General features: G+C 64.4%; 77 protein-coding genes, 1 tRNA gene and 2 pseudogenes. 44 read left to right on the top strand and 36 right to left on the bottom strand.

What is annotated here, in order from left to right; all coding sequences use genetic code 11:
- The 13 genes and pseudogenes from ACIPG5_RS23385 to ACIPG5_RS23325 all read right to left on the bottom strand — a co-directional run.
- Positions 1-304, bottom strand: a pseudogene (locus ACIPG5_RS23385) (type VI secretion system tip protein VgrG); the annotation flags it as partial.
- Positions 305-306: 2 nt separating this feature from the next.
- Positions 307-2,952, bottom strand: a complete 2,646-nt coding sequence (tssH, locus tag ACIPG5_RS23380) for a type VI secretion system ATPase TssH (RefSeq protein ID WP_401378462.1) — start codon at positions 2,950-2,952, stop codon at positions 307-309.
- Positions 2,953-3,102: 150 nt separating this feature from the next.
- Positions 3,103-3,594 (bottom strand): Hcp family type VI secretion system effector, encoded by a 492-nt coding sequence (locus ACIPG5_RS23375; RefSeq protein ID WP_401378461.1) that lies wholly within the window; start codon positions 3,592-3,594, stop codon positions 3,103-3,105.
- Positions 3,595-3,642: 48 nt separating this feature from the next.
- Positions 3,643-5,307 carry an OmpA family protein gene (locus tag ACIPG5_RS23370; RefSeq protein ID WP_401378459.1) on the bottom strand — a complete coding sequence of 555 codons (1,665 nt, stop codon included), beginning with the start codon at positions 5,305-5,307 and terminating at the stop codon, positions 3,643-3,645.
- Between the two features lie 7 nt (positions 5,308-5,314).
- On the bottom strand, positions 5,315-5,992 hold the full coding sequence (gene tssL / locus ACIPG5_RS23365) for a type VI secretion system protein TssL, short form (protein WP_401378457.1): 678 nt from the start codon (positions 5,990-5,992) through the stop codon (positions 5,315-5,317).
- Complete coding sequence (tssK, locus tag ACIPG5_RS23360) at positions 5,989-7,341, bottom strand: type VI secretion system baseplate subunit TssK (protein ID WP_401378455.1); 1,353 nt, start codon at positions 7,339-7,341, stop codon at positions 5,989-5,991. The genes tssL and tssK overlap by 4 nt, the downstream gene beginning before the upstream one ends.
- A gap of 23 nt (positions 7,342-7,364) precedes the next feature.
- A complete protein-coding gene (gene tssC, locus ACIPG5_RS23355; protein ID WP_401378453.1) occupies positions 7,365-8,900 on the bottom strand; it encodes a type VI secretion system contractile sheath large subunit in 1,536 nt (511 codons plus the stop codon).
- Positions 8,901-8,932: 32 nt separating this feature from the next.
- Positions 8,933-9,436 (bottom strand): type VI secretion system contractile sheath small subunit, encoded by a 504-nt coding sequence (gene tssB, locus ACIPG5_RS23350; RefSeq protein WP_401378451.1) that lies wholly within the window; start codon positions 9,434-9,436, stop codon positions 8,933-8,935.
- 420 nt (positions 9,437-9,856) lie between these two features.
- Positions 9,857-9,932: transfer RNA gene (locus tag ACIPG5_RS23345), tRNA-Gly, on the bottom strand.
- A gap of 63 nt (positions 9,933-9,995) precedes the next feature.
- Positions 9,996-10,556, bottom strand: a complete 561-nt coding sequence (gene pgsA, locus ACIPG5_RS23340) for a CDP-diacylglycerol--glycerol-3-phosphate 3-phosphatidyltransferase (RefSeq protein WP_176513427.1) — start codon at positions 10,554-10,556, stop codon at positions 9,996-9,998.
- Positions 10,557-10,589: 33 nt separating this feature from the next.
- A complete protein-coding gene (gene uvrC, locus ACIPG5_RS23335; protein WP_176513429.1) occupies positions 10,590-12,413 on the bottom strand; it encodes an excinuclease ABC subunit UvrC in 1,824 nt (607 codons plus the stop codon).
- 6 nt (positions 12,414-12,419) lie between these two features.
- The gene (gene uvrY, locus ACIPG5_RS23330) at positions 12,420-13,058 is read right to left on the bottom strand and encodes a UvrY/SirA/GacA family response regulator transcription factor (protein WP_176513431.1); all 639 of its coding nucleotides are present in this window, start codon (positions 13,056-13,058) and stop codon (positions 12,420-12,422) included.
- A 63-nt stretch (positions 13,059-13,121) separates the two neighbouring features.
- A complete protein-coding gene (locus ACIPG5_RS23325; RefSeq protein WP_176513433.1) occupies positions 13,122-13,511 on the bottom strand; it encodes a helix-turn-helix domain-containing protein in 390 nt (129 codons plus the stop codon).
- 534 nt (positions 13,512-14,045) lie between these two features.
- Between ACIPG5_RS23325 and ACIPG5_RS23320 the strand changes: the two genes are divergently transcribed.
- From ACIPG5_RS23320 to ACIPG5_RS23270, 11 genes are all read left to right on the top strand, one after another.
- Complete coding sequence (locus ACIPG5_RS23320) at positions 14,046-15,353, top strand: nucleotide sugar dehydrogenase (protein WP_401378448.1); 1,308 nt, start codon at positions 14,046-14,048, stop codon at positions 15,351-15,353.
- A 91-nt stretch (positions 15,354-15,444) separates the two neighbouring features.
- Positions 15,445-16,974 carry a glycosyltransferase gene (locus ACIPG5_RS23315; protein ID WP_286912348.1) on the top strand — a complete coding sequence of 510 codons (1,530 nt, stop codon included), beginning with the start codon at positions 15,445-15,447 and terminating at the stop codon, positions 16,972-16,974.
- A gap of 16 nt (positions 16,975-16,990) precedes the next feature.
- The gene (locus ACIPG5_RS23310) at positions 16,991-18,154 is read left to right on the top strand and encodes a PilZ domain-containing protein (protein WP_176513439.1); all 1,164 of its coding nucleotides are present in this window, start codon (positions 16,991-16,993) and stop codon (positions 18,152-18,154) included.
- A 19-nt stretch (positions 18,155-18,173) separates the two neighbouring features.
- Complete coding sequence (locus tag ACIPG5_RS23305; RefSeq protein ID WP_401378446.1) at positions 18,174-19,625, top strand: sel1 repeat family protein; 1,452 nt, start codon at positions 18,174-18,176, stop codon at positions 19,623-19,625.
- Positions 19,622-21,076, top strand: a complete 1,455-nt coding sequence (locus tag ACIPG5_RS23300) for an alginate export family protein (RefSeq protein WP_401378444.1) — start codon at positions 19,622-19,624, stop codon at positions 21,074-21,076. The genes ACIPG5_RS23305 and ACIPG5_RS23300 overlap by 4 nt, the downstream gene beginning before the upstream one ends.
- Positions 21,077-21,090: 14 nt before the next feature.
- Positions 21,091-22,518 (top strand): MBOAT family protein, encoded by a 1,428-nt coding sequence (locus ACIPG5_RS23295; RefSeq protein ID WP_236236932.1) that lies wholly within the window; start codon positions 21,091-21,093, stop codon positions 22,516-22,518.
- A 9-nt stretch (positions 22,519-22,527) separates the two neighbouring features.
- A complete protein-coding gene (locus ACIPG5_RS23290; protein ID WP_401378442.1) occupies positions 22,528-23,622 on the top strand; it encodes an alginate O-acetyltransferase in 1,095 nt (364 codons plus the stop codon).
- Between the two features lie 18 nt (positions 23,623-23,640).
- Complete coding sequence (locus tag ACIPG5_RS23285; RefSeq protein WP_286912351.1) at positions 23,641-24,270, top strand: alginate O-acetyltransferase AlgF; 630 nt, start codon at positions 23,641-23,643, stop codon at positions 24,268-24,270.
- A gap of 27 nt (positions 24,271-24,297) precedes the next feature.
- Positions 24,298-25,698, top strand: a complete 1,401-nt coding sequence (locus ACIPG5_RS23280; RefSeq protein ID WP_176513452.1) for an alginate biosynthesis protein AlgX — start codon at positions 24,298-24,300, stop codon at positions 25,696-25,698.
- A gap of 92 nt (positions 25,699-25,790) precedes the next feature.
- Positions 25,791-26,930: a polysaccharide lyase gene (locus tag ACIPG5_RS23275; RefSeq protein ID WP_401378440.1), complete on the top strand. Its 1,140-nt coding sequence runs from the start codon at positions 25,791-25,793 to the stop codon at positions 26,928-26,930.
- Between the two features lie 3 nt (positions 26,931-26,933).
- Positions 26,934-28,388: a right-handed parallel beta-helix repeat-containing protein gene (locus tag ACIPG5_RS23270; protein WP_401378438.1), complete on the top strand. Its 1,455-nt coding sequence runs from the start codon at positions 26,934-26,936 to the stop codon at positions 28,386-28,388.
- A 101-nt stretch (positions 28,389-28,489) separates the two neighbouring features.
- Here the strand turns inward: ACIPG5_RS23270 and ACIPG5_RS23265 are convergent, their stop codons facing one another.
- Positions 28,490-28,921 carry a GNAT family N-acetyltransferase gene (locus tag ACIPG5_RS23265; protein ID WP_401378436.1) on the bottom strand — a complete coding sequence of 144 codons (432 nt, stop codon included), beginning with the start codon at positions 28,919-28,921 and terminating at the stop codon, positions 28,490-28,492.
- Positions 28,911-29,297, bottom strand: coding sequence for a DUF488 domain-containing protein (locus ACIPG5_RS23260; RefSeq protein ID WP_176518229.1), 387 nt, complete (start codon positions 29,295-29,297; stop codon positions 28,911-28,913). Before ACIPG5_RS23260 ends, ACIPG5_RS23265 begins: the two co-directional genes overlap by 11 nt.
- 128 nt (positions 29,298-29,425) lie before the next feature.
- Here ACIPG5_RS23260 and ACIPG5_RS23255 point away from each other — a divergent pair, with 128 nt between their 5' ends.
- Positions 29,426-31,042 (top strand): inorganic phosphate transporter, encoded by a 1,617-nt coding sequence (locus tag ACIPG5_RS23255; RefSeq protein ID WP_286912357.1) that lies wholly within the window; start codon positions 29,426-29,428, stop codon positions 31,040-31,042.
- 119 nt (positions 31,043-31,161) lie between these two features.
- Here the strand turns inward: ACIPG5_RS23255 and ACIPG5_RS23250 are convergent, their stop codons facing one another.
- The 3 genes from ACIPG5_RS23250 to ACIPG5_RS23240 all read right to left on the bottom strand — a co-directional run bounded on the left by ACIPG5_RS23250 (position 31,162) and on the right by ACIPG5_RS23240 (position 33,873).
- On the bottom strand, positions 31,162-31,857 hold the full coding sequence (locus ACIPG5_RS23250) for a glutathione S-transferase N-terminal domain-containing protein (RefSeq protein ID WP_176517998.1): 696 nt from the start codon (positions 31,855-31,857) through the stop codon (positions 31,162-31,164).
- Positions 31,858-31,932: 75 nt separating this feature from the next.
- Positions 31,933-32,433 (bottom strand): PaaI family thioesterase, encoded by a 501-nt coding sequence (locus tag ACIPG5_RS23245; protein WP_401378433.1) that lies wholly within the window; start codon positions 32,431-32,433, stop codon positions 31,933-31,935.
- A gap of 57 nt (positions 32,434-32,490) precedes the next feature.
- A complete protein-coding gene (locus ACIPG5_RS23240; RefSeq protein WP_176518000.1) occupies positions 32,491-33,873 on the bottom strand; it encodes an amino acid permease in 1,383 nt (460 codons plus the stop codon).
- Between the two features lie 254 nt (positions 33,874-34,127).
- Between ACIPG5_RS23240 and ACIPG5_RS23235 the strand changes: the two genes are divergently transcribed.
- Together ACIPG5_RS23235 and ACIPG5_RS23230 are read left to right on the top strand one after the other, a co-directional pair.
- Complete coding sequence (locus ACIPG5_RS23235) at positions 34,128-34,988, top strand: LysR substrate-binding domain-containing protein (RefSeq protein ID WP_401378431.1); 861 nt, start codon at positions 34,128-34,130, stop codon at positions 34,986-34,988.
- A gap of 178 nt (positions 34,989-35,166) precedes the next feature.
- The gene (locus tag ACIPG5_RS23230; RefSeq protein ID WP_401378429.1) at positions 35,167-36,411 is read left to right on the top strand and encodes an aspartate aminotransferase family protein; all 1,245 of its coding nucleotides are present in this window, start codon (positions 35,167-35,169) and stop codon (positions 36,409-36,411) included.
- A 3-nt stretch (positions 36,412-36,414) separates the two neighbouring features.
- Here the strand turns inward: ACIPG5_RS23230 and ACIPG5_RS23225 are convergent, their stop codons facing one another.
- Complete coding sequence (locus tag ACIPG5_RS23225) at positions 36,415-36,717, bottom strand: hypothetical protein (protein ID WP_176518003.1); 303 nt, start codon at positions 36,715-36,717, stop codon at positions 36,415-36,417.
- Positions 36,718-36,900: 183 nt separating this feature from the next.
- Between ACIPG5_RS23225 and ACIPG5_RS23220 the strand changes: the two genes are divergently transcribed.
- Together ACIPG5_RS23220 and fusA are read left to right on the top strand one after the other, a co-directional pair.
- A complete protein-coding gene (locus ACIPG5_RS23220) occupies positions 36,901-37,326 on the top strand; it encodes a hypothetical protein (protein ID WP_236236942.1) in 426 nt (141 codons plus the stop codon).
- 73 nt (positions 37,327-37,399) lie between these two features.
- Positions 37,400-39,511, top strand: coding sequence for an elongation factor G (gene fusA / locus ACIPG5_RS23215; RefSeq protein WP_176518005.1), 2,112 nt, complete (start codon positions 37,400-37,402; stop codon positions 39,509-39,511).
- A 100-nt stretch (positions 39,512-39,611) separates the two neighbouring features.
- Here fusA and ACIPG5_RS23210 read toward each other — a convergent pair whose 3' ends face one another.
- Together ACIPG5_RS23210 and mgtA are read right to left on the bottom strand one after the other, a co-directional pair.
- Entirely contained in the window at positions 39,612-41,054 is a 1,443-nt protein-coding gene (locus ACIPG5_RS23210) for a SulP family inorganic anion transporter (RefSeq protein WP_401378426.1), read from the bottom strand.
- Positions 41,055-41,184: 130 nt separating this feature from the next.
- The gene (mgtA, locus tag ACIPG5_RS23205) at positions 41,185-43,869 is read right to left on the bottom strand and encodes a magnesium-translocating P-type ATPase (RefSeq protein ID WP_401378424.1); all 2,685 of its coding nucleotides are present in this window, start codon (positions 43,867-43,869) and stop codon (positions 41,185-41,187) included.
- 244 nt (positions 43,870-44,113) lie between these two features.
- Here mgtA and ACIPG5_RS23200 point away from each other — a divergent pair, with 244 nt between their 5' ends.
- From ACIPG5_RS23200 to nuoN, 16 genes are all read left to right on the top strand, one after another.
- A complete protein-coding gene (locus ACIPG5_RS23200; protein WP_401378422.1) occupies positions 44,114-44,878 on the top strand; it encodes a secretin N-terminal domain-containing protein in 765 nt (254 codons plus the stop codon).
- 494 nt (positions 44,879-45,372) lie between these two features.
- Complete coding sequence (aceA, locus tag ACIPG5_RS23195) at positions 45,373-46,698, top strand: isocitrate lyase (RefSeq protein ID WP_176512818.1); 1,326 nt, start codon at positions 45,373-45,375, stop codon at positions 46,696-46,698.
- A gap of 189 nt (positions 46,699-46,887) precedes the next feature.
- Positions 46,888-47,550: a lysoplasmalogenase gene (locus tag ACIPG5_RS23190; protein ID WP_176518009.1), complete on the top strand. Its 663-nt coding sequence runs from the start codon at positions 46,888-46,890 to the stop codon at positions 47,548-47,550.
- A 381-nt stretch (positions 47,551-47,931) separates the two neighbouring features.
- Complete coding sequence (locus tag ACIPG5_RS23185; protein WP_003251427.1) at positions 47,932-48,345, top strand: NADH-quinone oxidoreductase subunit A; 414 nt, start codon at positions 47,932-47,934, stop codon at positions 48,343-48,345.
- A gap of 9 nt (positions 48,346-48,354) precedes the next feature.
- Positions 48,355-49,032: an NADH-quinone oxidoreductase subunit B family protein gene (locus tag ACIPG5_RS23180; RefSeq protein WP_003251429.1), complete on the top strand. Its 678-nt coding sequence runs from the start codon at positions 48,355-48,357 to the stop codon at positions 49,030-49,032.
- 80 nt (positions 49,033-49,112) lie between these two features.
- Positions 49,113-50,894, top strand: coding sequence for an NADH-quinone oxidoreductase subunit C/D (nuoC, locus tag ACIPG5_RS23175; RefSeq protein WP_176518010.1), 1,782 nt, complete (start codon positions 49,113-49,115; stop codon positions 50,892-50,894).
- Positions 50,895-50,896: 2 nt separating this feature from the next.
- Entirely contained in the window at positions 50,897-51,394 is a 498-nt protein-coding gene (gene nuoE, locus ACIPG5_RS23170; protein WP_176518011.1) for an NADH-quinone oxidoreductase subunit NuoE, read from the top strand.
- Positions 51,391-52,752 carry an NADH-quinone oxidoreductase subunit NuoF gene (gene nuoF, locus ACIPG5_RS23165; protein ID WP_176518012.1) on the top strand — a complete coding sequence of 454 codons (1,362 nt, stop codon included), beginning with the start codon at positions 51,391-51,393 and terminating at the stop codon, positions 52,750-52,752. Before nuoE ends, nuoF begins: the two co-directional genes overlap by 4 nt.
- 132 nt (positions 52,753-52,884) lie before the next feature.
- Positions 52,885-55,599: an NADH-quinone oxidoreductase subunit NuoG gene (gene nuoG, locus ACIPG5_RS23160; RefSeq protein WP_401378419.1), complete on the top strand. Its 2,715-nt coding sequence runs from the start codon at positions 52,885-52,887 to the stop codon at positions 55,597-55,599.
- The gene (nuoH, locus tag ACIPG5_RS23155) at positions 55,596-56,603 is read left to right on the top strand and encodes an NADH-quinone oxidoreductase subunit NuoH (protein ID WP_003251440.1); all 1,008 of its coding nucleotides are present in this window, start codon (positions 55,596-55,598) and stop codon (positions 56,601-56,603) included. Before nuoG ends, nuoH begins: the two co-directional genes overlap by 4 nt.
- Positions 56,604-56,614: 11 nt before the next feature.
- A complete protein-coding gene (nuoI, locus tag ACIPG5_RS23150; protein ID WP_003251442.1) occupies positions 56,615-57,163 on the top strand; it encodes an NADH-quinone oxidoreductase subunit NuoI in 549 nt (182 codons plus the stop codon).
- Positions 57,164-57,173: 10 nt separating this feature from the next.
- Positions 57,174-57,674 carry an NADH-quinone oxidoreductase subunit J gene (gene nuoJ / locus ACIPG5_RS23145; RefSeq protein WP_087499961.1) on the top strand — a complete coding sequence of 167 codons (501 nt, stop codon included), beginning with the start codon at positions 57,174-57,176 and terminating at the stop codon, positions 57,672-57,674.
- Positions 57,675-57,677: 3 nt separating this feature from the next.
- Positions 57,678-57,986 carry an NADH-quinone oxidoreductase subunit NuoK gene (gene nuoK / locus ACIPG5_RS23140; protein WP_003251446.1) on the top strand — a complete coding sequence of 103 codons (309 nt, stop codon included), beginning with the start codon at positions 57,678-57,680 and terminating at the stop codon, positions 57,984-57,986.
- Positions 57,983-59,836, top strand: a complete 1,854-nt coding sequence (gene nuoL / locus ACIPG5_RS23135; protein WP_176518014.1) for an NADH-quinone oxidoreductase subunit L — start codon at positions 57,983-57,985, stop codon at positions 59,834-59,836. Before nuoK ends, nuoL begins: the two co-directional genes overlap by 4 nt.
- Before the next feature lie 40 nt (positions 59,837-59,876).
- Entirely contained in the window at positions 59,877-61,409 is a 1,533-nt protein-coding gene (nuoM, locus tag ACIPG5_RS23130) for an NADH-quinone oxidoreductase subunit M (RefSeq protein WP_176518015.1), read from the top strand.
- Between the two features lie 7 nt (positions 61,410-61,416).
- Positions 61,417-62,886, top strand: coding sequence for an NADH-quinone oxidoreductase subunit NuoN (gene nuoN / locus ACIPG5_RS23125; protein ID WP_176518016.1), 1,470 nt, complete (start codon positions 61,417-61,419; stop codon positions 62,884-62,886).
- A gap of 43 nt (positions 62,887-62,929) precedes the next feature.
- On the opposite strand, the gene ACIPG5_RS23120 is transcribed toward nuoN, so the two are convergent.
- Entirely contained in the window at positions 62,930-63,232 is a 303-nt protein-coding gene (locus tag ACIPG5_RS23120) for an ogr/Delta-like zinc finger family protein (protein WP_176518017.1), read from the bottom strand.
- Between the two features lie 201 nt (positions 63,233-63,433).
- On the opposite strand from ACIPG5_RS23120, the gene ACIPG5_RS23115 reads away from it, so the two are divergent.
- Positions 63,434-63,820 (top strand): helix-turn-helix domain-containing protein, encoded by a 387-nt coding sequence (locus tag ACIPG5_RS23115; protein ID WP_401378415.1) that lies wholly within the window; start codon positions 63,434-63,436, stop codon positions 63,818-63,820.
- Between the two features lie 2 nt (positions 63,821-63,822).
- Here ACIPG5_RS23115 and ACIPG5_RS23110 read toward each other — a convergent pair whose 3' ends face one another.
- Genes ACIPG5_RS23110 through ACIPG5_RS23100 form a run of 3 tightly spaced genes read right to left on the bottom strand, consistent with a single transcriptional unit; the run spans position 63,823 to position 64,814 of the window.
- On the bottom strand, positions 63,823-64,185 hold the full coding sequence (locus tag ACIPG5_RS23110) for a hypothetical protein (protein WP_176518019.1): 363 nt from the start codon (positions 64,183-64,185) through the stop codon (positions 63,823-63,825).
- Positions 64,178-64,513 carry a head completion/stabilization protein gene (locus ACIPG5_RS23105; RefSeq protein ID WP_176518020.1) on the bottom strand — a complete coding sequence of 112 codons (336 nt, stop codon included), beginning with the start codon at positions 64,511-64,513 and terminating at the stop codon, positions 64,178-64,180. The genes ACIPG5_RS23110 and ACIPG5_RS23105 overlap by 8 nt, the downstream gene beginning before the upstream one ends.
- A 52-nt stretch (positions 64,514-64,565) precedes the next feature.
- Complete coding sequence (locus ACIPG5_RS23100; protein WP_176518021.1) at positions 64,566-64,814, bottom strand: helix-turn-helix transcriptional regulator; 249 nt, start codon at positions 64,812-64,814, stop codon at positions 64,566-64,568.
- 228 nt (positions 64,815-65,042) lie between these two features.
- Between ACIPG5_RS23100 and ACIPG5_RS23095 the strand changes: the two genes are divergently transcribed.
- A complete protein-coding gene (locus ACIPG5_RS23095; protein ID WP_401378413.1) occupies positions 65,043-67,106 on the top strand; it encodes a TonB-dependent receptor family protein in 2,064 nt (687 codons plus the stop codon).
- Between the two features lie 9 nt (positions 67,107-67,115).
- Here the strand turns inward: ACIPG5_RS23095 and ACIPG5_RS23090 are convergent, their stop codons facing one another.
- On the bottom strand, positions 67,116-68,180 hold the full coding sequence (locus tag ACIPG5_RS23090; RefSeq protein ID WP_176518023.1) for an AI-2E family transporter: 1,065 nt from the start codon (positions 68,178-68,180) through the stop codon (positions 67,116-67,118).
- A 131-nt stretch (positions 68,181-68,311) separates the two neighbouring features.
- On the opposite strand from ACIPG5_RS23090, the gene yegQ reads away from it, so the two are divergent.
- The 6 genes from yegQ (at position 68,312) to ACIPG5_RS23060 (ending at position 74,133) form a co-directional block, all read left to right on the top strand.
- Positions 68,312-69,682 carry a tRNA 5-hydroxyuridine modification protein YegQ gene (gene yegQ / locus ACIPG5_RS23085; protein ID WP_401378412.1) on the top strand — a complete coding sequence of 457 codons (1,371 nt, stop codon included), beginning with the start codon at positions 68,312-68,314 and terminating at the stop codon, positions 69,680-69,682.
- A gap of 47 nt (positions 69,683-69,729) precedes the next feature.
- The gene (locus tag ACIPG5_RS23080) at positions 69,730-71,445 is read left to right on the top strand and encodes a copper resistance system multicopper oxidase (protein ID WP_401378410.1); all 1,716 of its coding nucleotides are present in this window, start codon (positions 69,730-69,732) and stop codon (positions 71,443-71,445) included.
- The gene (locus tag ACIPG5_RS23075) at positions 71,438-72,178 is read left to right on the top strand and encodes a copper resistance protein B (protein WP_401378409.1); all 741 of its coding nucleotides are present in this window, start codon (positions 71,438-71,440) and stop codon (positions 72,176-72,178) included. The genes ACIPG5_RS23080 and ACIPG5_RS23075 overlap by 8 nt, the downstream gene beginning before the upstream one ends.
- A gap of 15 nt (positions 72,179-72,193) precedes the next feature.
- Positions 72,194-72,622, top strand: a complete 429-nt coding sequence (locus ACIPG5_RS23070) for a DUF411 domain-containing protein (protein ID WP_176518027.1) — start codon at positions 72,194-72,196, stop codon at positions 72,620-72,622.
- On the top strand, positions 72,622-73,059 hold the full coding sequence (locus ACIPG5_RS23065; protein ID WP_176518028.1) for a YqaA family protein: 438 nt from the start codon (positions 72,622-72,624) through the stop codon (positions 73,057-73,059). The genes ACIPG5_RS23070 and ACIPG5_RS23065 overlap by 1 nt, the downstream gene beginning before the upstream one ends.
- Positions 73,060-73,134: 75 nt before the next feature.
- Positions 73,135-74,133 (top strand): alpha/beta fold hydrolase, encoded by a 999-nt coding sequence (locus tag ACIPG5_RS23060; RefSeq protein ID WP_401378406.1) that lies wholly within the window; start codon positions 73,135-73,137, stop codon positions 74,131-74,133.
- Positions 74,134-74,152: 19 nt separating this feature from the next.
- Here the strand turns inward: ACIPG5_RS23060 and zapE are convergent, their stop codons facing one another.
- The 5 genes from zapE to ACIPG5_RS23035 form a co-directional block, all read right to left on the bottom strand.
- Positions 74,153-75,259 carry a cell division protein ZapE gene (gene zapE, locus ACIPG5_RS23055; RefSeq protein ID WP_401378405.1) on the bottom strand — a complete coding sequence of 369 codons (1,107 nt, stop codon included), beginning with the start codon at positions 75,257-75,259 and terminating at the stop codon, positions 74,153-74,155.
- 142 nt (positions 75,260-75,401) lie between these two features.
- Entirely contained in the window at positions 75,402-76,550 is a 1,149-nt protein-coding gene (locus ACIPG5_RS23050) for a PQQ-dependent sugar dehydrogenase (RefSeq protein WP_401378403.1), read from the bottom strand.
- Between the two features lie 23 nt (positions 76,551-76,573).
- Positions 76,574-76,891, bottom strand: a complete 318-nt coding sequence (locus tag ACIPG5_RS23045) for a hypothetical protein (RefSeq protein ID WP_401378401.1) — start codon at positions 76,889-76,891, stop codon at positions 76,574-76,576.
- A 132-nt stretch (positions 76,892-77,023) separates the two neighbouring features.
- Positions 77,024-77,989, bottom strand: a complete 966-nt coding sequence (gene speB / locus ACIPG5_RS23040; protein ID WP_401378399.1) for an agmatinase — start codon at positions 77,987-77,989, stop codon at positions 77,024-77,026.
- Positions 77,990-78,015: 26 nt separating this feature from the next.
- Positions 78,016-79,095: a polyamine ABC transporter substrate-binding protein gene (locus ACIPG5_RS23035; protein ID WP_236236965.1), complete on the bottom strand. Its 1,080-nt coding sequence runs from the start codon at positions 79,093-79,095 to the stop codon at positions 78,016-78,018.
- A 102-nt stretch (positions 79,096-79,197) separates the two neighbouring features.
- Here ACIPG5_RS23035 and ACIPG5_RS23030 point away from each other — a divergent pair, with 102 nt between their 5' ends.
- Complete coding sequence (locus ACIPG5_RS23030; RefSeq protein WP_401378397.1) at positions 79,198-80,088, top strand: LysR family transcriptional regulator; 891 nt, start codon at positions 79,198-79,200, stop codon at positions 80,086-80,088.
- 118 nt (positions 80,089-80,206) lie between these two features.
- Here ACIPG5_RS23030 and ACIPG5_RS23025 read toward each other — a convergent pair whose 3' ends face one another.
- The 3 genes and pseudogenes from ACIPG5_RS23025 to ACIPG5_RS23015 all read right to left on the bottom strand — a co-directional run.
- The gene (locus ACIPG5_RS23025; protein WP_401378395.1) at positions 80,207-82,633 is read right to left on the bottom strand and encodes a TonB-dependent receptor; all 2,427 of its coding nucleotides are present in this window, start codon (positions 82,631-82,633) and stop codon (positions 80,207-80,209) included.
- 129 nt (positions 82,634-82,762) lie between these two features.
- Positions 82,763-83,638, bottom strand: coding sequence for a FecR family protein (locus ACIPG5_RS23020; protein WP_401378393.1), 876 nt, complete (start codon positions 83,636-83,638; stop codon positions 82,763-82,765).
- A 4-nt stretch (positions 83,639-83,642) separates the two neighbouring features.
- Positions 83,643-84,149 (bottom strand): annotated as a pseudogene (locus ACIPG5_RS23015) (RNA polymerase sigma factor); the annotation flags it as partial.
- A gap of 136 nt (positions 84,150-84,285) precedes the next feature.
- On the opposite strand from ACIPG5_RS23015, the gene ACIPG5_RS23010 reads away from it, so the two are divergent.
- Positions 84,286-84,774, top strand: coding sequence for an LEA type 2 family protein (locus tag ACIPG5_RS23010; RefSeq protein WP_401378391.1), 489 nt, complete (start codon positions 84,286-84,288; stop codon positions 84,772-84,774).
- Positions 84,775-84,779: 5 nt separating this feature from the next.
- On the opposite strand, the gene ACIPG5_RS23005 is transcribed toward ACIPG5_RS23010, so the two are convergent.
- Positions 84,780-85,043 (bottom strand): hypothetical protein, encoded by a 264-nt coding sequence (locus tag ACIPG5_RS23005; RefSeq protein ID WP_176518037.1) that lies wholly within the window; start codon positions 85,041-85,043, stop codon positions 84,780-84,782.
- A gap of 126 nt (positions 85,044-85,169) precedes the next feature.
- Between ACIPG5_RS23005 and ACIPG5_RS23000 the strand changes: the two genes are divergently transcribed.
- Positions 85,170-85,490 carry a YqjD family protein gene (locus ACIPG5_RS23000; RefSeq protein ID WP_176518038.1) on the top strand — a complete coding sequence of 107 codons (321 nt, stop codon included), beginning with the start codon at positions 85,170-85,172 and terminating at the stop codon, positions 85,488-85,490.
- 6 nt (positions 85,491-85,496) lie between these two features.
- Here the strand turns inward: ACIPG5_RS23000 and ACIPG5_RS22995 are convergent, their stop codons facing one another.
- On the bottom strand, positions 85,497-86,114 hold the full coding sequence (locus tag ACIPG5_RS22995) for a tRNA-(ms[2]io[6]A)-hydroxylase (protein ID WP_401378390.1): 618 nt from the start codon (positions 86,112-86,114) through the stop codon (positions 85,497-85,499).
- Positions 86,115-86,268: 154 nt separating this feature from the next.
- On the opposite strand from ACIPG5_RS22995, the gene ACIPG5_RS22990 reads away from it, so the two are divergent.
- A complete protein-coding gene (locus tag ACIPG5_RS22990; RefSeq protein ID WP_176518040.1) occupies positions 86,269-87,132 on the top strand; it encodes a universal stress protein in 864 nt (287 codons plus the stop codon).
- The last annotated feature ends 104 nt before the right edge of the window (positions 87,133-87,236 follow it).

Raw genomic sequence — 87,236 nt, 5'->3', positions numbered from 1 at the left:
TGGACAGGCGCTCAAAGCCGGTGACCACGCCATGCACGGTGCGCAGCGGTTTGATCTGGGGTGCGGGCAGGCCCAGCAGGGGCAGCTTGCTGGGGGGTGGATGCAGGCTGAAGGTGGCGCGTTTGCCGAGCATGAGCTCGACGGCGATGTCCTGTTCTGCCGAGGTGAATTCCACGCGGTAGAGGAAGGGTTCGCTGAGCTGCTCCCTGCCTTCGAAGGACAACACATCGAGTGCTGCGGCCAAACCCTCCACTGCCAGTTTGTGCTGGCTGGGGTTGAACAGGCCCAGAATCCCTTCTGCCATGTTCAGGCCTCCACGGGCGCACGTTGCGCGAGCTGAGCCCCGTCGGCGTCGGCGAAGTCCAGGGTGACACCCAGCCCCTCGCTATGCCCCAGTGTCACGCCTTGCGTGGCCTGCCCGGCTGCCTGGCGCTGCAGCAGTTGAAGGCTCAGCACGGGAAGGATCTGCTGATTCAGCAAACTGTCGATGTTGCGGGCACCGCTATCGGGCAACAGGCAGGTATCGACCAATGCATCGTTGAGCGCCTCATCGATGCTGCACTTCACGCCATAGTGACGCTCAAGCCGCTTGGCCACCTGGGCGAGCTTGATGGCCACGATGCGTTTGAGCGCATCCGCTCGCAGCGGCCGGTAGATCAGGGTTTGAAAACGCGCCAGCAAGGCAGGCTGGAAGTGTTCGCGCAGAACGGGGCGAAGCAGATTCTGCAGGTGACTGTCGGCGGCTTCGGGTTGCGCATGCAGAAAATCTTGCAGCACGTCGCTGGCGAGGTTGGATGTCATGAGGATAACGGTGTTGCGAAAATCAACTTCCCGCCCTTCGCCATCACGCATGAAACCGCGGTCGAAAACCTGGTAGAAGAGGTTGAGCACATCGCGGTGGGCCTTCTCTACCTCATCCAGCAACACCACGCTGTAGGGGCGCTGACGCACCGCTTCGGTGAGCACCCCGCCCTGCCCGTAGCCCACGTAGCCGGGCGGCGAGCCCTTGAGCTGGCTGACGGTGTGCGCCTCCTGGTACTCCGAGAAATTGAGGGTGATCAGCGACTTCTCGCCACCGAACAAGCTGTCCGCCAGCGCGAGTGCTGTTTCGGTCTTGCCGACGCCACTGCTGCCGACGAGCAGGAAAACGCCCAGCGGGGTCTTGTCATCGGTCAACCCGCTGCGGGCTGCACGCAGGCGTTGAGCCAGTGCGTTCAACGCGTGTTCCTGACCAATGACGCGTTCTGACAGCTGCTGTTCCAGGGCCAGAAGGCTGGCGTGTTCATCCTTGAGCAAGCTGCCCAGCGGCACACCGGTCCAGTCGGCAATCACTTCGGCCACGCTGCGCGCGGTCACATCCAGCGCGAGCAAGGGCTGCTGCCCTGCGATGCTGCCCAACTGTCGCTGCAGCTCAGCAATTTCAGCAGGATCCTTTGCTACAGACTGACGCGCTTGCAGCAAGTGCTGAGTCAGCGCCAGCTCTTGCCGATACTGCAGCTCAAGGGCCGCTTGCTGCTCTTGCAAATGGCTCAGTTGTTCACCAAGCCTGGCCAACAGGTCGTCGTCGCAGCGCCCCCGAAGCTGACCGTCCTCTTGCACAGCCTGCTGCTGCAATTTGAGCGCGGCCTGGCTGGACTTGAGCCGCACCAACGCCTGCGGTTCGCAGTCCAGGCTCATGCGAACGCGAGCACAGGCCGTATCGAGCAGGTCGACTGCCTTGTCAGGCAAGCGGCGGCCGGTCAGGTAGCGACGCGACAGGGTGACCGCCGCCTGAACCGCTGCATCTTCGACATGCACGCCATGGTGGTCGGCATACCGCGCCTTGAGCCCACGCAGCATCAGGCAAGCGTTGCCATCGTTGGGCTCATCGACCTTGACCATCTGAAAGCGACGTTCCAGCGCAGCATCACGCTCAAAATATTGTTTGTACTCACTCCAGGTGGTGGCGGCGAGGGTGCGCAGCTCGCCCCTGGCAAGGGCGGGCTTGAGCAGGTTTGCAGCATCTGCCGCGCCAGCCTGGTTGCCGGCACCGATCAGGGTGTGAGCTTCATCGATGAACAACAGGATGGGCGTGGGGGACTGTTGAACGGCATCGATGACACTTTTGAGCCGCTGCTCGAACTCGCCCTTTACACCCGCGCCCGCTTGCAACAGGCCAAGGTCCAGGGCCCGCACTTGCACGGGCTTGAGGCTGTCAGGCACTTCCCCTGCGCTGATGCGCAAGGCCAGGCCTTCGACCAGCGCGGTCTTGCCTACCCCTGGCTCACCGACCAGGATCGGGTTGTTCTTGCGCCGCCGACCGAGGATGTCGATGACCTGGCGAATTTCGTCATCCCTGCCGAACACCGGGTCGATCTGCCCTGCCGCAGCTTTCGCCGTGAGATCTTGCGTGAACCGTTCGAGCACTTGCGACAAGGCAGTGTCATCGAAGGCCTGGCTTTCACCCGTAGGTTGCTCGCCCAGCGTGACCGGGCTCTCGGGGCGTTCCTCCGACGCTTGATCGAGCGATGCAGCCATTTGCTGCAATTGCGTTGAGCCGATACTGAGCAATGGCCAGGCGGCCGGGCACCTGAGCAACCCTGGAGCCTTCAGCAAAGCGCCCAACAGATGAGACGAACGCAAGCACTCGCTGTTGCCCTCCAGCGATGCCTGCAACCACGCATCGGTAATCAGCTGCTGCAGCTCATTGCTCAGTTGCGGCTTGCTGCGAACGCTACGTGGCAACTTGTCGAAGTACTCGAGCAAGCCTTGCCACATGGCATCCATGTCCCAGTTGCAGCGACGTGCAATCACTGTCAGGTCGCCCTGCCCTTGCTCCAGCAACTTGAGCAGCCAGTGTTCGAGGGTGATCTGCGCGTGACCGCGGCTCTGGCACATGGATGCAGCCGCCGTCAGTGCCTGGGCACAATAAGCGTTGAGGCGACGAAGCAGGCGGGTTGGATCATGTGACATACAGTGCGTCCTTGTTAGGCGGGCAAGACGTGCGTCCGAGTAGCAGGTGACGAGGAGCGATGTGTTCGGTTGAACATCCTCGAACGGACGCTCAACCCAGCACACCGGAAAAGATCCGGCAGACGAAAGCCGTCTGCCGGCAGTAGCGCATCAGGCGCTTTGGCGCTCATTCCAGGAGTCGGAATGAATGATGTTGCCGTCCTTGAAGGCCCAGGTGATCTTCTCGTAACGCAGTTGAACCTCTTCCAGGTGGTTGAACTTCTCCTTCGATGGCTCCTTGATGTCGTGCATCGTCGGAGCAACAGTTACGACTTTGACGTTCTCCAGGATGGTGCTGAAGTACTCGACCTCATACCCGTTATCGTCGATCTGGTACCACTTGAACTCAGCTCTTCTCAGTGTTTGGCCAGTGGTCACCGCTTTGTAGAGGTACGGGCTGGAAGCATCGATTTGCTTGGTGAACACAAACGGCTCATGAATGCGCGTTCCCGTCAGCTTTCCGGTGTTGTTGTCAGTTGGGATGTACAAGTTGTGTTGTTGAGCGACCACTTCGATAGAACCTTCGCGGCCCTTGACACTCACAGAGCCTTTCACCTCCGTTCCGGCGTCATCTGTCAGCCAAAGGTATACGGGTATAGCCATGTGAAACTCCTTCTCCTGGAAGTTGAATGCCGCCAAATGCGGCCTGGGTTACGCGCCCGACGCCACGGCCGGAGAGGCACAGGCCCCCGGCTCTGGCACCAGGCGGATTTCTACGCGACGATTGAGCGAGCGACCGTGCTCGGTGTCATTGCTGGCAATCGGTTGGCTGGCACCGAAGCCCTGGACGGCAAAGCAGCTGCCGGGGATATCGCCCATGCGCGACATCCATTCGTGCACCGCAGCAGCGCGTGCGGTGGACAAACGCAGGTTCTGCTCGTCATTGCCGGTGGCGTCGGTGTGCCCGGTTATGACAATCAGCCAGCCAGGCTGGGCCTTGATGCCGACCAGTGCCTTGACCAGCACGTGGGTCGACTCCAGCTTCAGTTGGGCGCTACCACTGCTGAACAGTGACAGGCTGTTTAACCGGACGACCTCGCGGGCATTGCTTGGGAGGGGCACTGTCGCCGGCCGGCGATGGCCGGAAATCGTGGCGTGCACAGCCGCCCGCAACCGCTCCCCCTGATACAAGCCCAAGCCAAGCGACCACGGCTCGCCCTGACGGTAGTAGTCGTCCAGGCGCAGCGCATCCTGGCGAAGCGTTGCCAGTGCCTGCTCTTGATGCGGGCTCAGCGTCGCAGCCTGGTAACGGCGCAGATCGTCAGTTACCTGGCGCACGAGCAATGTGTTCTGCCATGCCGAGCTCATCAGCGCGATGACACCTGCGCCGACCAGCAGCCACAGGCCCAGCAACTGCGCACGGTATCGGTGGTGACGCGGGGCGTTGATGGGCAACAGATGAAGCAAAGGGTCAGGGAATGGCGACTGCTCGGCGACCTTGGTGGCCGGCGCCTTGGGCATGGCGCGCAATCGCGTGTGTTCATGCAGCCAACGTTGCCACAGGTTGTTTTCCACCCAGTGCCCCGTCGCTGGCCCTGCCACGAAGGCAACTGCCACGGCAGGCCAAAACGCATGACTGTGTCGCTTGCCCGCCCCGTCAGACTTCATCAGTTCAGCAAGCCATTGGGTGGCGCTGTGCAACTGCACGCACGTCTCCAGGCGCGCCGCTGGATTCGCGCTTTGCTGCCACTCGCTCAGGTCGATGCAGTCACCCGCCTCCCGCACCACCAGGCCGGTTTTGCCCGCTTCCCAGCTGAACCAGCCCGCTGACAGGGTTTGCAGGTAGCACGTCACCAGGACAGGCAGGCCGACTCCACGCTTGCGCACCATGGCCACTTGATTGCCAAAGCGGCGTATCTGGCCAGTCAGTACTGGCGCGTCGCTATGGGCACAAGGATCGACAATCAACAACGCACTGAGCTGCCCGTTCCACGCCGGCCTTTTTGCCAGCACTTGCGCAGCCAGCCCTTGCAATTGGTCTACGCAGGGCACCCGTACATAACAACCCAGATCGGTCACACGCAGTGCCAAGCGGTCATCGGGAATCGGGCCGAACAGGCCGACAAGCCCATCACCACACACCAGCAATACGGGGTGAGGGTATGAAGCGGGCGGGAAGGCGCAACCCTGCGCCAAAAGCAGGTCACCTGGGTATGCCTCTGGTCTTGAGGCACGCAGCCAAGTGAGGAGCGCCGCGCACGCTATCGCTACCACGCAGAGCACCCGCCAGCCAGCGGCAAGAGGCACGATCGCCACGATCGCCAAGGCCAATGCAGCTGCCCATAAACTGAGGCCGCGAATCTGCTTGCGTGTCATAGGCGCCTCACACCAGGCCTGGCAGCAGCGAGGCAAGCGCCCCTGCCAGTACGCGGTCCAGCCCCCACCAGACACCGGCGAGAACCACGCTCGCGGCGACAATGTGCAGCACAGGTGAATGCAGCCAGGCCAATGCTTGCCGCGAAGGGGTTTTACCTGCCCGCACCACTAGGCCTTGCGTGAGGTCGAGCGGGGCAACTTGCGAGGTAAGAGCAGCCAGCAGTTGCTGGCGCTCCGGGTCATTGGCATCGCGATACCGCCCCAGGAAACCCAGCATCAACACCCGTTGAAAAACGGTGAGCACAAGCGGGTTGCCCGAAGGCTCTGCCAGGACCGAGCGTATTTCCTGATAAACAAACTCACCCGCCTGATGGGTATTGAAGAACCTGGCCTGCAAAGACTCTCTGGCCCAGGCGGCATGAGCCTCGTCCACCACGCGCGCGAGCACGGTTTCGTCCAGCAAGGCGCATTGGGCGTGGCTGATGAAATCGATGTTTCGCGCATCCAGCCCTGCCTCCACGAGTGCTTCACGGGCGCGTTCGACTTGCTCTACACAACTGTTCCAGAGCTCCGGCGAGCTGTGCACCTTGGCGCCCTGGCGCAACTCGATGACCAGCAGATAGGTGTCCTGCAGCAGCTCGTCGATGTTCAAGCGCGAGGCGAAGGGTTGCTCTATCCGCTTCATGCGCGCAGTACCGCAAAGAGTTCAAGCTTGAGGTCCGCGAACGTGCTCGGCACGTACAGCGCACAGACGCCTTCGGCCAACATGGCCTGGCCCTTGGCATGGGCGAGATCGAGGGCGAAGTACTGATTCTCCAGCCGCAACGGAATGGCCGCCGGCACATGGCTGAGCGGCTGCAGGGGTACCCCCTCCAGCGCAGCGTTCACCAGGTGATCCACGTCCTGTGGCGCACCTACCTTGCACAGCCTGGGAAACTGGCTCTGCACCTGGGCAACGGGCAGCCGGCAACGAACCGACAGATAGAAATCAGCGCCGTTGGGTTCGAGCAGGCGGGGGTCGTTCAAGCTGACCTGCCAACGGTTGGCACTGGGCTGCTCCAGCACCAGCGCCACGACCCGCGATGGCAGGCTCGCTTCCAGCAAGCTGGAAATGGTCCGCATCAAGGGCGGCAACACGGCTTCCAGGTTGCCGTGCTGGTACGGCGCAATGCTGCCAACATCCTGATCGAGCGAGAACGTCAGCAAACTCCCCGCCAACTGGATAAGGCATTGATACACCTGCTCGGGATGCCGAGCGGGCTGGGCCTTGAGGTCTGCCAGCACTGGCTGGAAGGTGTTCAAGGCATTGAGCAGCCAGAACAAGGTGACATCCGCCACGGCAAAATCGGCCATGCGCTGGTTGCTTTCACGGCGCATGCCCATCAGCCGCTCTCGCTTGGCTGAAAGCTGCGTCAGCAGGTTGTCCAACTGCGAAAGCAAACCTGGATGAGCATCGACACTCAGCAGCGGCGCAATGAACGCGCCATCCACCTCCCAACCACCCTGGGCGCCACGCACGAGGCGAGCCAGGGGGCATGTCAGGTAGTCGGCATTGTCGTCATCAGCAAAACGCAGGCTCAAGGCGTGCTCCAGTACGCCAATTGACTGCACTTCGTCACCGAACTGGTCCTGCACCTCGCGCCATACCTGGCGATAGCGCTTCGGACGATCAGCCGTGCGGCCTTCGAACAGGCAGTTGTTGCCGTTGGCCTGCTCCAACGGCAAGGCCAGCAGCACCGTTGCGCTTTGTGCATCCTCCGGCCGATGCGCAAGTTCGATCGCCGCGGGTAACGGGTCGATACGATCAGTGTCGATCAATGTGCCATCCGGCATGCAGAGGCGAATGCAAGCTGCCTTGAGTTTGCCGAGAAGTAGCGCGTCCTTATCGAACGCCACTGCCTGTATGCCCCAAGGATGAACAAGGCCCAGTTGCATACAGAAACGGTTGGCCCACGATTCGAGGCGAGCTTGCTGTTGGAATTGTTGCGGCGACAACAGCATTCCCGAAGCCCATAACGGACGCGCAATATTCAAGGCATAGACTCCTGCAGCCGTGGTTACGATTTCGCCTTAGGCATTTGCGATACCAATGACAAGTTGATGTCCATACCTTCCACTTGAAAGTGCGGCACAGCGAACAACTTGACCCGGAAGAAGCCAGGGTTGTCGTCAATGTCTTCGACGATCACCTTCGCCTCGCGTAAAGGATGTGAAGCTTGCAAGTCATCGCTCGGGTCGGTCATTTCAGTTACCAATCCGCCGACCCACTTGTTCAACTCCATTTCGAGCAAACGGCGGTCTTTGGTCGTGCCAATGTTTTCTCGCTGGATCAGCTTCAAGTAATGGGCAATTCGCGACAGCAGGAAAACATAGGGCAAACGGGCGTTGATACGGCTATTGGCCGTCGCTTCGGCGGTATCGTAAATCGCGGGCTTATGCGCAGAGTTCGCCGAAAAGAAACACGCATAATCGCGATTCTTGTAATACGACAGCGGGATGAGGCCCAGGTTGGAGAATTCAAACTCACGGGTTTCTGGGATCATCACCTCGGAGGGGATTTTTACCTGGTTTCCCGTGCCCAGATCATAAAGATGAATCGGCAGGTCGCTGACCGCACCGCCCGACTGCGGCCCACGAATTTGCACGCACCATCCGTTGGTGATAAAGCTCTTGACCATATTGGCGGCGAAGGCAAACGTGGCGTTTACCCAGAGGTACTTGCCATGGTCGGGGCCTTTGACCTTTTCCACGTAATTGAAAGCCCGTACCGGGCGCGTATCCGGGCCGTAAGGCAAGCGGCCCAATACCCGTGGCATCAACAGCCCGACGTAGCGCGCATCGTCGCTGGCGGCAAAACTCTGCCACTTGATGTACTCGGCGCGGTCCATGTAGTTGCCGATGTCCTTGATGGCAGCAACGTCCTCCATGCTTTCCTTGCCAAAAAAAGCTGGCCCCACCGCTCCCAGGAAGGGCATATGCGCAGCCGCCGCCACTTTCGAGATGCTGCGCAGCAGCGCGATGTCTTGCGGGCTGCGGTCGAACTCATAGTTGGACACTGCGGCGGCGATGGGCTCGCCTCCTGGCGTGTCGTACTCCTGCGTGTAGGTATGCAGGTACAAGCCGCTCTGGGCGATTTCGGGTGCGTCGTCGAAATCCTGGACCAGGTGGGCTTTGCTGATATCCAGCAGTTCAATGCGCACGTTCTGGCGGAAGTCTGTCTGATCGACCAGTGACTTCGCGCCGCGCCAGGTTGATTCGACTCGCTGGAAGTCAGGGTGGTGCATCACCGCATCGAGCTGACGGCTGATTTGTGTATCCAGCGCTGCGATGTGCCTGTCGAGCAATGCCCTGTCGAGGCGCTCGACTTTCGACGACGCACCTTTGAGTAAATCGAGAAAGACACTTATGGATGCCGTCACGCGCGCGTCGGCACTCGCCTCCGAGAGCACCTCTACACTTTGAAACGCTTCAATCCCACCCATTTCGGCAAGCGGTTTGAGATTGATTCTTTCGAAAAGCGCGTGGTACACACCCTGACTTTCAGCCAATACCGTGCCGCTGCGCGTTTGCGCAGAAGTTTGTTTTTCGGACATTTCTAACTTCCTGTGATGGGGTCGAAGCGCGATCAATGCTCAGTGGGCGGGGCCAATGCCGTCAGTTCGCTGCGCAAGGCTTCGCTCAATGTTTCATCCCTGAGGATGCGCTCCAGCTCGGTGCGAAACGTGGCGTTGTCCAACACATTGGCTTTCAATTCACGCAACAGATTGCGCATCGCCAGAAGCGCCCGCAGCTGAGGAATTTGCCGCGCCACGTGTTCGGGTTCAAAATCCTTGATGCTTTGGAATTGCAACGCGACCGAGGTATCGGAGCCGTCGTCGACCAACGTGTTTTCCACCGCCATTTGCAACGTGGGCGAAAAGTCCGCCAGGACGTGATCGAAGTTATTCTTGTCGATATTGATTTTTGCTCTTTCTGAAAGGGGGCGCTGCTCCGCGCCGTTGCTGTAATCCCCCATCAACATGAGTTTCAGCGGTAGCTCAACCTTGCGTTGCGCACCGCCCGTATGCAGATCCAGCTTGATATTGACGCGTGCCTTTGGCACTTCGCCTTGAAAACTCTTCGAAGCCATAACCCCTCCCGAAATTTGGCGGGCCTGATGATGTCGTTAGTTGAATATCGCTTCTTTCTAACGACAAGCGCCGCACCACCGGGTGACACCTTGGATGAAGTTTTCAAATCAATCTATAGTTGGGCCAAAAGATAGACCGGGCCTACATTTAATGGAAATTATTCCTACAGAAAATCTGTAGCAGGCAGTTATCGCGGAAACTTTCAATTGATTCACATCAATAAAAAGCGTCTGGAAGAAATTCGATAAAACCAGCGTCACTGAAACGTGAGGACGGTCAAGGACAAAGAGAGGGCGTCATGTGAAGTGCTGGCGGCTGCCACGTCCGGCTTTGGCCCTGGCAGGCCAAATTCCAGGCACAAAAAAAGAGGCCCTTAGGCCTCTTCCTTGTGATCCCAGCGACGCACTGAGGATCGAATTTGGAGCGGGAAACGAGACTCGAACTCGCGACCCCGACCTTGGCAAGGTCGTGCTCTACCAACTGAGCTATTCCCGCGTCGTGATGGGCGCCATTCTACCGATATCTAAAATGGCGTCAACCCCTTGATTCAAAAAAGTTTTATTTCTGCTCCGAACCTTCGCGCAGGTGCGGCCAGGCGGCCAGCAGGTAGTGCACCATCGACCACAGGGTCAGCGCCGCCGCCACCAGCAGCAAGCCGTAGCCCAGCACCACCCAGAAGCTCACGATCGGCGGGTTGGCCAGCAGGATCACCAGCGCCAGCATCTGCGCCGCGGTCTTCCACTTGCCCAGGTTGGACACGGCCACATGCGCCCTCGCCCCCAGCTCGGCCATCCACTCGCGCAGGGCCGACACCACGATTTCGCGGCCGATGATTACGGCCGCCGGCAGGGTCAGCCAGAAGTTGGCGTGTACCTGCACCAGCAGCACAAGGGCCACGGCCACCATCAGCTTGTCGGCCACCGGGTCGAGGAAGGCGCCGAACGGCGTGCTCTGCTGCAGGCGGCGCGCCAGGTAGCCGTCCAGCCAGTCGGTGGCGGCGGCGATGGCGAACACCGTGCTGGCGGCCATGTAGCTCCAGTGATAGGGCACATAGAACAGCAGGATGAAGATCGGGATGAGCAGGACGCGTAGAACGGTGAGCAGGTTTGGAATATTCATCGGTACGACTGGCTGCGGGTTGAGCCCGGCATTCTACTCGCTATGCAGGCTGGCATAAATTGATTCGGCAAGCTTTTTACTGATGCCGGGGGCTTTGGCGATTTCGTCGATGCTGGCGCGGTTGAGCTCCTGCAGGCCGCCGAAATGTTTCAGCAGGTCGCGGCGGCGCTTGGGCCCTACCCCGGCCACGTCTTCCAGGGTCGACACGCGCCGGGCCTTGCCGCGCCGGGCGCGGTGGCCGGTGATGGCGAAGCGGTGGGCTTCGTCGCGGATCTGCTGGATCAGGTGCAGCGCCGGGTTATCGCCCTTGAGGGTGAACTCGTGGGCCACGTCGTTGAGGTAGAGGGTTTCGAAACCGGCCTTGCGCGTCACGCCCTTGGCCACGCCCAGCAGGGTCAGGTCGGTGAAGGCCAGCTCCTGCATCACTTCGCGGGCCATGTTCAGCTGGCCCTTGCCGCCGTCCACCAGCAGCACGTCGGGCAGCTTGCCCTCGCCGTCCTTGATGCGCCCGTAGCGGCGGGTCAGGGCCTGGTGCATGGCGGCATAGTCGTCACCCGGGGTGACGCCTTCGATGTTGAAGCGCCGGTAATCGGATTTCAGCGGGCCTTCGGGGCCGAACACCACGCAGCTGGCCACCGTGGCTTCGCCGCTGGAATGGCTGATGTCGTAGCACTCCAGGCGCTGAGGCACTTCATCCAGGCCAAGCACCTCGGCCAGGGCCTCGAAGCGCGCGGCCATGTGCTGGCGGTTGGCCAGGCGGGCGTTGAGCGCCTGTTCGGCGTTGGTCACCGCCAGCTGCTGCCAGCGCGCGCGGGTGCCGCGCACCCGGTGGCTGATGCTCAGTTCGCGGCCGCGCAAGGTCTGCAGGGCCTCGGTGATGGCGGCGAAGTCTTCGTGCACCACGTTGACGATCAGCTCGCCCGGCAGCTCGCGCTCGGCGTTGCCCAGGTAGTACTGGGAGAGGAACGCGGCCATCACTTCGGCCACCTCCTCCTCGATGCCCACCTGCGGGAAGAAGTTCTTGCTGCCCAGCACCCGCCCGCCGCGCACGCTGATCAGGTGCACGCAGGCGCCCCCGGGGTTGACGAAGGCGGCGACCACGTCGACGTCACCGGAGCCGCCCTCGATGTACTGCTGGTCCTGCACCCGGCGCAGCAGGGCAATCTGGTCGCGAAGCTCGGCGGCCTTCTCGAAGTTCAGGGCCATGGCGGCCTTTTCCATCTCGGCGTTGAGCTCGTTGCCCAGCTGCTGGCTGCGGCCTTCGAGGAACATCACCGAGTGGCGCACGTCCTCGGCGTACTCTTCGGGCTCGACCAGGCCCACGCACGGCCCCTTGCAGCGCTTGATCTGGTACTGCAGGCACGGCCGGGTGCGGTTGGCGTAGTAGCTGTCTTCGCACTGACGCACCGAAAAGGCTTTTTGCAGCAGGCTCAGGCTTTCACGGATGGCGCCGGCGCTGGGGTACGGCCCGAAATAGCGGCCCTTGGCCTTTTTCGCACCGCGGTGGATGCCCAGACGTGGGAATTGCCCGTCAGAAAGGAAGACATAAGGGTAGGATTTATCGTCGCGCAACAAAATGTTGTACGGCGGCCGCCACTCCTTGATCAGGTTCTGCTCGAGCAGCAGCGCCTCGGTCTCGTTGGCGGTGATGGTGGTTTCCACCTGGGCGATACGGCCCACCAGCGCGGCGGTTTTCGGCGCCAGGCCGGTCTTGCGAAAATAGCTGGCCAGGCGCTTCTTGAGGTTCTTCGCCTTGCCCACGTAGAGCAGGCGGGCTTGGGCGTCGAACATCCGGTAAACGCCCGGGCGACCACTGCAGGTCGCCAGGAATGCGCTGGCATCGAAATTCTGAGACATGAGGGTTTACAGGCTTGCGTCGACCATACCGTGGCGAACGGCCAGCAAGGTCAGTTCGACGTCGCTGGTGACCGAGAGTTTTTCAAAGATCCGATAACGGTAAGTATTGACGGTCTTGGGCGACAGGCACAACTTGTCGGAGATGATCTGCACCTTCTGGCAGCCAACGATCATCAGGGCAATCTGGATTTCCCGCTCCGACAGCGCATCGAACGGCGAGCCTTGCGGCTGGAACGACTTGAGCGCCATCTGCTGGGCGATCTGCGGGCTGATGTAGCGCTGGCCGGCGAACGCCAGGCGGATGGCCTGGACCATTTCGTCGAGCCCCGCGCCCTTGGTCAGGTAGCCGGCGGCGCCAGCCTGCATCAGCCGCGTGGGGAACGGGTCTTCTTCGCACACGGTGACGGCCACCACCTTGATGTCGGGGTGGCTGCGCAGCATCTTGCGGGTGGCTTCCAGGCCGCCGATCCCAGGCATCTTCACGTCCATCAGCACGACGTCCGGCTTGAGCTCTCGGGCCAGCTTCAGCGCCGACTCCCCCGAATCCGCCTCGCCCACCACCTGCAGGCCGTCGATGTCGGCGAGCATGCGTGTAATACCGGTTCGTACCAGATCGTGGTCGTCGACCACTAGGACCCTTATCAAGCAGACACCTCGTCAACAGGGCGATTGGATCCCGCCACCTTAACAAAATTTTTCAAGACGAACCTAGCGTAAAACTTCTGTCACACCTGACTGGCGCTCATGATGCCGGGGCCACGCCCCCTGGCCGTTCCTGCCCTCGCCCGCCAGGCGCTCGAGCAGATGCCCCAATGCCGCCTGGTCGGCGGCCGACAAGCGTCGAAACGCCCCCAGCAAACCGCTTTCTTGCGTGCTCAGGCTCTCCAGCGGCGCAGGCGTGCGCACACCGCTCAATACATAAAGTGCATCAACCCCCTTGGCCGCCAGCGACGCCAGGTAATCGAGCCGTGGCGTGCGCTCGCCGCTTTCGTACTTGCCTTGGGCATTGGGCTCGACGCCGCCGATATCGCCAAACACCCGCTGGGTCATGCCCAGCCGCTCGCGCTCTTCCCTTAGCCGCGGACCGAGTCCGTTCATATGACGCTTCTCCTTTCCTTTAATCGTCATTGGGGCCTGCCCACCATCCTGTGCGCAGTTGCAGACTGCGTGGTCACTATGCCCCTGGTCAGCATCCGTCGCAAGCCAGTATTAGGCCATCAGGCATATCGCAGCAGCGGGCGCGAACCTGTTGTTAATCATGGGAAATAACAACTTGGGCCGCTGACAACAAACACCCACGGGGCGGAAAAACAGGGGGAACGCCATCGATCTGGCGCCATTAAGCCGGCATCAAGGGGGAAGAAGTTTTTTTGACGCCCAACTAACAGCAACTTTAACTCATTGATTTGCTTAGGTTTTTTAACTTTCACAGAGATAAATAAGGCGATTTGCAAATAAGCCAAGAGCAACGCTTGCAATAAAAATAAGAACGCATTTAGTCTGTAAATAGACCACTAAGAAACAGCCTGTAACGCCACTTCTGAGCGCGGCTTAATTCTGCGCGTCTGCCATTCGACAACTACTTGAACTGTGTATCTCGGCCGGCTTCGCCGCGCCTGGGGAGAGGGATCTATGAACATCAGTATCTTTGGACTTGGCTATGTCGGCGCGGTCTGCGCGGGTTGCCTTTCGGCCCGCGGCCACCATGTGCTGGGGGTGGACATTTCCCCGGCGAAAATCGAACTGATCAACCAGGGCAAGTCGCCCATCGTCGAGCCGGGCCTGGAGCAATTGCTGCTCGACGGCGTGCGCCAGGGCCGCCTGCGCGGTACCACCGATGTGCAGGCGGCCATCCTGGCCACTGAAATGTCGCTGCTGTGCGTAGGCACGCCGAGCAAGAAGAATGGCGACCTCGACCTGGTCTACATGGAAGCGGTCTGCCGCGAAATCGGCGCGGCCCTGCGCGACAAAGGCAGCCGCCACACCGTGGTGGTGCGCAGCACCGTGCTGCCCGGCACGGTGAAGAACGTGGTCATCCCGATTCTGGAAAAAGCCTCCGGCAAGCGCGCCGGCGTCGACTTCGGCGTGGCGGTGAACCCGGAGTTCCTGCGTGAAAGCACCGCCATCCAGGACTACGACTTCCCGGCCATGACCGTGATCGGCGAACTGGACAAGGCCTCGGGCGACCTGCTCGAGTCGCTGTACCAGGGCCTGGACGCACCGATCATCCGCAAGCCGATCGAAGTCGCCGAGATGATCAAGTACACCTGCAACGTCTGGCACGCCACCAAGGTCAGCTTCGCCAACGAGATCGGCAACATCGCCAAGGCCTCGGGCGTGGACGGCCGCGAGGTGATGGACGTGGTCTGCCAGGACTTCAAGCTCAACCTCTCGCGCTACTACCTGCGCCCAGGCTTCGCCTTCGGTGGCTCGTGCCTGCCCAAGGACGTGCGCGCCCTCACCTACCGTGCCAGCCAGCTCGACGTCGAGCACCCGCTGCTGGCCTCGATCATGGCCAGCAACCGCAACCAGGTGCAGAACGCCATCGACCTCATCGAGCGCCAGGACAAGCGCAAGGTCGCCCTGCTCGGCCTGAGCTTCAAGGCCGGCACCGACGACCTGCGCGAAAGCCCGCTGGTGGAACTGGCCGAGCGCTTGATCGGCAAGGGCTACCAGCTGCGCATCTTCGACTCCAACGTCGAATACGCCCGGGTGTTCGGGGCCAACCGCGAGTACATCGAATCGAAGATCCCGCATGTCTCGTCGCTGCTCAACAGCGACCTGCAACAGGTGATCGATGACGCCGACGTGATCGTCCTGGGCAACAACGACGAGCGCTTCGCCCGCGCCCTGGAGGCCGGCAACGGCAAGCAGGTGATCGACCTGGTCGGCTTCATGCCCGGCATCAGCGACACCCACACCCAGGGCATCTGCTGGTAACCGCCACCCCGCACAGCAGCGCAACACCCCACGCAGGCCCCGGCCTGCGCGGGGCTTTGCGCGGGCGGCGGAAAACAGGAGTCATGGCTACATGGATCGACAGCAACCGCCCTTCGTGGCACCAGGCTACTTGCGCGCGGGCGCCAGCTTCTTCGCCTGGGCCTGCCTGGCCGGCCTGATCGCACTGGCATCGGAGATGGTCGCGCCGCAATACCTGGACCCGAACCATCACCTGTTCATCTTCATCATCGGCACCCTGGGCATGTGGCGCTATGGCAATGCCATCGTCCACTACCTGCGCGGCATGTACTTTTTGCACTGGCAGTTCCCGCGCCTGCGCCGGCGGGTCGAGCGCATGGGCGATGCGGCCTTGCCGTCGCACCTGTTCATGGTGGTGACCAGCTTTCGCATCCCCACCCACACCACCTTCAAGGTGTACCAGTCGGTGTTCCAGGAGGTGCAGCGGCTGAAGGTACCGTGCACGGTGATCGCCTCGATCGTGGAAAAGGGCGACGAGACCTTCATCAAGGACATCATGCGCAACGAGGTGCAGGGCCGCGACGACATCAAGCTGGTGATCGTGCGTGCCCGCGGCACCGGCAAGCGTGATGGCCTGGCCCACGCCTTCCGCGCGCTGTCCCGGCAGATGCCGCTGGAAGACGCGGTGGTCGGCGTGGTCGACGGCGACACCATGATGCTGCCCGGCTGCGTCGAGCGCGCGGTCAAGCTGTTCGCCGTGCTGCCCGACGTTGGCGGCCTCACCACCAACGAGTTCTGCGAGGTCGAAGGCAGCCGCTGGATGCGCCAGTGGCACTCGATGCGCTTCGTCCAGCGGCACATCAACATGTGCTCCATGGCGCTGTCGCACCGGGTGCTGACGCTGACCGGGCGGCTGTCGTTCTTCCGCGCCTCGGTAATGATCGACCCGGCGTTCATCCGCGACGTCGAGGCCGACTTCCTCCAGCACTGGCGCCTGGGCCGCTTCCAGTTCCTCACCGGCGACGACAAGTCGAGCTGGCTGAGCCTGATGCGCGCCGGCTGGGACACCTTCTACGTGCCCGACAGCCACACCCTGACCGTCGAGCACCCGCCCAGCGACAACTTCTGGGTGGCCACCCGCCAGCTGATGTTCCGCTGGTACGGCAACTCGCTGCGCCAGAACTTCCGCGCCACCGCCCTGCTTGGCCGGGCGCGGCTGGGGCTGTTCACCTTGTACGTGCTGCTCGACCAGCGGGTGTCGATGTGGACCTGCCTGATGGGCCTGACCGCCTCGGTGGTGGCCGGCCTGGTGTTCGGCATCCAGTACCTCTTGGTGTACCTGTTCTGGGTGCTGATCTCGCGCAGCCTGGTGACCGTGCTGTTCGTCTTCGCCGGCCACCCGGTCAGCCCGATGTACCCATTCGTTCTCTATTACAACCAGATCGTCGGTTCGCTGATGAAGGTCTACGCGATGTTCCACATGGACCAGCAAAGCTGGACGCGGCAGAAGACCACCCTGGCCACCGGTAGCGTCGACTTCGACGCCACCCTCAACCGCTGGTCCTCGAAGGCGATGCTGTGCTCATCGATCGCCATCTTCTTCGGGGTCATCACCGTTCTTTTGGAACTCACGCAACGTTAAGGAAAGGCGCCTGCACATGAGTAGCACGAACATTCCCGTGGCCCCGGGCAAGACAGCGGCCAACATCGTCCACGAGGCCATCGACGAGCGCCAGTACGTGCGCACCCGGATGAACGCCCGCGTACGCCTGAGCAGTGCCGGCCAGGCGCCGTTCGAAACGGCCCTGCAGGACATCTCCCTCGGCGGCCTGGGCCTGCGCCACGAGGCGCCGCTGACCATCGGCGCGCTGTACGACGCCTCGATCCGCCTGCGCCTGAACCAGGTCGACCTGAGCATCGACAGCAAGATCCGCATCGTCTCCCAGCGCGGCAGCGAAGTGGGCGCGCAGTTCGTCGAGCTCGATGCTCAGAAGCGCGACATCCTGCGCTACCTGATCAGCGCCTACATGTCGGGCGAAATCGCCGACATCAACGGCCTGTTCAACGTCATGCAGCGCGAAAACTACATCAAGGAGCGCAAGCACAAGTACGCCAGCGCCCGCACCCCGGGCGCGCGCCTCAAGGCCCTGGCCGGCACCCTGGCGTACACCGCCGCCGGTGTCGCGGCGCTGGCGTTCGTCGGCTACAAGGGCTACCTGCTGTTCTTCCGCATCCCGGCCGTGCAGGCCCAGGTGGCGGCCAACGCCCAGGTCATCAGCATGCCCGACAACGGCTACGTGAAGTACCTGCTGCCCGCCGACGCCAGCGAAGTGAAGGCCGGCCAACCGGTGGCGAACATCTCCACCCAGCTGGCCACCAGCTTCACCAGCCCGGCCGACATGAAGGCGGTGGCCGACCTCGCCCCCGGTGACCTGCAGGCCCTGCTCGGCCGCGCCACCATCGAGACGGTGATCAACAGCCCCTGCGACTGTTTGGTCTACTACCCCGGCCAGCGCCTGGACGGCTACGGCTACAAGCAGGCGCCGCTGCTGCACCTGCTGCCCAAGGACCAGGGCCTGTTCGTGCGCGCCAACGTGCCGTTCGACAAGCTTGCCGATGTCGACCGGGTGAAGTCGGTGGACATGCAGGTGTTCGGCCTCGACCAGCACTTCAGCGGGAAGGTGGTCGACGCCCGCGTCGATGAAACCAACCGCAACCTGGCGCTGACCATCCAGCCGGACACCCCGCTGCCGGCCGACGCCTACCAGAAAGCGGTGGCCGTCGACCTGTACCTGGGCCTGCCGTTCGGCGCTGCGCGCTGACTGGCCGAGGACTGACCCCATGAGCGTGAACATGCCGTCCCGCCTGCTGCTGGCAAGCCTGGCCCTGGCCTGCGCCAGCGCGGCCACTGCCGGGCAGAGCCTGGAACAGATCCGCTACGCGCTGTACAAGGACCCAGGCGCCGAGGTCACTGCCGACCTGCGCGAACTGGCGGCCCGTGGCGACCTGGCCAGTACCCTGCTGCTGGGCGATGTGCTGGCCGGGCGCGACGACGCCAGCCGCACGGAGGTGGTGGCGCTGTACCAGAAGGCCTTTGCCGACGGCCACGGCCTGGTGCCGGCGCTGGCCTCGCTGGCCCGCCTGATCGACCGCACGCCCAGCCTGCGCGAAGCGCAACGGCCCTGGGTGGCCGAGGCGCTGACGCGCTACCCGGCCAACCTCGACCCGCGCAACACCAGCACCACCCTCGAGGTGTTCCTGGCCTACCCGGAGCTGGTCGAGACCACCCAGGCCGCGCAACTGCTGGGCCTGTACGAACGCGCCTGCCTGCTCAACTGCCGCCCCGAGCTGTACCACGCGGTGCTGGCCGAGCGCCAGGGCGACCGCGCCAGCGCCGAGCGCTGGTACCGCCAGGCGGTGCAGGTGGATGTGCGTGCCATCGACCGCTACTACGCGTTCCTCGGCGAGCGCCAGGATCAGCTGTTCCCGGCCTTCGCCGACCAGCTCGAGGCGCAGCGCGAGCAGTTGCCGGTGGAGATCGTGCACCGCATCGCCGCGCTGCTCGACAGCATCACCAGCGTGCAGCGCGCCGAGCTCGACGCCGACCGCTACGAGCGCCAGGCCGCCACCAGCACCCTGGAGAAGCTGCCACCGAGCGCCGAGCAACTGGCCCGCGACAAAGCCCAGGACGATGCCCTGAACCTGGCCAGCGCCCGCGTCCAGCGTTGGCGCGACGTGGCCGTGGCCCGCGGCTTCGTGCCGGCCATGGTGTCCAAGGCCAACTACATGATTTCCAACCCCACCGAGCACAACGCCGAAGAAACCCAGGCGCTGATCGACCAGGTGCGCGAGCGCGAACCGACCCGGGCCAAGGCCCTGCAGGCGCAGTTCTACATGGTCAACAACTGGCTGACCCTGGACCCGGACAAGGCCCGCGCCCTGATCGAGGAGCTGCGCGCCAACCACTACCCGGGCGCCGGCCTGCTTGAGGCCGAGTACTACAGCAAGGGCGTGGCAGACCAGCCCGACCAGGAAAAGGCCCTGGCCCTGTTCCAGGCCGAAGCCGACAAGGGCAACACCGCCGCCTGGTACCGCATGGCCACGCTGCACGCCTATGGCCGCGCCCTGTGCCACGACCCGGTCAAGGCCTACACCTACGCCCGCGTCGCCCTGGACCTTGGCGAGCGCAGCGCGCGCAGCCTGCTCAAGCGCCTGGAGAAGACATTGCAAAAGGATGACATCGAGCGCGCCCTCGCCGCTCGCAACGGACTGTTCAAGGAGGCCACCCTGTGAAAGCGCACCACCCCCTGTTCGGCGCCCTGCTGGCCCTGGCCCCCTTGCCAGCGGCACTGGCAAGCGAAGAAATCACCGGCCCGGAAGCCGACAGCAACGAGCCGGTGCGCGTCGCCGCCGCCGATGGCAGCGAGCCGGTCATCACCTCGGAGTTCTTCAACAAGCTCACCGTGCAGACCGGCTACGGCCCCGAGGACTCGCAGGTCGGCAGCGACCGCGAGTCGTTCTACAGCCTGCGCTACGAGCCATCGTTCGCCTGGTACTCGCCGGAAAAGCGCTGGGCCAAGTGGATGGTCTACGGCCGCCTGTGGCTGAACTACGACTCCAGCCAGTCGAGCAACCTGACCAACGAAGCCAGCAACGGCAATGAGCGCGAGCAGCCCGAAGGCTGGTACGCCGAACTGCGCGAGCTGTACGTCAAGCGCAACCTGATCGGCGACGACCCGCGCTTCTCGGCCTCGCTGGGCCGCCAGCGGTTCTACGACGACTACGGCATCTGGTGGGACGACAGCCTCGAGTCGCTGCGCTTCAACTACCAGGACACCTTCAGCGAGGCGTTCTTCGCCGTCGGCCAGAAATTCCACAACTACAACACCGACGTCAACCGCCTGGCCGACAGCGAGGAGCGCACCACCTACCTGATGGGCCAGTACGCCTACCGCTGGAGCCCGAACAACCAGGTCGGCGTGCGCCTGATGCACGAGAACGACCACAGCGGCCACGACGCCGACGACCGCTACGACTTCAAGGGCATGCGCTACGGGCTGTTCTTCAAGGGCGACAACCTGGCCTACCCGGTGCTCAGCGACTACCACCTGGAGCTGGCGGCGCTGGACGGCAAGATGGACAACACCGACGGCAACGGCCAGACCAGCACCGGCCACAGCAGCAAGGGCTGGGCGGCCCTGGGCGAAGTCGGCAAGCGTTTCGACAGCCTGCCATGGACCCCACGCCTGGCCCTGCGCGGCGGCCTGACCGACAAACCCAGCGACGAAAACGATGGCTTCCGCCTCAATGCCATCCAGTCCGACCGCATCACCCGCAGCGGTTCCTACAGCACCCGCCTGACCAGCTCGTTCGTCGCCCTCGACCTGCGCAACCTGAGCTACTACGGCCTGGCTGTGGAAACCCGGCCGACCCCACGCAGCGCGCTGGATTTGCGGGTCACCCAGCTGAACCTGCGCGACGCCGATGGCACCCTGCCGATCCGCATGAACGGCGACCAGCGCGCCGAGCGCAACCGCGCCATCGCCCAGGGCAGCAACGGCAACGGGCGCAACGTCGGGCAGATGCTCGACCTCAACTACTACTGGAAGATGTTTCCGGTAGCCATCGACGGCAAGCACCTGGACGTCAACGCGCTGGTCAGCGCCAGTTACCTCAATGCCGGCAGCGCATTGGCAACCGGCGACGACTACCAGCTGAGCGTCGGCGTGGTCATCAGTTACTAAGGACGGGCCCTGCCATGATCTTCGCCTCCAATGTGTTCCTGTTCCTTTACCTGCCGCTGTTCCTGGCCGTGTACTTCCTGGCAAGGCCAAGCTGGCGCTCGACGGTGATCGTGGCCGCCAGCTACATCTTCTATGCCTGGTGGCGGCCGGACTTCCTGCTGCTGTTCGTCGGCATCACCTACTGGAACTACGCCTTCGGCCTGCGCATCAAGGCGCGCCTGGATGCCGGCGACAAGCGCTGGGCCCTGCGCCTGCTGTGGATCGGCGTGGCCGGCAACCTGGCGACCCTGGGCTACTTCAAGTACGCCAACTTCGGTGCCGAAGTGCTGGCCCTGCTGCTGGCGCCGTTGGGCATCAACACCTGGACCCTGGAAAACATCTTCCTGCCGCTGGGCATCTCGTTCTACGTGTTCCACGCGCTGAGCTACATCGTCGACATCTACCGCAAGGACGCCACGCCCACCCGCAGCTTCATCGACTTCGCCGCCTTCGTCGCGCTGTTCCCGCACCTGGTGGCCGGGCCGATCCTGCGCTACAGCCAGCTGGCCCCGCAGCTGCGCGAGCGCAGCCATTCCCTGGAGCTGTTTTCGCTGGGCGTGTGCCGGTTCATGCTCGGCTTCATCATGAAGGTGCTGATCGCCGACCGCCTGGCGCCGATCAACGTGCTGTTCGTCAGCGAGGGCGCGCTGCAGTTCAGCGATGCCTGGTTCGGCCTGGTGATCTCCACGCTGCAGCTGTACTTCGACTTCGCCGGCTACAGCCACATGGCCCTGGGCCTGGCGTTGATGATGGGCTTTCGCTTCCCGGAAAACTTCAACCAGCCCTATGTGTCGCAGAGCATCACCGAGTTCTGGGCGCGCTGGCACATGACCCTGGCGCATTTTCTGCGCGACTACGTGTACATGCCGCTGGTGCGCAAGCGCGTGGCCGGCGCGCTGCCGGCGCTGGTCTGGACCATGCTGCTGTCGGGCCTGTGGCACGGGGCGAGCTTCGCCTTCATCTGCTGGGGGCTGTTCTTCGGCATCGGCATGGTCATCGAGCGCAAGTTCGGCCTGGCCACCAAGGTCACCACGCCCTACCGCCTGGGGCGCAACCTGCGCACCGCCCTGCTGATCGTGCTGAGCATGCCGCTGTTCTTCACCATGGACCTGCGCCACAGCCTGGACATCTACAAGGCGCTGTTCGGCTTCAACGGCTTCGGCTCGCTGCAGCTCTACGTGCTCGGCGCCTCGAAGATGGCCATGGCCTTTGCCCTGGTGGCGCTGGCCTGGCTGCTGCTGGCCGGGATCAACAACGTGCGCTTCTATGCCGGCAACAAGGAAGGCTACTTCATGCGCCATGTCGGCGCGCTGCACAGCGTGCTGCTGTGGGGCGGTTTCCTGTTGGCGCTGAGCAGCCTGGCGGCCAACTCCTTTTCGCCCTTCCTGTATTTCCAGTTCTAGGAGACGGCCATGTACCCGGTAATGAATTCGGCCAGCAAGGCCAATGGCCTGATCTTCGCCCTGGTGCTGGGGGCGATGTTCATCTATTCGCTGCCGCCGGTGGCGAGCTTCGCCCGCACCTCCACCGACACCTGGAACCTGTTCGTCGACGGCAAGCTGCTGCGCAAGTTCGAGCAGGCCTACGACAAGCGCTTCTTCCTGCGTGAGCCGTCGGTGCAGCTGTGGGCCGACGCCCAGTTCCACCTGTTCGGCGAAGGCACCAAGGGCGTGGTGCTGGGCAAGGATGGCTGGCTCTACACCAACCAGGAGTACCGCGTGCCCAACGACCTGGAGGCCAACCTGGGCAGCCAGCTGGAGCAGATTGCCAAGGTGCGGGCGCAACTGGCCGAGCACGGCAAGCAGTTGGTGATCCTGCCGCTGCCGATGAAGCTGGACGTGTACGCGGCGCATGCCGAACAGGCCTTCGACCCGCGGGTGAGCAGCCTCTACGACCGCTTTGTCGCCGAGCTGCAGCGCCGCCAGCTGGACGTGGTGCCGCTGCGCTCGGCGTTCCTGGCCAACCTCGACGGCCCGCAGCTGTTTCTCAAGTCCGACACCCACTGGAGCCCGGAAGGCGCGCGGTTATCGGCCTACGAGCTGGCGCGCCAGCGCCCGCAGCTACTCGGTGACCAGGTGTACGTGTCGCACAAGGCCGGCGAAAAGAGCGTCAAGGGCGACCTGATGAACTACATCCAGTTCGACCACGCGCGCCTGGCGCCGCAGTTCGGCCCCAACCCGATCGCCCTGTACGAAACCCTCAAGGCCGAGCAGCAGGCCGACGACCTGTTCGCCGAGCAGGACCAGAGCCTGCTGCTGGTGGGCACCAGCTACAGCAAGATCGACGACTGGAATTTCGTCGGCTTTCTCAAGGAAGCGCTCAACCGCGACCTGTTGAGCATCGCCGTGGAAGCCCGCGGCCCGTTCGAGGCGATGAACCAGTTCCTGGCCAGCGACCAGCTGGCCAATGCGCAGGTCGACACCGTGGTCTGGGAATTCCCCCTGCGCACCCTGCTTGCCCACCGGCCCGGCTCGCTCAGCCGCAGCGCCACGCCGCAACATTTCTGACGAATCATGGAGAACCTGATGAAACTGACCCACCTGTTCGCTGCCATCGCCCTGGCCACCGCCAGCCACGCCACCCTGGCCGCCGAGGGCAATGCCGACCTGTATGACGCGGTGGCCCCGGCCGACTCGGCGTTCGTGCGCGTGCTCAACCTGTCCGACAGCAACATCGACGTGACCCTCAGCGGCAAGGTCAACCCGCAGCGGGTCGCCGCCGGCCAGCTCAGCGGCTACCGCTTCACCCCGGCAGGGGCGCACAAGATCGCCGTCGCCGGCAAGGCCATCGAGCCGCAGCTCAAGGCCAATGCCGCCAGCACCGTGGTGTATGACGGCAAGCAGCTGACGCTGATCAGCGACAAGTACGTCAACGAGCCGAAAAAGGCCCAGATCGCCTTCTACAACCTGACCCCCACCCAGGCTGCGCTGAAGACCTCCGATGGCAAGCACGAGGTGGTCGCCCCGCTCGCCAACGGCCAGACCGGCACGCGCATGGTCAACGAAATCAAGATCGACTTCGCCGCCTATGCCCAGGACACCAAGGTCGCCAGCTTCGACGAGCAGTTCCTCAAGAAGGGCCGCTCCTACAGCTATGTGCTGCTGCCGGGCAACCGCAGCATGACCCTGGCCAACAGCATCGACCCCACCGAGTGACGCCCACGCTGCAAGGATGAATGGCACATGAAGACGCTTCTAACCTCCGCCCTGGGCCTGGCCATGGCCGTGCTCAGCCTGCCCGGCCAGGCCGCGCCGGCGGGCAAGGCCGGCTGTGAAAACCTGCAGTGCATGGTCTGCCCGGCGCTGAGCGACCCGCAACGCTATGGCGAAGGGCGCATGAAGCTGATGCGCGAGATCGTGCCCGGCAAGGACCGCTGGCTGTTCCGCTCGATGGTCGACCTGACCAACGACTTCGGCATCCCCGCCCCCATGCGCCCGGAGTTCGCCCGCCTGATGCAGGCCTTCGAGCGCCAGGGCATCCATGTGGCCATGGCGATCCAGCCGACCCGCGGGCTGATGCACCGCGACAAGCTGCTGCCGGGGCAACTGCACGGCTTCGACTACGCCCGCGCCAGCAGCAACCTGGGCAGCTACCTGGGCCAGCTGCGCCAGGGCGGCGCGGTGGTGGCGCCGATGATGCAGCTGGTGCAGCAGCCGCCCGAGGGCGAGTACTTCTTCCGCCGCGACCACCACTGGACGCCCAACGGCGCCGAGGCAACGGCCAAGCTGATGGCCGAGGAAATCCGCCGGCAGCCGTTCTACGCCGGGCTGGCCAAGAAGGCCTACCGCACCGAGCCGGGCGTGATGGTGCCCAAGGACGGCACGCTGAACCTGGCGCTGAGCTACATCTGTGGCAACAACTATGGCTTTCAGTACGTGCGCGGCTACCAGACCATCCCCGAGGCCGCGGGCGCCGATGCCTTGTTCGACGAAGCGCCCGACCCCGAAGTGATCCTGGTCGGCGACAGTAACGCCGCCGCCCGTGAAGACGAGAGCAAGCAGTTCAACTTCGATGGCTACCTGAAGCAGTACCTGGGGGTGGACATCCTCAACTATGCCCTGCCGGGGGTAGGCGAGGATGGCTCGCTGCTGGAGTACCTGCTGTCTGGCGACTACAAGCCCAAGGCGCCGCCCAAGCTGATCGTCTGGGAACTGCCGGCCAACTACCGGCTCGACTCGCCGTTGATGTACCGCCAGCTGGTGCCTGCGGTGCAGGGCGGCTGCGCGGTGTCCAAGGAGGTGCTGGGGGCGAAGCTGCAGCGCCCGGCGCTGAAGGTGGGCGAACGCATCGAGCTGCTGAGCAATGCCGGCAGTGGGCGCCAGTCGCTGAGCGGATCGAAGGGGTTTCTCGACATTCGCCTGAGTGACAAGAACGTCAAGGACTTCTACATCATCGTGTATTACGACAATGGCGCGCGGGACAAGGTGTGGTTCCGCCGTGAGGCAGCGGTGACCGGGGGGCAGTATTACCTGGAGCTGAGCAAGGACCCGGCGTTTGCCGGGGCCAACTTGCTGTCGGTGTTCATGGAACCGACCAAGCCGGGGACAGTGGCTACCGATGTGGAGACGCGGCTGTGTCTGTGAAGAATGTATTGCCGGGGCTGGGGCTGCTTTGCAGCCCTTTCGCGACACAAGGCCGCTCCTACAAGGATCGCGCGGCGCCTGTAGGAGCGGCCTTGCGTCGCGAAAGGGGCGCAACGCGCCCCCAGAACCTCGCGCTGCTGCTGGCCTTCTCCCTATGGCTCCCGCAAACCCAGGCCGCGCAATCCATCTGGCCCGCCCACAGCACCCCACAGTCGGCCATGATCGCCGACTACCGCACCCTGTCCTGCACCCAGGAGCCGCCCGCGCCCTACACCGGCACCCTGCACCTGCAAAGCAAGTACGACCAGCGCGATGCCAGCAAGTCGACCCTGCGCAGCAGCCCCGACGCCGACAGCGAGCGCATCGGCAAGCAGGTCAAGCAGTTCGTTGGCGGCCTGATCTACGCCAGCAAGCGCTTCCAGCGCGCCAAGAAGCCCCAGCAGGCCAACATGGCCCTGGCCTGCCAGGACCAATGGCTGCAGCGCTGGGCCGAAGCCGGCGCGCTGCTCAACCCCGATGCCAGCGGCACCGGCATGGCCGCACGCAAATGGGCGCTGGCGGCCATGGCCGGCAGCGTGCTGCTGACCCAGGCCGCCAGCGACGGCAAGCTGCAACTGAGCCCGGCGCAGAAAACCTGGTTCAGCCGCCTGGGCGAATTGGTGATCGCCGAATACGACCCACGCCGCACGGCCAAGGGCGTGTACTTCAACAACCACGACTACTGGGCAGCCTGGGCCGTGGCCGCCACCGGCATGCTGGTGGGCCGCGACGACTTCATCCAGTGGGCCGACGGCAACCTGCGCCGCGGCCTGGCCCAGACAGTGCGCAGCAGCGACGGCAGCTATGCCTACCTGCCGCTGGAAGTGGCGCGCAGCAAGCTGGCCGCCACCTACAGCCAGTACGCGCTGGTACCGCTGGTGCTGCTGGCAGAATCGGCACGCGCCAATGGTTTAGGGTGGAGCGCCGAAGACCAGCACACCCTGGACCTGCTGGCCAACTTCGCCGCCCGCAGCGTGCTCGCCCCCGATGAGCTACCCGAACTCAAGGGCCAGGCACAAACCGACGTGGCGCCTTACAAGCTGGCCTGGCTGATCCCGTTCCTCGAGCGTAACCCCCGGCACGCCCTGGCGCGCCAGCTGTACGACAGCGAAGACGGCGAGGTGGACAACTACAGCCAGCTCGGTGGCCCGCTCAAACCCTTCTACTCGCCACTGCCCGGATCAAGGAGCTGACCCATGGCCGCCCTCGCCCGCTTTTCCCTCACCTGCCTGGCCGCCTTGTGCCTGGCCGGCACGGCCCAAGCCGCCAGCCAGGCGCTGCCGGCCAACCAGACGGTGACCCAGCTGACCCAGGACCAGCGCCAGCTCAAGGTCGACCAGTTGCGCCAGCAGGTGCGCCAGGCCGTGGCCTTCCAGCAGGCCGAACGCCCGCGCCCGGCAGGCCGCGCCAGCGTCAGCCTGCAGCCGATGTTCTCGGCCCAGGCCGGCAGCTGGCCGTTCGAACCGTTCGTCAACAACGGCCTGTTCCGCGCCATCGCCGGCTACCAGGCGCATCACCCGCAGGTGGTGCAGCTGCGCGGCGGCAGCATCACCCTGGCGCAGTTGCACGATGCCCTTGGCGACCCGCGCATCCTCAAGCGCTACAAGGACGGCTACCTGCTCAGCTACCCGCTGCTGATCGCAGCCGATGCCGGGCTGGTGATCGAAGGCACCAGCCTGTACCTGTCGAGTTTTTCCGGCACCGCGCTGATCAACCAGGGCTGGCTGGGGCTCAACCAGTCGAGCCTGGAAAGCATGGCCGGCGAGCGCCCCGGCGCCACCGAACGCGCCTGGCGCCCGTTCGTGGTGGCCTGGGCCGGCAGCCACACCCAGGTGCTCGGTTCGACCCTCAAGCGCCTGGGCTACAACGCCAACCTCTCGCGCGGCCTGACCACCGCCCTGAGCGCCCAGCAGCCGGCGAGCACGCGCCTGGCCACGGTGCTGATCCGCGACAGCCACTTCAGCCAGATGTCCAGCGCGGTGGAGTTGCAGCACAGCCAGGCGACCATCGGCGCCAGCCAGTTCGAGCAGTCGCAGCAATACGCCATCGATGTGCGCGACAGCCAGCTGAAGCTTGAGGGCAACCAGCTGCGCGGCATCGACAACAACAGCGGCGTGCGCCTGCGCGGGCAGACCCGGGCGCTGGTGCAAGGCAACCTGATCCTCGGCGCGGCCAAGGCGGCCATCGAGGTCAGCGAGCAGCAAGGGGCGGTACTGTTGGCGGGCAATCGCATCGGCGACAGCCGTGGCAATGGCATCCAACTGCGCAACCTGGCACCGACCGCGGCGGCGCCGCTGGTGATCGACGACAACCTGCTGGCCAGCAGCCAGGGCAGCGCGGTGGATGCCAGCGAAGTGGGCGCCGTGGCGTTGCTCGACAACCGGATTGGCAATACCTCGGAATATGCCGTGAGCGTGCGCAACGCCGCGCCGCTGCCGGGGCCGCTGGTGCTCAGCGGCAACCGCCTGGGCCAGGTGGGCAAGGCGCTGGTGCGGGTGGAGGGGGTGCGTGATGTGGTGCTGGGGGCGAACAGCTATGAGGGCAAGCCGTTGCTGCAGAACCTGTTGATTGGGGATTTGCTGCCGTTGCAGGGGCAACTGCTGGAGGCCACTGTGCGCCAGGGGGGCACGGTGCGGGTGCAGCAGCAGTGATTGATCGGGCCCTATCGCCGGCAAGCCGGCTCCCACACCCATCGCATGGGCACTGCAGGCCCCTGTGGGAGCCGGCTTGCCGGCGATAGGGCCCGATCAGCTCACCCCACCACCCGCTGCATACGCACGAAACACTCATCCTCGCCCATCTCGACAAACCCATGGCGCAGGTACAGCCGCCGCGCCGGGTTGCTCTTGAACACCATCAACCTCAGCAACGGCAAGCGCCGCTGCCCGGCCCAAGCGGCCAACTGCTCCAGCACCCAGCCGCCCACCCCGCGCCCTCGCTGCTCTGGCCGCAAATGCAGCTCGCGAATGAACAGCGCCTGGCGGTCCTGGCTGAGGCTGCAGAAACCCAGCACGTTGCCTCCCTCGACGATCAGCCACTGCTCGCGCCAGCCCCAGGCCTGGTCGAAGGCCTCTTCGACCCACAGCAGATCGAACTGGCGGTAATAAGGCAGCATCGCCCGGCGCGTGAGGTCGCGGGCGAAGGTGCAGTCCTGGTCGCTGGCGCGCTTGAGTTCAAGGGGCATAGCACACCGGCGAACTGCCCGGCGCGCGCCGTTCCCATTCCTCTTCGAGCCAGGCGGCCAGCACCTGGGCGTTGTTGTGCTCGGTGTCCTTGCCGGCATACAGCAGGGTCAGGTCACCCTTGGCCAGCCAGTCCAGCAGCGGATACCAGTGCTCGGGATGGGCTGCCAGCTCCTGCCGATAGCGCTGGGCGAACGCATTGAAATCGAGCTCGCCCTGGTGAAACGCCTTGCGCAATCGAGCCGACGGCGCCACCTCGCGCAGCCACTGGCCGTGCAACTCATCCTTGCGTTTGTTGCGCGGCCACAGGCGGTCGACCAGCACCCGCTGGCCATCGCCGGGGTCAGCCGCGTCATAGACGCGCTTGCAGCGAATCATGGGGTTCTCCAGCCTTTACCACTCGTCTTGAGCCTAGGTAATTCATTGACCGAGGTCACGTCCCGGTAACGAATTGTTTCTATGCTGACAGCCTTCGGCACCTTCGCCTGAAGCCACTCGGAGCCACCATGGCAACCCCGTCACTGGCCAGCCAGCCGCAACTGGCCCACCGCGATTCACGCCCGCAGCTGTCGCACAAACCCGGGCGCGCCACACTCTTTCTGTTCTTCGGCCTGCTCATGGCCGGCATCGCCTACACCGCCTGGAGTCTCAAGCAGGACGTCAGCGCCAGCGGCACGGTGATCACCACGGTCACGCCGTTTCTGCTGCTCGGCCTGGCGCTGTTGATCGCCCTGGGCTTCGAGTTCGTCAATGGCTTCCACGATACCGCCAATGCCGTGGCCACGGTGATCTATACCCACTCGCTGCCGGCGCCGGTGGCGGTGGTCTGGTCGGGGCTGTGCAATTTTCTCGGCGTGCTGCTTTCCAGCGGCGCGGTGGCCTTCGGCATCATTGCCCTGCTGCCGGTGGAGCTGATACTGCAGGTGGGCTCCACCGCGGGGTTCGCCATGGTCTTCGCCCTGCTGCTGGCCGCGATCATCTGGAACCTCGGCACCTGGTGGCTGGGCCTGCCGGCCTCGTCCTCGCACACCCTGATCGGCTCGATCATCGGCGTGGGCGTGGCCAACGCCCTGATGCACGGGCGCGACGGCACCAGCGGGGTGGACTGGGGCCAGGCCAGCAAGGTCGGCTACGCCCTGCTGTTTTCGCCATTGATCGGCTTCGCCTGCGCCGCCCTGCTGCTGCTCGCCCTGCGCGCGCTGGTCAAGCGCAAGGAGCTGTACCAGGCACCGGAAGGCCGCACGCCGCCACCTTGGTGGATCCGTGGGGTGCTGATCCTCACCTGTACCGGGGTTTCCTTCGCCCACGGCTCCAACGACGGGCAAAAAGGCATGGGCCTGATCATGCTGATCCTGGTCGGTACCTTGCCGATGGCCTACGCGCTGAACAAGACCATGCCCAGCGAGCAGGCGCTGCAGTTCTCCGCCGTTGCCGAAGTGACCCGCCAGGCCCTGGTGCGCAGCGACCCCCGGCCGTTGCCCGGCGACCCGCGCCAGGTGCTGACCGCGTTCATCTCAGAGCCCAAGGCCAACCCGCAACTGGTGCCTGCCCTGGCCAGCCTCACCGGCATGATCGGCGAGGAAGTCAAAGGCTACGGTTCGCTCAAGCGGGTGCCGGCCGAGGCCATGGCCAACGTGCGCAATGACATGTACCTGACCAGCGAAGCGATCCGCCTGATGGAGAAAAACCAGCTGGTCAGCTTCGACGCCGACACCCGCAGCCACGTGCAATTGTTCAAGACCCAGCTCGACGACGCCACCCGCTACATCCCGCTGTGGGTCAAGGTGGCCGTGGCCATCGCCCTGGGGCTTGGGACCATGGTCGGCTGGCGGCGCATCGTGGTGACGGTGGGCGAGAAGATCGGCAAGACCCACCTGAGCTATGCCCAGGGCGCTTCGGCCGAGGTGGTGGCGATGTGCACCATCGGTGCTGCGGACATGTTCGGCCTGCCGGTTTCGACCACCCATGTGCTGAGCTCTGGCGTGGCCGGGACCATGGTCGCCAATGGCTCAGGGATTCAGAAACGCACGCTGATCAATTTGCTGATGGCCTGGGTGCTGACCTTGCCGGCGGCGATGCTGCTGGCGGGGAGCCTGTACTGGCTGCTCAACCAGATTTTTTGAGCTGACCGGTCTGGCCCTATCGCCGGCAAGCCGGCTCCCACAGGTACACCACTGGGCCTGAGTGCTGTGGAGTACCTGTGGGAGCCGGCTTGCCGGCGATAGGGCCAGACCTGCCCACATCAACCCGGAATCTTCAGCCCACGCTGCACCGCCGGCCGCTCGAGGAACCTGGCCAGCACCCGCTGCACTTCCTTGAACTCATCGAACCCCACCAGCTCCCGCGCGTTGTAGCGCTCCACCAGGTTGCGCACCCAGGGGAAGATGGCGATGTCGGCAATGCTGTAGTGCTCGACCATCCATTCGCGGCCCTTCAGGTGCCGGTCCAGCACGCCCAGCAAGCGCTTCGATTCGTTGACGTAGCGATCACGCGGGCGCTTGTCTTCGAAGTCCTTGCCGGCAAAGAAATGGAAGAAGCCGACCTGGCCGAACATCGGCCCGATGCCGCCCATCTGGAACATCAGCCACTGGATCGTCTGGTAGCGGGTGGCCGGGTCCTGGCTGAGCAGTTGCCCGCTCTTTTCCGCCAAGTACTGCAGGATCGCGCCCGACTCGAACAGCGGCAGCGGCTGGCCGCCCGGCCCGTTGGGGTCGAGGATCGCCGGGATTTTGTTGTTGGCACTGAGGGAGATGAACTCCGGGCTCATCTGCTCGTCGCTGTCGAAGCTGACCTTGTGCGCCTCGTAAGGCAGGCCGATCTCCTCCAGCATGATCGACACCTTCACCCCATTGGGCGTGGGCAACGAATACAACTGCAGGCGCTCGGGGTGCTGCGCGGGCCATTTGCGGGTGATGGGGAATGCGCTGAGATCGGTCATGGTCAACCTGTGCCAGGGAAGTGGAACTTGTCACTCTAGTGGCATCGCGCGCGGCTGACCATCACCGGCCGGTGCTCAGCTCGCCTGGCCGTGCGCCTTGAGCTTGAGCTTTTCGGTGTCGACGCGCACGAACACCGAGTCAGCGCTGACGGTGAGCACATCGCCGGCCCAGACCTCGCACAGCACGCGGGTCTTGCGCCCCACTTCACCTTCGACGCGCGCCTTGAGCAGCAGCTCGACTCCCATCGGCGTGGGCTTGAGGTAGTTCACGCCCAGGCTGCCGGTGACGCAGTCGATACGCGGCAGGCTGCCGGGCTCGCGGCCCTCGGCGCGGTAGTGATAGGCCATGGCCGTCCAGTTGGAGTGGCAGTCGACCAGCATCGCCAGGAGCCCGCCGTAGACCAGGCCGGGCCAGCCGATGAAGCTGCTGTCGGGGTTGTGCCGGCACAACAGGTGGATACCATCGCTGTCCCAGTGGCTTTGCAGGTGCAGGCCGCTGGGGTGGGAGCAGCCGCAGCCATAGCAGGTGCCTTCGGGCGCGGCCAGGGCCTGGACGGAAAGGGTGTGCTCGTTCATACGCTTCCTGTGCTTGTTGGAATGGGGGCGCGCAACGCCCCCATTAAATCAGAAAGCTCAAGCCGTCTGCGCAACCACCTTGCCGCCCTTCTGGGTCAGCGACACCAGCAGGATGAACAGGGTTACCCCAGCGGTCATCAGCGTTTCGTAACGGTAGGCCTCGTTGAACAGCATGTAGCCGAGCACCAGCAAGATGGTGCCGATCACCAGCCAGGTGAGCCACGGGAACAGCCACATCTTCAGCTCCAGCGGCCGCCCTTCGCGGTCGGCACGGGCACGCATGCGCAGCTGCGACACGGCGATCACCAGGTACACCAGCAAGGCGATGGCGCCGGTGGTGGAGAGCAAAAAGCCGAACACCTTGCCGGGGAACACATAGTTGACGAAGCAGCCGGCAAAGCCTGCCAGGGTGGAGAGAAGCACCGCCACGGTCGGCACGCCCGCGCCGGAAATACGCTTGGTCATGCTCAGCGCCTGGCCGCGTGCGCCCAGCGAGTAGAGCATCCGCGAGGCGGTGTAGAGGCCGGAGTTCATGCAGCTGGTGACCGCCACCAGCACCACCAGGTCGACCAGCAGCTTGGCGCCCGGCACGTTGAGCACTTCCAGCACCCGCTGGAACGAGCCTACTGCCTTCAGGCCTGGGTCGTTCCACGCCACCAGCGACACCACCAGGAAGATCGACGCCAGGTAGAAGATCGCGATGCGGTACACCACCAGGTTGGTGGCGCGGCGGATCTTGTCTTTCGGGTTGGCGGTTTCATCGGCGGCGATGGTCACGATCTCGGCGCCGAAGAACGAGAAGATGGTGATCAGCACCCCGCCCAACACCGTGCCGAAACCGTTGGGCATGAACCCGCCGTTATCCCACAGGCGGCTCACGCCGGACACTTCGGCCAGCGGCCAGAAGCCGAATACGGCCAGGCTGCAGACTGCGATGAAGGCGACGATGGCAATCACCTTGACCAGGGCGAACCAGTACTCGAACGCCCCGAAGTTCTTCACGCTGACCAGGTTGGTGCCCGACAGCAGGAACATGATCAGGAAGGCGAACAGCCATGACGGCACCCCGGGGAAGTAGGCGTGCAGGATGTCTGCGCCGGCGATGGCCTCGACCGGGATGATCAGCACCCAGAACCACCAGTACAGCCAGCCGATGGTGAAGCCGGCCCAGGGGCCGATGGCCTCGGAGGCGTAGGTGGAGAACGAGCCGCTGTTGGGGTTGGCGATGGCCATTTCGCCGAGCATGCGCATCACCAGCAGCACCAGCAGGCCGGTCATGGCGTAGGAAATGAGGATAGCCGGGCCGGCGGTGGCGATGGCGTTGGACGAGCCGATGAACAGGCCGGCGCCGATGATGCCGGCGATGGAGATCATGGACACCTGACGCGATGTCAGGCCGTGCTGCAAGGAACGCTGTTTGTTGTTGTCTAGCGAAGCCATGGAGAACCCTCGAATGGGTCGGCCGCCACACGGACGGCTGAAAAAGTTGGAGCAGAATTCTTGTAGGTGTGTTGCTCTTTTTTCTTGTTCTGAAGTTGCCGGTCGCGCACTGACCTCCTCTTTGCATCACCGGTTGTAATCGTTGATCGAGGTCAGTATTAATCTATAGGCGCGGGTCAACAAACGACCTTTTCGAAGCACATGATTCCATTTGGGAATGAACTTCTTCCTTTTTTGCTCGGTAAATCCTTGCCATGTCCAAACGCCTGATGCCCTCCACCACCGCTTTGCAGTGCTTCGAAGCTGCCGCCCGCCACCTGAGCTTCACCCGCGCCGCCGAAGAGCTGCACCTGACCCAGAGCGCCGTGAGCAAGCAGGTGGCGCAGCTGGAGGAGATGCTCGCGCACTCGTTGTTCCAGCGCATTCGCAGGCGCCTGCACCTGACCCCGGCCGGCGCCCTGTACCTGGCCGAGGTGAACAAGATCCTCAACCAGATCGACATCTCCAGCCGCTACATCCTCAGCTACGGCGACGAAACCGAGGTGCTGCGCATCGCCACCCAGCCGACCTTCGGCGCGCGCTGGCTGGTGCCCAGGCTCAAGGGTTTCGGCGACCGCTACCCGCGCATCCACCTGGACATCCGCAATGAGCTGGAGCCGTTCGACCTGGTGCAGGCCAAGGCCGACATCGCCTTCTTCTTCGGCCAGGGCACCTGGCCGGGGGCGACCTGCATCGAGCTGTTCAGCGAAGAGGTGGTGCCGGTGTGCGCCCAGGCGCTTACCGAGCACCGCCTGCTGCAGTGCGCCTCGCGCCCGGAAGCCTGGCACGAGTGGTTCCTGGGCCTTGGCCTGCACAGCCAGAACAGCTACCACGGGCCGCGCTTCGACACGTTCTACCTGTGCATCCGCGCGGCCATCGCCGGTTGCGGCATCGCCCTGATTCCGCGCTACCTGGTGGCCGAGGAGCTGAGCGAGGGCAAGCTGGTGGTGGCCTGGGACCACCCGGTGGCGAGCAACGGCCGGCACTTCATCGCCCATGCCGAGCATGCCGCCGAGGTGCCCAAGGTCAGGGCATTCGTGCAGTGGATTCGCGAGCGGGTGGCTGAGGGGGATTGAGCGCACCTGCACGGGCTCGAAGTTGTCGAGTACTTTGTGGGAGCGGGCTTGCCCCGCGAAGAGGCCGGCACAGAAAGATCACGAATCCAGGGAATGATCGCAATCAAATAATTCGTTTGCGGAATAATACCCCGGCACGCTTGGATAGTAAGAAACTCGAACAAGGTCCGCGTGCCCCATGAACCAGGAAAGTATCAGCCAATCCATTGCCATCGTTCACCCGATCACACTTTCCCATGGCCGCAATGCCGAAGTCTGGGATACCGACGGCAAACGTTACATCGACTTCGTCGGCGGTATCGGCGTACTCAACCTGGGCCATTGCAACCCGGCCGTGGTCGAGGCGATCCAGGCCCAGGCCACGCGCCTGACCCACTACGCCTTCAATGCCGCGCCCCACGGGCCGTACCTGGCACTGATGGAGCAGCTGAGCGCCTTTGTCCCGGTCAGCTACCCACTGGCCGGCATGCTCACCAACAGCGGCGCGGAAGCGGCGGAAAACGCCCTGAAAGTCGCCCGCGGCGCCACCGGCAAGCGCGCCATCATCGCCTTCGACGGCGGGTTCCATGGGCGCACCCTGGCCACCCTCAACCTCAACGGCAAGGTCGCCCCGTACAAGCAGCGGGTTGGCGAACTGCCAGGGCCGGTCTACCACCTGCCCTACCCCAGCGCCGACACCGGGGTAACCTGCGAGCAGGCGCTCAAGGCCATGGAGCGGCTGTTCAGCGTGGAACTGGCGGTGGAGGACGTGGCCGCGTTCATCTTCGAACCGGTGCAGGGCGAAGGCGGCTTCCTGGCCCTGGACCCGGCGTTCGCCCAGGCCCTGCGCAGGTTCTGCGACGAGCACGGGATCCTGATCATCATCGACGAAATCCAGTCTGGCTTCGGCCGTACCGGCCAGCGCTTCGCCTTCCCGCGCCTGGGGATCGAGCCCGACCTGCTGCTGCTGGCCAAGAGCATCGCCGGCGGCATGCCACTGGGGGCGGTGGTCGGGCGCCAGGCGCTGATGTCGGCATTGCCCAAGGGCGGCCTGGGCGGCACCTACTCGGGCAACCCGATCGCCTGTGCCGCGGCGCTGGCGAGCCTGGCGCAGATGAGTGACGAAAACCTCGCCACCTGGCGCGAGCGCCAGGAGCAGGCGATCGTCAGCCGGGTGGCGCGCTGGCAAGGCCGCTTTGCATTCATCGGCCGCCTGACCGGGGTCGGCGCCATGCGCGGTATCGAGTTCGTCAATGCCGACGGCAACCCGGCACCGGCGCTGCTGGCCAAGGTGATGGAAGCGGCGCGGGCCAAGGGGCTGCTGCTGATGCCCAGCGGCAAGGCGCGGCACATCATCCGCCTGCTGGCACCCTTGACCATCGAGGCCGAGGTGCTCGAGGAAGGCCTGGATATCCTCGAGCAATGCCTGGCGCAGCTGAGCTGAGGCTTACAGGCCCAGCTCGTCGGGGGTGAGCATGTCGGATTCGAAGGCGATCCAGCCGCCTTCGAGTTCGGCGTGGCCGTTGACGATCGGGCCGTAGTAGGTCAGGCCGTTGTCCAGGGTCACGCAGATGTGCGTGGCGGGTTTTTCGGGGGCCGCGAGCGTACCGACGAAATGCACCTTCTTCAGGGTTTCGGTCACCGCTTCGAGGCCGACGCGCATGCTGGGGTTCTCGGAGGCCTCGGTATCGCCACCACGGTCTTCGGCGCTGATGGTCACGATGGCGGTGTACGGGTACTTGTTGCTCAAGCGGGGTTACCTCGGAGTCAGATGTAGGCTTGCGGGCGCGTAGAGTACGGCAGCCGTGCCCTGTTGTCTCTACTGGCCTCATCGCCGGCAAGCCGGCTCCCACACGGCATAACCGCATGGCCTCCCCCGCCCTGATCTGTTAGGGTGCCCGCCGATGCACGCCACACCACACGAGGACACCGAGTGAGCGCCGAAGAACCCCTGATCGCCGACCTGTTCGAGGTCGACAAACGCCTGACCCTCAAGCCCGTCGTGGACTTCAACAGCTACCTGCGCGCAGCCTTCGGCGAAGGCCCGTGCCGCTGCCACCGCTGCAGCGAAGGCGCTGACCCGAGCACCTACAGCCACGCCCACAGCTTCACCTTCGAAGGCCGCAGCTGGCACCGCCGTTTCGCCAGCACCGCCGGCAGCGATGTGGCCCAGGCGCTGAAAAAGGCCTGGCTGTCGTACACCAAGGCCGAACTGACCCTGGCCGGCACCCTCGATCTGGCCACCCTCAAGACCTTCACCGAGGCCGCCCTGCACGAGCGCCTGCTGGCCCTGCTGGCCGCCAGCGGCCTGGCCCGTGAAGTCGAAGGCGTTTGGCTGCTGCAAGCCCAGGCCGACTGACGGCCCGGCGGTAAAGCAGGATTCTCCCGCTCTGCTACCTTGGGAGAATCCGCATCGCCGCAGGTAGTCCGTCATGGCCCGTACAACGCCCATCGAGCTGTACCGCAATATCGGCATCGTCGCCCACGTGGACGCCGGCAAGACCACCACCACCGAGCGCATCCTCTTCTACACCGGGGTCAACCACAAGATGGGCGAGGTGCATGATGGCGCCGCGACCATGGACTGGATGGCCCAGGAGCAGGAACGCGGCATCACCATCACCTCGGCGGCGACCACGGCCTTCTGGCAAGGCTCGACCAAGCAGTTCGCCGACAAGTACCGCTTCAACATCATCGACACCCCCGGCCACGTCGACTTCACCATCGAGGTGGAGCGCTCGCTGCGCGTGCTCGACGGCGCGGTGGTGGTGTTCAGCGGCGCCGACGGGGTCGAGCCGCAGTCCGAGACCGTGTGGCGCCAGGCCAACAAGTACCACGTGCCGCGCCTGGCCTACATCAACAAGATGGACCGCCAGGGCGCCGACTTCCTGCGCGTGGTCAAGCAGATCGACAAGCGCCTGGGGCACCACCCGGTGCCGATCCAGCTGGCCATCGGCAGCGAGGAAAACTTCATCGGCCAGATCGACCTGGTGAAGATGAAGGCCATCTACTGGAACGAGGCCGACCAGGGCACCAGCTACCGCGAAGAAGAAATCCCCGCCGAGCTGCAGGCACTGGCCGACGAATGGCGCGAGCACATGCTCGAAGCCGCGGCCGACGCCAGCGACGAGCTGACCGCGAAGTTTCTCGACGGCGAGGAACTGACCATCGACGAGATCAAGGCCGCGCTGCGCCAGCGCACCATCGCCAACGAGATCGTGCCGACCATCCTCGGCTCCTCGTTCAAGAACAAGGGCGTGCCGCTGATGCTCGATGCCGTCATCGACTACCTGCCCGCGCCTTCGGAAATCCCGGCGATCAGGGGCACCGACCCCGACGACGAAGACAAACACCTGGAACGCCACGCCGACGACAAGGAGCCGTTCTCGGCCCTGGCCTTCAAGATCGCCACCGACCCGTTCGTCGGCACCCTCACCTTCGCCCGGGTCTATTCCGGGGTGCTCAGCTCCGGCAATGCCGTGCTCAACTCGGTCAAGGGCAAGAAGGAACGCATCGGCCGCATGGTGCAGATGCACGCCAACCAGCGCGCCGAAATCAAGGACGTGTGCGCCGGCGACATCGCCGCGCTGATCGGCATGAAGGACGTGACCACCGGCGACACCCTGTGCGACATCGACAAGCCGATCATCCTCGAGCGCATGGACTTCCCCGACCCGGTGATTTCCGTGGCCGTGGAGCCCAAGACCAAGGCCGACCAGGAGAAGATGGGCATTGCCCTGGGCAAGCTGGCTCAGGAAGACCCCTCGTTCCGCGTGCGCACCGACGAGGAAACCGCCCAGACCATCATCTCGGGCATGGGCGAGCTGCACCTGGACATCATCGTCGACCGCATGCGCCGCGAGTTCAACGTCGAGGCCAACATCGGCAAACCCCAGGTGGCCTACCGCGAGAAAATCCGCAACACCTGCGAGATCGAGGGCCGCTTCGTTCGCCAGTCGGGCGGGCGCGGCCAGTACGGCCACTGCTGGATCCGCTTCGCACCGGGCGATGAGGGCAAGGAAGGCCTGGAGTTCACCAACGAGATCGTCGGCGGCGTGGTGCCGCGCGAGTACATCCCGGCCATCCAGAAAGGCATCGAGGAGCAGATGAAGAACGGCGTGCTCGCCGGCTACCCGCTGATCAACCTCAAGGCGGCAGTGTTCGACGGCTCGTACCACGACGTCGACTCCAACGAGATGGCCTACAAGATCGCCGCCTCCATGGCCACCAAGCAGCTGTCGCAAAAAGGCGGCGCGGTGCTGCTGGAGCCGGTGATGAAGGTCGAGGTGGTGACGCCCGAGGAGTACCAGGGCGACATCATGGGCGACCTGAGCCGGCGCCGCGGGATGATCCAGGATGGCGACGAGACCCCGGCCGGCAAGGTGATCCGCGCCGAGGTGCCGCTGGGGGAGATGTTCGGCTATGCCACCTCGATGCGCTCGATGACCCAGGGGCGGGCCAGCTACACCATGGAGTTCACCCGCTATGCCGAGGCGCCGGCGAGTATCGTCGAATTGATCGTGAAAAAAACCAGCGGCAAGTGATCAGCGAAGGCTTCGCCTTCGATCGCCGGCAAGCCGGCTCCCACAGCGATCTGCAGCGTTGCACTGATCGGTGTGGGAGCCGGCTTGCCGGCGATGGGGCTCAGTGCTGTTCGCCAGCCCGCTTCAGCAGCTTCTTGCAACGCTCCGACAAGTGCACCACGCGCAGGTGCTTGCCCGCCTTGGCATAGCGCTCGCGCAAGGTCTTCAAGGCAGCGATCGCCGAATAGTCGACAAAGCTCAGGTGCTTGCAGTCCAGGGTCACCTTGGCCGGGTCGCTCGCGGCATCGAACTGGTTGAGAAACGCCGTGGTCGAGGCGAAGAACAGCGTGCCGTGCACCTGGTAGTACTTGCTGCCCTCGGCATCTTCATGGCTTTCGGCATACAGCTCCCGCGCATGCTGCCAGGCGAAGTTGATCGCGGCGATGACGATGCCGAACAGCACCGCCGTGGCCAGGTCGGTGAACACCGTGACCACGGTCACCGCAATGATCGCCAGCACATCGCTCACCGGCACCTTGTGCAGCACCCGCAAGGACGCCCAGGCGAACGTCTGCTGGGCCACCACGAACATCACCCCCACCAGCGCCGCCAGCGGAATACGCTCGATCAACGGCGACAGGAACAGCACGAACAGCAGGATCATCACCCCGGCGACCACGCCTGACAGCCGGCCACGGCCGTTGGAGCTGAGGTTGATCACGGTCTGCCCGATCATCGCGCAGCCGCCCATGCCGCCGCACAGGCCCGAGACCATGTTGGCCGTGCCCAAGGCCACGCACTCGCGGTCCGGGTAGCCGCGGCTCTCGGTGATTTCGTCGGTGAGGTTGAGGGTCAGCAGGGTTTCCAGCAGCCCGACCATGGCCATCAGCACCGCGTAGGGCGCGATGATCTTCAGGGTTTGCAGGTTCCAGGGCACCTGCGGCAGGGCCAGCGCCGGCAGGCCACCGGCGATGTGCGCCATGTCCCCGAGGGTGCGCGTGGGCAAGCCGAGCAGGTACACCAGCAAGCCGACCCCAAGGATCGCCACCAGCGCCGGCGGCACCGCACGGGTGAGCTTGGGCAGCAGGTAGACCACCAGCATGGTCAGCGCCACCAGGCCGATCATCAGGTACAGCGGCGCACCGCTGAGCCACTGCTCGCCCTGCTTGAAGTGCTCCAGCTGGGCCAGGGCGATGACGATCGCCAGGCCGTTGACGAAGCCGAGCATCACCGGGTACGGCACCAGGCGCACCAGCTTGCCCAGGCGCAGCAGCCCGAACAGGATCATCACCACCCCGCCCAGCAGCACCGTGGCCAGCAGGTACTGCGCGCCGTGCTGCACCACCAGGGCGACGATGACCACCGCCATCGAGCCCGCGGCGCCGGAAATCATCCCCGGCCGGCCGCCGAACAGTGCCGTCAGGGTGCAGATGATGAAGGCGCCATACAGGCCCATCAGCGGGTTGAGGTGGGCGACCAGGGCGAAGGCGATGCACTCGGGCACCAGGGCAAAAGACGTGGTCAGGCCGGCGAGCACGTCGGCACGAAGTCGAGCGGGTTTCATGGGAATCCTGTGATGGCGCCCACCCTCGAGCCAGGCATCTTCGCGGTAGATACCAGGGCCGAGGGCGAGCAAGAAACGAGGCGGCCGATGTTACGGAATTTGTCCGGCAGCAGCCACCTCGCCTTCTACCTCAGAACCACTGGCCAAAACGGCGGATGTACAGGGCCTTGATGGTCTGTGCCAGCACGCAGTAGCCCAGCAGGGTGGCTGCCAGCCAAGGGAAATAGGCCAGCGGCAGCGGCACCAGGCCGATCATCGCCCCCAGGGGCGAGAACGGGATGTAGATGCCCAGGCACATCACCAGGCCCGTGGCCAGGATCACCGGCAGCGCCGCGGTGCTCTGCACGAACGGCACCTTGCGGGTGCGCAGCATGTGCACCACCAAGGTCTGCGACAGCAGCCCCTCGACGAACCAGCCAGACTGGAACAGCGCCTGCATCTGCACGCTATTGGCGGCGAACACGCACCACATCACGGCGAACGTGGTGATATCGAACACCGACGAGGTCGGCCCGACCCAACGCATGAAGCGGCCGATGTTGCGTGCATCCCATTGCCGTGGCTTGCGCAGGAAGTCCTGGTCCATGCGGTCCCACGGCAGCGCCAGCTGCGAGGCGTCATACAGCAGGTTCTGCAGCAGCAGCTGGATCGCCAGCATCGGCAGGAACGGCAGGAAGGCGCTGGCCACCAGGACCGAGAACACGTTGCCGAAGTTGGAGCTGGCCGTCATGCACAGGTACTTCATGATATTGCCAAAGGTTTCACGCCCTACCCGCACGCCGTCGCCCAGCACCAGCAGGCTCTTGTCCAGCAGGATGATGTCGGCCGACTCCTTGGCGATGTCGGTGGCGCTGTCGACCGAAATACCGACGTCGGCATCGCGCAGGGCCGGGGCATCGTTGATACCGTCGCCAAGAAAGCCGACGGTATGGCCATTGCCCTGCAGGGCCTTGAGCACACGCGACTTCTGCAGCGGGGTGAGCCGGGCGAACACCGTGCGCCGCTCGACCTGCTCTGCCAGCTGCGGGTCATCCATGCTGTCGATGTCCTGGCCCAGCAGCGGTTCGCCGGGCGCCAGGCCCACTTCACGGCAGACCTTGCAGCACACCTGGGCGCTGTCGCCGGTCAGCACCTTGACGGTCACCCCTTGCTCGGCCAGCGCAGCAATGGACGGGCCGGCGCTGTCCTTGGGCGGGTCGAGGAAGGTCAGGAAGCCGCGAATCACCAGGTCGCGCTCATCCTCGGCGGCGTACTGCAGCTTGCCGTGATCGGCGCCCAGGGCACGGGTGCCGAGCAACAGCACGCGCAGGCCCTGCTCGTTCAGGGCCTCGGCCAAGGCCTGCAGCTGCGCCCGGCGCGGGCCGTCGAGCACGGCCTGCACAGCGCCTTGCTGAACATGGCTGGCGATGGCGAGCATTTCCTCCACGGCGCCCTTGCTGACCAGCAGCCGCTCGCCCAGGGCATCCTTGACCACCACCGACAGGCGCCGGCGAATGAAGTCGAAGGGCAGTTCATCGACCTTGGCATAGGCGAACGGTGCCTGGAACCCAGGCGTCTCGGCAGCGCAGCGCAGCACGGCCTGGTCCATCAGGTTCTTCACCCCGCTCTGGTGGTGGCTGTTGAGCCAGGCCAGCTCCAGCAGCTGCGGGTCGGGCATGCCGCTGGGCGCCAGGCACTGCTCGAGGGTGATGCGGTCCTGGGTCAGGGTGCCGGTCTTGTCGGTGCACAGCACGTCCATCGAGCCGAAGTTCTGGATGGCGTTCAGGCGTTTCACCACCACCCGCCGCCGGGCCATGGCCACTGCGCCCTTGGCCAGGTTGGCGCTGACGATCATCGGCAGCATTTCCGGGGTCAGCCCCACCGCCACCGCCAGGGCGAACAGAAAGGCATCGCTCCAGTCGTGCTTGACCAGGCCGTTGAGCAGGAACACCACCGGCACCATCACCAGCATGAAACGGATCAACAGCCGGCTGACGCTGTTCACCCCACGGTCGAAGGCGGTCTGGCTGCGCGAACCGGCGATGGCCTTGGCCAGGGTGCCGAAATAGGTCCGCCGGCCCGTGGCCAGTACCACCGCACGGGCATGCCCGCTGACCACGCTGGTGCCCATGAAGCAAACGTTGGCGGTTTCCAGCAGGTGCCCTTCACCGCCGGCGCTGTCGCTGACCGACTTCTGCACCACGTGCCCGAGGGTGTCGTACTTTTCCACGGGCAGCGCTTCGCCGGTGAGCACGGCCTGGCTGATGAACAGGTCACGCGATTCGATCAGGCGCACATCGGCGGGGATCATGTCGCCCGCGTGCAGCTGCACGATGTCGCCGACCACAAGCTCGGCCATCGGCACCTCGCGCAGGCGCGGCACCTGCCCCTGCTCCTGGCTGCGCGACACCGTGGCGGTGGTCCGCACCATGGCCTTGAGGGCTTCGGCCGCCTGGCTCGAACGGTATTCCTGGTAAAAACGCAGCAGGCTGCTGAGGCTGACCATGACCAGGATGATCAGCACCTTGGTCAAGTCGGCATCGTTCGGGTTGCCGGCGCGGATCGGCAGCCAGTAGTCGGTGACGAAGCTGAGCGCGGCAAGGGTCAGCAGCACATAGATGAAGGGGTTGTGCAGCGCCCCGAGCAATTGCCTGAAGGGCGTTTGCGGGGCGCCATGCAGCACTTCGTTGGCGCCATCGCGCAGCAGCCGGCTGGCGGCTTCGGCCTCGCTCAGGCCGTGCGGGTTGGCGCCGAGGTGTTCCAGGGTAGCGGCCAAGCCATCGGCGGCTTCGCGGGCCAACGGGCCCGAACGGGTGTTGCGGTCTTTGACGGTCATGGTCTGTGCTCCTGCCGTGGGAGGCAATGCGAAGCACGGACGCAGCACCGGCTAGCCAGTACGCGCGGGCACCTCGGATCGCAGTGTGAGACTTCGTCGGTCTGGCATGGGTGGGTTCACTTGCGTGGGTTGGAAACCCAAGCGTAGCGCGACCAAGGGCGCACAGGGTGAAGCTGAAAAAGGTTTCATCATCGGCGCCGCAGTTGTGATCCAGACACGGCAAGAAGCCGGCAAATTTGCCATCATGTTGATTCCACCCGCGGAGACCATGGACATGCCGCTACGCCACCTTTTCGCTTCCCTGCTGCTGGCCACTAGCCTGGCGGCCCAGGCAGCCACCGAAGTGCTGCCGCTGCAGCACCGCAGCAGCGCCGAACTGCTGCCCGCCGCCCAGTCCTTCATCGGCAAGGACGGCAGCGTCAGCGCCTTCGAGAACAAGCTGATCGTCAACGCCAGCCCCGAGCGCATCGACGATTTGCGCACCCTGCTGCAGCAGCTGGACACCGCACCCAAGCGCCTGTTGATCAGCGTCGACAACAACGACAGCAACTTCCAGGACGCGCGTGGCAATGGCCGCGTGATCCGCTACGGCACCAGCAACCGCGAAGGCGGGCTGCAGCAGGTGCAGGCCAGCGAAGGCCAGCCGGCGCTGATCCAGGTGGGCCAGAGCATCCCGATCACCAGCACCAGCACCGACGGCTATGGGCGTATCCAGAGCGACACCGAATACCGCAATGTGACCCAGGGTTTCTACGTCACGCCAAGTGTGAGCGGCGATACGGTTCGTCTGCAAATAAGCAGCAATAATGACCGAATCAGCCAGGAACGTGCCTATGTAGTGAAAGTGCAGAGCACCGACACGACCCTCACTGGCAAGCTCGGCGAATGGATCACCCTGGCAGGCTACAACCAGCAGTCCCAAGCGGACCGCAACCTGTCAAGCCGCACATACAGCACCCAGCGCGGTGAAAACATGACTTTGCGTGTCAAAGTCGACCTTCTCGACTGATCCCAGGCAAATCAAGGCCTCGACCCAAGGCCTTGAAACTGACCGGCAAGTCGCATCCGAGCGAAAATGTAGTAAGTGAAAAAAAGCACTACAAAACATTTGACAGGTACTTTTTCCCAAGGGCATGATGGCCTCGCTCCCGCTAATCAGGGGCCCTGGCAAGGGCCTTCGAGGCGTACTCCCAGCACCCCGGGAGGCACCTCGTGTCTATACGGCCCACAAGGCGGTTCGACGGGATTGCGACTGCAACGAAGAAGTTGTCCCGAGGGACGGAAGCGCATCACCGCAGTACTGGCAATCGCGTAGCACCGCAGCAAGGCAACCACGAGCCGACCTGCAGGCGCACACCTTCGCCCAGCCTGCACCTCCTTCCCCCTTCGAGCCTTCGCGTTCGCCGCCGCACTCCCCCGGACAGGACAGCCGCCACACCCCCTGATTCGCTTCGTGAGCATCAGCACAATTACCCCAAGATCGATGCGACGAGGTTTATTTCCATGGCACTGACACGCGAACAGCAAATTGCAGCCCTCGAGAAAGACTGGGCCGAAAACCCGCGCTGGAAAGGCGTGACCCGTACCTACACCGCCGCTGATGTCGTTCGCCTGCGTGGCTCCCTGCAGCCGGAGCACACCCTGGCCCGCCAGGGCGCAGAAAAACTGTGGAAGCTGGTCACCCAAGGTGCCCACCCGTCCTTCCGCCCAGAAAAAGATTTCGTCAACTGCATGGGCGCCCTGACCGGCGGCCAGGCAGTGCAGCAGGTCAAGGCCGGCATCCAGGCCATCTACCTGTCCGGCTGGCAGGTTGCCGCCGACAACAACTCGGCCGAGTCGATGTACCCTGACCAGTCGCTGTACCCGGTCGATTCGGTACCGACCGTGGTCAAGCGCATCAACAACTCGTTCCGCCGCGCCGACCAGATCCAGTGGAAAGCAGGCAAGAACCCGGGCGATGAAGGCTACATCGACTACTTCGCACCGATCGTGGCTGACGCCGAAGCCGGCTTCGGCGGCGTGCTGAACGCCTACGAGCTGATGAAGAACATGATCGAAGCAGGCGCCGCCGGCGTGCACTTCGAAGACCAGCTGGCCTCGGTGAAAAAATGCGGCCACATGGGCGGCAAGGTCCTGGTACCGACCCAGGAAGCCGTACAGAAGCTGGTTGCAGCGCGCCTGGCCGCTGACGTTTCGGGTGTGCCGACCATCATCCTGGCCCGTACCGACGCCAACGCCGCCGACCTGCTGACCAGCGACTGCGACCCTTATGACCAGCCGTTCGTGATTGGCGAGCGTACCCGTGAAGGCTTCTACAAGGTGCGTGCCGGCCTCGACCAGGCCATCGCTCGCGGCCTGGCCTACGCCCCGTATGCCGACCTGATCTGGTGCGAAACCGCCAAGCCGGACCTGGACGAAGCCCGTCGCTTCGCCGAAGCGATCAAGAAGGAGTACCCGGACCAGATCCTGTCGTACAACTGCTCGCCTTCGTTCAACTGGAAGAAGAACCTGGACGACGCCACCATCGCCAAGTTCCAGCGCGAACTGTCGGCCATGGGCTACAAGCACCAGTTCATCACCCTGGCCGGCATCCACAACATGTGGCACGGCATGTTCAACCTGGCGCACGACTACGCCCGCAACGACATGACCGCCTACGTGAAGCTGCAGGAACAAGAGTTCGCCGACGCCAGCAAGGGCTACACCTTCGTGGCTCACCAGCAGGAAGTCGGTACCGGCTACTTCGACGACATGACCACCGTGATCCAGGGTGGCGCTTCGTCGGTGACTGCACTGACCGGTTCGACCGAGGAAGAGCAGTTCCACTGATAGCAGTGGCTTGCTGAAAGAGGCCCGGGATTCGAAAGGATCCCGGGCCTTCTTTTTTGCTGCACTGGCCCTATCGCCGAACGCGCAGGTATTGGAGAGTCCTGTGGGAGCCGGCTTGCCGGCGATAGGGCCAGAGCAGAACCCAGGATCCGGACTATGCTTGTGGCAGCCCAGCAGCAAGGTCCGCCCATGCCCCGCCCAAGCCACTTGCTCATCATCGCTGCCGCAGCCGCCGCCCTCTATATATATGCACTGGCCACCGGCAACGCCCTGCTCGGCCTCTTGGCCAAGCCCATTCCGGTACTGGCCCTGATCGCCTGGATGCTCGGCGCGCCCGCCACCGCCTATCGGCGCTGGATCACCCTGGGCCTGGGCTTCTCGGTGCTCGGCGACATTCTGCTGGCCGTGCCTGGCGACCTGTTCGTGTTTGGCCTGGCCGCCTTCCTCTGTGCACACCTGGCCTACCTGCGGGCGTATTGCAGCAAGACCTTGCGCCCGGCACTGCCGGCACTGATATTGAGCGCCATCACCGGCATCACCCTGCTCGGCGTGCTGGCCAGCCACGGCCTCGGCCCGCTGTTGATCCCGGTGGCGCTGTACGCACTGGCCATCAGCGCCATGCTCTGGCGTGCCCTGGCCTGTGGTGGCGTCGCCGCGCTGGGCGCCTGCCTGTTCGTGTTCTCCGACAGCCTGATCGGCATCGACCGCTTCGTCAGCCCGTTCGCTGCCGCGCCCTACCTGATCATCCTCGCCTACTGGCTGGGCCAATGGGCGATTGCTTCGTCAGCCCAGCACGGCTTATCCGGCAAAGTATTGACCCAGAGCGGTGCGGGCGGTGTCGGAAACTGCTAGAACAAGAGTCTTTCGCATTTGCAAGTAGGGGGCTGACGGCATATGAACTTGCAAGACTCAGGACAGGTATAGTTTCAAGGATCAGGTTAAACGATATTAATTATCATTACCAAGTTAGCGCTTCGTTACACCGGGCAAGAAACATAATTAACAAAACCGTGCGCAATGCCCGAATTTCAAGGCTTTCAGCCAGTTAGGAGGGATTTTTATTCTTAATGCTACGAATAAATTTGCGACAGAAATTTTACTTGCACCGGGTTTACCCATAAAATCAGCGCGATTGATTCAGCTGCGACATTTGGTCACTGCACCTGCGACACCACGTCGCCGCTCTACTTATTTCAGACTGCAGAGCTGGGTCTCTGTATAAGGATCTCTAGCATGTCCGATTCGGCAGGACTCATCGCCCACAACTGGGGCTTTGCCATCTTCCTTTTGGGTGTCGTCGGCCTGTGTGCCTTCATGCTCGGCCTGTCCAGCCTGCTCGGTAGCAAGGCCTGGGGCCGCGCCAAGAACGAACCCTTCGAATCCGGCATGCTGCCCGTCGGCAGCGCTCGCCTGCGCCTGTCCGCCAAATTCTATCTGGTCGCGATGCTGTTCGTGATCTTCGATATCGAAGCCCTCTTTCTCTTTGCATGGTCTGTGTCCGTCCGCGAAAGCGGCTGGACCGGATTCGTCGAAGCACTCGTTTTCATAGCAATTCTGTTGGCAGGTCTTGTCTACCTATGGCGCGTCGGGGCACTTGATTGGGCTCCCGAAGGTCGTCGCAAGCGGCAAGCGAAGCTGAAACAATGAGGCTTTGGCATGCAATACAATCTCACCAGAATCGATCCGGATGCGCCCAACGAGCAGTACCCGGTCGGTGAACGGGAAACCGTCACCGATCAACTGCTAGAGGACCAGGTCCACAAGAACATCTTCATGGGCAAACTTGAAGATGTGCTGCGTGGCGCGGTCAACTGGGGTCGCAAGAACTCCCTCTGGCCGTACAACTTCGGCCTGTCCTGCTGCTACGTGGAAATGACCACGGCCTTCACAGCGCCCCACGACATCGCCCGCTTCGGCGCCGAAGTCATCCGGGCATCGCCGCGTCAGGCCGACTTCATGGTCATCGCCGGTACCTGCTTCGTGAAGATGGCGCCGATCATCCAGCGCCTGTACGAGCAGATGCTCGAGCCCAAGTGGGTCATCTCCATGGGTTCGTGCGCCAACTCCGGCGGCATGTACGACATCTACTCGGTCGTTCAGGGGGTCGACAAGTTCCTCCCCGTGGACGTCTATGTGCCCGGCTGCCCGCCGCGCCCTGAGGCTTTCCTGCAAGGCTTGATGCTGCTGCAGGAGTCGATCGGCCAAGAACGACGCCCGCTTTCCTGGGTTGTTGGTGATCAAGGCATTTACCGTGCCGAGATGCCAGCCCAGAAAGACCTGCGTCGTGAGCAGCGCATCGCCGTAACCAACCTGCGCAGCCCCGACGAAGTCTGATCCAGCGACCTGCCGCCCGCTCCTATTGGGAGCCGGCGGCCTGGCTTCATTCTTAACGTTGACCCAAAGCGACCGAGACCATGACAGCGGACAACGCTATTTTCATTCCGCCCTACAAGGCTGACGACCAGGATGTGGTCGTCGAACTGAACAACCGTTTTGGCGCCGAAGCATTCGTCGCCCAGGAAACCCGCACCGGCATGCCCGTGCTGTGGGTCAAGCGCGCCCAGCTCAAAGAGGTGCTCAGCTTCCTGCGCGGTGTCGCCAAGCCCTACAGCATGCTGTACGACCTGCACGGCGTCGACGAGCGCCTGCGCACCCAGCGCCGTGGCCTGCCGGCCGCCGACTTCAGCGTGTTCTACCACCTGCTGTCGATCGAACGTAACAGCGACGTGATGATCAAGGTGTCGCTCAGCGAAGGCGACCTGAACCTGCCCACCGTGACCGGTATCTGGCCCAACGCCAACTGGTACGAGCGCGAAGTCTGGGACATGTTCGGCATCGACTTTGCCGGCCACCCGCACCTGAGCCGCATCATGATGCCGCCGACCTGGGAAGGTCACCCGCTGCGCAAGGACTACCCGGCCCGCGCCACCGAGTTCGATCCCTACAGCCTGACCCTGGCCAAGCAGCAGCTTGAAGAGGAATCGGCACGCTTCAACCCCGAAGCCTGGGGCATGAAGCGCCAGGGCGCCAACGAGGACTACATGTTCCTCAACCTCGGCCCCAACCACCCTTCGGCCCACGGCGCGTTCCGTATCGTCCTGCAGCTGGACGGCGAAGAGATCGTCGACTGCGTCCCGGACATCGGCTACCACCACCGTGGCGCCGAGAAGATGGCCGAGCGCCAGTCCTGGCACAGCTTCATCCCCTACACCGACCGCATCGACTACCTCGGCGGGGTGATGAACAACCTGCCGTACGTGCTCGCCGTCGAGAAGCTGGCGGGCATCAAGGTGCCGCAGAAGGTCGACGTGATCCGCATCATGCTGGCCGAGTTCTTCCGCATCACCAGCCACCTGCTGTTCCTGGGTACCTACATCCAGGACGTCGGCGCCATGACCCCGGTGTTCTTCACCTTCACCGACCGCCAGCGCGCCTACACCGTGATCGAGGCGATCACCGGTTTCCGCCTGCACCCGGCCTGGTACCGCATCGGTGGCGTCGCCCACGACCTGCCGCGCGGCTGGGACAAGCTGGTCAAGGACTTCGTCGAATGGCTGCCCAAGCGCCTCGACGAATACACCAAGGCTGCCCTGCAGAACAGCATCCTCAAGGGCCGTACCATCGGGGTTGCCGCGTACAACACCAAGGAAGCCCTGGAGTGGGGCACCACCGGTGCCGGCCTGCGTTCCACCGGTTGCGACTTCGACCTGCGCAAGGCCCGCCCGTACTCCGGCTACGAGAACTTCGAGTTCGAAGTGCCGCTGGCCCACAACGGCGATGCCTACGATCGTTGCATGGTCCGCGTCGAGGAGATGCGCCAGAGTATCCGCATCATCGACCAGTGCCTGCGCAACATGCCGGAAGGCCCGTACAAGGCGGACCACCCGCTGACCACGCCGCCGCCCAAAGAGCGCACCCTGCAGCACATCGAAACCTTGATCACGCACTTCCTGCAAGTCTCGTGGGGCCCGGTCATGCCGGCCAACGAGTCGTTCCAGATGATCGAAGCGACCAAGGGCATCAACAGCTACTACCTGACGAGCGATGGCGGCACCATGAGCTACCGCACCCGGATCCGTACCCCGAGCTACCCGCACCTGCAGCAGATCCCTTCGGTGATCAAAGGCAGCATGGTCGCCGACCTCATTGCGTACCTGGGCAGTATCGACTTCGTTATGGCTGACGTGGACCGCTAAGCATGAACAGCACGCTTATCCAGACTGACCGTTTCGCCCTGAGCGAAACCGAGCGCTCGGCCATCGAGCACGAGATGCACCACTACGAGGACCCGCGCGCGGCGTCCATCGAAGCCCTGAAGATCGTCCAGAAGGAACGTGGCTGGGTGCCGGACGGCGCCATCTACGCCATCGGCGAAGTGCTGGGCATCCCGGCCAGCGACGTCGAGGGTGTCGCCACCTTCTACAGCCAGATCTTCCGCCAGCCGGTCGGCCGCCACATCATCCGCGTGTGCGACAGCATGGTCTGCTACATCGGCGGCCACGAGTCGGTGGTCAGCCAGATCCAGAGCGAACTGGGCATCGGCCTGGGCCAGACCACCCCGGACGGCCGCTTCACCCTGCTGCCGGTGTGCTGCCTGGGCAACTGCGACAAGGCCCCGGCGCTGATGATCGACGACGACACCTTTGGCGACGTGCAGCCTGCTGGCGTCTCCAAGCTGCTGGAGGGTTACGTATGACCATCACTTCCTTCGGCCCGGCCAACCGCATCGCGCGCACCGCCGAAACCCACCCGCTGACCTGGCGCCTGCGTGACGACGGCGAGCCGGTCTGGCTGGCCGAGTACGAGTCCAAGAACGGCTACGCCGCTGCCCGCAAGGCACTGGCCGAGATGTCCGCCGACGACATCGTGCAGAGCGTCAAGGACTCCGGCCTCAAGGGCCGTGGTGGCGCAGGCTTCCCCACTGGCGTGAAGTGGGGCCTGATGCCCAAAGACGAATCCATGAACATCCGCTACCTGCTGTGCAACGCGGACGAAATGGAGCCGAACACCTGGAAGGACCGCATGCTGATGGAGCAACAGCCCCATCTGCTGGTCGAGGGCATGCTGATCAGCGCCCGCGCCCTGAAGGCCTACCGTGGCTACATCTTCCTGCGTGGCGAATACACCACCGCGGCGAAGAACCTCAACCGCGCCATCGATGAAGCCAAGGCCGCAGGCCTCTTGGGCAAGAACATCCTGGGCAGCGGTTTCGATTTCGAGCTGTTCGTGCACACCGGTGCCGGGCGCTACATCTGCGGTGAAGAGACCGCACTGATCAACTCGCTGGAAGGCCGCCGCGCCAACCCGCGCTCCAAGCCGCCCTTCCCTGCCGCCGTTGGCGTGTGGGGCAAGCCGACTTGCGTGAACAACGTCGAGACCCTGTGCAACGTGCCGGCGATCGTCGCCAACGGCAACGACTGGTACAAGTCGCTGGCCCGCGAAGGTAGCGAAGACCACGGTACCAAGCTGATGGGCTTCTCCGGCAAGGTGAAGAACCCAGGCCTGTGGGAACTGCCGTTCGGCGTCACCGCCCGCGAGCTGTTCGAAGACTACGCCGGCGGCATGCGCGATGGCTTCAAGCTCAAGTGCTGGCAGCCAGGCGGCGCCGGTACCGGCTTCCTGCTGCCCGAGCACCTCGATGCGCAGATGTACGCCGGTGGCATCGCCAAGGTCGGCACCCGCATGGGTACGGGCCTGGCCATGGCGGTCGACGACAGCGTCAACATGGTCTCGCTGCTGCGCAACATGGAAGAGTTCTTCGCCCGCGAATCGTGCGGCTGGTGCACCCCCTGCCGTGACGGCCTGCCGTGGAGCGTGAAGATGCTGCGCGCGCTGGAGAAAGGCCAGGGCCGCGCCGAAGACATCGAGACCCTGCTGGGTCTGGTCAACTTCCTCGGCCCAGGCCGCACCTTCTGTGCTCACGCACCGGGTGCCGTCGAGCCATTGGGCAGTGCCATCAAATACTTCCGCTCGGAGTTCGAGGCCGGTGTGGCGCCTGAAAGCGCTGGCACCCTGCGCCCGAACCTGGCGAAGCCGATCGTGGTCGGCGCATAACAAGATGAGCTGCGGGTGGTCCGTGCCACCCGCCAGCCCGCAGGCCGGCCCGAATGATTCGTGGCGGGCCGCGGGCTCACCGATTTCCATTAGCCACGCCCGCTCACGCGGGCCAACGAAGAACTTTGAACAATGGCCACTATCCACGTAGACGGCAAAGCGCTCGAAGTCAACGGTGCAGACAACCTGTTACAGGCGTGTCTGTCGCTCGGCCTCGACATCCCCTATTTCTGCTGGCACCCGGCGCTCGGTAGCGTTGGCGCCTGCCGGCAATGTGCGGTCAAGCAGTACACCGACGAGAACGACACCCGTGGTCGTATCGTCATGTCCTGCATGACCCCTGCCTCCGACGGCACCTGGATTTCCATCGACGATGACGAGTCCAAGGCGTTTCGCGCCAGCGTCGTCGAATGGCTGATGACCAACCACCCGCACGACTGCCCGGTGTGCGAGGAAGGCGGTCACTGCCACCTGCAGGACATGACGGTAATGACCGGCCACAACGAGCGCCGCTACCGTTTCACCAAGCGTACCCACCAGAACCAGGACCTCGGCCCGTTCATCGCCCACGAGATGAACCGCTGCATCGCCTGCTACCGCTGCGTGCGCTACTACAAGGACTATGCCGGTGGTACCGACCTGGGCGTCTACGGCGCCCACGACAACGTGTACTTCGGCCGCGTTGAAGACGGCGTGCTGGAAAGCGAATTCTCCGGCAACCTGACCGAGGTCTGCCCGACCGGCGTGTTCACCGACAAGACCCACTCCGAGCGCTACAACCGCAAGTGGGACATGCAGTTCGCCCCAAGCATCTGCCACGGCTGCTCCAGCGGCTGCAACATCAGCCCGGGCGAGCGCTACGGCGAACTGCGCCGCATCGAGAACCGCTTCAACGGCTCGGTCAACCAGTACTTCCTGTGCGACCGCGGCCGCTTCGGCTATGGCTACGTCAACCGCACCGACCGCCCGCGCCAGCCGTTCCTCGCCGATGGCACCAAGCTGGGCCTGGACGCCGCCCTGGACAAGGCCGCCGACCTGCTGCGCGGCCGCACCATCGTCGGTATCGGCTCGCCACGCGCCAGCCTCGAGAGCAACTACGGCCTGCGTGAGCTGGTCGGTGCCGAGTACTTCTACTCGGGTATCGAAGCCGGCGAACTGGCCCGCGTGCGCCTGGCCCTGAACGTGCTGAACGACAGCCCGCTGCCGGTGCCGACCCTGCGCGACATCGAAGACCACGACGCCGTGTTCGTGCTCGGCGAAGACCTGACCCAGACCGCTGCCCGCGTCGCCCTGGCCGTGCGCCAGGCCACCAAGGGCAAGGCCGAGGCCATGGCCGAATCGATGAAAGTGCAGCCGTGGCTCGACGCCGCGGTGAAGAACATCGGCCAGCACGCGCTGTACCCGCTGTTCATCGCCTCCCTGGCTGAAACCAAGCTCGACGACGTCGCCGAAGAGTGCGTGCACGCCTCCCCGGCCGACCTGGCCCGCATCGGCTTCGCCGTGGCCCACGCCATCGACCCGAGCGCCCCAGCAGTCGCCGGCCTGGACCAGGAAGCGCAAGCCCTGGCCCAGCGCATCGCCGATGCCCTGGTTGCCGCCAAGCGCCCGCTGGTCGTTGCCGGCACCTCGCTGGCCGACCCGGCGCTGATCGAAGCGGCCGCCAACATCGCCAAGGCCCTGAAGCTGCGCGAGAAGAACGGCTCGCTGAGCCTGGTCGTGCCTGAGGCCAACAGCCTGGGCATGGCGATGCTCGGCGGCGAGTCCGTCGATGCCGCGCTGGACGCGGTCATCAGCGGCAAGGCCGACGCCATCGTGGTATTGGAAAACGACCTGTACGCCCGCGTACCGGCCGCCAAGGTCGACGCAGCCCTGGCCGCGGCCAAGGTGGTGATCGTCGCCGACCACTCCAAGACCGCCACCCTGGACCGTGCCCACCTGGTGCTGCCGGCCGCCTCCTTCGCCGAAGGCGACGGTACCCTGGTCAGCCAGGAAGGCCGTGCCCAGCGCTTCTTCCAGGTGTTCGACCCGCAGTACCTGGACAGCAGCATCCAGATCCACGAAGGCTGGCGCTGGATGCACGCCCTGCGTGCCACCCTGCTGAACAAGCCGGTCGACTGGACCCAGCTGGACCACGTCACCAGCGCCTGCGCCGAAGCCGCCCCGCAACTGGCCGGCATCGTCAACGCAGCGCCAAGCGCCGCATTCCGCATCAAGGGCATGAAGCTTGCCCGTGAGCCGCTGCGCTACTCCGGCCGTACCGCCATGCGCGCCAACATCAGCGTGCACGAGCCGCGCACCCCGCAAGACAAGGACACCGCGTTCGCCTTCTCCATGGAAGGCTACTCGGGCTCCGCCGAGCCGCGCCAGCAGGTGCCGTTCGCCTGGTCGCCGGGCTGGAACTCGCCGCAGGCCTGGAACAAGTTCCAGGACGAAGTCGGTGGCCACCTGCGCGCCGGTGACCCGGGCGTGCGCCTGATCGAATCGCAGGGCGACCGCCTGAACTGGTTCAACGCCATCCCGGGCGCCTTCAACCCGGCCCGTGGCACCTGGACCGCGGTACCGTTCTTCCACCTGTTCGGCAGCGAAGAAAGCTCCTCGCGCGCCGCCCCGGTGCAAGAGCGCATCCCGGCTGCCTACGTGGCCCTGGCCAAGTCCGAAGCCGACCGCCTGGGCGTCAACGAGGGTGCCCTGCTGAGCCTGAACGTCGCCGGCGTTTCGCTGCGCCTGCCGCTGCGTATCAATGAAGAACTGGGCGCTGGCCTGGTTGCGTTGCCCAAAGGCCTGGCCGGCATTCCGCCTGCCATCTTCGGTGCATCCGTCGAAGGTCTGCAGGAGGCAGCACAATGAGCTGGTTCACCCCCGAAGTGATCGATGTGATCCTCACCGTGCTGCGGGCCATCGTGGTCCTGCTCGCGGTGGTGGTCTGCGGCGCGCTGCTCAGCTTCGTCGAGCGCCGCCTGCTGGGCTGGTGGCAGGACCGTTACGGCCCGAACCGCGTAGGCCCGTTCGGCATGTTCCAGATCGCTGCCGACATGCTGAAGATGTTCTTCAAGGAAGACTGGAACCCGCCCTTCGTCGACCGCGTGATCTTCACCCTGGCGCCAGTGGTGGCCATGAGCGCCCTGCTGATCGCCTTCGTGGTCATCCCGATCACCCCGACCTGGGGCGTCGCCGACCTGAACATCGGCCTGCTGTTCTTCTTCGCCATGGCCGGCCTGTCGGTCTATGCCGTGCTCTTCGCCGGCTGGTCGTCGAACAACAAGTACGCCCTGCTGGGCAGCTTGCGCGCGTCGGCACAGACCGTGTCGTACGAGGTGTTCCTGGGCCTGGCGCTGATGGGCGTGGTGGTGCAGGTGGGTTCGTTCAACATGCGCGACATCGTTGAATACCAGGCCCAGAACCTGTGGTTCATCATTCCGCAGTTCTTCGGCTTCTGCACCTTCTTCATCGCTGGCGTCGCCGTGACTCACCGTCACCCGTTCGACCAGCCGGAAGCGGAACAGGAACTGGCCGACGGCTACCACATCGAATATGCCGGCATGAAATGGGGCATGTTCTTCGTCGGCGAGTACATCGGCATCATCCTCATCTCGGCGCTGCTGGTAACTCTGTTCTTCGGCGGCTGGCACGGCCCGTTCGGCATCCTGCCGCAACTGTCGTTCCTGTGGTTCGCGCTGAAGACCGCGTTCTTCATCATGCTGTTCATCCTGCTGCGCGCCTCGATCCCGCGCCCACGCTATGACCAGGTGATGGACTTCAGCTGGAAGTTCTGCCTGCCGCTGACCCTGATCAATTTGCTGGTGACCGCTGCGATCGTGCTCTACAACACGCCAGCCGTCGCGGCCCAGTGAGGATTTGACCCATGTTCAAGTATATCGGCGACATCGTTAAGGGCACCGGCACCCAGCTGCGCAGCCTGGCAATGGTGTTCTCCCACGGGTTCCGCAAGCGCGACACCCTGCAATACCCCGAAGAGCCCGTGTACCTGCCGCCGCGCTACCGCGGCCGCATCGTCCTCACCCGCGACCCCGATGGCGAGGAGCGTTGCGTTGCCTGCAACCTCTGCGCGGTGGCCTGCCCGGTCGGCTGCATCTCGCTGCAGAAGGCCGAGACCGAGGACGGCCGCTGGTACCCGGAGTTCTTCCGCATCAACTTCTCGCGCTGCATCTTCTGCGGCCTGTGTGAAGAAGCGTGCCCGACCACCGCGATCCAGCTGACTCCGGATTTTGAAATGGCCGAGTTCAAGCGTCAGGACCTGGTGTACGAGAAAGAAGATCTGCTGATCTCCGGCCCCGGCAAGAACCCTGACTACAACTTCTACCGTGTTGCGGGTATGGCGATCGCTGGCAAGCCGAAAGGCTCTGCACAGAACGAAGCCGAGCCGATCAACGTGAAGAGCTTGCTCCCATAAGGACAGAAAGATGGAATTCGCTTTCTACTTCGCATCCGGGATCGCCGTGGTCTCCACCCTTCGGGTGGTTACCGGCACCAACCCCGTGCACGCCTTGCTTTACCTGATCATTTCGCTGATTTCCGTGGCCATGATCTTCTTCGCCCTGGGTGCGCCGTTCGCCGGCGCCCTGGAAGTGATCGCCTACGCCGGCGCCATCATGGTGCTGTTCGTGTTCGTGGTGATGATGCTCAACCTGGGGCCGGCTTCGGTCGCCCAGGAACGGGGCTGGCTCAAGCCCGGTATCTGGGCAGGGCCGGTGATCCTCGCCGCGCTGCTGCTGCTGGAGCTGCTGTACGTGCTGTTCGTCGCCCCGAGCGGCGCCGGCATCAGCGGCACCACCGTGGGCCCGAAAGAAGTGGGCATCAGCCTGTTCGGCCCGTACCTGCTGGTGGTCGAACTGGCGTCGATGCTGCTGCTCGCGGCGGCCGTCACTGCCTTCCACCTGGGCCGCAACGAGGCGAAGGAGTAAATCATGGGTGCTATCCCTCTCGAACACGGGCTCGCCGTCGCCGGCATCCTGTTCTGCTTAGGTCTGGTTGGCCTGATGGTCCGCCGCAACATCCTCTTCGTGCTCATGAGCCTGGAAGTCATGATGAACGCCTCTGCCCTGGCGTTCGTCGTCGCCGGTGCCCGTTGGGTCCAGCCCGACGGCCAGGTGATGTTCATTCTGGTGATCAGCCTGGCAGCCGCCGAGGCCAGCATTGGCCTGGCCATCCTGCTGCAGCTGTATCGCCGCTTCCACACTCTCGACATCGATGCTGCCAGTGAGATGCGCGGATGAACCTTCTCTTCCTGACTTTCGTCTTCCCCCTCGTCGGCTTCCTGCTGCTGTCGTTCTCGCGCGGGCGGTTCTCGGAGAACCTGTCCGCGCTGATCGGCGTCGGCTCGGTGGGCCTGTCGGCCGCCACCGCCGCCTATGTGATCTGGCAGTTCAATGTCGCCCCGCCTGAAGGCGGCGCGTACAGCCAGCTGCTGTGGCAGTGGATGTCGGTGGACGGCTTCGCGCCGAACTTCACCCTGTACCTGGACGGCCTGTCGGTCACCATGCTCGGCGTGGTCACCGGTGTCGGCTTCCTGATCCACCTGTTCGCCTCCTGGTACATGCGTGGCGAAGCCGGTTACTCGCGCTTCTTCTCGTACACCAACCTGTTCATCGCCAGCATGCTGTTCCTGATCCTCGGCGATAACCTGCTGTTCATCTACTTCGGCTGGGAAGGCGTGGGCCTGTGCTCGTACCTGTTGATCGGTTTCTACTACAGCAACCGCAACAACGGTAACGCGGCACTGAAGGCCTTCATCGTCACCCGTATCGGCGACGTGTTCATGGCCATTGGCCTGTTCATCCTGTTCGCCCAGCTGGGTACCCTGAACGTGCAGGAACTGCTGGTGCTGGCACCGCAGAAGTTCCAGGCGGGTGACACCTGGATGGTACTGGCGACCCTGATGCTGCTGGGTGGCGCGGTCGGTAAATCGGCCCAGCTGCCGCTGCAGACCTGGCTGGCCGACGCGATGGCAGGCCCGACCCCGGTTTCGGCACTGATCCACGCGGCAACCATGGTGACCGCGGGCGTGTACCTGATCGCCCGTACCAACGGCCTGTTCCTGCTGGCGCCGGACATCCTGCACCTGGTCGGTGTGGTTGGTGGTGTCACGCTGGTGCTGGCCGGCTTTGCCGCCCTGGTGCAGACCGACATCAAGCGTATCCTCGCCTACTCGACCATGAGCCAGATCGGCTACATGTTCCTGGCCCTGGGCGTTGGCGCCTGGGACGCGGCGATCTTCCACCTGATGACCCACGCCTTCTTCAAGGCCCTGCTGTTCCTTGCCTCGGGTGCGGTGATCGTTGCCTGCCACCACGAGCAGAACATCTTCAAGATGGGCGGCCTGTGGAAGAAACTGCCGCTGGCCTACGCCAGCTTCGTGGTCGGTGGCGCGGCCCTGGCGGCCCTGCCGATCGTGACCGTGGGCTTCTACTCCAAGGACGAGATCCTCTGGGAAGCCTTCGCCAGCGGCAACAGCGGCCTGCTGTACGCCGGCCTGGTCGGTGCCTTCATGACCTCGCTGTACACCTTCCGCCTGATCTTCATCGCCTTCCACGGCGAAGCCAAGACCGAAGCCCACGCCGGCCACGGCATCAGCCACTGGCTGCCACTGGGCGTGCTGATCGTGCTGTCGACCTTCGTCGGCGCCTGGATCACCCCGCCGCTGGCAGGCGTGCTGCCTGAAAGCGCCGGCCACGCCGGTGGTGAAGCCAAGCACGCGCTGGAAATCACCTCGGGCGCCATCGCCATTGCCGGTATCCTGCTGGCCGCGATGCTGTTCCTGGGCAAGCGTCGCCTGGTCTCGGCCATCGCCAACAGCGGCATCGGCCGCGTCCTGTCGGCCTGGTGGTTCGCCGCCTGGGGCTTCGACTGGATCTACGACAAGCTCTTCGTCAAACCTTACCTGCTGATCAGCCACATCCTGCGCAAGGACCCGGTTGACCGCAGCATCGGCCTGATCCCTCGGATGGCTCGCGGCGGCCACGTCGCCATGAGCAAGACCGAGACTGGCCAGCTGCGCTGGTACACCGCCTCGATCGCCGTCGGTGCCGTGCTGGTGCTCGGCGCCGTGGTAGTGGCCGCGGTATGACAATGAATCTTGCGACTTTGCCAAAGGAAACCAACCCGTCATGATTTTGCCTTGGCTGATCCTGATCCCCTTCATCGGCGGCTTCCTGTGCTGGCTGGGTGAGCGCTTCGGCGCCACCCTGCCGCGCTGGATCGCACTGCTGACCATGTCCCTGTTGCTCGGTATCGGCCTGTGGCTGTGGGGCACCGGCGACTACACCCTGGCCCCCGCTCCGGGCGCCGAACCTGCCTGGGCACTGGAATACAAGGTCCAGTGGATCAAGCGCTTCGGCATCAGCATCCACCTGGCCCTGGACGGCCTGTCGCTGCTGATGATCCTGCTCACCGGCCTGCTCGGTGTGCTCTCGGTATTGTGCTCCTGGAAAGAGATCCAGCGTCACGTCGGCTTCTTCCACCTCAACCTGATGTGGATCCTGGGCGGCGTGGTCGGTGTGTTCCTGGCCCTGGACCTGTTCCTGTTCTTCTTCTTCTGGGAAATGATGCTGGTGCCGATGTATTTCCTCATCGCGCTCTGGGGTCACAGCTCGGCAGACGGCAAAAAGACTCGGATCTACGCCGCCACCAAGTTCTTCATCTTCACCCAGGCCAGCGGCCTGATCATGCTGGTGGCGATCCTTGGCCTGGTGCTGGTCAACTACAACACCACCGGCGTGCTCACCTTCAACTACAGCGACCTGCTCAAGGCCGAACTGCCGGCCGGTGTCGAGTACGTGCTGATGCTGGGCTTCTTCATCGCCTTCGCGGTGAAGCTGCCGGTGGTGCCGTTCCACTCCTGGCTGCCTGACGCTCACGCCCAGGCACCGACCGCAGGTTCCGTGGACCTGGCCGGTATCCTGCTGAAGACGGCGGCCTACGGCCTGCTGCGCTTCGCCCTGCCGCTGTTCCCGAACGCCTCGGCCGAGTTCGCGCCGATCGCCATGACCCTGGGCCTGATCGGTATCTTCTACGGTGCCTTCCTGGCCTTCGCGCAAAGCGACATCAAGCGCCTGATCGCCTTCTCCAGCGTCTCGCACATGGGCTTCGTGCTGATCGGCATCTACTCCGGTAGCCAGCAGGCCCTGCAAGGCGCGGTGATCCAGATGCTCGCCCACGGCCTGTCGGCCGCCGCGCTGTTCATCCTGTCCGGCCAACTGTACGAGCGCCTGCACACCCGTGACATGCGCCAGATGGGCGGCCTGTGGCACCGCATCGCCTACCTGCCAGCCATCAGCCTGTTCTTCGCCGCCGCCTCCCTGGGCCTGCCGGGTACCGGCAACTTCGTCGGCGAGTTCCTGATCCTGATCGGCAGCTTCGCCCATGTACCGTGGATCACCGTGATCGCCACCACCGGCCTGGTATTCGGTTCGGTGTACTCGCTGATCATGATCCACCGCGCCTACTTCGGCCCGGCCAAGGCCGACACCGTGCTGGCCGGCATGGACGGTCGCGAAATGATCATGGTCCTGGGCCTGGCGGTACTGCTGGTGCTGCTGGGCGTGTATCCGCAGCCGTTCCTCGACACCTCTGCCGCCACCATGAGTGGTGTGCAGCAGTGGCTCGGTTCCGCTTTCACTCAACTCGCTTCGGCCCGGTAAGAGCGCTATGGAATTCACCACTCAACACTTCATCGCATTGGCGCCGATGCTGATCACCACCATCACCACGGTGGTGGTGATGCTGGCGATCGCCTGGAAGCGCAACCACTCGCAGACCTTCCTGCTGTCCACCGTGGGGCTGAACCTGGCCCTGCTGTCGATCCTGCCGGCGCTGAAAGTCGCGCCGCTGGCGGTCACCCCGCTGATCACCATCGACAAGTTCGCCTGCCTGTACATGGCGATCATCCTGGTGGCCACACTGGCCTGCGTCACCCTCGCCCACGCCTACCTCGGCGAAGGCTCCAAGGGCTTCCCGGGCAACCGTGAAGAGCTGTACCTGCTGCTGCTGATGTCGGCCCTGGGCGGCCTGGTGCTGGTCAGCGCCAACCACCTGGCCGGCCTGTTCATCGGCCTTGAGCTGCTGTCGGTACCGGTCTACGGCCTGGTGGCGTATGCCTTCTTCAACAAGCGGTCGCTGGAAGCGGGCATCAAGTACATGGTGCTGTCGGCTGCCGGCTCCGCCTTCCTGCTGTTCGGCATGGCCCTGCTGTACGCCGACGCCGGCAGCCTGAGCTTCGACCAGATCGGCAAGGCGCTGGCCACCACCAGCCTGCCAAGCCTGCTGGCGCAACTGGGCCTGGGCATGATGCTGGTGGGCCTGGCCTTCAAGCTGTCGCTGGTACCGTTCCACCTGTGGACCCCGGACGTGTACGAAGGCGCCCCGGCGCCGGTCGCCGCGTTCCTGGCCACGGCCAGCAAGGTTGCGGTGTTCGCCGTGGTCGTGCGCCTGTTCATGATCTCCCCTGCTGCCAGCAGCGGCGTGCTGAGCACCGTACTGGCAGTCATCGCGGTGGCCTCGATCCTGATCGGCAACCTGCTGGCGCTGACCCAGAGCAACCTCAAGCGCCTGCTCGGTTACTCGTCCATCGCCCACTTCGGCTACCTGCTGATCGCCCTGGTCGCCAGCAAGGGCCTGGCCCTGGAAGCCATGGGCGTGTACCTGGTCACCTACGTGATCACAAGCCTGGGCGCATTCGGTGTCATCACCCTGATGTCTTCGCCTTACGGTGGCCGTGATGCCGATGCGCTGTACGAGTACCGCGGCCTGTTCTGGCGCCGCCCGTACCTGACTGCGGTGCTGACCGTGATGATGCTGTCGCTGGCGGGCATCCCGCTGACCGCAGGCTTCATCGGCAAGTTCTACATCATCGCCACCGGCGTCGAGTCGCAGCTGTGGTGGCTGGTCGGCGCCCTGGTGATCGGCAGTGCCATTGGCGTGTACTACTACCTGCGCGTGATGGTCACCCTGTACCTGGTAGAGCCGAACCTGCGTCGCCACGACGCCCCACTGAAGTGGGAACAGCGCACCGGTGGCGTGATGCTGCTGGCCATCGCCATCCTGGCGTTCGTGCTGGGCGTCTACCCGCAACCGCTGCTGGAGATGGTCCAGCAGGCAGGTCTGCAACTGATCGGTTGATCAGGATGTAAAAAAAAAACACCCCGCTCTGCGGGGTGTTTTTTTATCTGCGTGAAACAGATTGGGCAGCGCGCTTTGGGGAACGCTGCCCAGAGGCAGCATCCTCCTCCCGCTGCAATGCGGTGTGGCGTTGCTCCCTACTGGCGGAGGGTAGATGCACCTGTGGGTTGGGCATGCCACTGGGTGACAGTTCATGGGTCATTTCAAACTCCGCGCGCACCGACCACCCGCATGCCTCAGTGGTGCATTGCAGGTAGGCAACCCGTAAAAAAATATGTCGTCCTTCGCTGGTACGGATACGCATTCGGCTATTGCAATGGGGACAGACCAGCTTGTAAGTACTCACGGCACGTACCTGCTAATGGCTATTGGGCAAAAAAGCTGTAAGGCTGATCGACAAGTTGCCGCGCTATCAGCCAAATCGATAACGGTTTTTTTCATTACACTACTGCTCATGCCAGGATTTCTCCTTTAAACGAAACCGATGTATTCATAACGAGTATTTTAAGCCTAAGGAATATCTTTAAACCAGCCATGGATATTTGTAATGAGTAACCAATCGCTCGCCTCAGTACTGGCACGCCTAAAGCTTCTGACCGGTTCAGATACCGATGTTCAGCTAGCACGGGCCCTGGAAGTCAGCCCTCAGACACTGAGCAGCTGGAAGGTCCGCGACAGTATTCCGTACTCACTATGCGTATCCATCGCCCGAAAACATGAGTGCACACTCGATTGGCTGTTGATGGGAGAAACGCAAAACCCTTCGCCCGCCCAAACCGAAGACGGGTGGGAGAACGATGTGCTCGAGCGCTTGCGCAGCCTTTCATCGGCGGACCGGCAGGCCATCTTCCTGCACATCGAAGACAAGCATCGCATCCAGCGCCTCGAGCAACAGCTGCACGCGCTCGCCCAGCGCGCCCCGGGGCAGGCTTGAGGCTAACCGCGTCGGCGCCAGCGCTGGATCAGCTCGCGCACTTCCACCGTATCGAGCCAGACCAGCACCTTGAGCGTGATCGGTATCACTACCACTGCGGCGACGAAGGCGGCCATGCCGCGCGACAGCATGGGCGCCAGCGACTGCAGCAACGGCTCGAACAGATAACCGACGCCCAGGGTCAGAAACACCAGCATCAACTGCTTGCGTATTGACAGGCGCTTGCGCGAAACGATGTTCAAGCGATCCCGCGCGGCACTTACCAGCAAGGCCCCGAGCAACGCGCCCAGCAGCACGCGGCCTTCCGACGTCAACAACTCGACGACTGCGCCGACAGCATCCTTGAGTTCGTAGTCCTCAGCCATGTTCGACCTCCTCGGAAAATGCCCGGAAAAAGCGCTCCCCATGCAAGGTGCGCCACACAGCAGCGGCGATGAAACACCGGTAACACACCGACAGTGCACGCCCTTGAGTGTGCCCGGCCAGGTCTTCCAGGCGCTTGTAACCACGGGCCCGCAGTGCCGCCCGCCAGCGCGCGAACTCCTGGGCGGCAGCGATGCCAGCGCAGCGCACCGCCAATACCAGGCGCGCCTCGCTGACGTCGTCGCCAAGGCGCAATCGCTCACGCAATGCACGCAATTCGATGCGTGGCCAGAAAGGATCATGGCAATCGGGAAAATGTGCCTTGTTCATGGCCCCTGCGCCTTCAGCCGGCCGTTGAATCGGGATATCCATGTACGCCTCCTCAGGCTTCGGCCAACATGCCGTAGCGAATGGCCTTGATCACCGCCGCGATGCGGGTGGGGACAGCGAATTTGCGCAGGATGTTGGACACATGGAAATTGACCGTCGATTCCTTGCACTGCAGGATCTGGCCGATCTCCCACGAGCTCTTGCCATAGGCGCACCACAGCAGCACCTGCTGTTCTCGAGGCGTGAGGCGGACCGGCACATCGATTGCGCTGTCGGCAATCAATCGCTCACTGTTTTTCATCATCGAACTCCTCAACCATCGCCAACTGCGACAACCAATCGTGCTGCCGCCCTGCAATGCACATTACGAAGCGCCACTGCCCGGCACTACTCGCACGCTTTGTAGCACCTCGCCCTACAAGACTTGTCTTGAACCACGGCTGCAAAAGGCTGAAATTGCGCGTGCTCTGAACGTCATTTCGCTCGTCACAACGCCGTTGCCTGTCTGCCCTTCGCCTGGAGTTGTACGATGCGTCCTGTTTTGCCCCTTTCGTCATGCCTCGGCCTTGTGGCTGCTTTTTCTGCAGGGCCCGGCGCAGCAGCGCCCTCGGTCGAACTGGGCCAGCTGCTGATCAATGACCAGGAGCAAAGCGAGCTGGAGTACGCCCGCGAGCGCCTCCAGGCGATACCCGGCGCCAGCAACCTGGTGGACATGCAGCACGTCGAGCAGGGCCGGGTGGCCAGCAACCAGGATGTACTGGCCTACCAGCCCGGGGTGTTCGCCCAGTCGGCGGGCAACGATGGCATCAAGCTGTCGATCCGTGGCTCGGGCATCAACCGCGCACCCGGCGCCCACGGCTCCGGCGTGTACACGATGTTCGACGGCCTGCCCCTGACCGGCCCCGGCGGCACACCTTATGAATTGTTCGAGCCGCTGTGGCTGAGCCGCGCCGAGGTGCTGCGCGGCGCCAACGGCTTCGACCAGGGCGCCTTGGCCCTGGGCGGGGCGATCAACTACGTGACCCACACCGGCTACGATGCCGCGCCGCTGCAGGTGCGCTACGAGGCTGGCAGCCGCGGCTACCAGCACCGCCATGTCAGCTCCGGCCAGGTACTGGGCAACCTCGACTACTACGTGGCCCTGACCGACTCCGAATACGATGGCTACCAGGCCCACAGCAGCGGCAGCGCCAAGGGCATCGCCGCCAATATCGGCTACCGCTTCAACCCCAACCTGGAAACACGCTTCTACCTGCGCTACCGGGAAACCGAAAACGACCTGGCCGGGCGCCTGACCAAGCAGCAGATCAAGCACGACCCACGTGCCGCCAACGCCGCCTACCTGGCCCGCGACGACAGCCGCCCGCAACCGGGCAGCACTTGGGTCGGCAACAAGACCACCTTCTACCTTGAAGACGACGCCCGGGTGGAAGCCGGGCTGGTCTATCACGACTACCCGATGGATCTGCGCGAAGGCCCGATGCGCCTGAAGGTCGCCTACTCCGACGTCAGCGGCACGCTGAACTACCTGCGCCGCGACACGCTGCTGGGCCACCAGAGCAAGACCACGATCGGCTGGCGCACCACCAAGCACCTGCCCAACAGCGGCGCCTCGCAGTTTGCCCGCAGCAGCGGCGACAATTTCGGCGCCCGCGTGCGCGACTTCAGCTACCAGGGCTCGGACACGGTGCTGCACGTCGGCAACGACCTGGAGCTGATCCCCGACCTGTGGCTGACCACGGGCCTGGCGATGATCTACACCCGCCGCGAAAGTGACGTGACCTACCCCGCCAGCGGCGGCAAGGTCAGCCAGCATGACTGGGACTACGCGCCGCGCCTGGGGCTGCGATACGACATCAGCCCGGCCCTGCAGGTGTACGGCAACCTCAGCCGCTCGGTGGAGCCGCCGCACCCTTGGGCGCTGATCTGGAGTGCGCCGGTCAGCACCCAGCCGATCGAGATGCAGAACCAGACCGCCACCACCCTGGAGCTCGGCGCGCGCGGCGATTCGGCGCTGGGCCGCTGGGACCTGGCCTGGTACTACTCGCAGGTTCGCCATGAACTGCTGGCCGTGGAGATCGTGCCGGGTGTGCTGCCCAAGGAGTTCAATGCCAGCGCCACGGTGCACCAGGGCGTCGAGGCGGGCCTGGACAGCACCCTCTGGGAGCGCGCCGGCAGCGGCAAGTTGAGCCTGCGCCAGGCCTACACGTTCAGTGACTTCCATTACCGCGACGACGACCAGTTCGGCGACAACCGCCTGCCTGGCATCCCCATGCACTACTACCAGGCCGAGCTGCGCTACGACTGGCCGAGCGGTTTCTATGCCGGGGTCAATACGCAGATGGCGTCCAAGGTGCAGGTCGACTATGCCAACAGCTACCACGCCGACGCCTACGCGCTGCTGGGCGCACGCCTGGGCTGGAACTCGCCCAAGCAGGACTGGCAGACCTGGCTGGACCTGCGCAACCTGACCAACGAGCGCTACGCGGCGACAGTGACGCCCGGCTACAACGATGCCGGGCAGGACATCGCCCGCTCGACGCCGGGGGAAGGGTTTGCTGCGTATGTGGGGGTTTCGTACAGCTTTCGCTGAAGCAGCCGCCTATTGAGGCAACTGCACCTGCGGCTTGGTGGCGGCGAAGATCGCCCAGCTCGACAAGAACAGGGCCGCGATCAACGGCCCGATCACGAAGCCATTGAGCCCGAACACCGCCAGCCCGCCCAGGGTGGACACCAGGATCAGGTAGTCCGGCATCCGCGTGTCCTTGCCCACCAGGATCGGCCGCAGCACGTTGTCCACCAGGCCGATCACCAGCACGCCGAAGGCCGTCAGGATGATCCCCTGCAAAATCGCGCCCGTCAGCAGGAAGTAAGCGGCCACCGGCGCCCAGATGATCCCGGCGCCGACCGCCGGCAGCAGTGACAAGAACGCCATCATCACCGCCCAGACCAGTGCGCTGGGGATGTCCAGCACCCAGAAGATGAAGCCGCCCAGCGCCCCCTGGGTAATGGCCACCAGCACGTTGCCTTTCACCGTGGCCCGCACCACCCGGTTGAACTTCAATTGCAGCCTGCGCTTCTGGTGCTCGGGCAACGGCACGGCAAGGCGCACCTGGCGCGCCACCTCGGCGCCCTCGCGAAGAAAGAAGAACAACAGGTACACCATGATGCCGAAGCTCACCAGGAAGTCGAACGTGCCCTGGCCGAAGCTGTATGCCTGGCCGGCCAGCACCTGGCTGCCTTGCGTGGCCCACTTGGTGATCTTGTTCTGCAGGCCGTCGAGGTTGCCCATGCCCAGGCTGTCCAGGCCATGCTGGGCGAACGCCGGCAGCATGTGCTTGCCGCGCGTGACAAAACCGGCAATGTCCAGTTGCCCGCTTTCGATGCGCTGGTACAGGTTGGCGCCCTCCTGCACCAGCAGCGCGCTGGTGATGATGACCGGCAGCACCGCCACCACCAGGCAGACCAGCAAGGTGGTGGCGGCGGCAAGGTTGCGCCGCCGGCCGAAACGCAGCAGCAAATTGCGTTGCAACGGGGCGAACAGGATGCCGAGGATGACCGCCCAGAAGATCGCGCCATAGTACGGCAGCAGAATCCAGACGAAGGCAAGCGTCACCAACGCCAGGAGTACGGCAAGGGCTTTGTTCTGCAGCGCGGTCGCGTTCATGGCGTTTCCTTCAGGGGCCTGAATAGTTAGTGCAGGCGATCACTGGAAAAGTGCCACTGACGCCTTGATTCAAATCAATACGCCCCCTGCGCCAACGCCCTAGGATCCGCGACTTTTGCCCCGGTGCGCCCATGACCCCGACCGCCAAGCCCGAACTGCTGGCCCCCGCCGGCACGCTCAAGACCATGCGCTACGCCTTCGCCTATGGCGCCGACGCCGTCTACGCCGGCCAGCCGCGCTACAGCCTGCGGGTGCGCAACAACGAATTCGACCACGCCAACCTGGCCCAGGGCATCGCCGAGGCGCATGCCCTGGGCAAGCGCTTCTACGTGGTGGTCAACATCGCGCCGCACAATGCCAAGCTCAAGACCTTCCTCAAGGACCTGGCACCGGTGGTGGCGATGGCGCCGGATGCGCTGATCATGTCGGACCCTGGCCTGATCATGCTGGTGCGCCAGCACTTCCCGCAGATGCCGGTGCACCTGTCGGTGCAGGCCAACACGGTCAACTGGGCCAGCGTGCAGTTCTGGCAGGGCCTGGGGTTGAGCCGGGTAATCCTGTCGCGCGAGCTGTCGCTGGAGGAGATCGAGGAAATTCGCCAGCAGGTGCCAAACATGGAGCTGGAGGTGTTCGTCCATGGCGCGCTGTGCATGGCCTACTCCGGGCGCTGCCTGCTGTCGGGCTACCTCAACAAGCGCGATGCCAACCAGGGCAGCTGCACCAATGCCTGCCGCTGGAAGTACCAGGCAACCCCGGCCAGCGAAAACGCCACCGGCGACATCGTGCAGCAGGTCGAACCGACCCTGGGCCTGGGGGCACCGACCGACCAGGTGTTCCTGCTGCAGGAAAGCAACCGCCCCGGTACCGAACTGCCCGCCTTCGAAGACGAGCACGGCACCTACATCATGAATGCCAAGGACCTGCGCGCCATCCAGCACGTCGGGCGGCTGGCGGCCATGGGCGTGCATTCGCTGAAGATCGAGGGCCGCACCAAGTCGCACTTCTACTGCGCCCGCGCCGTGCAGTCGTACCGCCAGGCGATCGACGATGCCGTGGCCGGGCGGCCGTTCGACATCGCCCTGATGGACAACCTCGAATCCCTGGCCCAGCGCGGCTATACCGAAGGTTTCCTGCGCCGCCATGTGCACGACGAATACCAGAACTACCTGCGCGGCAACTCGCTGTCCGAGCGCCAGCAGTTCGTCGGCGAACTGACCGGGGCCCGGATTGACGGCCTGGCCGAGGTCAAGGTGAAGAACCGCTTTGCCGTGGGCGACCACCTGGAGCTGATGACCCCGCGCGGCAACTATCACTTCGACCTGCACCGCCTGTGCAACCGCCAGCAGCAGGCCATCGAGGTAGCGCCAGGCGACGGCCATGTGGTGTACCTGCCGATCCCCGAGCAGGTGCCGCTGGAGTTCGGCCTGCTGATGCGTGACCTCGGCCACGAGCAGCCGGCAGCGCTGCCTGACAATGCTGTAATCCCCGCCTCAGCCAGCTGACAGGCGCCACGGGCGACGATCGTGACTCTTCTGCATGAGGTCACGACATGTTGCCCACCCCTTCCCGCCGCACCTTCGTCAAAGGCCTGGGCGCCGCTGCCACGCTCGTGGGCCTGGGCCTGTGGCGGCCACTGGCCAATGCTGCCGATGGCCGCGCCCTGGCCGGCCAGCACTTCGAGCTGTACATCGGCCAGACCCCGGTCAACATCACCGGCCAGCCGCGCACGGCCCTGACCGTCAACGCCAGCCTGCCCGGGCCCGTGCTGCGCTGGCGCGAAGGCGACACCGTGACCTTGCGCGTGCGCAACCGGCTGGAGCAGGACACCTCGATCCACTGGCACGGCATCATCCTGCCCAGCGAGATGGACGGCGTGCCCGGGCTGAGCTTCGCCGGCATCGCCCCCGGCGGCGACTACCTGTACCGCTTTACCCTGCGCCAGAGCGGCACCTACTGGTACCACAGCCATTCCGGCCTGCAGGAGCAGGCCGGGGTGTATGGCGCGATCGTCATCGAGCCGCGCGAAGCCGAGGTGCATCGCTACCAGCGTGACCATGTGCTGCTGTTCAGCGACTGGTCCGATCAAGCGCCCGAAGCGCTGCTGGCCACGCTGAAAACGCAGTCCGACGCCTTCAACTACCACAAGCGCACCCTGGGCGACTTCATCGACGACGTTGCCCAGAACGGCTGGCGCGACACCGTCGACGAGCGCCTGGCCTGGGCACGCATGCGCATGAGCCCCACCGACCTCGCCGACATCAGCGCCGCAGCCTACACCTACCTGCTCAACGGCCAGCCACCGGACGGCAATTTCACCTGCCTGTTCCAACCCGGCGAAACCGTGCGCCTGCGGCTGATCAACGCATCGGCGATGACCTACTTCGATTTCCGCATCCCCGGCTTGCAGCTCACGGTGATCGCCGCCGACGGCCTTGCCGTGACGCCGGTGAAGGTGGACGAGCTGCGCATCGCCGTGGCCGAAACCTACGATGTGCTGGTAACCGTCGGCGACCTGCCCGCCTATACCCTGTTCGCCCAGAGCATGGACCGCAGCGGCTATGCCCGCGGCACCCTGGCCCGTGCGCTCGGCCTGCAGGCCGAGGTGCCGCAGCCCGACCCACGGCCGGTGCTGAGCATGGCCGACATGGGCCACGGCAACATGGCAGCGATGGACCACAGCAACATGGCGGGCATGGACCACGCCAGCATGGCCGGCATGGACCATAGCGCCATGGCGCCCATGCAGCAGCACCCGGCCAGCGAAACCGGCAACCCGCTGGTGGACATGCAGACCATGGCCCCGCGCGCCAACCTCGACGACCCGGGCATCGGCCTGCGCGGCAATGGCCGGCGGGTACTGACCTACGCCGACCTGCGCAGCCCCTACCCCGACCCGGATGGCCGCGAGCCCTCGCGGGACATCGAGCTGCACCTGACCGGGCACATGGAGCGCTTCGCCTGGTCGTTCGACGGCATCAAGTTCAGCGACGCCGAGCCGCTGCGCCTGGCCTACGGCGAGCGGGTGCGCATCACCCTGGTCAACGACACCATGATGACCCACCCCATCCACCTGCACGGCATGTGGAGCGACCTGGAGGACGAGCACGGGCGCTTCATGGTGCGCAAGCACACCGTCGACATCCCGCCCGGGAGCCGGCGCAGCTACCGGGTCAGTGCCGACGCCCTGGGCCGCTGGGCCTACCACTGCCACCTGCTTTACCACATGGAAACGGGCATGTTCCGCGAGGTACGCGTCGATGCATGAGATCAACAGGCACATCATCGGCAGCCTGGCCTTGCTGGCGCTGCTCAACAGCGAACGGGCCATGGCCGGCGCCGCCCCCATGGCCAACCACCAGGTGCACGATCGCGCCATCAACTGGGCAGTGATCGTCGACCAGCTGGAGTACCAGCACTTCGAGAGCAGCAGCGCGCTGAACTGGAACGCCATGGCCTGGATCGGCGGCGATGTCGACCGCCTGTGGCTGCGCAGCGAGGGCGAGCGCGAGCAGGGCAAGACCCACAAGGCCGAACTGCAGGCGCTGTGGGGCCATGCCATCAGCCCCTGGTGGGAGCTGGTCGGCGGCCTGCGCCAGGATTTCAAGCCCGCCAGTGGCCAGGCCTGGGCGGCGTTCGGCATCCAGGGCACACCGCTGTATGGCCTGGAGCTGGAAGCCACGGCCTATGCCGGCGAGCGACAACAGACCGCGCTGCGCCTGGAGGCCGCTTACGCTATGCTGCTGACCAACCGCTGGATCCTCGAGCCAACCCTTGAAGCCAACCTTTACGGGCGCAACGCTGCAGCCCACGAGCAAGGCGCAGGGCTGGCCGACAGCGAAATCGGCCTGCGCCTGCGCTATGAAATCACCCGCGGCTTCGCCCCCTATATCGGGGTAAGCTTCAACCGCCTGCACGGCAACCGCGCCGACCAGGCCCGCGAACAGGGCGAAGACCTCGCCCAGACCCGCCTGGTGGCGGGGGTGCGCCTGCGTTTCTAAAGGAGTCGTTCGACCATGCTGCGTAAACACCTGATCACCTTCGGCCTGCTGGCCATCACCGGCCTGGCCCAGGCAGCCGAGACCATCGACGTCTACCGCGACCCCAACTGTGGCTGCTGCAAGGCCTGGATCAGCCACCTGCGCGACAACGGCTTCACCGTCAATGACCATGTCGAGCCGAACATGAGCGCGGTCAAGCAGCGCCTGGGCGTGGCGCCACGCCTGGCGTCGTGCCACACCGGGGTGATCGACGGCAAGTTCGTCGAAGGCCACGTGCCGGCCGAACAGGTGCGCCTCTTGGCCAAGCGCGCCGACCTCAAGGGCCTGGCCGTGCCCGGCATGCCCATGGGCTCGCCAGGCATGGAAATGGGTGACCACAAGGATGCCTACCAGGTCATCGGCGTGACCCAGGACGGCCAGGACACCGTGGTCGCCAACTACTGATGCTCAGCCTGGGGGCGCTGTTCCTCAGCGCCTTCGGCGCTGCCACCTTGCTGCCGCTGCAATCGGAGGCGGTGCTGGTGGGGTTGCTGCTGCGCCAGCCCGATGCCTGGCTGACCCTGTTGCTGGTCGCAACACTGGGCAATGTGCTCGGCTCGGTGGTCAACTGGCTGCTCGGCCGGGCCATCGAGCACCTGCGCCACCGGCGCTGGTTCCCGTTCAGCGCCCGCCAGCTGGAACGTGCCCAGCAGCGCTACCAGCGCTGGGGGCAGTGGTCGTTGCTGCTCAGCTGGATGCCGGTGATCGGCGACCCGCTGACCCTGATCGCCGGGATCATGCGCGAGCCGTTCTGGCGCTTCATGCTGCTGGTGACCCTGGCCAAGGCCGGGCGCTACATCGTCGTGGCATTGGTAACCCTGGGTTGGTTTCACACTTGGTGACACCTTTAACGTTTAAGGTGCTCCACTGACTGCTACAGTCGCCAATTCCTACATGGTCCTACACGGAGTGCCCCCATGCTGCGCGCAACCGCCCTGGCCCTGGCCTGCCTTGTCGGCGCCCCGGCCATCGCTGCCGAAACGCCCACCTACGGCAAGCAGCTCGAAGGCTTCAGCTACCCTCACCCACTCAAGCATTTCGACTTCCAGTCCCAGGGCCAGCCCCTGCAGATGGGCTACATGGATGTGCCTGCCAAGGGCCAGGCCAATGGCCGCAGCGTGGTGCTGATGCACGGCAAGAACTTCTGCGCCGCCACCTGGGAAACCACCATCGATGCCTTGAGCCAGGCCGGTTACCGGGTCGTCGCGGTGGACCAGGTGGGCTTCTGCACCTCGAGCAAGCCGGCGCATTACCAGTACAGCTTCCAGCAACTGGCCAGCAACACCCACGCCCTGCTCGAGCATCTGGGCATCGACCAGGTGGCCGTCCTCGGCCATTCCACCGGCGGCATGCTCGCCACCCGTTACGCGCTGATGTACCCACAGCAGGTCGAGCGCCTGGCGATGGTCAACCCGATCGGCCTGGAAGACTGGAAGGCCCTGGGCGTGCCCTACCGCAGCGTCGATCAATGGTATGCCCGCGAACTCAAGCTCGATGCCGAGGGCGTGCGCGAATACGAGCGCAAGACCTACTACGCCGGGCGCTGGAAGCCGGAGTACGAGCGCTGGGTGCAGATGCTGGTGGGGCTGAACCAGGGGCCGGGGCATGAGGCGGTGGCGTGGAACTCGGCGCTGATCTACGACATGATCTTCACCCAGCCGGTGTACTACGAGTTCAAGGACTTGAAGATGCCGACCCTGCTGATGATCGGCGACCAAGACAGCACCGCCATCGGCAGTGACATCGCCCCGCCGCAGGTCAAGGCGCAGCTGGGCAAGTACGCGGTGCTTGGGTCGCAGGTGGCGAAACTGATTCCCCACGGCGAGCTGGTGACCTTCGAAGGCATGGGGCATGCGCCGCAGATCGAGGAGCCGCGGCGCTTCAACCGCACCCTGGTGGAGTGGCTGGCGCGCTGAGCTGGCAACGCCCCGGGCTTCAGGCGAAGCGTTGCAGCTGCATCTCCCGCAGCCGGCTCAGGGTCCTTTGGAACGGGAACGCCAGGTACCCTTGGGTGTAGAGCGCATCCAGCGGTACCTGCGCCTCCAGGTACAAGGCCACCCGGCGGTCATAGCATTCGTCGACCAGGGCAATGAACCGGCGCACCGCGTCATCCTTGGGCGACAGGGCGGGCAGCTCACGGTCGCCCGCCGCCACCCGCGCCGCGCCATCTTCGGTGCCCCGGGCGATACGCCCTTCGCGCTGGGCACCGCCCAGGGCCGGCACCCCCTCGACCAGGATCGCCGCAAAGCGGTCGCACAGGGCCATGAACTCCATGGCCGACAGCGGCTGCTCGCACAGGTCGGCAAACCGGCACCAGATGGCCTCGGCGCTGTGGCGGATGACCTGAACCTGGCGTGTGCCGACCGACAGCGGCTCGGTGCTGCCAGGGCCCTGGGGGCTGAGCTGCTGGAAAACCGCCTGTAGCTGGCCCGGCCTGCCCGCTTCGGCCACCCAGTAACGTTGCCGGGCGGCGCCGGGATGCAGGCGGTGGTCCTGCTCGCCGGCCACCGGCAATACCTGCATGTGCCGCTCGATGGCGTGGATCGCCGGGAGGAAGCGTTCGCGGTTGAAGCCGTCGCGGTACAGCTGCTCGGGCGGCTGGTTGGAGGTGGCCACCAGCAGAACGCCCTGATCGAACAGCACCTGGAACAGGCGGCCGAGGATGATTGCATCACCGATGTCGCTGACGAACAGTTCGTCGAAGCACAGTACGCGGATCTGCCCTGCCAGCTCGCGAGCCAGCGCCTGCAGCGGGTCGGCGGTGCCATTGAGCTGGAACAGGCGCTGGTGGACCCAGGCCATGAAATGGTGAAAGTGCTGGCGCCGCGCTGGCACGTTCAGGCAGCGGTGGAACAGGTCCATCAGCCAGGTCTTGCCGCGGCCTACCGGGCCCCAGAGGTAGAGGCCCTGGGTCGGGCGGCCTTTTTCCAGGGCTTCGAAGCAGGCCTGCAGCGCGTCGACGGCCTGGGCTTGCGCCGGGTCCGGGGCGTAGCCTTGGGCGGTGAGGGCTTGCTGGTAGAGCGATTTGGGATCGTGCGTCATGCGGCATTATGTTCACGGGCCCCATCGCCGGCAAGCCGGCTCCCACATGTACACCGCAGGTACACCACAGGGCTGGAGGTCTAGGGTGTACCTGTGGGAGCTGGCTTGCCAGCGATGGGGCCGGTGCAGGCCACATACCTGTTCAGCCGGCGTTGAGGCCGACTTTGAGCAACTGCCCATCCTTGGCGTCGGTCAGCACATACAGATAGCCATCCGGCCCTACCCGCACATCGCGGATGCGCGCCTTCAAATCGCCCAGCAAACGCTCTTCATGGACGATCTTGTCGCCATCGAGCTGCAAGCGGATCAGCTCCTGGGTCGCCAACGCGCCGATGAACAGGTTGTGGTCCCAGGCCTTGAAGGTAGGGCTGTCATAGAAGGCCATGCCGCTGATGCCGGGCGATTTTTCCCAGACATGGTGCGGGTCGACCATGCCATCGACATGCTTGCCCTTGGCCTCGGGAATCGGCAGCAACGAGTAGTTGATACCGTGCGTGGCGATCGGCCAGCCATAGTTCTTGCCGGCCTGCGGGATGTTGATCTCATCACCCCCGCGTGGGCCGTGCTCATGGGTCCAGAGCTTGCCGGTCCAGGGGTTGAGCGCGGCGCCCTGCTGGTTACGGTGGCCAAACGACCAGATTTCCGGGCGCACATTGGCATTGCCGACGAAGGGGTTGTCCTTGGGCACTTCACCGTCGGGCAGGATGCGCACCACCTTGCCTTGCAGCTTGTCCAGGTCCTGGGCGGTCGGGCGCTGGTTGTTCTCGCCCAGGGCGATGAACAGGTAGCCGTCACGGTCGAACACCAGCCGCGAACCGAAGTGGTTGCCGACCGACAGCTTGGGCTGCTGGCGGAAAATCACGGTGAAGTTCTCCAGCCGTGCGCGGTCTTCGCTCAACTGGCCGCGGCCCACTGCAGTGCCGGCCTTGCCGTCGCTGCCTTGCTCGGCATAGGAGAGGTAGACCGTGCGGTCCTTGTCGAACTGCGGCGAAAGCACCACGTCGAGCAGGCCGCCCTGCCCCTCGGCCCACACCTTGGGCACGCCGCTGATCGGCGCGCCGACCTTGCCTTCGGCGTTGACCAGGCGCAGGTTGCCGGTGCGCTCGGTGACCAGCATGTCCTTGCCGCCCGGTAGAAACGCCAACGCCCAGGGGTTGCGCAAGCCGTCGGCGACGGTACTGACGCTGAGCGTGCCCTCTTCACTGGGGAACTGCTGCTCGGATGCAGCCTGCGCCAACAAGGGCAGCAAGGTAGCGGCGGCCAGCGTGGCCAGCCAGGGGGCTTTGTTCATGCACAATTCCTTTCGTGGAGGGCTCAGGGCACGCGTTGGCTGTCCCGCGGGGGCCGGGTGGGTTCCAGGTTGGGAGCCTGCTGTTGGCGGCGCAAGTTGTCGCCGTTGCCGATGCCACGGTTGTCGAGGCTGGGTGTGGGCTGGATGGGGACGGTCGAAGGCCCGCGCACCGGCGGGGTGGCGGGCATGCTGCCCTGGCGGCTGTTGGGGTTGGCACGCTGGATCGGGCTGTTGTACGGGTTGTTGTTGCTGGCGGCGAGCTGCAGGGGCTGCAGCGGGGCAGCCTGCACCGGCAGGCACAGCAACAGGCCGATGGCCACGGCTGGCAATGTAAGGTTCATCCTCACCTCCTGTACGAAAAAGGCGCGCCTCGTGCGTTGGATAGCCTAAGGCGCGATGGGTTCGCGGCAAAAGTGTGAATGCGATTCCTGATGTTTCAGTATGAACCTGCCAGGGTGGTCATGCAGCCGTTGTTACCGGGCGCTGTCGACCTTGTGCCGCGCCGCATACAGGCACAGCATCTCCATCGCCAAGGTGGCACCGGCCAGGGCGGTGATGTCGGCATGGTCATAGGCCGGCGCGACTTCCACCAGGTCCATGCCCACCAGGTTGATGCCGCGCAGGCCGCCGAGTATTTCCAGCGCCTGCACCGTGCTCAGGCCGCCGCACACCGGCGTACCGGTGCCGGGCGCGTAGGCTGGGTCCAGGCAGTCGATGTCGAAGGTGAGGTACACCGGGCGCTCGCCCACCCGCTGGCGGATCGCCGCGATGATCGCCTCGGTGCCTTGGCGATGCACTTGCCGAGCGTCGAGGATGGCGAAGCCCTGGCTGTCGTCATTGGTGGTGCGCAGGCCGATCTGCACCGAGCAGGACGGGTCCACCAGGCCTTCGCGTGCGGCATGCCAGAACATGGTGCCATGGTCGATGCGCTTGCCCTCCTCGTCCGGCCAGGTATCGCTGTGCGCATCGAAGTGGATCAACGCCAACGGGCCATGGCGCCGGGCATGGGCCTTGAGCAGCGGGTAGCTGATGAAATGGTCGCCGCCCAGGGTGAGCATCGCGCAGCCGGCTTCGAGGATATGGCTGGCATGCGCCTCGATGCTGCCTGGCACCGACTGCGGCGTGCCGCTGTCGAAGGCGCAGTCGCCATAGTCGATGACGGCCAGGTGGTCGAACGGGTCGAACGCCCACGGCCAGTGCCGGGCCCAGGCCTGCTGCACCGACGCGGCACGGATCGCCCGCGGCCCGAAGCGTGCACCCGGCCGGTTGCTGGTGGCGTTGTCGAACGGCACGCCGCTGACCACCACATCCACCCCGCGCAGGTCGCGGCTGTAGCGACGGCGGGAGAAACTGGTAATACCGGCGTAGGTACTTTCCGCAGCGGTGCCATACAGGCTGTCACGGGTCATGGCCTGGTCATTGTTCTGGGCTTGATCCACGGTCGGGCTCCTTGGTGGTCTGGGGGTTACTGGCGGGTGCGGAAGGCGGTCCACAGCCGGTTGCGCTGGCGCAGGTCGGACAGCGCCATGCTGCGGTCGGCATACAGGCGCTCGCGCACCGCCGCCGGCGGGTAGATGTCCGGGTCGTTGCGCACCGCCTCGTCAACCAGCGGTGTGGCGGCCTGGTTGGCGTTGGCGAAGAACAGCGCATTGGTCAGCGCGGCCACCGATTCGGGCTTGAGCATGAAGGCGATGAAGGCGCGGGCCGCCTCCGGGTGTGGCGCGTCCTTGGGGATGACCAGGTTGTCCTGCCAGACCAGCGTGCCTTCGCGAGGAATCCGGTAGATCAGCTCGAACGGCTTGCCGGCGCGGCGCGCCTGGTCGGCGGCCATGGCCGCATCGCCGTTGTAGGTCAGCGCCAGGCACACGCTGCCGTTGGCCAGGTCGTTGATCTGCCGGCCGTTGGCGACATAGCTGATCGACGGCTGCAGCTGGCTCAACAGCTTCTGCGCCTGGGCAAGGTCGGCCTTGTCCTGGCTGTACGGGTCCTTGCCGAGGTAATTGAGCGCCACGCCGATCACTTCCTGCGGCGAGTCGGGCATGGCGATGCCGCATTCCTTCAGGCGGCTGGCGTATTCGGGTTTGAACAGCAGGTCGAGGCTGTCCAACGGCACATCGCCCAGGCGCTGGCGCACCGCCTCCACATTCACCCCCAGGCCCAGGGTGCCCCAGGTGTAGGGCACGGCATAGCGGTTACCCGGGTCGGCCTCGGCGAGCTTGCCCAGCAGGTCCTTGTCGAGGTTGGCATAGCCGGGCATGCCCTGGGCATCCAGCGGCTGCAGGGCGTTGGCCTTGAGCGCCCGGGCCAGCACGGTGGACGATGGCACCACCACGTCGTAGCCACTGCCGCCGGTGAGCAGCTTGGTTTCCAGCACCTCGGTGGTGTCGAAGGTGTCGTAGCGCACCTTGTAGCCAGTCTCGCGCTCGAAGCGCTGCAGCGTTTCCGGGGCGACGTAATCGGCCCAGCTATAGAGGTTGACGACCTTCTCTTCGGCCTGCAGCGGCAAGGCCAGGCACAGGGACAGCAGGCACAGCGACTTTCGCATGGCGGACACCTCGGGCAATGGGTGGATGCCGCCAGCATGCCAGCCGGGTTACATTGCAAGAATGGCAACTTTGCAAAGCTGACATTCACCAGGAGCAATGTGATGCTCGGACAACTGCACGACCCTGACCTGCACCTGTTGCGGCTGTTCGTCACTGTAGTCGAGGCCGGCGGCTTCAGCGCCGCGCAAGGCGTGTCGGGGCTGAGCCAGCCCACCATCAGCCAGCGCATGGCGCAACTGGAGGCGCGCCTGGGCTATCGCCTGTGCAGCCGCGGCAAGCGTGGCTTCAGCCTGACGGAAAAGGGCCAGCTGCTGCTGGAGGCGGCGCGCGGCTTGCTGCTGGACATCGAGCGCTTTCGCCAGCAGGCCAATGGCGTGGCTGGGCGCTTGCTTGGCACGGTGCGGGTCGGCATGGCGGAAAACCAGGATGCGGCCGTCAACCTGCGGCTGGCGCGGGCCATTTCACGCTTTCGCGAACGGGATGAGGCCGTGCAGCTGGAGCTGATCAGTGCGCCACCTGCGGAGCTTGAGCGCTTGCTGCTGGAGCAGCGCCTGGACTGCGCCATCAGCTACTTTTCCGGCAACCAGGCGGCGTTCGACTACCAGCCGTTGTTCGAGGAGCGCCAACGCTTGTACTGCGGCAAGGGGCATGCGCTGTTCGGCGCGGCGCAGGTAACTCGTGAGCAGTTGCTGGAAGCTGACCAGGTGCGCCACCCCTACCGCTTTCTCAAGGGTGGCGAGCCGTTCCAGAGCCGGCGCAGCATGGCCGTGGCCGAGCAGATCGAGAGTGTGCTGATGTTCATTCTGTCGGGGCGGCATGTGGGGTACCTGCCGTGCCACTGTGCCCAGGCGTGGGAGGAACAGGGGTTGCTGTGGGCGCTGTATGCCGAGTTGGACTTCGTGGTGCCGTTTACCTTGGCCAGGCATCGGGGGCAGGTGCCGGGGGAGGCGCAGCGGGCGTTTGCGCAGGATTTGCTGGCGGTGTTTGGTTGAGCGGTGGTTTGACTGGGCCGGCCCTATCGCCGGCAAGCCGGCTCCCACAGGTCCGCCACACCTTTCAGCCTTGTGTTGTACCCGTGGGAGCCGGCTTGCCGGCGATAGGGCCAGCAGATCAGTACGCCATGCTCCAGGTCAGGGTGTAGGTACGCCCCCGCCCTTGGTAGTCATACAGGTACGCCGGGCCGTAGGTGGGCGAGTAGAACAGCGTCGCGCGCTGCCCCCAGACGGTGCTGTACTGCTTGTCCAGAAGGTTCTGGATGCCCGCGCTGAAGGTCCCGAAGCCGGTGTCCTGGCTGCCCAGCAGGTCGAAGGTGGTGTAGCCGTCGATCTCGTGGTCGGCATCATCCTTGAGGCTGAAGGCATGGTTGGCCTGCAACCTGGCACTGCGCCCCTCACCCTTCCAGCCAACGAACGCGGTGGACTTGGACAGCGAGGCATAACGCGCATCACGCTTGATCCAGCCACCGTCGGCGTCCTCTTCCTCGGAGCGGGTCAGGTGCAGCGTGCCGCCCGCTTCCCAGCCGCTCTGGAAATGCCGGGTCAAGGCGCCTTCGAAGCCGAAGTCGCGGCTCTTCTGGTCTTCGACGTTGATGGTCAGCGTCTGCGAATCGACGTTGATGATCTTGTCCGACCAGATGTAGTACAGCGCTGCCTGGGCATCCCAGTCCAGGTCGGCGTAGCGCCAGCCCAGCTCGACCTGGCGGCTCTTGATGCCGGCCAGCGGGTTGTCGGCCACGCTGAGCCCCGGCTTGCCGTAGTACTTGGCCGGGTCTGGCAGGTCGAAGCCCTCGCCGTAGTTGGTCCACACCTGGTGGCCGTTCTTGAAGTCGTAGATGGCACCGACGTTGTACAGGCTGACCTGGTAGTCGTTGCTGCCACCGGGCACGCCTTTGAAGTCGCTGACGTCCACATCCATCTGCTGGCGCCGGGCGCCGCCGGAGAGGGTGAGGTTGTCGGTGGCATGCCAGTCCAGCTGGCCATACACCGAGACGCCGTCCACGCGGTAGCTGGGGTAGCGGGCGGCCTTGCTCTGTTTGTCCAGGTCCAGGCCACCGCTTTCGGATGAGGTCTGGGCATCGAAGGTGGTCTGGTCGGCATTGAAGCGCTCGCGGTCCAGGTCGACGCCGTAGGTGAGCTTCAGCGTGTCCCACTGCTTGGCGAACAGGCCCTTGAGGCTGGTGACTTCGAAGTTCTGCTGCGAGGCGGCGAAATACACCCCGCGCGAGCCGGTTGGCGTGGCGCGGTTGTAGTACGGGAACGGGTAGAAGTTGTCGTCTTCCTTGCGATAGGACGCCTGCAGATAGAAGTCCTGGCCCAGCACATCGGTGTGGTGGTAGTTGGCGTTGAGCAGCAGGCGCCGGGTGCGCGGCTCAAGGTCCGACGAATAGCCGCTGCGCAGTTCGGCGTCTTCAAGGTCGGAGGGCGCGTTGTAGTTGAGGTTGGGGAAGTAGATGCCGGTGCTGCCGTGGTTGCCGGAGTCGTAGTACTGGGCCAGCAAGTCGAGGCTTTGTTCGTCGGTGAGCTTCAGGCCAATCGTGCCGAGTACGTCGATGGTGCGGTTGTACTGCAGGTCGGTCTGGGTGTTGTCGATGAAGATCTGCTCGCCCGCGCCGTCGTAGAAGGCTTCGTTCTGCTCGCCGGAGATGCCCAGGCGGGCATTGACCCGCTCGTTGCCGCCGCTGATGGACTGGGCAAAACGGGTGGCCAGGTCATCGCTGTTGTTGAAGCCGCTGCTGGCGCCCAGCTGGGTCTCGAAGCGTGCCGGGCCCGGCTCGCCCTTCTTGGTGACGATGTTGATGATGCCGCCGGTGGCGCCGCCGCCATAAATGGCGCTGGCGCCGGAGAGCACTTCGACGCGCTCGACGTTGAACGGCGAAATGCTGTCGAACTGGCGCGAAAGCCCGCGCGAGCTGTTCTGGCTGACCCCGTCGATCATCACCAGCACGTTGCGCCCGCGCATGTTCTGGCCGTAGTTGGTGCGCCCTTCCGGCGCCAGGTCCAGGCCCGGAACCAGCTTGCCGATGGCTTCCTTGAGGCTCACCCCGCTGTCGATCTGCTCGCGCAGCTGCTGCTGGTCGACCACCCACACCGTGCCCGGGATTTCACTGATGGCGGTGCTGGTGCGCGAGGCGACGCTTACTTCGATGGGCTTGAGGTTGACTGCCTGGGGGGCGGCTGCGGCCTTGCTCAGGGTGACGGTGCGGGCATCGCTGAACTGCCAGGCCATGTCACTGCCGGCGAGCAATTGCGCCAGCGCCTGCTCGACGCTGTAGCTGCCTTGCAGGGCCGGGCTGGTCAAGCCCTGGACATCGGCGGTGGTGTACAGCAGGTGCAGCCCGGCCTGGTCGGCGAATGCGGTCAGCGCCTGGTCGAGGGATTGCGCGGGCAGGTCCAGCTGTACCTGGCGAGTTTCCATCGCGGCCTGCCCGGCTGGCGTGGCAGCCCACGCGTGCAGGGGGCCAGCGAAGACGGCCAGGGCGCTGCAGGAAAGCAAGGCGTGATGGAAACGACCGCCGCGACGGTACGAAGGCATGGGCATGAGAGGCACGAATGAGCTTCCAGACAAGTCGTAAATGAGAATGAGTTGCTGATCAGTCCCACTACGACGATCTGGCTTGTACGAACTTGCAGTGCCAAATGAAAAATATTTCGATTATTTTTTAATGCTTCAGTACACCACTGCCAGCCATGGCAGATAAGTGACCTTGAGGCCGTAGCGTTGCTCGAGGGTGTGCAGCAGTGCCTGGGGTTCGCCCAGGTCGAACACACCACTGACTTCGAGTGCCGCCAGCTTGCTGTCGGAGAGCACGATGCGCCCGTGCTGGTAACGCTCGAGTTCGGCCAGCACCTGCCCGAGCGGCTTGCCGTTGAAGATCAGCTTGCCGCGTTGCCAGGCGGTCTGCGCGCTGGCGTCGGGCGATACGGCCAGGTTTTGCGAGCCGGCCCAGGCATCCCCTTTGGCCAGCACCACATGGCCGTCGCGGCGCACGCTGAAGGTCGCGGCATTGCCTTGCACGGGCTGCGCTGCGGTCTCGACCACAAAGGGCCGTGGATCCTCGGCGGTCTCGAACAGCGCCTCGCCGGCGCGCAACGTGACCCTGCGCTCGCTCGCGGTAAAGGCCACATTCAGGGCACTGGCGCTGTTGAGCACCACCCGCGAGCCGTCCGCCAAGGTGATGTGCTGCCGCTCGCCCATGGCGGTGTGATAGTCCGCCAGCCAGAGCGGTATCTGCTGCCAGCTGCCGTAGCCGGCCACCAGCAACATCAGGGACGCCGCGATGCCAGCCGCCCAGTGCCGCTTGGGCCGGCGCAGGGGGGGCGCTTGGAAGGCTTGGGCCGTCGGCGTGTGGCCGAGGCTCTGCCACAGCGCCTCGGCTTCGCATGCCGCCTCGGCGTGCGCCGGGCTCAGTGCACGCCAGCGCAGGTAGCGCGCCTGGTCGGCCGCGCTGGCATTGCCCGAATGCAGCAGTACCTGCCAGTCGAGGGCATCGTCGGACAAATCGCTGATGGGCTGTGGCACAGGCATGCTCAAGGTGTCAGTCATGGTTATGTTTGAGCCAGTCGCGGCAATGGCGCAGGGCCTGGCCGATGTATTTTGCCACCATGCTCTCGGAGACGCCCAGTCGTTGTGCGATCTGCGCCTGGGTCAGGCCCTCGACGCGATTGAGCAGCAGGGCCTGGCGAGCCTTCTCGGGCAGCAGCAGCAAGCCTTCATCAAGAATCTTCAGGCGTTCGCGGGCCAACAGCGCCGCCTCCGGCGCCGGGGCCGGGCAGGCTACCTCGGCGCCACCATCGCTGTCCTCGTGGCTGGCGGCCAGGCGCTGCTCACGGCGCAAGGCGTCGATCGCAAGGTTACCCGCCACGCGGAAGATGAAACTGCGCGCGTGCAACACCGGCACCGCCTGCTCATCGATCTTCACCAGCTTGAGGTAGGTCTCCTGCGCCACGTCGGCAGCGCGCTGGCGATCGCTCATGCGCCGGGTCAGAAACTGCAGGAGGTCGTCGTAGTGCTCCTGGAAACTTGCCAGCAGACCAGACACGGGAGACGTCAGCATTGGGTGGAGGCACTGCCAGTAGGAGGAATTATCGGGCGTTAATGAGAAACAGTATCTTTCATAATGCCCGACACTTTCAACGCTACCGTGCATTTGCCACACTGCAGGCCTGACTCTGCTGGCAAGGTTCGCGCCCATGGCTCTGCGTTTGCGTCGTTACACCCGCCTTTTGCTGGTCTTGCTGATGGCGAGCGGGCTCAATGCCTGTGCGCTGTTCCAGGCCCGTGACCCGATCAACATCACCGTGATCGGCTTCGAACCGCTTGCGGGGCAGGAGCTGGAAATGCGCATGGCGGTGAAGATGCGCGTGCAAAACCCCAACGAACAGGCGATCGACTACAACGGCATCGCGCTGGACCTGGAAGTCAACGGCCAGCCCCTGGCCGCGGGCGTCAGCGACCAGCAGGGGCATATCGGCCGCTATGGGGAGCAAGTGGTCGTGGTGCCGATCAGCATCACGGCGTTCTCGTTCCTGCGCCAGGCTTATGGCCTGGGGCAGCTCGATACGCTGCAGGGCATGCCCTACGTGCTGCGCGGCAAACTCGCCGGTGGCCTGTTCGGTACCGTGCGGTTTACCGAGCAGGGCAAGCTCGACCTGCCCAAGGGCGCAAGCCTTGGCTGGTGAAGGTGTCAGCGGTTGCCGCTGGCGGCCGCCATCATCTTGTTGACCTCGCTGCGCACCATGCTGGCGTACTCGGGAGGCGACATGGCGTCCAGTTCGGCGCGCACCCATTCGGCCCATTTGCCTTTGCGCCGGGGTTTTTCAGCAATCAGCCGGGCAGCCTCACCCTTGGCCTTGCCCAGGTTGTTCTGCCACAGCTCGAACAACCGAGCTTTCTCTGCCTCGATCTGCGCCCGTTCCTGGAAGCTCTTGTTGGCCAGATTGAAACTCATGGAAATACCTGCCATTGAAAATGGCCGCTATCTTACACCTTGGCGGCGCATCATCGAAAACCGTCGCAACTTTCCGCACGCGCCGGCATCCATTGCTTATCCACCCCCATCGACGAGGACGAGTTCATGGCCCGTAAAACTGCCGCACTGACCGACAGCGACCAGATCAAGGATCAGGTATTCAGCGAGCTGCAATCACTGATCGAAGAGTCGGAGAAGCTGCTGAACGACAGCGCCGCGCTAGTCGGCGAAGAAGCCGATACCTTGCGCGCGCAAGTCAGCCTGAAACTGCGCCAGGCCCGGGAAGCCGCTGGCCAGGTGCGTGCCAAGGCGCAACCGGTGGTCGACGCCACCCAGGACTACATCGGCGGCCATCCGTGGCAGACCGTGGCGATTTCCGCCGGCTTCGGCCTGGTCATCGGCCTGTTGCTGGGTCGCCGCCCTTGAGCTGAATCAGGCGGCTTGCGCCATTGGAATACCGCTGTGGAAGCGGAGCTCCTGGTCGGGCGACTGGATCAGCTCGGCTTCCGCTTCCCTTACCAGCTCGACACGCCGGGCGATGTCCGCCTCCTCGCCATAGTGATGGGCCAGCTTCAGGTAACCCTGGTAGTGGCGCGCCTCACTCTTCAACAAGCCGTGATAGAAGGTGCCCAGCTCTTCATCCAGGTGCGGCACCAAGGCGGCGAAACGCTCGCAGCTACGGGCCTCGATGAAAGCGCCCACGACCAGGGTATCCACCAACTTCACCGGCTCATGGGCGCGTACCAGGCGGCGCAGGCCCGAGGCGTAGCGCCCTGCCGATACTGGCCGCAGCTGCACGCCGCGGCGCTTCATCAGGCGTAGCACCTGCTCATGGTGCACCAGCTCTTCGCGCGCCAGGCGCGACATCATGTTGATCAGGTCCAGGTGAGTGTTGTACTTGGCGATCAAGCTCAAAGCAGTGCTCGCGGCCTTGAATTCACAGTTCTTGTGGTCGATCAGCAACGTCTCCTGGTCGGCGAGCGCCGCTTCGATCCAGGCGTCTGGCGTTGGGCAACCGAGGAAGGCTTCGATTTCGGGGATCAGGGACATAGAGGTGCAACCACACAGGACGGGCAGGACCGGCGATTATACCGGCGGCGCCAGGGATCTCCAGTGACTATGCTTGATGTACATCAAACGGCGGCGCAGCGGACGCCGACTATAGTCAGGCATTGGCCGCCACCTTTGAAGGGAGTTCACGCCCATGCAAGCTGTCCGTAGCATCCTTGTCGTCCTCGACCCCGAACATGCACACAGCCGTGCGCTCACCCGGGCCAAGCTGATTGCAGGGGTGACAGGTGCGCGCCTGCATCTGCTGATGTGCGACAAGAAACATGACCACAGTGCCTTGCTCAGCCTGTTATCCAGCCAATTGCACGATGATGGGTACGATAACGTCACCCACGAGCAGACCTGGCATGACACGTTGCATGAATCGATCATCAAGGTGCAGGAGGCCGAAGGTTGCGAACTGGTGATCAAGGAGCATCGGCCAGACAACCCCCTGAAAAAGGCATTGCTCACGCCCAGCGATTGGAAATTGCTGCGCTTCTGCCCTTGTGCGGTGTTGATGGTCAAGAGCGAGCGGCCGTGGACGGGTGGCGTGATCCTCGCTGCGGTGGATGTCGGCAACCAGGATGACGACCATCGCAGGCTGCACGCGGACATCATCGATCATGGCTATGCGATTGCCGGCCTGGCCAAAGGGCATTTGCATGTCGTCAGCGCCCACCCCTCCCCCATGCTGTCGGCGTCGGACCCCGTGTACCAACTGAGCGAAACCATCGACAAGCGTTATCGGGAAGCGTGCAGTGCGTTCCAGGCGGAGTACGACATCAGTGAAGACCGCTTGCATGTCGAAGAGGGGCCGGCCGATGTGCTGATTCCACATTTCGAGAAGGCACTGGATGCGGTGGTCACGGTTATTGGCACTGTGGCGCGCACGGGTATCACCGGGGCCTTGATTGGCAATACGGCCGAGGTGGTATTGGATTCGCTGAAAGGCGATGTGTTGGTGCTCAAGAGCGAAGAAGCCACCGCGCACCTGGCAGAATTGGCCCGCGGTTAATATTGCCCGGAAAGACAAAACCCCTACCTGCTCGCGCAGATAGGGGTTTTGCGAAATGAATCTTGACGATGACCTACTCTCACATGGGGAAACCCCACACTACC

It is taken from the genome of Pseudomonas sp. NPDC087029 (assembly GCF_044745345.1).
Taxonomy (GTDB): domain Bacteria; phylum Pseudomonadota; class Gammaproteobacteria; order Pseudomonadales; family Pseudomonadaceae; genus Aquipseudomonas; species Aquipseudomonas faucium.
Note: the sequence above shows the minus strand (reverse complement) of the source record. Positions and strands in the feature narration are given on the sequence as shown.

What these genes read in the sequence shown, in the direction of transcription:
- tssH (WP_401378462.1), bottom strand. Translation starts at nt 2,952, where the DNA reads ATGTCACATGATCCAACCCGCCTGCTTCGTCGCCTCAACGCTTATTGT.
- ACIPG5_RS23375 (WP_401378461.1), bottom strand. Translation starts at nt 3,594, where the DNA reads ATGGCTATACCCGTATACCTTTGGCTGACAGATGACGCCGGAACGGAG.
- ACIPG5_RS23370 (WP_401378459.1), bottom strand. Translation starts at nt 5,307, where the DNA reads ATGACACGCAAGCAGATTCGCGGCCTCAGTTTATGGGCAGCTGCATTG.
- tssL (WP_401378457.1), bottom strand. Translation starts at nt 5,992, where the DNA reads ATGAAGCGGATAGAGCAACCCTTCGCCTCGCGCTTGAACATCGACGAG.
- tssC (WP_401378453.1), bottom strand. Translation starts at nt 8,900, where the DNA reads ATGTCCGAAAAACAAACTTCTGCGCAAACGCGCAGCGGCACGGTATTG.
- tssB (WP_401378451.1), bottom strand. Translation starts at nt 9,436, where the DNA reads ATGGCTTCGAAGAGTTTTCAAGGCGAAGTGCCAAAGGCACGCGTCAAT.
- pgsA (WP_176513427.1), bottom strand. Translation starts at nt 10,556, where the DNA reads ATGAATATTCCAAACCTGCTCACCGTTCTACGCGTCCTGCTCATCCCG.
- uvrC (WP_176513429.1), bottom strand. Translation starts at nt 12,413, where the DNA reads ATGTCTCAGAATTTCGATGCCAGCGCATTCCTGGCGACCTGCAGTGGT.
- ACIPG5_RS23325 (WP_176513433.1), bottom strand. Translation starts at nt 13,511, where the DNA reads ATGAACGGACTCGGTCCGCGGCTAAGGGAAGAGCGCGAGCGGCTGGGC.
- ACIPG5_RS23320 (WP_401378448.1), top strand. Translation starts at nt 14,046, where the DNA reads ATGAACATCAGTATCTTTGGACTTGGCTATGTCGGCGCGGTCTGCGCG.
- ACIPG5_RS23315 (WP_286912348.1), top strand. Translation starts at nt 15,445, where the DNA reads ATGGATCGACAGCAACCGCCCTTCGTGGCACCAGGCTACTTGCGCGCG.
- ACIPG5_RS23310 (WP_176513439.1), top strand. Translation starts at nt 16,991, where the DNA reads ATGAGTAGCACGAACATTCCCGTGGCCCCGGGCAAGACAGCGGCCAAC.
- ACIPG5_RS23305 (WP_401378446.1), top strand. Translation starts at nt 18,174, where the DNA reads ATGAGCGTGAACATGCCGTCCCGCCTGCTGCTGGCAAGCCTGGCCCTG.
- ACIPG5_RS23295 (WP_236236932.1), top strand. Translation starts at nt 21,091, where the DNA reads ATGATCTTCGCCTCCAATGTGTTCCTGTTCCTTTACCTGCCGCTGTTC.
- ACIPG5_RS23290 (WP_401378442.1), top strand. Translation starts at nt 22,528, where the DNA reads ATGTACCCGGTAATGAATTCGGCCAGCAAGGCCAATGGCCTGATCTTC.
- ACIPG5_RS23285 (WP_286912351.1), top strand. Translation starts at nt 23,641, where the DNA reads ATGAAACTGACCCACCTGTTCGCTGCCATCGCCCTGGCCACCGCCAGC.
- ACIPG5_RS23280 (WP_176513452.1), top strand. Translation starts at nt 24,298, where the DNA reads ATGAAGACGCTTCTAACCTCCGCCCTGGGCCTGGCCATGGCCGTGCTC.
- ACIPG5_RS23270 (WP_401378438.1), top strand. Translation starts at nt 26,934, where the DNA reads ATGGCCGCCCTCGCCCGCTTTTCCCTCACCTGCCTGGCCGCCTTGTGC.
- ACIPG5_RS23265 (WP_401378436.1), bottom strand. Translation starts at nt 28,921, where the DNA reads ATGCCCCTTGAACTCAAGCGCGCCAGCGACCAGGACTGCACCTTCGCC.
- ACIPG5_RS23260 (WP_176518229.1), bottom strand. Translation starts at nt 29,297, where the DNA reads ATGATTCGCTGCAAGCGCGTCTATGACGCGGCTGACCCCGGCGATGGC.
- ACIPG5_RS23255 (WP_286912357.1), top strand. Translation starts at nt 29,426, where the DNA reads ATGGCAACCCCGTCACTGGCCAGCCAGCCGCAACTGGCCCACCGCGAT.
- ACIPG5_RS23250 (WP_176517998.1), bottom strand. Translation starts at nt 31,857, where the DNA reads ATGACCGATCTCAGCGCATTCCCCATCACCCGCAAATGGCCCGCGCAG.
- ACIPG5_RS23245 (WP_401378433.1), bottom strand. Translation starts at nt 32,433, where the DNA reads ATGAACGAGCACACCCTTTCCGTCCAGGCCCTGGCCGCGCCCGAAGGC.
- ACIPG5_RS23240 (WP_176518000.1), bottom strand. Translation starts at nt 33,873, where the DNA reads ATGGCTTCGCTAGACAACAACAAACAGCGTTCCTTGCAGCACGGCCTG.
- ACIPG5_RS23235 (WP_401378431.1), top strand. Translation starts at nt 34,128, where the DNA reads ATGTCCAAACGCCTGATGCCCTCCACCACCGCTTTGCAGTGCTTCGAA.
- ACIPG5_RS23230 (WP_401378429.1), top strand. Translation starts at nt 35,167, where the DNA reads ATGAACCAGGAAAGTATCAGCCAATCCATTGCCATCGTTCACCCGATC.
- fusA (WP_176518005.1), top strand. Translation starts at nt 37,400, where the DNA reads ATGGCCCGTACAACGCCCATCGAGCTGTACCGCAATATCGGCATCGTC.
- ACIPG5_RS23210 (WP_401378426.1), bottom strand. Translation starts at nt 41,054, where the DNA reads ATGAAACCCGCTCGACTTCGTGCCGACGTGCTCGCCGGCCTGACCACG.
- mgtA (WP_401378424.1), bottom strand. Translation starts at nt 43,869, where the DNA reads ATGACCGTCAAAGACCGCAACACCCGTTCGGGCCCGTTGGCCCGCGAA.
- ACIPG5_RS23200 (WP_401378422.1), top strand. Translation starts at nt 44,114, where the DNA reads ATGTTGATTCCACCCGCGGAGACCATGGACATGCCGCTACGCCACCTT.
- aceA (WP_176512818.1), top strand. Translation starts at nt 45,373, where the DNA reads ATGGCACTGACACGCGAACAGCAAATTGCAGCCCTCGAGAAAGACTGG.
- ACIPG5_RS23190 (WP_176518009.1), top strand. Translation starts at nt 46,888, where the DNA reads ATGCCCCGCCCAAGCCACTTGCTCATCATCGCTGCCGCAGCCGCCGCC.
- ACIPG5_RS23185 (WP_003251427.1), top strand. Translation starts at nt 47,932, where the DNA reads ATGTCCGATTCGGCAGGACTCATCGCCCACAACTGGGGCTTTGCCATC.
- ACIPG5_RS23180 (WP_003251429.1), top strand. Translation starts at nt 48,355, where the DNA reads ATGCAATACAATCTCACCAGAATCGATCCGGATGCGCCCAACGAGCAG.
- nuoC (WP_176518010.1), top strand. Translation starts at nt 49,113, where the DNA reads ATGACAGCGGACAACGCTATTTTCATTCCGCCCTACAAGGCTGACGAC.
- nuoE (WP_176518011.1), top strand. Translation starts at nt 50,897, where the DNA reads ATGAACAGCACGCTTATCCAGACTGACCGTTTCGCCCTGAGCGAAACC.
- nuoF (WP_176518012.1), top strand. Translation starts at nt 51,391, where the DNA reads ATGACCATCACTTCCTTCGGCCCGGCCAACCGCATCGCGCGCACCGCC.
- nuoG (WP_401378419.1), top strand. Translation starts at nt 52,885, where the DNA reads ATGGCCACTATCCACGTAGACGGCAAAGCGCTCGAAGTCAACGGTGCA.
- nuoH (WP_003251440.1), top strand. Translation starts at nt 55,596, where the DNA reads ATGAGCTGGTTCACCCCCGAAGTGATCGATGTGATCCTCACCGTGCTG.
- nuoI (WP_003251442.1), top strand. Translation starts at nt 56,615, where the DNA reads ATGTTCAAGTATATCGGCGACATCGTTAAGGGCACCGGCACCCAGCTG.
- nuoJ (WP_087499961.1), top strand. Translation starts at nt 57,174, where the DNA reads ATGGAATTCGCTTTCTACTTCGCATCCGGGATCGCCGTGGTCTCCACC.
- nuoK (WP_003251446.1), top strand. Translation starts at nt 57,678, where the DNA reads ATGGGTGCTATCCCTCTCGAACACGGGCTCGCCGTCGCCGGCATCCTG.
- nuoL (WP_176518014.1), top strand. Translation starts at nt 57,983, where the DNA reads ATGAACCTTCTCTTCCTGACTTTCGTCTTCCCCCTCGTCGGCTTCCTG.
- nuoM (WP_176518015.1), top strand. Translation starts at nt 59,877, where the DNA reads ATGATTTTGCCTTGGCTGATCCTGATCCCCTTCATCGGCGGCTTCCTG.
- nuoN (WP_176518016.1), top strand. Translation starts at nt 61,417, where the DNA reads ATGGAATTCACCACTCAACACTTCATCGCATTGGCGCCGATGCTGATC.
- ACIPG5_RS23115 (WP_401378415.1), top strand. Translation starts at nt 63,434, where the DNA reads ATGAGTAACCAATCGCTCGCCTCAGTACTGGCACGCCTAAAGCTTCTG.
- ACIPG5_RS23110 (WP_176518019.1), bottom strand. Translation starts at nt 64,185, where the DNA reads ATGGCTGAGGACTACGAACTCAAGGATGCTGTCGGCGCAGTCGTCGAG.
- ACIPG5_RS23105 (WP_176518020.1), bottom strand. Translation starts at nt 64,513, where the DNA reads ATGAACAAGGCACATTTTCCCGATTGCCATGATCCTTTCTGGCCACGC.
- ACIPG5_RS23100 (WP_176518021.1), bottom strand. Translation starts at nt 64,814, where the DNA reads ATGAAAAACAGTGAGCGATTGATTGCCGACAGCGCAATCGATGTGCCG.
- ACIPG5_RS23095 (WP_401378413.1), top strand. Translation starts at nt 65,043, where the DNA reads ATGCGTCCTGTTTTGCCCCTTTCGTCATGCCTCGGCCTTGTGGCTGCT.
- ACIPG5_RS23090 (WP_176518023.1), bottom strand. Translation starts at nt 68,180, where the DNA reads ATGAACGCGACCGCGCTGCAGAACAAAGCCCTTGCCGTACTCCTGGCG.
- yegQ (WP_401378412.1), top strand. Translation starts at nt 68,312, where the DNA reads ATGACCCCGACCGCCAAGCCCGAACTGCTGGCCCCCGCCGGCACGCTC.
- ACIPG5_RS23080 (WP_401378410.1), top strand. Translation starts at nt 69,730, where the DNA reads ATGTTGCCCACCCCTTCCCGCCGCACCTTCGTCAAAGGCCTGGGCGCC.
- ACIPG5_RS23075 (WP_401378409.1), top strand. Translation starts at nt 71,438, where the DNA reads ATGCATGAGATCAACAGGCACATCATCGGCAGCCTGGCCTTGCTGGCG.
- ACIPG5_RS23070 (WP_176518027.1), top strand. Translation starts at nt 72,194, where the DNA reads ATGCTGCGTAAACACCTGATCACCTTCGGCCTGCTGGCCATCACCGGC.
- ACIPG5_RS23065 (WP_176518028.1), top strand. Translation starts at nt 72,622, where the DNA reads ATGCTCAGCCTGGGGGCGCTGTTCCTCAGCGCCTTCGGCGCTGCCACC.
- ACIPG5_RS23060 (WP_401378406.1), top strand. Translation starts at nt 73,135, where the DNA reads ATGCTGCGCGCAACCGCCCTGGCCCTGGCCTGCCTTGTCGGCGCCCCG.
- zapE (WP_401378405.1), bottom strand. Translation starts at nt 75,259, where the DNA reads ATGACGCACGATCCCAAATCGCTCTACCAGCAAGCCCTCACCGCCCAA.
- ACIPG5_RS23050 (WP_401378403.1), bottom strand. Translation starts at nt 76,550, where the DNA reads ATGAACAAAGCCCCCTGGCTGGCCACGCTGGCCGCCGCTACCTTGCTG.
- ACIPG5_RS23045 (WP_401378401.1), bottom strand. Translation starts at nt 76,891, where the DNA reads ATGAACCTTACATTGCCAGCCGTGGCCATCGGCCTGTTGCTGTGCCTG.
- ACIPG5_RS23035 (WP_236236965.1), bottom strand. Translation starts at nt 79,095, where the DNA reads ATGCGAAAGTCGCTGTGCCTGCTGTCCCTGTGCCTGGCCTTGCCGCTG.
- ACIPG5_RS23030 (WP_401378397.1), top strand. Translation starts at nt 79,198, where the DNA reads ATGCTCGGACAACTGCACGACCCTGACCTGCACCTGTTGCGGCTGTTC.
- ACIPG5_RS23025 (WP_401378395.1), bottom strand. Translation starts at nt 82,633, where the DNA reads ATGCCCATGCCTTCGTACCGTCGCGGCGGTCGTTTCCATCACGCCTTG.
- ACIPG5_RS23020 (WP_401378393.1), bottom strand. Translation starts at nt 83,638, where the DNA reads ATGACTGACACCTTGAGCATGCCTGTGCCACAGCCCATCAGCGATTTG.
- ACIPG5_RS23010 (WP_401378391.1), top strand. Translation starts at nt 84,286, where the DNA reads ATGGCTCTGCGTTTGCGTCGTTACACCCGCCTTTTGCTGGTCTTGCTG.
- ACIPG5_RS23005 (WP_176518037.1), bottom strand. Translation starts at nt 85,043, where the DNA reads ATGAGTTTCAATCTGGCCAACAAGAGCTTCCAGGAACGGGCGCAGATC.
- ACIPG5_RS23000 (WP_176518038.1), top strand. Translation starts at nt 85,170, where the DNA reads ATGGCCCGTAAAACTGCCGCACTGACCGACAGCGACCAGATCAAGGAT.
- ACIPG5_RS22995 (WP_401378390.1), bottom strand. Translation starts at nt 86,114, where the DNA reads ATGTCCCTGATCCCCGAAATCGAAGCCTTCCTCGGTTGCCCAACGCCA.
- ACIPG5_RS22990 (WP_176518040.1), top strand. Translation starts at nt 86,269, where the DNA reads ATGCAAGCTGTCCGTAGCATCCTTGTCGTCCTCGACCCCGAACATGCA.